This is a genomic window from Sulfitobacter sp. S190, assembly GCF_025141935.1.
Classification (GTDB): domain Bacteria; phylum Pseudomonadota; class Alphaproteobacteria; order Rhodobacterales; family Rhodobacteraceae; genus Sulfitobacter.
In genome coordinates, this window is sequence record NZ_CP081120.1 from 888,192 (window position 1) to 1,003,534 (window position 115,343).

Genomic DNA, 115,343 nt, shown 5'->3' on the forward strand with positions numbered 1-115,343 from the left:
TGTTGCGCCTGCTTGCATCTAGTGGCTACGTTGCAGCCCGTCGGCTAGTGAGCCGCTATAGGGGGGCTTTTGTTGATCCGAGAAGAAGGGTTGATCTAGGGGGAGTACGGAGTACATCTATCTGTTTTCATTTTGAAATATACATTCCCTCACATATAGACAGAACGTAGGCTGGTATCTGTCTTAACCCATATTAATTAACCTTATTATATACTTATATAAATCTTATTAACTATATGTGTAGATACATATATATACATTTAGTATTAATACTTTTAACTTAAGTTATACACCTACAATATATGACCCATATTTAAATTTGTTATGTATCAATATCTTACGCTTGCTCTCCAAGAGATATGAATGCTATCTGGAATTAGCAGCTTACATGCCGATGCTGAATAAACGTGTCTGACTGAACGGCTTGTCAAACACACACATGCTTACGAACTAAAAAAGCTATGTCGGATCAATGCCGCTAGAACTAAACCGTGATCAGTAACTCCGTGTCGGCTGATCTTAATACGGCCTTTGACAAAGCCACACTTTCCGGGCCATACTGTAACACACAGTGAAACAAAAGAGTAACTTTCGCTCTTGTATGTCCAGTTAAGTCAATGACTTAGGAAAATGGTGGAGCCTCCCTTCGTCTCCGCCACCCACCCCATACAATACGCATCTGAGGTAAATCGCCGTTGGGCAGTAGTGACTTGGGCCTCTATTTCTTTGTCCAACCGGTTTTCAATACCTCGCTGCGGTACTCTAGCTGATGGTCGGCTTTCAAGAACTGTTGTGTGAGACGGAGCAGTGCTTTGTTATCTTTGGTCGGGCTGTCCGCAGGCTGCTATATACTGACTTCTTTCGCGATTGGAAGTGCTCTCGCTCCGTTTCACAGGCAGCCTTAATGCAATTGACCATCTTCGCCGAGGTTGCCGGGGCAGGGCGGCTTTATATCCGCGTGCCGAACCCGAGGATGAGTTGACGCAGGCCGATTGCAGCGCCGAGGAGGATGCAGGCCAGTGTTACAGGCGCGCTGTAAGCAAGGACCGAAAAGGCCGATAGTCCTTGGCCAACGCTACATCCGATTGCGATCACCGCGCCGATCCCCATGAGTGCGGCGCCCAGGATCTGTCGGCGCAGTTCTCGCGGATCGTCGCAGGCCTCCCAGCGGAAGTGTCCCTTGATCAGGCTGCCGATGAACGCGCCCAGGACGACGCCAATGACGGACCCTGTGCCAAAGCTGATTGAATTGCCCGATGATGTCATCGCGTAAAGGACGGTTTCGCCGATTGGAGCGGAAAAGGTGTGGGACACCACGTCTGTTGCGTCAAATCCGGTCCGCGCCACCCATTGCGTTCCGGCCCAGCCCGATACAATGGCGATCCCTGCGCAGGCGCCCCAGAATATGTAGCCGGGTGCGCGCCGCAGACTGCTGCTCATCAAGGTGATTGCGAGAATGGCCGCCCCGGTGGCAATGCCGCAGTACTCTACGCTTGCGCCGGTAAGCCGCGATAGCGAGTAGGCGAGATTGGCAACTTCCGTGCTTTGTTCGGGGCTGCCGAAAATCCACAAACGGGTCGTATAAAGCGGCCCACCCAATGTGATGTAGGCAAAGATGCCCATGACGAGGACGATCAACAAGGATCGCAAGTCACCCCCGCCAACACGGGCCAATGCGCCGTAGCCGCAATTGCCGGCAAGCGCCATGCCATAGCCGAAAACGAGGCCGCCAAAGATGCTGGCAAGCGGGTTCCATTGCAAGCTCAGGTAAAGGGTTTGTTGCAGATCGAGAAGCCCGACAAGCGACAGGCCGAACGTGCCCATGACGCAAACACCGATCGCAATGCCCCACATGCGCAGGCGGAGCGGGTTTTCACCGTAGTAGAGATCTTCGATCGCGCCGAGCGTACAGAACCGCCCCATGCGTGCGGCGAGACCCAAGAGGACGCCGCCAAACATGCCAATCAGCGCGACAAGACCGGCATCGGAAATCAGATCAGCCATGACCGGACCCCGCGTTGATGGATCACCAATGCTGCAGCGGGGGCATCACGTTTCCCGGCAGAAAAGATCATAGACAACTTCCATGATCTGCTTGGGGCGATCGTCCGCCAAGCTGTAATAGATCGCTTTGCCTTCGCGGCGAGGCACGACAAGCCCCTCCAACCGGAGGCGTGACAGCTGCTGTGACACTGCGGCCTGACGGGCGGAAAGCAATTCTTCCAGTTCGGTGACCGATTTTTCGCCCGACGCAAGATGGCACAGGATCATGAGCCGACCCTCGTGACTTATGGCCTTGAGGAAATTGGCAGCTTGCATCGCATTCGCCGCCATTTTGTCCATGTCCTCGGCACACATATTGGCGTCAAATACTGGAAGACCCATAGGTAATTCTCCGTGTAGAGCAACAACTTGTGTGCCGGATCGATTTTGAAGGTTCATATACGGGCCTTACCCTGAGACTTCAATGTTGGCTTGAGATAGCATCCGGCCAAGCAATCCCCAGAAAAAATCCTCGCCCGGGTAGCCTTCGATGCGCGACATCTCCTGGCCGTCCACGACAAGCACGAAGGTCGGCGTAAACGTCAGCGCCCGCGCGAATGTTATGTCGTCGGGCCGCGTTGCGTGAATGTCGATGCGTCTGAGCGGCGCCGCAGCACCTTCTTCTGTCTTGGGGTAGATCGTCGATATTTCGTCGTTCCACCGGGCGCACCATACGCAGCCCTTTTCCTCGACCATGACCAGAAGTGTCTCGGCAAGAGACGCGCTGGCCGTAGCAAGCAGCATGCAACACGTAAAAAACAGGCGGCGAAGCGACATGAAAGTTTGACCTTTGACTATCAAATAACTTAATTTGAATATGTGAATTACACAAGAGGGTATCGGGGCGATGATGGATGTGACCTACGTTGGCGCTGCGTTCGCCGGTCTGCTGTCCTTTCTTTCTCCATGCATTTTGCCGATTGTGCCGTTCTACCTCAGCTACCTCGCGGGGATCGGGATGAACCAGATCACTGCTGATGCCCGCATTGACGGGGTTGTGCGCAGGCGCGCCGTGTTGGCCGCGTGTTTCTTTGCTGCAGGTGTGATCACCATATTCATGGGGTTGGGTGCTGCTGCGACGCTTTTTGGTCAGGTCGTGAGGGAGTACTTTGACATCCTCCGGTGGGTCGCGGCCGCGATCATTATCGCCATGGGGCTGCACTTTTTGGGGGTGATCCGGATCGGCGTCCTGTATCGCCAGTTGCGGTCTGATGCAGGCAGCACGGGCAATACCAGCATGCTCGGCGCTTATGTCATCGGCCTTGCCTTTGCCTTCGGGTGGACCCCTTGCGTCGGGCCGGTTCTCGCCGCGATCCTTTTCACCGCCGCAGGATCGGACACCGCCTCACACGGTGCGACGTTGCTGTTTGTTTACGGTATCGGAATGACCGCCCCGTTTGTGCTGGCAGCGCTGTTCATCGGCCCTTTCATGCGCTGGATGCAACGGTTCAGGCGCCATCTGGGGCTGGTGGAAAAGATCATGGGCGGTTTGTTGATCGTGTTCGGTCTGCTGATCGCGACCAACTCAATGAACATTATTGCGCAGTGGATGCTGGAAGTCGGTCCGGACATCGGTGTCTTGCGCTGATCGGGAGGGAAGTAAATGAAACGACTTTTGATAGCATGGCTCTGTTTCGTGATGGCAGCAGCAGGTGCTCTGGCCGCCGAGCTTGGTGACGATGGCCTGCACAAGGCGCCGTGGATGCGCGACACGTTCAAGGACCTGTCCGAGGACCTCGAGGAAGCGACAGCAGAGGGCAAACGCCTTATGGTCATGATCGAACAGCGTGGCTGTATATACTGCAAGAAGATGCACGAGGAGGTGTTTCCGCTTGAGAATATCTCGGATTACATCGACTCCAATTACTTTGTTGTGCAGATCAACATGTTCGGTGATGTCGACGTGACCGACTTCGACGGCACGACGCTGCCTGAAAAGGACATGGTGAAACGATGGGGGGCCTTGTTCACCCCCATGATTCTGTTTCTGCCGGAAAATGTAGCGCCGGACCTGACGGCAGCACAGGCAGCTGTGGCAACAATGCCCGGCGCTTTTGGCCAGTACACGACCTTCAACATGCTGAACTGGGTTGTGGAAAAGGGTTACGACGGAGACGAAAGTTTCCAGCGTTATCACGCCCGTAAGTTCGCCGAGCAGTCGAACTAGTCGGCACGCGAGCGAGGTTCGGATCATCAGATATTGTAATTCAAGTAAGTGAATTTGATGTTGCGTCATCACAATTTTGTGCGCTACGGTATACCGAAGCTAGTGTTTGGGAGGACGCATGAAGAATTCAATTTTTGCCGCTGCTGCCGCGATGATCGCCGCTACGGGCCTGCAGGCTGAAGAAATTCTGCCGACGAATGTGGCGTTCAGCGACGGTGCCGTCACGCAGTCCTTGTCCGGCGCGCCGGGGGATGCGGCCAACGGGCGGATCATCGTCGGTGACAAGGGGCAGGGCAATTGCGTTGCATGCCATCAGGTTTCTGACCTTGCCGATGTGCCGTTCCACGGAGAGATCGGGCCAATGCTCGACGGTGCCGGAGATCGTTGGTCGGAGGCGGAACTGCGCGGGATCGTCGCGAACGCAAAGATGATGTTCGAGGGCAGCATGATGCCGTCTTTTTACAAGACCGAAGGCTTTATCCGTCCGGGCAACGCCTACACCGGTGAGGCGGCCGACGAGACGTTCGGCCCGCTCCTGAGTGCTCAGCAAATCGAGGATGTCGTGGCCTATCTGGTCACGCTCAAAGAAGAATAAGTCCCCCGACCGGGATCGAAAGGAGACACAGTCATGGAACTGACGAGACGTAGTGCAATCATTCTGGGGGCCGGGGCGCTTTTTGTAGCGGGCCTGCCCAAGCAGGGCGCAGCTGCCGCCACGAGCGACGAGCTTATCGCGGCCTTCACGGGTGGCGCAGAGATCGGCAGCGGTGACATCCAGCTGACCGCCCCCGAAATCGCCGAAAACGGGAATACTGTCCCGATCGAGGTCTCTTCGGAGAGCGCGGCGGAAATTCTCATTCTTGCGATGGGCAACCCGACACCGAGCGTGGCGACATTCAAGTTTGGCAAGCTGGCCGCATCGCGCGCCGCGTCTACTCGGATCCGTCTTGCCGGCACGCAGGACGTCGTGGCGATCGCAAAGCTGGACGACGGATCGTTCGTGCAGGCGTCAAGCACGGTCAAAGTCACAATCGGCGGCTGCGGCGGCTAAAGGCATCAAGGAGAAACAATCATGGCATCTGGTGTAAAACCCCGCGTCAAAGTCCCGAAAACGGCTGCGGCCGGCGACACGATCACGATCAAGACGCTGATCAGTCACAAAATGGAATCCGGTCAACGCAAGGACAAGGAAGGCAACGTCATTCCGCGTTCGATCATCAATCGCTTCACCTGCGATTTCAACGGAGAGAACGTCGTCGATGTGACGCTCGAACCCGCCATTTCGACCAACCCGTATTTCGAATTCGAAGCGGTTGTGCCCGAAGCAGGCGAGTTCACGTTCACATGGTACGACGATGATGGCTCGGTCTACGAAACAACCAAAAAAATCGCGATCGGCTAAGCCTAGAAGTCTTGGGAGGGACATCATGAAGAAATTGACGGGCGCCATACTGGCGACATTGCTCACGACGACGGTCGCTTCGGCTGATCCGGTTGATGACAACCTTATCCTGAACGAAGAGACACCGATCGTCACGCGGACGGCTGCGCCCGCGCATTTGTCGGATGCGCTCGACGAGGTCATGTCCGGATGGTTGTTCCGCGGTTCCGAGACACGTGCGATGCAGGCGGATGACTTTGACAATCCCGGCATGATCTTTGTCGAGCAGGCCATGGAGACATGGGATGCCGTCGATGGCTCCGAAGGAAAGTCATGTTCATCGTGCCATGACGGTATCGACAGCATGGCAGGCGTAAAAGCGACCTATCCGAAATGGGACGCCAAGGCCAATACCGTCCAGACGCTGCAGATGCAGATGAATGAATGCCGCACGGAGCGTATGGGCGCGGAGGCCTGGAAATACGACAAGGGCGACGCGATCAATATGGAAGCAGCCCTGTCATCGGTCTCACGCGGGATGCCTGTCAATGTTGCCATCGACGGCCCGGCACAGGCGACGTGGGAGCTTGGCAAAGAGCTCTACTATACCCGCACTGGTCAGCTTGAGCTGTCTTGCGCGAATTGCCACGAAGACAGCTATGGCTCGATGATCCGTGCCGATCACCTGAGTCAGGGCCAAATCAATGGGTTTCCGGTGTACCGTCTGAAAAACACCAAGCTCAACGGCGCACATTCGCGTTTTAAAGGGTGTGTCCGCGACACACGCGCCGAGACCTACTCCCCCGGCAGCCCGGAGTTCATCGCGCTCGAGCTTTATGTCATGTCGCGTGGCAACGGGCTTAGCGTCGAAGGTCCGTCCATCCGTAACTGAACGCAAAGCGGCCCTTTCCTTTGCTGGAGGGGCCGTTTTTTTCGCACTATTAATTCATAAATGCGCATACGTGCGCATGATCCGGAGTTTCACATGATTTCTCGCCGCGATTTTCTGCAAACCAGCATGGCAGCCGCCGCACTCTTGGGATCCTCCGGTGTCGGTAATTGGGCGCGGCTGGCAGCGCAACAGGCGCTGAGCCAAGACCAGCTTCTGGAGTTCGAGACATTCGGGAACGTCTCCTTGATCCACGTCACCGATATCCACGCACAGCTCAAGCCGATCTATTTTCGCGAGCCATCCGTAAACATCGGCGTTGGCAGCAACAAAGGCGCTGTGCCGCATATCACCGGCGCCGATTTTCGCAGGCTCTATGGCATCGAAGATGGCAGCCCGTCAGCATATGCACTGACGCATAATGATTTCAGCGCATTGGCCAAGGGCTACGGCCGCGTTGGCGGGCTCGACCGGGTTGCGACTGTCGTCAAAGCGATCCGTGCCGCACGCCCCGACGCGCTGCTGCTGGACGGGGGCGATACATGGCACGGCAGCTACACCTGCCACAAAACGCAGGGCCAGGACATGGTCAACGTGATGAACGCCCTGAAACCGGACGCGATGACGTTCCACTGGGAATTCACGCTGGGATCGGACCGCGTGACAGAAATTGTCGAGGGGCTTCCCTTTGCGGCACTTGGCCAGAACATCTTTGACGCCGAGTGGGACGAACCGGCAGAGCTTTTCCCTCCCTACAAATTCTTCGAGCGCGGCGGCGTGAAAATCGCCGTCATCGGGCAGGCGTTCCCCTATATGCCGATCGCCAACCCCGGTTGGATGTTCCCCGAATACTCGTTCGGGATCCGCGACCAGCGTATGCAGGAAATGGTCGACGAGGTGCGCGCTCAGGGTGCGGAGCTGGTCGTCTGCCTCAGCCACAACGGCTTTGACGTCGACAAGCAGATGGCAGGCAAGGTCAGCGGAATTGACGTCATCCTGTCGGGCCATACGCATGATGCCTTGCCGGAACCTGTTCTCGTGAACGAGACAATCATCGTCGCGTCGGGGTCAAACGGCAAATTCGTCAGCCGTGTCGATCTGGATGTGCGTGATGGCCGGATGATGGGCTTCCGTCACAAACTGATCCCCATCTTTTCCGATGTCATTACACCGGATGCCGACGTCAGCGCGTTGATTGACGCGCAAAGGGAGCCGTTCATCGACGCCCTTAGGGAAGTGATCGGCCGCACGGGCGACGACCAGACCCTCTACCGGCGGGGCAACTTCAACGGCACATGGGATGACCTGATCTGCGATGCCCTGATTTCCGAGCGCGAGGCAGATATCGCCCTGTCGCCGGGCGTGCGCTGGGGGCCGTCCATCCTGCCCGGTCAGGACATCACCCGCGAGGATATCTGGAACGTCACCTCGATGAGCTATCCAGAAGCCTACCGGACAGAGATGACCGGTGAGTTCCTGCATGTCGTGCTCGAGGATGTGGCCGACAACCTCTTCAACCCCGACCCCTATTATCAGCAGGGCGGCGACATGGTCCGTGTCGGCGGGCTTGGGTACCGGATCGATGTGACCAAGCCGCAGGGCGAACGGATCACCGAGATGACGCTCCTGAAAACGGGCGAGGCCATCGACCCAGCAAAGACCTATCAGGTGGCCGGTTGGGCCTCCGTCAATGAGGGCACCGAGGGGCCGCCGATCTGGGACGTTGTCGAAGCGCATATCGCAAAACAGGGCACGATTTCTCTCGACCCGAACAACAGTGTGAAAGTGGTTGGCGCCTGACGCCACACTTCAAAGGAGGCATTTGCCATGTCAGGACATGAAAAAGAAAATAGCCCCTCCCGCCGCGCGTTTTTGCGTGGAGCGGCGGCTGCCGGGGCCGGGGCGCTTACCGCAACAGGTGCACGGGCGGCCACACCGGACCCGCTGATCACCGAAGTGCAGCCCTGGGCGCAATCCTTTGGCGATGGTGTGGACGAAACCCCCTACGGCCTGCCGATCAGGTTCGAGGACGATGTGGTGCGCCGCAATGTCGAATGGCTGACGGCGGATACGGTCAGTTCGATCAACTTCACGCCGATCCATGCGCTGGACGGTACGATCACGCCGCAGGGCTGTGCTTTTGAGCGGCACCACTCCGGTGCGATCGAGCTGCGCAAGGAAGACTACCGGCTCATGATCAACGGTCTCGTGGATACGCCACTGGTCTTTTCCTACGCCGATCTTGAGCGGTTCCCGCGCGAGAACCACGTCTATTTCTGCGAATGTGCCGCCAACACCGGGATGGAATGGGCGGGCGCACAGCTCAATGGCGCGCAATTCACGCACGGTATGATCCACAACATGGAATACACCGGTGTGCCGCTGCGGACCTTGCTGGAGGAAGCCGGGCTCGGGGCCGCCGCCGATCTGAAAGACAAATGGGTTTTCGTTGAAGGGGCAGATGCATCCTCGAACGGCCGCTCGATCCCGATGGAAAAGGCGCTCGATGACGTTTTGGTGGCATTCAAGGCCAATGGCGAAGCGCTTCGCAAGGAACATGGATACCCTGTGCGGCTCGTCGTGCCTGGGTGGGAAGGCAACATGTGGGTGAAATGGATCCGCCGGATCGAAGTCACCGACGGGCCAGTCGAAAGCCGCGAGGAAACCAGCAAATACACCGATACGCTCGAAGACGGTACGAGCCGCAAGTGGACGTGGGCCATGGACGCGAAATCCGTCGTCACCAGCCCCAGCCCGCAAGCGCCGATTTCCCACGGAAAAGGCCCTCTGGTAATCAGCGGTCTTGCGTGGTCGGGGCGCGGTGCCATCACCCGTGTGGATGTGTCGAAAGACGGTGGCATGTCATGGGAAACAGCACGTCTGGCCAAACCGGGCGAACCGATGGCCCTGACGCGGTTCTATCTCGATACCGACTGGGACGGCTCGGAAATGCTGCTGCAAAGCCGTGCGATGGACGACACCGGTTATGTCCAGCCGACCAAGGCGCAGCTGCGCGAAGTGCGCGGGCTGAACTCGATCTATCACAACAACTGCATCCAGACATGGTTGGTGCGCGCAAACGGCGAGGCGGAAAATGTCGAAGTTTCTTAAATCAACGGCGGTACTTATCCTGGCCAGCCTGAGTGCGGCACCTGCGATGGCCGAGAAGTTCGGGCTCGGGCGCGAAGCGCTACCAGCGGAAATCGCCGCTTGGGATGGCGACATCAGCCCCGACGGAACGGGATTGCCCGTTGGCGCGGGAGACGCGCTTGACGGAGAAGAGATTTTTGCCCAGCAATGCGCGGCCTGCCACGGCGATTTCGCCGAAGGCATCGACAACTGGCCCAAACTGGCGGGCGGTGCGGATACGTTGGACCACGAGGATCCCCTGAAAACCGTGGGGTCGTACTGGCCGCATCTGACGACCGCCTACGACTATATCAAGCGCTCGATGCCATATGGCAACGCCGGTACGTTGTCTGACGATGATGTCTACGCGATCGTGGCCTATATCCTCTATTCCAACGATCTCATCGAGGATGATTTCGTCCTGTCGAACGAGACGTTCTTTGACGTCGAGATGCCGAATGCGAATGGCTTTATCGTCGACGATCGGGCAGAGACGGAATACGCGCAATGGACTGGCGAGCCTTGTATGGAAAACTGCAAGGACGCAGAGGTCAAAGTCACCATGCGTGCCATGGTGCTGGACGTGACGCCCGAGGAAGAGGGGGCCGCCGTGGTCGACGCGCCTGTCGCCGAAGCGGTTTCCACGGAAGCTGTGCAGGAGGAAACCCAGGCTGAGGAAGTGACTGCCGCGGCCTTCGATCCTGAACTGGCGGCGAAAGGCGAAAAGGTTTTCAAAAAATGCCGGTCCTGCCATCAGGTTGGCGAAAACGCGAAAAACCGGTCCGGTCCGGTTCTGAACGGCGTGGTGGATAACGCTGCAGGGGCCGTTGAGGGCTTCAAATACTCCAAGCCGATGAAAGCCGCAGCCGAAGGCGGGCTTGTCTGGAGCGAAGCAGAGCTCGCAGCATTTCTGGCCAATCCCAAGAAGTACATGAAGGGCACCAAAATGTCCTTTGCCGGCCTCAAGAAGGAAGCGGACCAGACAGCGGTGATCGAATATCTCAAGTCGGTTGGAGAGTGAGCCGTGTTCGGCCGCTTGTGCATATCCCTCACCCTCGCGGCTGGTGTCGTCGCGGGGCCGAATTTTGCTCAAGGCGTCGGGGATGCCGACAAGGGGGCGGAAATCTTCAAGAAGTGCTCTGGCTGTCATCAGGTTGGCGTGGGCGCGTCAGACAAGGTCGGGCCGCACCTGAACGGCATCTTCGGCAGCCCCGCCGCCGCGCATGAAGGGTATCGCTATTCGAAATCGATGACGCGGGCGGGCGATGACGGGCTGATCTGGACGGCCGAAACTCTGGATGCCTATCTGGAGAACCCACGCGCGCTCGTGTCGAAAACCCGCATGAGTTTTCGGGGTTTGAAAGACCCCGCCGACCGCGCCGATGTGCTGGCCTATCTGCGCAGATTTTCGGACGATCCGGCCAACATTCCCGAAGCGGAACCAACAGCAATCGGGACGGACCATGATCTCGATCCTGAAATTCTGGCATTGGTGGGGGATGCCGAATACGGCGAATATCTCGCCAGTGAATGTCTGACGTGTCACCGGGCCGACGGTGCCGCCGAAGGCATCCCTTCGATCACACTATGGGAGACTGAGGATTTTGTAATCGCGATGCACGCCTACAAACGCAAGCTCAGGCCGCATCCCGTGATGCAGATGATGGCGGGTCGGCTCAATGACGAAGAGATCGCGGCGCTTGCCGCGTATTTTAAGGACCTCGATTAAGAGGCCACGCTCTGGGAGGAGAAGTCATGAATATCAACAGACGCCTATTTATCGGATCGGGTGCCGCCGCTGCGACGACGCTTGCGGCGCCGACGGTCTTTGCGGACGGTCACGCTAAACCACGTGTCGTGGTCGTGGGCGGCGGGGCAGGTGGTGCCACGGCGGCGCGCTACATCGCCAAAGACAGCAAGGGCGAGATCGACGTCACCCTTATTGAACCCACCCGCATGTACTACACCTGCTTCTTTTCAAACCTTTATCTCGGCGGCGTGAAGGGGATCGACGATCTGGGCCACTCCTATGGCACGCTCGCGGCGAATGGTGTCAACGTCGTGCACGACTGGGCCGTGGGCGTAGACCGCGACGCCAAGACTGTTTCATTGGCAGGCGGAGGCCAGGTGCCATACGACAAGCTGATCCTGTCGCCCGGTATCGATTTTGTCGATGGGGCGGTCGAGGGCTGGGATCTATCGGCGCAAAACGCCATGCCGCACGCCTACAAAGGCGGATCGCAAACCGAACTGCTCAAAGCGCAAATGGCTGCGATGCCGCAAGGTGGCACTTTCGCGATGGTCGCCCCGCCCAATCCCTACCGCTGCCCGCCCGGCCCCTACGAGCGGGTGTCGATGGTGGCGCATTATCTCAAGGCGAACAATCCGACAGCCAAGATCATCGTGGCGGATCCAAAACCGAAATTCTCCAAAATGGCGCTGTTTCAGGAGGGATGGGCAGAGCATTACGAGGGGATGATCGACTGGATCGGCGAAGACTTCGGTGGCGGCGAGGTGTCCGTCGACCCCGCGGCAATGACAGTGACGATCGACGGTGAAGTCACCAACGTCGATGTTTGTAACATCATCCCCGCGATGAAGGCGGGGCGGATCGCGGAAATCGCGGGCGTCACCGATGGCAACTGGGCACCGGTCAACGCCGCAGACATGTCCACAAAGGCCGATGCCGACATCTACGTGTTGGGAGATGCCTCACAGCAGGGCGACATGCCGAAATCGGGATACGCCGCCAACAGCCAGGCCAAGGTCTGCGCGAACGCTGTCCGTGGCGCTCTGACAGGGGCCAAGGTTTTCCCGGCCAAATTCTCGAATACGTGCTGGTCGCTGATTGATGCCAATGACGGGGTCAAAGTCGGCGCGACCTATGAGGCGACGGATGAAAAGATCGCCAAGGTAGACGGGTTCATTTCCGCCACGGGTGAAAGCGCAGAGCTGCGCAAGGCCACCTACGAGGAATCCGAAGGCTGGTACGCGGGCATCACCGCCGACATGTTCGGCTAAGCCGGACCGCGGGGCCTTGCGGTAGATCAAGGCCCCGCAACCCGCTCTGGTTCAAGCTGCCCGACAGGAGGAAAACATCATGTCCAAATCAATCTATCTGGGTGGTTTGCTGTTCGCGGCATTCACCGCAGCCGCATCTGCGCAAAACGCGTCAACCACTTATACCTACGACGGATCTTTCGAAGATGCCGCCTTTAGCGTTGAAAGCGCGATTGTCGGCAAAGGGCTGGTCATCGATTACGTCAGCCACGTCGGCGAGATGCTCAACCGGACGGGTCAGGATGTTGGCAGTGACGTGCAGTTGTTCAACGAGGCCGATATCTTCGTTTTCTGCTCTGCGGTTGTGTCGCGCAAAGTGATGGAGGCGGACCCGATGAACATCGCGCATTGTCCCTACGGCATCTTCGTGGCTGACAAGGACGGCGAGGTCATCGTCGGCTATCGGAATTATCCCGACGGTCCCATGCAGGAAGTGCAGGCGCTCCTCGACAGTATCGTGAGCGAGGCTCTGGGCAACTGATGAACTACGAGGACTATTTCAGGGACGCGCTTGTTGGGTTGCGTGCGCAAGGCAACTACCGCGTCTTTGCCGATCTTGAAAGACATTGCGGTGACTTTCCCCGCGCGACGGCACGCGGTGAGCAGGCAGCGGATGTTACGATCTGGTGCTCGAACGATTATCTGGGGATGGGCCAACATCCAAAGGTGCTCGGGGCCATGCACACCGCACTGGACCGCTGCGGAGCGGGCGCAGGCGGCACGCGGAACATATCCGGCACAACACACGATCACGTGCTGCTCGAAGCAGAGATTGCGGATCTGCACGCGAAAGAGGCCGCCTTGCTTTTCACGTCCGGCTACGTGTCGAACTCTGCGGCATTGGGCACACTGGCGGGGCGCATACCGGAGTGTGTTGTGCTTTCCGATGCGCTCAACCACGCGTCGATGATCGAGGGGATCCGCCATTCAAAGGCGGAGCGCATGATCTGGAAACACAACGATCTCTCTGACCTCGAGGCGAAGCTGGCCAGCCTGCCGCGCGATCGGCCAAATCTGATCGCCTTCGAAAGCGTGTACTCCATGGACGGTGATATCGCACCAATAGCGGAGATTTGCGATCTCGCCGATACATACAACGCGATGACGTATCTGGATGAAGTGCATGCGGTCGGCCTCTACGGTCCGCGTGGCGGGGGCATTGCCGAGCGCGAGGGTCTGATGGACCGCGTGACGGTCATCGAGGGCACGTTGGGCAAGGCGTTCGGCGTGATGGGCGGCTATATCGCAGCATCCGCGGAGCTGTGTGATTTCGTGCGCAGCTTTGCCAGCGGTTTCATCTTTACGACGGCCCTGCCGCCCGCAATCGCGGCAGGTGCGGCAGCGTCGATCAGGCACCTCAAATCAAGCGGGGCAGAGCGGGACGCCCAAAAGCGCGTGGTGGCAAAGGTACGGGCGCAGCTTGACCGTGCCGGTATCCCTCACGTCGCAAACCCGAGCCACATCATCCCCGTCATGGTCGGCGATCCGGTCAAGTGCAAATACATTTCGGACGTTTTGCTCAAAGATCACGGTGTCTATATCCAGCCCATCAACTATCCCACTGTGCCCAAGGGGACCGAAAGATTGCGGATCACGCCGTCGCCGGTCCATTCAGAGGCTGATATCGCGCATCTAATCGCCGCGTTGGGCGATCTTTGGGAACAATGCCAACTGGCGCGGATCCCGATGGCAGCACAGTAGCCAGCCAACGCAAGGCATCGGTTTAAACAGCGTTTGTCACTCCGCTCCTCCAACAGAATGGAGCTTGCTGAAAGGTGGCGAAACAAGGCCCCGTTCCAAAAGGCGCAGCGATACGGCCGATCGCCTAATTGCCAAGCTCTGCACCCTCTCTAAGGTATATTGGCGTCAACTCACCATCTCGCCGACAACGGCCGGCATAGGTGCTGTCGGCTCTTCTACTCGAATTCCATCTGCTCATAGACGCGGCCCGCGTTCTTCGTGGCGAGCTCTTCGAAGGTGTCGAGATGCGCGTAGGGGGATTGGTCGACATAGTAAGCCTGCGCCAAATCACCGCCCTCATCCAGATGGGCCCCTATCTGCTTTCGCAGATAGACCAAATAATCACGCGTATAGCGGCGCACCTGATCCATATTCGTCGGATGGCCGTGACCGGGGATCACGTAGGTCGCGCCCAGTGGTTCGAATGCGGTGTCCCACGTGTCAATCCAGTCCGCCGTCATCGTATCGTCGAATATGGGAAGCAGTCGTTCGTGAAAGGCCATGTCCCCCGAAATCACGAGACTTTGCTGCGGTAACCAGATGACGATGTCTCCGGGACTGTGCGCGGGACCAAGGTACCGTGCCTCTATCCGGGTGCCGCCCAACGACACGGTATATGCGTCATCGAAAACCGTCGTCGGCTGTTCAACGGTTGTCTTTGCCGCCCGTTCCTTCACCCGCTCCTGCGCCGCCTGAAGCGATCTGTCGCCGTATTCTTCGAACGCGCGGGCGGCGTCGCGGTGGGCGACGATCTCGACCCCCAAAGATGCCCAGTATGCGTTACCGAGCATGGCGTGGCCCTGTCCGTTTTCGTTGAAGACCACTTTCACCGGCTGGTCGGTCACGGTTTTGATCTCGGCGTGCAGGGCTTCCGCAAGTTCGTATGACGCACCACTGTTGATGACGGCGACTCCCTCGTCCGTCACGATAAAGCTCAGGTTGTTGTTGTGACCTGCGTTCTCGTAGGTTGGCGGGGCCGTGGCGCCGATTGCCGAAAACACATTGGGTATCACTTCGACCGGTTTGGAATAAAGCACGGAGGCGGGGTATTGGTCGGCGATGTCTTCGCTGGCAAAGCAGGGCAGGCCGATCAGAAAAGGAATGACGGCAAGATATTTCATTGGCCGTCCTCTGCAACAAAGGTATAGCCCGAGGCTGTTTTTTCGACATAGCCGGTGCCATTGCCGGCAAGATGGAAACCGATAATGCGCGTCTTTTCGGTTGCGAGCTGGTCCAACAACTGCACCCGCGTTTGTGCCGCTGCATCCTGATCCTGATCCGATCCGGACGGCCATTCCGGCTTTTCAAAGGCCACGTGATGATTGCCGATGCAATCGCCCAGTATCATGACGGCATCGGTTCCCTGCCGGACCTCGAACGCCATATGGCCCGGTGTGTGGCCAAGGGTGGCACGGGCCGCAACCCCGGGCATGATTTCTTCGCCGTCCTTAAAAAATGAAATGGTGTCCTCAATCATCTTGAGCCGCCTGCGCGCGCCCACCGCAAAGGACGCGCGCGCCTCGCCGATGGTGTCGACCGTGTTCGGATCCATCCAGTAGTCCCACTCGGACTTGCCGATCATGTAGGAAGCATTGGTGAAAAGCGGATCATCGAAATCGTCCAGAAGCCCCCACAAGTGATCGGGGTGCGCATGGGTAAATATGATGTCCGTGACGTCCTCGGGCGCCACTCCAGCTGCATCGAGCGACGCGAGCAGCATACCGGAGTTGGGCGCAAAATCAGGGCCGGACCCCACATCGAACAGCACGACCCGGTCCGCGTGTCGTAACAGCGTCACGTTACACGGCGGTTCAAGCACGTCCGGCGACAGATCGAACTTGGTAAGGATCGGCGCAAGCTCATCCTTGGGCATCGGGTCGAAAATGAAACTGCCCGGCAAGCTCAGTGACCCATCGCTCACCACGTCGAGCCTCATTTCCCCGAGGGTCAGACTGGCGTGTGCGAACTTTGGTCCAAGCCCCATCAACGCCGCAGCGCCACCTCCGGCCAGAAACGTCCTGCGTGACGGTGCCATTCGCTGTCTCCCAATGAATTCTTTTATAGGAATATGACCGAATGAAATGGGTCAGGCAAGCGTTTGCTTCGGCTGCATCGCTATTCGCCTGACGACATAGTGATGGGCCAAACCCGGCATCTGTCTTGTCCCGAGAGGGGCTTAGTTTCATATCTCGACGTATGGAATTTGTGTTCTCATATCTCGCCGGGCTTCTGACGCTGATCAATCCGTGCGTCTTGCCGGTTCTGCCCATTGTGCTTGTGAGTGCCCTCAACGCCAATCGCTACGGCCCGGTTGCACTCGCTGCGGGCATGAGCACGTCATTTGTCATCTTCGGCCTGCTGATCACGGCCTTCGGATCTTCTATCGGTCTAACGCAGGACAGTTTCGCAAAGTTCGGAGCAATCCTGATGGTTGGCTTCGGTATCGTGCTTGTTGTGCCGCGCTTTGCCCGCAGGTTCGAATTGGCGACCGCCGGTTTGGCCGCGCGCGCGGACCGGCAAATGGACGGGATCGAACCCGACGGAGTGCGGGGGCAGTTTCTCGGTGGCCTTTTGCTCGGTGCCGTGTGGTCGCCCTGCATCGGTCCCACACTGGGAGGGGCGATTGCCTTGGCCTCTCAGGGCGAGAACCTGACTTATGCAGGTTTGATCATGGTGTTCTTCGCCTTGGGGGTGTCGACGCTCATCATCGGGCTCGGCCTTGGCGCCCGCGAGGCGATCCGCCGTCGCGCCCAATCCCTGCGCGGCCTTGCCGAGCGGTCCAAACCTATTCTGGGCGTTACGTTTATCGCCGTTGGTTTGATGCTTTATTTTAACCTCAATCACTATATCGAAGCCTGGGCGTTGGACGTGATGCCGATCTGGCTACAGGATCTGTCCGTCGCTCTTTGAAGTCAGGAGACCCACCATGAACCGCCGATTTTTTCTGTCCGGAACCGCCGTAACCCTCTGCGTTCCTGCGGTGCTGCACGCGGAGCAGTTCATCAACTACGCCCCCGGCACCATTGACGCCGCGCTGGCGCAGGGGAAGACGGTGCTTATCGATTATTCCGCCTCTTGGTGTAGCACGTGCAAGCGGCAAGAGCGGGTGATGAACGCGCTGCGCGCAGCGGACCCCGTCTACGACGAAAAGCTGACGTTCATCAAAGTGGACTGGGATACCTACAAGGACCACGAAGTCACCGTCTTCCGCAATATCCCGCGCCGGTCCACGTTGATCCTGTTGCGGGGCGACGCAGAACTTGGCCGCGTCGTCGCGCAGACGTCGGAAAGCCAAATCAAAGCGTTGTTGGACGCGGGGCTTTAGGCCGCGCGCTTTTCGTGATGTCGATATCGGTCGGCATCGCCCGCGCGCGGTCTTAGGGGGTGCGTCAAAGGGCGATGCGGGCGTAAGCGGTCTTAAACAAGCCGAACAAGGCGCGGCTGTCGTGCGTGATCACGCGCGCCTCATCGCTATTTGGTGCGATTTCATCCAGTGCTGCACAGGTCTGTTGCCATTCTGCGGGGGCAGGGGGGATCGAGAAATACTGCTCGGCCTGACGCACTTGCGCATCGGTCGCGGCGATCCATGATTTGCGCAGCATCTGCGTGCCAAGGCGGGATCCGGCAAGGATGTAGTCAACGGCAAGGGGATGGGCCTTTGGGCAAGCCATTTGCTCAAGATCTTGCGCATCGCGCAGCACGGCGAGATCTGCTGACAACGCGTCTATCATCACGGGCAACCGCGGATCGCCTGACGTGGTTGCCATCGCCTTAAAACAGATTAGGTGCAGACGAAAGAACTGGGCCAGCCCGTGTTGCGATTGCAGGTCCCATGCGGAAATCAGTTGGTCAACGGCGTCATGATCCGCTTGGGTGTCACGGCGCAGGGTCCAGCGAAACCCCTCTTTGGCGGCTGTGCTCACTGCAACAGCTTTTCGATGCAACGCGAAAGCGTTCCTTCGTCAACCGGTTTGGTCAGGATCGGCACCTGACGGAGCGTTTCGGGCAATTCGATCGACGATCCGTATCCGGTTACAAAGATGAAAGGCACGCCCGCCTCGATCAAATGCTCCGCAATCGAGAACGATACAACGCCCCGCAAATTCATGTCGAGCACGGCAAAATCAAAGCCGCCCTTCTTTGCCAGCTTCATACCTGCTTCGACGGTGGATGCCGTCTCCACATTGCTCGTGCCGAGGTGGGTCAGCGTTTCAACCATGTCCATGGCCAGCACGACATTGTCCTCGACCAGCAGCGCACTCTTGTCCGACGCGGCCATCTCTATAACCCCCACGCTACCAACCAGCTTGACCTCCGTCTCCGCCTCGAGATCGACAAGGTTTTCACCCGGCAGTTCGAACGAAAACGTCACACCGCCCGGCGCGAATGACAGCACCGCGTGCCCGTCGAATTCATAGGTGATGGCCTTCTCGACGAGCGATCTGCCAAACCCGTGGCGGGTGGGTTCTTCGACAGGAGGGCCGCCAAGCTCTTTCCAGCTGAGTTTCAGCATATCGTCACTGACCGACCATTGCACCCGAACGATGCCGTCGGGCGTGGACAGCGCCCCGTATTTCACAGCGTTCGAAACGATTTCATGCATCACCAGCGCGATGATCGGCGCAACATCTGCCCGCAGACCAATCTTGGGGCCCGTCAGCAAGACCTGCGACGCATCATCCGTCAGGAAAGGCTGCAATTCGGTTTCCAGAACGCTGCGCAGGGATACGCCGTTCATGCTGTTGGACACAGCAAGGTCATGCGCGGCAGCGAGCGCCGAAATCCGCTGCTCGAGCGCGAGCGCGTAGCTTTCGAGCGAGGCAGACGAGCTTTTGGCCTGCCGTGACAGGGACCGGATCAGCGCGAGGATATTTTTGACGCGGTGGTTCAATTCGGCAATCATCAAATCCTGCTGGCGCTGGTGCGTGACAAGGTCCTGATGCCGCATCAGCTGGACCCGTTCGCCCTTGGCAGCGATCTGGGTCAGCAAGATCTGTATTTCCCGCGCTGCGGCAAGTTCCGAGGCGGTCCAAGGGTTGCCGAAACCGCGCTGGCTCTCGACATAGGCATCGAACGATCCGCGTGGGGTGATCCGCGGACCCAGCGGCCCTGCGTCCAATTTCTTTTCCGGCTTTCCGGCCCAGTTGAGGCTTCGGATTTTTTCGTCGCGAAAGAACATCAACTGCATCGGGTAGGCCGCAGTGGCCCTGATAAGAAGTGCGCCCGCGCTGGCGCCAAGCTCCGCCCCGTTTACCAGATCGCTTTGCGTCAGATTTTCGATACCTAGGATCACGTCCTCCTGCGTATCGTCGTAGCGGCTGATCCCTGCAATCGCATCATGGCTTGGCGCGCTGCCATGGATCAGCGTCTTGCCTTCGTAGGTCACGGCCAGACCGTCGCACTCGATGACCTCGGCGAGGATCGGGGCAAGCGACTGGAACGAATGAAGGAAATCGGTGTTCGCATCGGTCTCCGCCAGAATGCGCTCCCGCGCTTCGGCCGCTTTGTGACGGCGTCTCGTCTCCGAGATATCCATCCGTTGCTTGATAAGCAGGGACACCATTTGCCCGAAAAGCTCTACCGCGATGCGGACATCCGACCCGATGACACGCGGGCTCAGATGATGGCAGGCGAACATGCCCCACAAACGCCCGTCAACCACCAGCCCGATCGTCAGCGTCGCCCCCACGCCCATGTTGGAGAGGTATTCAACATGAATTGGCGATATTCCCCGCAGGTGCGCCAACGACATATCCAGCGGCGGCAATTTCTTGTCATATGCCAAAACGGGCACCGGATCCTGCGCCACGTCCGTGAGCATCCGCAGGGGGTTCTTGATCTGCAACGCGCGAGCCTGCTCCGGCACGTCCCACGCGGGATAGCGCAGACCAAGAAAGCTGGTCGCGGCGCCGCTGCGCATTTCTGCCACCACTTCGCCATCGCCATTTTCCGCATAACGGTAGGCAAGTACGCGGTCGTATCCGGTCAACGCACCCAGGCCGACAACGCATGCGTCCAGCATCTTTTCGATGCTGTCGCGTGATCCAGCGGACGCAAGGTACTTGCGCATCTCGTCAATCGGAGCTTTGCGGTGGGAGGGCGTTTCGGTCGGGGCGCGTTCGAATTCGACCACTGATTGGTTCTGCGGATTTACGTGCAGGTAGATTTCGAAATCACCGGCATCCAGCGTGTAGCGACCCAGACGCTCGCGTTGTGTCCGTGCTGTCGAGATGCTCGCAAGGTTGCGCAGATCGTGGGTGATCTGCTCACCGATCGCCTTTGAGAACGCCGAGCCGAGCAAGACCTGCGGTTCGATCCCGAGATATTCGGCAACATTGGCGCTGCAATACTCGATCTTGGACAGATCACTTGGACCCGCAAGCAGCGCGCCGAAGGGCTGGATCCGACCGGGTGTGTGTATGGGTTCCAGATCGCAGGTATCCAATGACAGATCGCCGTGCAGCTGTGTCGCAGTATTGTCCAAGTCTGAAAGTCCCCCTCGACTAGCAGTGCAAATTAGATGCGCCGGTCGGCAGGTCAAGCCGAATAAAACAGGTAGTTTGCGCTATTTTTCCGGCCCTTAAAGAAAAGACAGACTGCGGAGCCATGATCGCCCCCGCAACGGGGCGTTTGAACGTCACAAGTTCCCATTTGACGTTGACAAGTCGATCAAATGGTACGATGTGGAACTATATAGTTCGATACCGTACTAATGGAGTTTGCTATGAACAGACGTGGATTTCTCAAGATGACCGGTGGTGGTGTCATACTCGCCGCAGCGACGGGCGGTGCCTTTGTGACCACCCGCAGACCTGACGCGGCTCTCGCTCCTTGGCAAACTGCGGGCACGTACGTGGACCCGCGCATGAACGCCCTGTCGCACGCCATTCTCGCCCCCAATCCGCACAACCGTCAGCCTTGGATCGTGCGGCTGGATGGCGACGACGGCGCGACGCTGTTTTTCGACACGGAGAAACAGTTGCCGCACACTGACCCCTTTGACCGCCAGCTTACGATCGGACTGGGATGCTTTCTGGAGCTGATGCGCATGGCTGCGGCGGCCGACGGCTATGCCGTGGAAACGAAGCTGTTCCCGCAGGGCGAAGACGCGCAATCTCTCGACAACCGGCCTGTGGCGACGGTCCGTTTCACCAAGTCGTCGGTCGCGCCTGATGCCTTGTTTGACCATGTGATGCAGCGGCGCTCCAACAAGGAACCGTTCGATACCGACCGGACCATCCATGCCGAAACGCTTTCACGCATATTGCAAACACCGACGACCGCACGCGTGGGGGGATCGATTGCACCCGATGATGTGGCGTTCTGGCGGGCGCTGACAACGCAGGCGCTGCATGTCGAAATCGAAACGCCCCGTACCTTCAAGGAAAGCGTGGATCTGTTCCGCATCGGCAAAGCCGAAATCAACGCCAATCCCGACGGTATCGATTTTGGCGGTCCCTTGTTCGAGGCGCTGTCCCATGCGGGCATCATGACCCGCGAAGCATCGCTCGACACAGGGTCGCAGGCCTACATTCAGGGGGTCGCCGCCGTCACGGAAAACACGCAGACCGCGATGGGCCATCTATGGCTTGTCAGTGACACCAACACGCGTGCCGACCAGATCGCGTGCGGGGCCGACTGGCTGCGCATCAATCTTGCCTGCACGCGCGAGGGTCTGGGGTTCCAGCCTCTCAGCCAGCCCCTTCAGGAATATCCAGAGATGAGCGCACATTTCGCGACCACGCACGCACGGCTCGCACCCGGTGGCGGGACGGTTCAAATGCTCGCACGTATCGGCTACGGTCCCGGGGTCGAGGTCAGCCCACGCTGGCCCATCGAGGCCAAGATAGGAACCATGTGACCCAGGACGAAGCCAGAGCGGCCGAAGTATTCGGCTTCTTCAACGAGATCGGGATTATCAACCAGCTGTCGAGTGCGATGTTCGCCAAAAGCCTGCCGGACGGTGTGCACCCGTCGCATTTTTCGATCCTCAATCACCTGTCCCGCCTCGGAGATGGCAAATCTCCGGTGCGGATCGCGGCAGCCATGCAGGTGACGAAAAATACCATGACCCATTCGCTCAGGGTGCTCGCAGATCGCGATTTCATTGTGGTGCGACCCGATCCCGCGGATGGCAGGGCCAAGCTGGTGTTCCTGACCGACGCAGGAAGGGCGTTTCGCGATGATGCAATTGTGCGGGTCTCACAGGAATTCGGCCATGTCATAGGTGCCGATCAACTCGCAATCATGGAACGGGTGCGCGATGATTTGTCGGAATTGCGCAAACATCTCGACAACAATCGCTAGCCGGTTGCGGGCAGGTGGCCTGGATACGTCCGCATCAAGCTCAGGTCTGGTGCGATATGTTCATGCGCCACACAGCGTCCTCAGCCGCTTCCAGCGCACCTTCGATAAAGCCGCCAAATCCGGTGGCGACTTCCGTGCCCGCAAGTACCAATCGGCCGTCCCATAGATCGCGCAATTCCGGCGGCATGCCGTAACTGGGATGGGCCGCAAGGGGGCGGTGGTCCGACGGTGTCGCCGTACAGGGTTCGGTCGCCCAATCCATAATCGTCACGTCCAGCGGTGATAGGGCATCCGGTCCGAAAATCCGGCCCAGCTGCGCTATAACCTGCCGCTGCAACGCGGCTCTATCGCGCCTGTGCTCCGGCGGCACTCCGACAAACCCGAATATTGCGTAAGGCCCGCCATCTGCGGGCGATGCGTCATGCATTTCGACCATCGGCCCATGCCGGCTCATTGCCGTACCCGACAGCCCCGCTTTGCGCCAGAACGGACGCTCGTAAACGGCAACAACCTTGGCCTGTCCCGCCATCCACGTGGGAATGCCCTGCAACGCCTGCACCGCGGCGGCGGGTAAAGCGGGTGTAAAGTGCAGATGCGCGGCGATCCTCGGGGGCAGGCAAAGAACCACCTTCTGTGCCGACAGATTCGTGCCATCGGCGAGTGTCGCGCTGATACCGTTGTCGGTTTGGCACAGGGCCGTGACGCGGGCGTCGATACGGATGGTTTCGGCAGGCAGCCCCTGCGCCAGCGCCTGCGTGAGCGTGGTCAGCCCGCCTTCCATCCGCCAGCTGCCCTGCATCGGGGACATGCCGCTCAGATGTTGCACCTGCCCCGACGCATCCTCGAGAACCGTCAGGCCCGCTGCATGTTGTTGAAACCTGTGTAATCCGAACCGGTTGATCAGCGCCGCGATACGCGGCTGGCCATCCCAGAACCACGCAGGCCCCGTATCAAATGTGGCGCCGTCCACCGAAACCGATGCAATGCGCCCGCCCAAACGCTGACGTGCCTCAACCAGCATGAACGGGCGGCCCGCGCGGTGCAGAGCATCGGCCACAGCCAGTCCACTCAGGCCGCCACCGATGACGAGAACCCCCACCGAAAGCGCCTAGACCGCTGGCGGGCGGGCGTAGGGCAGATGCCCGGTCTTGTACCAGAGCGTCGCCCCCTCCGGGCCGCCGTGCGCGCGCAGGGTCTGACCTTCGGGCAGGCGCAGCCAATCGCCTTTGCCCAGCGTGTCACCCTCCAGATCCAGCATGCCGTCGATGATCAACACCTCGATCCCGCCGGTGTCGTCGATGGCAAAGGGGACCGATGGATCGACACGGCTGAAGCGGACGACTTCACGCGCATCTCGGTGCAATTCGGCCGTCGCCACACCCGCGACCGGCGCGGGCAAGGCATCGTGCATATCCTTGCGGAACTGGACACGGTCTTCGCTGTCGAACTGCCAAAGCTTGACGAAAATGGTGCATCCACCCGCGGCACCGGGCGTGTGCGAAGACGTTGGCGGATTGCGCACATAGGTTCCTGCAGGGTAATCGCCGTGCTCGTCCTGAAAGACCCCGTCGAGCACGATGAACTCCTCGCCTCCGGTGTGCGTGTGGGCCGAAAAAGACGATCCGGGCGCATAGCGAACGATCGACGTCGCCCGCGCCACTTCACCGCCAATCCGGTCGAGCATGCGACGATCGACACCCGGCATTGGCGACGGTGTCCAAGCGATCTGTTCTGAACGGACCAAGGCAGGCTGCGTAAAATCTGCGTTCAATTCCATAGGTGCGCCTCTTGTGCTTGTTTCTTCCTACCTTCGCGCTGGCGGGTCGGAATGACAAGCGGAGCACCGCTGCAGGTCACGGCGATGTGAGACAGGGCGCGACGGGAAATACGGTCTAGTCGTCGAGATAGGCCGCAATTGCGCTTTGCGTGCCTTGATCCCAGACAAGGGTCAACCAGTAGGAAAACCGCTCGGAGAAACGTTTGTTTTGCCCCAGATCGCCGTAGAATTTCTCCTGATCGATCCATGTCTGAGGCGCCGACCGTGCCGCCGCCGCCTGCGTGGTCAAAACATCCCAATGGGGATCGTTTGCCTCGATCATGCTGCCATCTTCGCGGGTCCCTGCGCACATGCGGGCCCAAAGCGCCTCGATCAGGACGAGCCCGTCCAGCGGTGCATCGACGGCAAGCGCGTCGCGGATGATCGGATGCAAGAAACCCGCGTGGCGCGATGAGCCGTCGAACGCGACGCGGCGGGTGGTATCGCGGATTTCGGGGTTGGCAAACCGTTTGCTGATCAGATCGACATAGGCAGAGGGCTGCATGCCGGGCACCGCTTCCACATGCGGCACGATCTCGGTCATTTCGACCTTATGGAACATGTCCCGGATGAGCGGGTTTGCCATTGTCCCGGCGATGGTTTCCACCGACAGCAATTCGCCGGGCGTGGCAATAATCTGGTGGCCTGCATTCAAAAGGCGCAGTTTCATGGCCTCGAAGCTGTGTACGTCATCGGTGAAGGTCACCCCGACGTGGTCCCACGGGGGGCGGCCGGCGCAGAACTTGTCCTCGATGACCCACTGGCGGAAATTCTCGTGGGTCACGGGGGCTGCATCGTCAACGCCAAAGCTGCGCGCCAAGGCCAGCTCGGACGGGCCGGTTGCCGGTACGATGCAATCGACCATCGCGTTGGGGAAGGTGACGTTGCTGTCGATCCAGTCTGCCAACGCGAGATCGCTCAGCCGCGCGAGGCCCAGAATGGTCTGGCGCAGGATATCGCCATTGCCTTGCAGGTTATCGCAGCTTTGGCAGGTGAAAGGCCCGGCGCCGTTTTTCTTGCGATGCTTGAGCGCCGCGATCATCGCCCCAAAAGCGGTCTGCGGCGTGTCGGGGTGGGCGGCATCGTGCGCGATGTCGGGGTGGCCCGCATCGAACGACCCATCGGCGGCGACGTAATACCCGCCCTCCGTTACCGTCAGGGCAACGATGCGAATGGCGGGATCGCTCATCTGTGCAATGAGGGGGCCATTGTCGGTCGCCACGGGAATAAACCCGATCATCGCGCCGGTGACTTCCGCCGATTTTCCCGACGGATCCAGTTCGATCAGCGTGGTGAGACAGTCCTGCGACAGCATGCGGTCACGCTGTGCGGCATCTGCAGGGCGCACACCTGCGCCCAGTATCGCCCAGTCGTGCGCCAGACCGTCGTCCATCAACCGATGCAGATACCACGCCTGATGCGCGCGGTGAAAGTTGCCCAGACCAATGTGCACGATACCCGGCGTAAGATCGGCACGGTCATAGCGCGGTGTGCGCACAGCCTCGGAAAGAAGCGGGAGGTTTGCGATATTCAGCTGCATCAGCTCATCCATTGGCCGCCGTCGACGTTGTACGTCTGCGACACGATATAATCAGAGTCGGAAGAGGCGAGGAAAACGGCCATTCCCGTCAGATCCTCCGGCACGGCGAAACGGCCTGCGGGCACGCCCGCTTCGACCTCCGCTTTCTTCTGGCCGGGGGCCTTGCCTTCGAGTTTTGCAAACATCGCATCCACGTGGACCCAATGCTCCCCATCGACCACACCAGGGGCGATGGCGTTGACGTTGATGTCATGCTTGATCAGGTTCAGACCAGCCGATTGGGTCATCGAAATGACCGCGGCCTTGGTCGAGCAATAAACCAGCACCAGACTTTCGCCGCGCCGTCCGGCTTGCGACGCCATGTTGATAATCTTGCCGCCATGGCCCTGCGCGATCATCTGGCGGGCCGCTGCCTGCATGGTAAAAAGCGTCCCTGCAACATTCACGGCATAAAGCCGCTCAAAGCTTTCGCGGGTGATATCGACCGTTTCGGCGGCATCAAACAGGGCGGCGTTGTTGATCAGGATATCGATCTTGCCCGCCTGTGCGACCACCGTTACGATCGCTGCGTCGATGCTGGCCTGATCGGCCACATCCAGCGCCACGGGGTAGGCGGTGCCGCCGATGTCTTCGGCCGCCGCGCGCGCGGCATCGACGTTGATGTCCCCGATGGCAACGGTCGCACCCTCTGCCGCGAACGCTTTGGCAAAGCCCAGCCCGATGCCACGGGCAGCACCCGTGATCAGGGCCGATTTACCTGCAAGCCGGTTCATTTTTCCAACCGCAGCCCTTGCGCGTCAAAGCGGTGCAGCTGGGCAAGGTCTGGTGTGAGATAGATGTCGTCCCCGTGACGCGCTTCGATGTCGCCGGTGATGCGCACGGTCATCATGTCCATCAAACCTGTCTCGTGGACGTGGATGAACGTATCGGACCCCAAATGCTCGGCAACGCCGACGGTCCCTTTCCACATGCCTTCGGTTTTTGACACATTCAGATGCTCGGGCCGGATACCGATCGTGTCGGCGCCGTGCTTTTGGGCTTCCTGTCCGGTGATCAGGTTCATTTTCGGAGAACCGATAAAGCCCGCGACAAACTTGTTTTTTGGCTTGTGATACAGGTCCAGCGGTGAGCCGACCTGCTCGATGACGCCGGCCTGCAGCACGACGATCTTGTCGGCCATTGTCATCGCTTCGACCTGGTCGTGGGTGACATAGATCATCGTGGTATTAAGCTTTTTGTGAAGCTCCGAGATTTCGAGACGCATGCCGACACGCAGGGCCGCATCAAGGTTCGACAGGGGCTCGTCAAACAGGAATGCCGAAGGTTCGCGCACGATAGCACGGCCGATGGCGACGCGCTGGCGCTGGCCGCCCGACAGCTGGCCCGGACGGCGGTCGAGATAATCCGTCAGGTTCAGCGCCTTGGCTGCGGCTTCGATCTTCTCTTTCTGCGTGGCCTCGTCAATTCCGGCCATGCGCATCGGAAACGCGATGTTCTTGCGCACCGACATATGCGGATAAAGCGCGTAGGACTGGAACACCATCGCCAGCCCGCGCTTGGCAGGGGGCAATTGGGTGGCGTCGTTCCCATCAATGCTGATGTGGCCAGAGGTGGTATCCTCGAGACCGGCAATCAGGCGCAGCAGGGTGGACTTGCCACAGCCCGACGGGCCGACGAATACGACGAACTCGCCTTCGTTGATTTCGAGATCCAGCGGCGGGATGACCTGCGTTTCGCCAAAGCTCTTGGTGACTTGGTTGAGGGTGATCTGTCCCATTATTTGACGGCTCCGAATGTAAGGCCCCGAACGAGCTGTTTTTGTGAAAACCAGCCCATGATGAGAATTGGCGCAATGGCCATCATCGAGGCGGCAGATAGTTTGGCATAGAACAGACCCTCGGGCGCCGAGAAGCTGGCGATGAAGGCGGTAAGCGGTGCGGCATTCACTGTGGTCAGCAAGATGGTCCAGAACGCTTCGTTCCATGCGAGGATAATGTTGAGCAGGATGGTCGACGCAATGCCCGGTACGGCCATCGGTGTCAGCACATAGAGGATTTCGGATCTGAGGTTCGCGCCGTCCATCCGGGACGCCTCGAGGATCTCGCCGGGAATTTCCCTAAAATACGTGTACAGCATCCAGACGATAATCGGCAGGTTGATCAACATCAGCACGACGATCAGCAAAATGCGGCTGTCCATCAGACCGAGCCATTTCGCCAGCAGCACCATCGGATAAAGCACACCGACCGCGGGCAGCATTTTGGTCGACAGCATCCACAACAGCACGTCCTTGGTGCGTTTGCCGGGGACAAAGGCCATCGACCACGCGGCAGGCACGGCCACCAGAATACCCAGCAGCGTCGAGCCGACCGCGATAATGATGGAGTTCATCAGCGCTTTGGGATAGTTCGACCGCTCTTGAACCGCGGTATAGTTTTCCAGCGTCCAGTCAAAGAAGAACCAGACAGGCGGGTCCGCAATCGCGGTCGCTTCGGATTTGAACGATGTCAGAAACGTCCACATGATCGGAAAGAACATCAGCAGACCAAAGCTCCACGCGAGGGCGCTCCAGAGGATCTTGTTCTTGGTTGTGACGGCGCGGGCCATGTTGTGATCCCTCTTATTTATCGAGATTTTTGCCGACGATGCGCATCAGGAAGATGGCAACGATGTTGGCAAGAATGACGGCGATGATGCCACCCGCAGACCCAAGGCCGACGTTCTGGCTTTCGAGGACGCGCTGGTAGACCAGATAGGTCAGCGTGCGGGTGCCGAAGGCGCCATTGGTGGTCACGAAGATTTCGGCGAAGATAGACAGCAGGAAAATCGTCTGGATCAGGATCACGACGGTAATCGCGCGGCTCAGATGCGGCAGGATGATGAAGCGGAAACGCGACAGGGCAGGGGCGCCGTCCATCTCGGCAGCCTCGAGCTGCTCGCTGTCCAGCGATTGCACTGCTGTCAGCAGAATGAGCGTCGCAAAGGGCAACCATTGCCACGCAACGATAATCACGATCGAAAAGATCGGCGCCTGGCTGAGAAAGTCGTAAGGCTGCATGCCTAGAAACTTGTAAAGGTATGAGAACAGGCCGTTATCCACGTTGAAGAACATGTTCTTCCACACCAGCGCCGATACCGTTGGCATCACGAAAAACGGCGCAATGACAAGGATGCGAACGATGCCCTGCCCGAACATTGGCCGATCCAGCAAAAGCGCCATCAGGACGCCCCCGATAATGGTGATGAACAAGATGCCCCCGACCATCCACAAGGTGGTGCTGACCGCCTTGAGGAAAGATCCCGATGACAGGAAGCGTCCGTAATTGTCAAACCCGACCCAGGCTTCGAATATCCCGCGCAGGGGGCGGTAATCCGCGAACGAGAAATACAAGGTCATACACAGCGGGATCAGCATCCACACCAGCAGCAGAAAAACGGCTGGTGCAATCATGAACTGGGCTGCAGAACGGGAATGGGTGGTCGACATGACAAGTCTCCTGTCGGGACGATGGCCGATTTGAACCGATATTTACGAAAGCCCGCGACAGGGCTTGCGAAAAGATCGAGACGAATGGGGGAGAGGTGTGCGGGCGGCGGTCAGGGCCGCCACCCGCGTGATGCTTGCCTCAGGGCTTAGTAGCCTGCAGCTTCCATTGCTTCGGTGGTGATCTCTTGCGCGTTGGCAAGTGCTTCTTCCACTGTCTGCTGGCCCGCATACGCTGCCGAGAACTCCTGGCTCACTTCGGACGCGATACCCGCAAACTCGGGGATGGCTGCGAACTGGATGCCGACGTATGGGCTCGGATCAACGGTGGAGTCCGTTGGATCAGCCGACAGGATCGAGTCGAGCGTCATTTTCGCGAAGGGAACCGACTGGTAGTCGGGGTTTTCGTACAGCGATGTACGCGCACCCGGAGGTACGTTTGCCCAACCTTCGTTTTCGGCAACCAGCTTGATGTACTCCTTGGAAGTGGCCCATTCGATGAACTGCTTGGCTTCTGCCTGCTGCTGGGAGCCCGCAGGAATTGCCAGTGCCCATGCCCACAGCCAGTTGGACCGCTTGCCCAGACCGGTGTCGGGTGCCAGTGCAAAGCCCACGCTGTCGGCAACGGTGGAGTCTGTCGGGTTTGTCACGAAGGACGCAGCAACAGTCGCGTCGATCCACATGCCGCAGCGGCCCTGTTGGAACAGCGACAGGTTTTCGTTGAAGCCGTTGGTCGCGTAACCGGCGGGGCCGGATTCGTCCATCATGTCCTTGAAGAAGTTGACCGTGTTGGACCATGCTTCGCTGTCAAACTGGGCGTTCCAGTCTTCGTCGAACCAGCGTGCGCCGAAGGAGTTGGACATCGCGGTGATGAATGCACCACCTTCGCCCCAACCGGCTTTGCCGCGCAGGCAGATGCCGTTGATTTCGGCGTCGCGGTCGGTCATTGCGGCCGCAGCTTCACGCACGAATTCCCATGTGGGCGCTTCCGGCATTTCCAGACCCGCTTTTTCCATCAGGTCGGTGCGGTACATGATCATGGAGCTTTCGCCGTAGAACGGTGCCGCGTACAGCGTGCCGTCGTGGCTCAGGCCGCCTGCCATTGCGGGCAGGATGTCGTCTACGTCATATTCGGCGGACAGATCGTCCAGTGGCACCAGCCAGCCGTTTGCACCCCAGATGGGTGTTTCGTACATGCCGATTGTCATGATGTCGAACGAACCACCGTTGGTGGTGATGTCCGTGGTGACACGCTGGCGCAGAACGTTTTCTTCCAGTGTGACCCACTCGACCGCGATGCCGGTCTCTTCGGTGAACTGGTCGGTATAACCTTGCATACGCACCATGTCGCCGTTGTTCACGGTGGCCACGGTGATCGTTTTGGAATGACCATCCGCAGCTGCCAGACCGGCCATAAGGCCGAGGCTAACCGCGCTGGTAAGCAGTGTTTTCGTAATAGACATTGGCGTCCTCCCTTTTACGTGCGTTCAAATTTAGACGAGGCTTTGACGCTTCGTCAATGCCGGTCTGCAATTTGCGCATGGCTGACCGTCAATTTTCGCGGGATCTCAGGCGGAATCGCGGATCCGCAAGTCACCATCAAACAGCTTAACAAACTGTTCATCTTGATTTTTTTGCGCATGTATTGATCCGACAAGCCGGGAAACTGCCGCGCGTCCAATTTCGTCGACGTTCTGCGCGACCGTGGTCAGCCTGGGGACGGTAAAGGGGCAAAGCGGGTAATCATCGTGCCCCATGATTCGTAATCCGCCGCTGCGTTTGGCGCCCGGTTCGAGCCCGTGCGAGGCCGCAGAGCGCAGCGCCCCGATTGCCACGCGGTCGTTGGCACACAGCACTGACGCCTCCAGCAATCGCCCCGCAGCGAACTCCCGGTCCAGGACGGCACGTCCGTGCGCCTCGAACGGCAAAACATCGTCCACGGCCTCGGTCCCGATGATCTGTGGCTCAAAGCCCAGCTCTTCCATCTTTGCGACATAGGCGTGTTCGCGTTCCATCGCGTTGAAGTTCACGCGCGGCATGGCCAGAAACACAGGCGGCGCGCCGACGCGGCACAGGTATTCTGTCGCCAGTCCGGTACTTTGCACGTGATTCGAGCCGACAAAATCGACCTCAGGCATGGTGGTCGGGCGCGAATCCACTAGAACGAAGGGCAGGCGGGATCGCAGGCGTTCGTGCACTTTCATGTCGCTGTGATTGCCGAGCGGCGCGACCAGCGCACCATCGACGCTCATGGACATGAATGTCTCCGCGGCCCGCGCCTCGATCAGCGGGTCGGAATGCGAGCATTGGGTGATGACAGTGAAGCCCGCCTCCATCGCGGCGCGTTCGATCGCTTCGAGCAGTTTGGTAAAGAAAAGGTCGTTAAGATACGGAATGATGACCCCGATCATGCCCGTGGATTTCCGGTTCATGCGCGTGGCGAAAAAATTCGGAACATATTCAACGCGTTCCAGCCCCTGTGCGATGCGCGCGCGCGATGTTTTGCTTACGCGTTCGGGGTCCTGAAAATATCGTGATAAGGTAGGCCGCGAGACGCCGATCGCACCGGCGAGCTCTTCCATAGTATCAATGCGCCGTTTCGGCGTTCTGGGCGTAAGCGGTCCCGACATCAAACTCTCCGTGTCACATGTGTTATTAAATGTATCATAATATTTTACACGTGGTAAAAAAAATTCGAGATTGGTGCGAAAATCTGTAAAAAAATGGCTGCCGATCCGCGGCAAAAAGAAAATGGACCGCGCCTGTCGGGCTACGGTCCATTGTTTTGACTGCGCAGAGATGGACGGTCAGAGCGTGACCCATGCCCCGTTGCGCTTTGATGAGCGGACGCAGGCGTCAACAAATTCGACACCCCTTAGACCATCATAGATGTCAGGATACACGACCTCGGGCGCGGCGCTCTTGCCGTCTTGTGCGGCGGTGATGGCCTCCGCGGCTTCGGAATAGATGTTCGCAAACCCCTCCAGATACCCTTCGGGGTGTCCGGGCGGGATCCGGCTCAGACGCGCTGCGGCATCCCCGGCGCCCGCGCCGTTGCGGGTGATCAGGCGTTTGGGTTCGCCGAACGGCGTAAACCACAGGTAGTTCGGATCCTCTTGCGCCCATTCGATCCCGCCCTTGTCGCCGTAGACTCTGATCCGCAGGGCGTTTTCGTTGCCCGGCGCCACTTGGCTACACCACAGCATGCCTTTCGCACCGCCGGTAAACCGCAGCATCACGTGACCGTTGTCATCGACCTGCCGGCCCGGCACAAAGGCATCCAGATCAGCGGCGAGACTTTCGACCTCCAATCCGGTGATGAACCGCGCGAGGTTGTGGGCGTGGGTGCCGATATCGCCGGTCGACCCACCGGCGCCCGAGCGTGCGGGGTCGGTGCGCCATTCGGCCTGTTTGAAATCCTCCTGCCGGGTCAGCCAGTCCTGCGGGTATTCGACCTGAACCACCCGGATTTTTCCGATGTCACCCGCCGCCACCATGGCCTGGGCCTGCCGGACCATCGGATATCCGGTGTAATTGTGCGTCAGGATGAACAGGGCATCAGACGCCTCGACCGCTTTGACAAGCTTTTTGGCGTCCGACAGCGTGGACGTCAGCGACTTGTCGCAGATGACGTGGATGCCGCGTTTGAGGAATTCACGGGCGGCGGCATAGTGGACGTGGTTGGGCGTCACGATCGCCACAGCATCAATGCCGTCCTTGCGCCGCGCTTCGCGGATCGCCATCGTCTTGTAGTCATCGTAGACGCGGGGCAGGCCAAGCGCTTCTCCTGACGCGCGTGACTTTTCCGGCGTGGAGGACAACGCGCCCGCGACAAGCTCGTATCTGTCGTCGATGCGGGATGCGATCCTGTGCACGCCACCGATGAACGCATCGTTGCCGCCGCCTACCATTCCCAGCTTGATCCGTGCCATATCAGTCGATCCCCAGCATCTTGCGGTTTGCCGCGTCATCCGTGCCGCCATCGGCGAAATCGTCAAATGCACGCTCGGTGACACGTATGATGTGATCGGACACGAACTGCGCCCCTTCGCGGGCGCCGTCCTCGGGATGTTTCAAACAGCATTCCCATTCCACAACGGCCCAGCCGTCGAAATCATTTGCCGCCATCTTGGAAAAGATCGCTGCAAAATCGACCTGCCCGTCACCAAGGCTGCGGAACCGCCCCGCGCGATCGACCCACGGCTGATACCCCGAATAGACGCCCTGCCGGCCGGTCGGATTGAATTCCGCATCCTTGACGTGGAACATCTTGATCCGGTCCTTGTAGATATCGATGTTGTCGAGATAATCGAGGCATTGCAGCACATAGTGCGACGGATCATAGAGCATGTTGCACCGCGCGTGACCGTTCAGCCGCTCGAGAAACATCTCGAATGTGACCCCGTCGTGCAGGTCCTCACCGGGGTGGATTTCGTAGCATATGTTGACGTCATTGTCCTCTGCATGATCGAGGATCGGCCGCCAGCGATTTGCGAGCTCGTCAAACGCCGTTTCAATCAAACCGGCCGGGCGTTGCGGCCACGGATAGACGTAGGGCCACGCCAGTGCCCCCGAAAATGTCACGTGGTTCTTGATCCCCATGTTGGCCGAGGCAGAGATCGCTTTCATGACCTGATCAACGGCCCATTCTTGACGCGCCTTGGGGTTGCCATGCACGCTGGGGTCGGCGAACCCGTCAAAGGCACTGTCGTAGGCGGGGTGGACCGCCACAAGCTGACCTTGCAGATGCGTCGAAAGCTCCGTGACCTCGACGCCGTTCTGCGCGGCCTGTCCCTTGAACGTGTCGCAGTAGTCCTTGCTGTCGGCCGCCTTGGCCAGATCGAAAAGGCGCGCGTCCCAGCTGGGCACCTGCACTCCTTTATAGCCGCAATCGGCGGCCCATTTGGTGATGCTGTCCCACGAATTGAACGGCGCTTCGTCACCTGCGAACTGCGCCAGAAACAGCGCCGGTCCCTTGATCGTTTTCATATCGGATCCTCCCAAATCGTTCTGCCGCGTCAGGGCGGCATGTTTTCCTTCAGATAAATATCGATGCGGATACGTTCCTGCGCCAGGTTGATGGGCAGCCGGTCGCTGTTGGCGCGCATGATGCGCACGGCGCTGCGGACTAGATGACCCGCGTCTTGGCTGATGACACAGTCGAATACGCCCTTGGCCAGCGCATCGCGCGACAGTGGGGTCAGCTCATGGGCCACCACCACGGGCCGGTTGGGCATCGGGTGTTGCGCGAAATACCGCAGCAGCCCGTCGTTGCCCGCCGCCGAAGAGTAGATGCCGACAATATCGGGATTGTCCTCGAACGCGCCGGGCAGCAGCCTCTGGATAAGGTCCGGATCATCGCGCCCCTCGAGCGATGCCAGAACCGCAAGATGGGGGAAATCGCGCGCCATCACTTCGTCAAAACCCAACCGGCGTTCCAGATGGTCGCGGGCCAGCATCGAGCCCGTCAGCACCAGCACCTTGCCCGGCGCGCGGCTCAGGAAACGCCCCAGCAACTGGGCGGCCGTCCGACCCGCGGCCACGTTGTCGACGCCCACGTAATTGTCCCGCTCGGAACTGGGGATGTCGGCCACGAGCGATACGACAGACACATCATGCGCCTTCAGATGCGCGATGGCATCGCGGACGGATGGGGTCTCGGGGCCGAACACGGCTACGCCGTCGACCTTTTGGGGATCGATCGCGCCGATGGCCTCGGCCAGCTCTATGGGGTCGAACGCGGCAACGCGCACAAAGGACAATTTCGTGCGTTCGTGGCGCAGGCTTTGCGCCAGCTGGGTGATCTGTGTTTCCAGCAACGAGATGAATTCATTGTCGTTGGAGGGCAGGATGAAGGTGAAATGATACACCCGCCCCCGCGCCAGATTAGCCGCCGCGGAATCGCGTACATACCCCAGCTGGGCAATGGCGCTGTTGACCTTCTTGACGGTCGTTTCGCGCACGCCGGGCCGTGCGTTCAATACCCTGTCCACGGTCGCAAGACTGACCTCAGCGACACGGGCAATGTCGTTGATGGTCGGGTTGGACAGGGGTTCTTGGTCTTGCTTCATTCGGTCCTTCTGACACCAGGTTTATGCTTTAGCCAGCCCTTCGAAAAGGCGCGCCACCGCCTCTGCGCCGGGGTCGTTGTGCCCAATCAGGTTGTCTTCGGGCACGTAGGATGCGCGCCCGGCCTTGGCGGTACCCATCGCCGCCGTGGCATCCGCCCCCGACCGCGCCGCCGCCGCCGCCGCCGCGATGCCGTCGGGCAGGGCGCGCAAGGCAGGCTCGAGCGCGTCGATCATCGTCCGATCTCCAAGCGATGCACCGCCGACCTGACCGATCCTTTCCAGCCCCGCCAACAGGGCCTTGGGGGTCGATTTCCCGTTGGCGCAGGCATCGCCCGTCGCCCCGAAGAAGATGGCGAGGATGACGCCCGATGATCCGCCCATGGTCTGGCTCAACTCTGTGCTGAGGGCGCGAAACAGCTGTGTGTGATCGGCAAGCGGCATGCGGTCGAGCGCCCCCTGAAGGGCGCGCGCGGCGGTGGCAAGCGTGCTGCCGGTGTCGCCGTCGCCTGATTTTGCATCGAGCGCGTTCAGCGCTTCCTGTGCGCCGAGCAGGATCTCGCAGGCCTCCGAGATGACCGCGCGTGTCTTGTCATTGGCCGATGCGATGGGCTGGATGGGGCTGAGCCCATCGGGCAATGGGCGTGTCTGCACAGGCGCCACCGCCGAAAGGCCCGGCCACGCCGATACGCCAACCTGCGCGGCCAGCAACGACAGGTTTGCGCTGTCGACCGGCAGCACCGAGACCGAGAATCCGTGCATGTCCAGCGATGTCATCAAGGGCGCAGGCCCGACGATGTGGCTGATGTTGCGGGCCTTGTCCGACTGCGCCAACTCATGCGCCAGCACCGCCATTTCGAGAGGTGTGGTGCCGCCGAGATTGTTGAGAATGGCAACATGTCCCCCCTCCGATATCCGGTCCGAGAGTTTGTCGAGCACCATGTCCATCGCGTTGCGGGCATCGACAAAATCGACCTGCTGCACACCCGCTTCGCCATGAATGCCAAGACCGAGCTCGGCCTTGCCTGCGGCGATACGGTCCTCCTTGCGCGATCCGGGCACGGTGCAGGTATCCAGCGACATGCCGATAGAGGCCATGCTGGCAATGGTGCGTTCTGCAGCTTGGGTGACGGTGTCCAGATCGGCGCCGTCTTCGGCCAATGCGCCCGCGATCTTGTGCACGAAAAGTGTGCCTGCCACGCCGCGCGGCTGGGGCAGGTGCGGCAGGGCGATGTCATCGTCGACCACCACCATTTCCACGCGCAGCCCGAAGGCCCGCGCGCGTTCGGCGGCCAGCCCGTAGTTCAGCCTGTCACCGGTGTAGTTCTTGACGATCAGCAAACATCCGGCGTCCCCCGTGACGGCAAGGATCCCCGCCAGCACCGCATCCACCGAGGGGGAGGCGAAAACCTCGCCACATACCGCTGCCGTCAGCATGCCCGCGCCCACAAACCCGGCGTGTGCCGGTTCATGGCCCGACCCGCCGCCCGAAATCAGCGCTACGCGGGATTTGTCCCAGTCGGCACGGCATACGACCTTGATATGGGGATAGCCGTCCAGCCGCGTCAGCGCACCGCCGCTGGTTTCGAGAATGCCGTCGATGGCATCGGTCACAAGCGTTTGCGTATCGTTGATGAATTGGCTCATGGCTGTGTCCTTTTCAGAGAATGCGCGCGCCCTGCGCGTCAAAGCAAAGCGGGTTTTTGGGCGAAATCCGAAGCTGCGCGCCGGGTTCGTAGTCGTGATCGGGAATGGCAAGCGTCGTGATCGCGTGCCCGTGCAGGTCAAGGTGAAGCCGTGTCTGGTCGCCCAGCTGTTCGACACGTTTCACGGTGGCTTGCGCGCCTTCGCCCTGCGCGATGTGTTCAGGGCGCATGCCGATCTGGGCGGCGCCGTTCGGGGCGTGACCGAACAGGTCGGCGGGCACAATGTTGATGCGCGGCAGGCCAAGGCGGCTGGCGACGTAGACCGAATTGGGGTTCTCGTAGATTTCACGCGGCGTGCCGTATTGCACCAGTTTGCCGTGATTCAGCACCCCGACATGGGTGGCCATCGTCATCGCTTCGATCTGGTCGTGGGTCACGTAAAGCAGTGTCGCGCCGAGGCTGGCGTGGATACGCTTGAGCTCGACGCGCAAATCGGTGCGCAGCTTGGCATCCAGCGAGCTAAGCGGTTCATCCATTAGATAAATCGCCGGATCCCGCACCAGCGCGCGGCCGATTGAAACGCGCTGCATCTCACCGCCTGAAAGGGCCGTCGCCTTGTTGTCGAGCTTGTGGCTGATCTGCAAGACATCCGCGACCTCGGCGACTTTGCGTTCGATTTCATCGGCAGGTGTCTTCAGGACCGGCGATTTCAACGGGAAGGCCAGGTTTTCGCGCACCGTCAGATGCGGGTAGAGCGAGTATTGCTGGAACACCATCGCCACATCGCGCTGGGCGGGGGTTTCCTGCGCGACGTTGCGCCCGCCGATCCAGACCTCGCCGGCGTCGGCCTTTTCCAGCCCCGAAATCAGCCGCAGCGTTGTCGTCTTGCCCGCGCCGGTGGGACCCAGTAGCACGACAAATGCGCCGTCGGGCACCGTCATGGAGATGTCCGAAATGCCCACGTCAGAACCGTAGGATTTGCTCAGGTTCTTCAGGACGACCTCAGCCATGGGTCAACACCTCGTCGTTGAGTTCGGAGCGCAGGGCGCGACCGGTCTGCCGGTCAAAAAGGGTGATGCGCCGCGGGTCAAACCCGAGGCCCACCCGTTCGCCGACCTTCGCGATCTGGTCGCTGGCGATGCGGGCCTTGAGCTCACCATTCGGGGTATCGAGGGTGATGATCTGGGTCGTGCCAAGGTATTCGGAGGCCAGAACTTCGCCGCGGTAGCCGCCGCTGTCGGACAGGCTGATGTGTTCGGGGCGTACGCCGAACACCAGTTTGCCGCGCGCGCCCTGCATCTGGCGCGGCACGCCGACGGTTTGATCACCCAGCGTGACGGACGTGGCGCCCTCTGCCGCAACCCCTTCGAAATCAAGGAAATTCATCGAAGGAGAGCCGATGAAATCGGCGACGAACATGGTGGCGGGTTTGTCGTAGATCTGTTGCGGCGTGCCGAACTGTTCGACCACCGCGTTGTTCATCACGACGATCTTGTCGCCCATCTGCATCGCTTCGAGCTGGTCGTGGGTGACATAGACGGTGGTGGCGCCCATGCGGTCGTGCAGGGCGCGCAGTTCTTCGGACATGTGCTCGCGGAATTCCGCGTCCAGCGCGCCGAGTGGTTCGTCCATCATGAAGGCTTTGGGATCGCGCACGATGGCGCGGCCCAGAGCCACGCGCTGGCGGTCGCCGCCCGACAGGCCGCCGACGGGGCGGTTGAGGATGTCGGTAATGCCGAGAATGCCCGCGACCTCTTCGACCTTGGTCTTTACGTCGCGCCGGGCCATGCCCTGGCTGATCAGCGGATAGCTGAGGTTCTTGCGCACGTTCATATGCGGATAGAGTGCGAACATCTGGAAAACAAAGGCAATATCGCGCTGGCTGGGGGGCTTCTGGCTGATCTCCTCACCGTCGAGATAGATCTCGCCGGAGGTGGGCAACTCCAGCCCCGCGATCATCCGCAGGGTGGTCGTCTTGCCGCAGCCCGAGGGGCCGAGCAGCATGAAGAATTCGCCGTCCTCGATGGTGAAGCTGGATTCGCGCACGGCGTTGAAATCGCCGAAATCCTTGCGGATGTTCTTGATGATGATCTGGGCCACGTAGCTATTCCCTGAAGTGCGAAACGATGATGAACATGACCGTTCCGACAAGCGTCACGATGAACGAGTAGGTGTAGAGCCACAGCGCGAAAGGCTGCATCAGCATGAAGACGCCAAGGCCGATCAGGATGGTCGCCAGCATTTCCCAGGAGCCGCGTTTGAAGCGGGCCAGACCGGTGAAGAATTTGCTCATGGGGTGGCCTTTCGCAGGGTGTCACACGATGTGCACAGACTGTGCACCGCGCGTGCATACATCGGGGTGGGGGCCGCGCGGATCATTTGCGCACCGCGCCGAAGGTGATCCCGCGCAACAGGTGCTTGCGCAGCAGGATGGTGAAGATCATCACCGGCAGCAAAAAGATCGTGGCGCCGGCCGCGACTGCGGGCCAATCGAGCCCGCCGACGCCGATGATGGTCGGGATGAAGGGGGGCGCCGTCTGTGCCGTGCCAGAGGTCAGCAGCACGGCAAAGGCGTATTCGTTCCACGCGAAAATCAGGCAGAAGATGGCCGTCGATGCGATGCCGGTCGCGGCCTGCGGCAGCACCACCTTGTAGAAGGCCTGAAACCTTGTGTAGCCGTCGATCAGTGCCGCCTCTTCGTACTCGAGGGGGATTTCGTCGATGAAGCCCTTGAGCAGCCAGACCGCGAGGCTGATGTTGACGCCGGTGTAGAGCAGGATCATGCCAAGGTGCGTATCGGACAGACCCAGTTGCCGGTACATCAGGAAGATCGGAATCGCCACCGCGATGGGGGGCATCATGCGCGTGCTGAGAATGAAGAACAGCAGATCGTCGGCGAAGGGGATCTTGAACCGCGAAAAGGCGTAGGCGGCCAGCGTGCCCAGAAAGATCGACAGGAAGGTCGAGCCGAAACCGATGATCACCGAGTTGAGGAACCGTTCGCCGAATTTCGAGGGGCCCGCGATGACCATGTCGTATTCGCGCACGATTTCCTCGTACCAGGTTTGCGGGGGATTGGCGGCGAGGAATTCTTCGGTCTGGCGGGTGCGGGTGGTGAAAAGGTTCACATAGCCTTCGAGTGTCGGCTCGAACACGACCTTGGGCGGGTAGCTGATTGCATCGGCGGGGGATTTGAAGCCGGTCATCATGATCCAGACCAGCGGCACCATGGTGATGAGCGCGTAGAGGATGACCATCGTGCCTGCGAACCATTTGGAGCGCCGCGAGGGTTCGGTGACGGAGAAGCTGCTCATACGTGTGGGTCCGGGTTATGGGGCAGGGGGAGGAGGGGGGCTGTCTGCCCCCCGCGCGTGCGCGCCCCCCCGAGAGTTTCAGTGGCAAGATGAAGGATGGCGTGCGCCATGATCAGCGTTCCTTTACCTTGTTGAGGGCCTTGACGTAGATGCTGGCCAGACCGAAGACCGTCACGAAGAGGATGATCGCGTAGGCGCTGGCGTAGCCGGTGCGCCATTTCTCGAAGGCTTCGCGTTTGAGGTTGATGGAGGTCAGTTCGGTCGTGGAGCCGGGGCCCCCGCCGGTGAGCTGCACCACCAGATCGAACATCTTGAAATTCTCGATGCCGCGAAACAGGATCGCCAGCATCAGGAAGGGCAGCACCATCGGGATGGTGATGGTGAAGAATTGCCGCAGTTTGGAGGCGCGGTCGACCTCGGCGGCCTCGTAGATGTAGTCGGGGATAGAGCGCAGGCCGGCCAGGCAGATCAGCATCACGAAGGGCGTCCACATCCAGGTGTCCACGATCACGATCGACCAGGGCGCCAGTTCCACGCTGCCGAGCATTTCGAAGCTGGAGGGATCGCGCCCGGTGAGGAAGCCCACCACGTAGTTGAACAGCCCGATCTGCGGTTGGTAGAGGAATTTCCAGAAGTTGCCGACCACGGCGGGCGACAGCATCATGGGCAGCACGATGATGGTGGTCCACAGATCGTTGCCCTTGAATTTCTTGTTGATCAGGTAGGCCAGCGTGAAGCCGATCAGCACCTGGAAGAAGATTGTCCAGAACAGGAAGTGCGCCGTGGCCTGCATGTTCAGCCAGATGTCGCTGTCGGTCAGGATGCGTTCGTAATTGCGCAGGCCCACGTTCTTGACCTCGCGGCCGATGCGGTTGGCCTTAAAGTTGGTGAAGCTGAGATTGATCGTCCAGATCAGCGGAAAGATGTTGATGGCCAGCAGCAGGAAGATTGTCGGACCCACGAAGATCCATGCGATGGCGCGGTCGCTGAGGCCCTTGATCTTGCGGGCGACGCGGGGCGGTGTGGCGGCCGCGGCGCGGGTGGCTGGCGTATCTGACATGGGTGTGCTGGTCCGGCGATTGGGTGCAGGGGAGGCCCGCCCCGACGCGATGTCGGGGCGTTGCCGTTGGTATCGGCGCCCGGGGAGGGGCGCCGCGGGAGTATCAGAGTTTGCCTTCGTCCTCGAAGACTTCGGTCCAGTCCTCGACCAGCAGATCGAGGGCTTCCTGTGCGGTGCCCTGATCGGCGACCACGTAGTCATGCAGGCGTTTCTGCATCGCGATCAGCAGTTCGGCATAGGCCGGTTCCTGCCAGAAGTCCTGCACCGAGCCCATGGCTTCGAGGAAGTCACCCGCGAAGGGGGCGCTGTCTTTGAAGCCCGGATCGTTGAGCACCGAGTTGTGCGCGGAGTATCCGCCCAGATCCCACCACTTGGCCTGTACTTCGGGGTCGGCGAACCATTTGATGTATTCCAGCGCCGCATCCTGTTTGTCGGAATAGGCCACCACCGAGATGCCCTGACCACCCAGCGTCGAGCCGGCCTGGTTCTGTGGCGGGTTCACGAAGAAGTCGATTTTCTCCCCGCCGGTGTTGGGATCGGCGTAGAGGCCCGGGAAGAAGGCGAACCAGTTCATCGCCATCGCCACCTGCCCGGATTTGAACGCGTCGAGCGATTCACCCATGTAGCTGTTGGTGTAGCCCGGAGGTGTCGCCGTCTCATAGAATTCCTTGTAGAATTCAAGCGCCTCGACCGCTTCGGGCGAGTTGACCGCGCCGTCCATGTCATATGAGCCGGGGGTGTTTTCGTATTTGAAGCCCCACGGGTAGAGCGCCGAGGTCACGCCCATCGTGATGCCTTCGGAGCCGCGTTCGGTGAAGATGGAGGCGCCGTAGACGGTTTTGCCGTCAATTTCGCGGCCCTGGAAGAATTGCGCGATTTCGAGCAGTTCTTTCTGGCTTGTCGGTTCGGCGAGTTCGCGGCCGGTGGCTTCCTTGAAGGCGGCGCGGATGTCGTCACGCGCGAACCAGTCCTTGCGGTAGAACCAGCCGTTGGCGTCGCCCATCGCGGGCAGGGCGTAGTAGTTCGGCGTTCCCTTGGGCCATGTGGAGTAGGCGTAGACCGTCGCATCGGCGAAGTCGGACATGGAGATGCCTTCGGCGTCGAAGAAGTCATTGAGTTTGACGTAGTGGCCGTTTTCGGCGCCGCCGCCGATCCACTGGCTGTCGCCGATCAACAGGTCACAGAGTTTGCCGCCGGAATTCAGCTCGTTGAGCATGCGGTCGGCGAAGTTGGGCCATGGAATGAACTCGAAGCTCATGGTGTGGCCGGATTGTTCTTCGAATTCCTTGCTCAGCTCCACAAGCGCGTTGGCGGGGTCCCATGCGGCCCAGCACAGTGTCAGGTCTTCGGCCTGCGCGGTGGATGCGAATGAGGCGGCCGCAAGGCCGAGAACGCTGGCGGATGCCAGTTTAATGCTTTTCATCTAAATATTCCTCCCAAGGTGAAACCGGCCCCTCCTTTTGGCGGAGGCGAATCGCCGGTCTGACCTCTTTACGCTATTTGAGGTGCGCACCTCACGTCTACAGTTTTTCTGAGGTGCGCACCTCAAAATGGGCGAATGCTGGGCTAAGGCGCTGAAATTGAATTTGGAAATTTTCGTTTCCGGAGCGCGACTGCCGCGGTTGCTGGCGGTCCGGGTGTGGCGGGCGGACCCGTAGGCGACGGCGGTTCGTATGCGTGGAGAGGAGGGAGATGCGCGGTATTATCCGCGCATCCGGCTGTGTCCAGGGTCGAAAGGAGAGGGGGGGATCACCGTCGCCGCCACGGCCGTGCCGCATAGATCCAGCGTCAGGTCGGTGCCCGGCGCGCTTTGGTCGGGATCGACAAAGGCATAGGCGAGGTTGAGGTCGGTGCGGTGACCCCATGCGCCCGACGTGACGGTGCCGACAACGCGATCCTGCGCCATGAGCGAGCCGCCTGCGTGGGCGGGGGCAGTGGTGCTCGCGATGCGCAGCGATACCAGTTGTCTTGTCGGCCCTGCGGCGGCCAGATCGGCCAGCGCGTCGCGCCCGACGAACGGCCCCTTTTGCAGGGTGACGAAACGGTCGAGACCGGTCTCGTAGGGGGTGAATTCGGTCAGCAGATCGGCTTTCCAGTGCAGGAACCCTTTTTCCATGCGCATGGAGTCGACGGCGCGGGCGCCGAAGAGCCGCAGGTCAAAGGCCGCGCCCGCGTGACGCAGGGCCGTAAAGGCCGCATAGAGCGAGGCGTTGGGCACGTGGATTTCGTAGGCCAGTTCCCCCGAAAAGCTGACGCCCATGACGGTGGCGGGCGCAAAGCCGATGAACGCTTCGCGCACGGACAGCCACGGGAAGGCGTCGGCGGACCAATCGCCGCGTGCACAGGCGGACAGCACGTCGCGCGCCTTGGGGCCTGCCAGCACGAGGATCGTCTGATCGTTGGTGAGGCTGCGCAGGTTGACGTCTTCGCCAGGGTCGAGATGGGCGCGCAGCCAGTCCATGTCGTGGGTTTCGGAGGCGGCCGCCGCGCCGTACCAGACACGGGCCGGGCCGCGGTCGGAGGCGGGGAGGTTGGCAAGTGTCGCTTCGGCCTTGATCCGGCCGTGGTGGTTGAGCAGATAGCCGAGGCCCACGCGATCGTCTTTGCGCGTCACTCTCCCGCAGAGCATCCGGTCAAGGAAGCGGTGCCGATCCGTGCCGGTGATCTCGATGCGATTGAAACCGTTGACTTCGCAAAGGCCGACGGCGCTGTGGACATGGGCCACTTCGGCGGCGACCACGGCATGGGTTTCGTCGAAATCGAAGCCCAGCGTGGGGTGAAAGTCGGCCTGCGGCTTGATGTAGTCGACCCGCTCCCAGCCATTGACCACGGTAAAGGCGGCGCCTTCGGCCTGTAGGATCGGGGTGAGGGGGGTGGTTTTGGCCCCGCGCCCCGCGGGGCGGTGTTCGTGCGGGAAATGAAAGCGGAATTCGTTCTGGTAGTCCTCGATCGCCTTCAGCGCGGTCAGCTCGACGTTGGCGTGGCCGGTGAAGCGGCGCGGATCGATGCACCACGTGTCGTATTGCGCCTCTCCGTGCACGATCTGCTGGGCCAGCAACCAGCCGTGACCGCCGCCTTCGCCGACGCCCGCCCGCAGGCCGATGATGCAATAGGCGTTGCGCTTGCCCGGGATCTGGCCGACCAGCGGCGCGCCGTCGATGGTGTAGGTGATGGGGCCGTTCACGATCCGCTTGATCCCCGTTTCGGCAAGGGCCGGCATGCGGGCAAACGCGCCTTCGAGCACGTCCATCACGCGCTCCAGATCGTCGGGGCACAGATCGTTGGCAAAGCCGGGGCTGATCCCGTCCATGCCCCAGGTGCGGCAGTCCTGTTCGTAAAACCCCACCAGCAGCCCGTTCTTTTCCTGCCGCGCGTAGTAGTCCGAAATCGGGCAGCGCAGCAGCGGCATGCGGTGCCCGGCCTCGACGATGGCGGGGATGTCTTCGGTGAAGAAATACTGGTGCTCCATCGAGGCGACGGGGTGGTGCACGCCCATCATCGCGCCGACTTCGTTCACGCGGTAGCCGCAGGCATTGACCACGATATCGGCGTCGATGCTGCCCTTGTCCGTCTCGACCGTCCAGGTGTCATCGGCGTGCTGTGTCAGGGCGGTGACGTTGGTGTGGCGGTAGACTTCGGCCCCTGCGCGGCGCGCGTGGAACGCCAGCGCCTGACACAGCTGCGCGGGATCGATGTCACCGTCTTCGCCATCCCACAGACCGCCCAGCAGATTGTCGGTGGAGATAAGCGGGTGGCGGCGGGCACATTCGGCGGCGTCGATGACTTCGTAGGTGACCCCCATGCCGCGCGCCATCGAGGCAAAATGCGCGTAGCCCTGCATCTGTTGCGGTGTGTTGGCCAGCCGGATGCCGCCGTCGCCGTGGTGGTAGCCTACCGGATAGTCCGGATCGTCGCGCAGTTTCTTGTAGAGCGCGATGGAGTGGGATTTGAGCCCCACCATCGTCTGGTTCATGCCGAAGTTCGTTACCTGCGCGGCCGAATGCCACGTGGTGCCCGAGGTCAGCTCGTCGCGCTCGATCAGGACGACATCGCTCCAGCCTTCTTCGGTGAGGTGATAAAGCGTGGAGCAGCCCGCAATGCCGCCCCCGATGACGGCCACTTTGGTGCGTGATTTCATGGTATGGCCCTTCGTGCGCTTGCCCTGCCGCAGCTTAGGGCGTGGTGCAACGGGTTTGGCAATGAAAAACCCGGCCACCCGCACAGATGGCGGGGCAGGCGGGTTCATGTAGTGCATTAAGATGCCGCCGTAGAAATTTGGCACAGAACGAAAAAAGCACGGTGTGTGAACACCGTGCAGAGCACTCGTTACGACAAGTGATGACCCTTCAGGGTGTTTCGCCCAGACGGGCGCGGCGGAACCGTTCGCTGTAGTAGTTGATGGCGGTCTGGCCCATTGCGGGATCGCGGAATTCCCACTGGCCGTTTTCGGCGCCTTCGATGATCATCGAGAAAACCGCAAGCTCCATCGCTTCGCGGACGGCGAAGATTTCGGGCTCGTTGCGCGAGAAACCGGATTCGTATTCCAGCAGCTCATCCACGGAGACAAAGCGGAACACGTCGTTCTGGGCCTGTACCGAATAGATCGTCTTGGTCGTCGTGACGGATGTCAGGACACGGCCGGTCGAGACGCTGACCGCGCGCAGGGCCACCGTGACCACATCCTTGCGGTACTGGTGGAAATGCCCGATGCCCAGCAGGCGGAACGCGTTGCCGCCGGTGACCGTGTTGGTGTCGTAGCCGACGATGGAGCCTTCGATCAGCGTGCCCGCAAACCGCAGGGGCGGCAGCGACACGCCACCGGTAAAGGCCGCCTGTGTCTGTTCGATGATGGCGCGTTCGCGCAGCAGGCTTTCGGCGCGCGAGCGTTCGATCACGGTGAACCATTCGCCGTTGCCCGCGGAGGCCAGCACATCCATCAGGATATCGGCCCCGCCCTGCGTCACCGCGCGGGAGAATTCGGCATAGTTTTCATTGGGTTCGTTCTGCCCCGTCAGGTCAGGAAAGGAATAGACCGCCACGTCGAGGGGACGTTTCGGCGGGGGCATGTTTTCGAGTGTCAGACCGGTATCGGTGCGGGTCATTTCCTCGGCCTGGGCGAGGAAAAGTTCATCGCTGATCGGGACGGTGATTTCACAACCGCTGAGCCCGAAGGCCATGGCTGCGCCCGTGAGCGCGCGCAAGAGCTTGTTCATTTTCTGAAATCCTTTGGGGCGAAGGTGGCAGCCAACGTCTGTTAATTTGTCTGCGTTCCACCAATACCCACAACAGGCGTATCCGGGCTGACGTTTCCGATGGGGATAACGATTGTGGGACCACCGATGGTGCCGCCGCCGCCGATGCCGGGCTGTGCGCCGCCACCTTGTGCTGCCTGTTCACTGTCGTTGATGGTCGCACTGCGCTGCGCCTCGGCGATGCCGAAGAGAAACGCACCGTTGTTCGGATTGCCCCCGAAGTTCGGATTGTTAAAGCCGAAGTTGAGGTTTTCGGCCTGCGCCACACTGCCGGAAATGGCTGTGGCAAAAGTAATGTAGAAAACTGCTCTATTTAGGCGCCGCATGATGGCCTCCTGTTTTAATTGGGTTATTGGTTGCAAAAAACGGCGTACCACGCTAGCGGGAATCCGCCGAGCGGGGTCGGTTGCGCGCCAGTGTTGCGTTCACACAACGCTGGCGATGCCGCAGGGCAACATCAGTTTATGACGATTGTACCGTTGGACAGCCGTGTGATCGTGGCGCTTACCGGCGCATCTGCCCGGCCCTGAATGACGCCTACACGAAAGCGGCCGTTGGCCTGTGACTGGGCAGTGGCGGCGTTGGATGTGACCATCCGGTCGTTGATGGTCAGGTCCACTTCGCGGCCCACGCCGAACTGGGAGACGCTGACATCGGTATCATTGCCCGTCAGGCTGACCGAGGAGCGGTTGTAGACGCCGCTTTGCAGCGTGTTGACCGAATTGTTGATGCCGTTGATGCCGACACGGGCCTGATTGTACATGCCCAGTTGCACGGTCGTGGCCGCATTGCGCAGCCCTACGAGGGCGATGGTGGCCACGTTTTGCTGGCCTGCCTGTGCCAGCGTGGCGGCGTTGGACAGCCCCGAGACAAGCTGTACCCCGAGATTGGCATTGCCGGACTGGACAAGCTGCTGCGCGTTGCCTGTACCGGCGGAAAAATTCGCGCCGATGTTGTTGCTGCCGATTTGCGTCAGATACGCCTCTTGCGCGGATCCGATGCTGGCAGTGCAGGACAGGGCAGCGGCAAACAGCCACGCGAGCGGTTGCAGTTTCATCGGTCGGACCTCGCGGTATGCGAAAGCGGGAATGAAGGGAGGGTGTCACACCCGCCGAGCAGAGCGGGTGTGACAGGTATCAACAAAAATCAGTTGATGAAGATGTTCGAGCCGTACGGGAAGTTGACGTTCGCCGCAGGTGTCGGACGTGCTGTCGCGTTTGGCGTCAGCGTCAGGGCAGGTGCGGACAGACCGCCACCGGCCAACGACAGGCCAGCCATTGGGCCGCCATTCGTCTGCTGCCAGTTCACGGCTGTGTTGTTGTTGCCTTCCTGGATGATCTGGGAGCGGAACGCGGCTTTTTCGGCGCCGGGGCCCTGGACCACGAGCTGCACGGCGACGGCCTGGTTATAGCCGTTGGTGTAGCCGTCCGCTTTTTGCCAGATCAGCGATTCAGCAGTTGCACCCGATGCGTTGCCGTCGTTCACGAAGGTGTTCGTGGTGTCCAGCTGGAACGTTGTGGCGCTGTTGCCGGTACCGCGGCTCAGGTTGGCGGCGGCAAAGCCGATACCTTGCTGTGCGATGACCTGCTGTGTGTTTGTACCGCTGTTGCTTGCGATGTTGTATTCGGAATAGTTGACGCCTGTCAGGTTGTTACCCAACTGCGTGACGTAAGCATCCTGTGCGGATGCGGCGCTTGCCGCTACAATGACGGCAGCTGAAATAAGAAATGTCTTCACAATAGTCTCCAACAATAATTTTCGACCTTAGCCAGCCGAAGTAGCGCAACTGCACCCCAGCAGCCGCGACCAAATGTTTACCAAATGATTAAAGTCGCGGCCACAAATTAACCGCATTTCGGCCGATTTGGTGCCATGTTTGCGGGAAAACACGTCATTCGGATGGATTGATGCAAAATCATGAACACACGCAGGGGGTGTTTTTCCCGTATTTGTAGAAATTAAGTAAAATTTAAACCATTGCGGGAATTTGAAGCGACCGACCGATTCGCGGTTTTGGTGTTTTCCTTGCGCCATCAACGATTTCCGCAGCATTGCTCAAGTAGGCGGGCGCGCGCCGCCTGAAACTGCGCTTACGGGTCACTGCCCCACGTATTTGACGCCTTAACGTCCCAGTCACGCCTTAGTTGTATCGCAGGTTCCTCGGGTGGCCCCTTTGCGGGCGCAGTATCACAGGCGGCCTTCAGAATGTCGCCGGACCTATTTGAGGAATGAACAGATGCAGTTGATCAAAGTGCTTGTTTTCGCGACCGCCGTGGCAGTGCCCGGTCATTTGTCCGCCCAAGAGGCCTATTTGCAGCAGATTTCGGCCGGGCCGGTGTCGGTTGCGGTATCCGCACAGCCCAGCGTGGCCCCCGCGGCCCGTATCCTGAGCCGGTTGCGCACCCCGCAGGTGGCCGCGCCGCGCACCGGTATCGATCTGTCGGCCTATCCGGTATCGGCAACGCCGGGCGCCTTTACCACCACAGTGGGCAACAACAACGCCGCGACCATCGTGCAGTCCGGCACACATGCGGGCACGATCACCCAGACCGGCAATGCCAATACCGCGATGATGGTGCAGGCGGGCAGCGGCAACCGCGCCGCGATCTGTCAGGCCAGCACCGGTGCGCGGGCGCAGGTGCTGCAGACCGGTGGCAACAACAGCGCGTTGATCGTGCAACGCTAAGGCTTTGTGATCGGCGGTGAATTGCAAATCACCGCCACATCGCTATCGTGAGGTGGAAGGGCGCTGGCCCTGTGGCAGGAGATTTCCATGCGCGTCCCGTTTCGATTCATGCTTTGCGCCGCACTGGCTGCGGCAACACTTGCTTCACCGCTGAGCGCGGGGGAGGCGTTTTTGCAATACCAGACGCCGCCCGCCGATGTGGATAGGCCCGCGTTCATGCCGCAGGTCACGAAATACCCGAGCTTTCGTCCGGTCCAGCGGACCCCCACCGCGCGTGAGCAGGCCCGCGCCGCACCGCCCCCGCCGACGCGCAGCCCGGAGCCGGATACCATTATCCTGAGTGTCGGTGACCGCGTGCAGGTCGTGCCGCGTGCCCGTATCCTTGGCGATTGAGCCGCGCGGCGACGGTTAGTCCTGTGCCGCGGCGCCGCTGTTTGCGGCATCGCGCAATGCTGTTTCTTCCTGCAGGCGGGTGATCGCATCGGAAAAGCCGTCTGTGGGGAAGGGGATCGTCAGCGTCTGGGCATTGTTTGACACGCTGGTCGTGATCGCGGCGGTACCTGCGGCCTGAAGCTGGTCGACGAGTTCGCGCGGCAGGATCCCTTCGACAAGGCACCCCTCGGCAATGCACCGCGACACCGGCAAGGAGGCCACCACCGCGCCATCGATGCGCAGCTGCGGCGGTGTCGGCAGATCAATGCCCAGCGGCAGTACGATTTCGGCCTGAAGCGTGCCGCCCGTCGCATCCGAAAACGCGGCGGCCATCACCACCACATTGGGCGCGTCGGGCACGGAGGTGCGGTGGTGAAGCTGGCACTGGCGGCCCGCATCCCCCGCATCGAAGCATTCGAACGTCCACGCCCCGAGGTTTTCAACGGCAAGCAGACCCTCCTGCGCGCGCACGGCCGATGGGAGCAGTGCAAGCGCGGTTACGGTGGCCATGACGCATCGAAGTGGACTGATCGGCACGGCGACCCCCTGTGGCAAGCTTTGGAACGGCCCCCACCTGACTGTTTTTCCGCGGGCGTGTCAAACTTTCGGCGGGATCAGGCGCACAGCGCGAGTTTTGCCTCGAAGCTGCGCAGGGTTGCGCGGGCCGCGGGGTAGGGGGCGGGTTGGTCGGAGAAGAGGTCGGGGAAAAGCGTTTCGAGTTCGGCGCGGGGGCCGTCGTCGAGACCGGGCAGGGTCTGCGCGCCGGGCTGGAAGCTCTCGGTCCACGCGCCTTCGGACAGCACGATCTGGTGGTCGTCGAACATGATGTGGAAATAGGTCACATCGGCGTTCCCGGCGATGTCGACGCCGGGCAGATCCAGCATGTGTTTCGCGGCGACGAGCATTTCGCTTTCACCGAAGTTCAGCTGGACCTGCACGTTGTCGACCAGAAAGCGGTGCTGTGGGCTGACGATCAGATCACGGGTGGGGCAGTTGGGGCCGAGCGCGCCCTTGGCCACACGGATCGGGCGCAGGTGCGGATTGGCCCGCAGCGCGTCGGCGGACAGGAGCTTGCGCCCGATCCAGCGGATGGCCTGCAGGCCCCCGTCGCGGGTTTTTACCATGTCACCGACGCGCAGGTCTTCGACGGGCAGCCCACCGCGGGGGGTGGCGATGCGGGTGCCGGTGGTGAAACACGGCACGATGTTTTCGATGTTCGAAAAGGTCAATGTGCCGGTCAGCACGCCGGTGGCGTCGTAGTATTCGACCCGCCCGTCGGTGCCGTTGCCATCGCTGTCGGGGCCGTCTTCGATGAGCAGATAGGTTTCGCCCGGGGCCAGCGTGCCGGTCAGGTCGAGCGTGTCGTTGTCATCGCCGCCGGTGCCGCCATCGATCACGTCCCCCGCAGCGGCGCTGCCATCTGTGAAGGTGAAGGTATCGGCGTCATCGCCGCCCGCCAGCGTATCGGCACCGGCACCGGAGGCGAGCGTGTCGCTGCCCGCGCCGGCATCGACGTTGACGCCGGCGGAGGTTGCGGTGGCATCGACCACGTCATCGCCGCCGCCCAGCGTGAATTGTTCGATTTCGGTAAATGTTGCGCTGTCGCCCGAGGCGGAAATCGTGCCGTTTTCGTCGCCGTCGAAGTCCAACACCGCATCTTGCGTCATGCCGGAGGCGTCCAGCGTGTCACCGGTGGTTTCGCCGGTTTCGCCGCCCGTCAGGCTGTCGTCGCCGAAGGTGTCGCCGAGAGTGAAGGTATCGTCGCCCGCGTCCCCGTCGAGGGTATCTGCGCCGGTGCCGCCCGCAAGCGTGTCGTCGCCGCCGCCCGCGGAGACATCGACCCCTTGCGTGGTCGCAGTGGCGTCGGTGGTGTCATCGCCGCTGCCCAGATCGACCCGTTCGATTTCGGCAAATTCGGCCGTATCGCCGCCGGACGCGAACGTACCGGTTTCATTGCCCGAGAAAAACAGCGCGGCGTCGGCGGTGACACCCATCGCATCGAGAAGATCGCCCGAAAGCTCGCCGTCTTCGCCGCCGGTCAGGCTGTCGGCGCCGTGCCCGTTCGCAAGAACGAAGGCGTCGTCACCGCTGTCACCGGCCAGCGTGTCGTCGCCGCTGCCGCCTTGCAAGCTGTCGTTGCCGCCCCCTGCGAGGACGTTCACGCCTTGCGATGTGACGCTGGCGTCGACTGTGTCGTCGCCGCTGCCCAGCTTGAAGCGTTCGATTTCCGCGAAGGTTGCGGTGCCGCCGGTGCTGGCGAGATTGCCAGCTTCGTTGGCGCTGAAGGTGACGGTGGCGTCGACGGTCATCGCGGTGGCATCGACCACGTCGCCGTCGGTTTCGCCGGTTTCGCCGCCGCGCAGGCTGTCGTTGCCGTGGGTGTCGTTGAGCACGATCGTGTCGTCGCCGCCGTCGCCCAGAACGGTATCGGCGCCGTTGCCCCCGATGAGGGTGTCATTGCCGTCGGCGGGGTTTTCGGCGACGAATGCGTTCCCGGTCAGGGGGGCGTCATAGGGGCCTGCCAGATCGTCGAGCGATGCGCCGTCCGCGCCGGGCAGCCAGTCGGATACCAGATTGGGATTGGCGATCTCGGTGCCCAGCGTGTCGCCCTCGAATGTGGCGATTTCGTCGGGGGTGCGCACATCGTCCCACAGGCGGGCCTCTTCGATCCGGCCCTCGAAAATCTGGTTGGTGTTGAAGCCGCCGCCGACGCTGTCCTGTTCCTGACCAAAGACCAGCGTGCCGCCCTTTTCGAGCGTCTGGCCCGCCGCGACGGTGCCGGTGTCGCGCACGACACCGTCGACGTAGGTGACCAGTGTGCCGGTCGCGCTGTCCCAGGTGACGCCGAAGCTGTGGGAGGTGCCGTCGTATAGATCGCTGGCGGGGATGCCGGTGTCATAGACCGATCCGTTGACAAATACGTCGACGGTCGTGCCTTGCACGATGACCAGAAATTCGTTGTTGCTGCCCGGTGTGGCGTAGGACACGAGCGTGGAGCCGTTTGCGGTATCGGCCTCGGCGCTGAAGCGGATTTCGAAGCTGAGGGCATCGGTAGGAAAGTCGGTAATGGGGCCGGCATTGGCCAGACCGTCGGTGCCGGTGGTGTTGAATTCGACCGACGCAGGCCCGCCGCCGGTCAGCACATCGCTGCCGCCGCCACCCAGCACACGGTCCGCACCGTCGCCGCCGTAAAGCGTGTCGGCCCCGCCGCCGCCCGAGAGCGTGTCGTTGCCGTCGCCGCCCAGCACGGTGTCGTTGTTGCCGCCCGCGTTGACAAAGTCGTCGCCCGCGCCTGCTTCGACGTAATCTTCGCCCGCGCGGGTGATGACACGGTCATTGTCCGCGCCGCTGTCGACCACATCGTCGCCGGTGCCGCCCGATACGCTGTCGGTGCCGGCCCCCGTTTGCGCCACGATCCCATCGCTGGTGACATTTGCGGTGACGGTGTCGTCGCCGGTGCCGGTGACGATCTGTTCGATCTCGCTGAAGGTTGCGGTGTCGCCGTTCGATGTTGCGGTGCCGGTTTCATTGGCGGTGAAGGTGACGACGGCGTCGGCGTTCAGCGCGCCCGCATCGAGGGTGTCGCCGTCGGTTTCGCCGGTTTCGCCGCCCACCAGCGTGTCGTTGCCAAAGCCCGGTGACAGCACCAGCCGGTCGTCGCCGCCCTGACCGTACACCAGATCGTCGCCCGCGCCGCCGTCCAGCACATCGTCGCCGCTGCCGGTGTTTTCGGTGGGGTTGAGCAGGGCGGGGTAGTCTTCGAGGTCGGTTGTGACGCCGCCAGTGTCCGGCCCCGCGATGTTGCTGGACAGGAAATTGCCGCCGTCGTTTTCGTAAAACACGATTTCGACGGTATGCGGTCCGGGGCCCAGATCGATTGATCCGGTTTGTGTGATGACGGCGTGGTGGCCATCGTTGTCGACCACAAGCTGCCCGTCGATGAACAGCTGCGAGCCATCGTCGGAGGCGGTTTCGAAGGTATAGGTGCCGCCCTGATCGATGATCAGCTCGGTGGTGAATTTCAGGGCGTAGTCGTCGCCCGTGTCGTAGTCGGCAGGCAGGATCGTGTCGCTGTTGCCGGTGGTGGTCAGCGTGTTGGTGTTGTCGCGCCCGCCGTTGGCGGTAAAGCCCGCGTCGGCAAGGGTGCGCGGATCGCCTGTGGGGTCGAGATCGTAGTATTCATAGACCCACGGATCGAGGGCCGCGTTGCCGCCCGACCCGTCGGGATTGGCCGCCGCGACGCTGTTGTCGCCATAGACGGTGTCATTGCCCGCCCCCGATGCCACGGTATCGTCGCCGCCGCCCGCCAGCACGATGTCATCATCGGGCGCATCGCCCAGAAAGATCGCATCGCCTGCGTCGATGTCGTCGCCATCCGGATCGCCGGTGTAGCCGGTGTCGATCACATCGTCGCCGCCGGTGCCTTCGACGTATCCGTCGCGCGGATTGACGGTAAGCGTTTCGATGTTGGTGAAGTCCAGCGTGGAGCCATCGTTGAAGGTCACGGTGCCCTGTTCGGTGGGGCCGGTGACCGGATTGCCCGCGCTGTCGGTGTATTGCACCGATGCCACGTCGGCGACGTTGAGCACGTCGATATCGCTGCCGTCGGTGTCTTCGCCGCCATCGACCGTGTCCGAGCCGTTGGCGAATATCGTGTCGTTGCCGGTGCCGCCCGCCAGCACATCGCCCAGCGACGGGTCCGCCGCCCCGGCGGCGCGGCCGGTGATGTCGTCGTTGCCGATGAGCACATCGTTGCCCGCGTCGCCCGACAGGCTGTCGGCGCCATCGCCGCCGCGCAGGGTATCGCCGCCCGCGCCGCCCGAACCGGTGTCATTGCCGGTGCCGCCGTCGATCACGTCATCGCCGTCGTTGCCGAAGATCAGGTCATCGCCCGCGTCGCCCATCAGCGTATCGTCGCCCTGCGCGAACAGGGTGGTGGTGGGGTTGTCGATCACATCGCCGTTGAGCGAAAAGCCCGAGTTCGCGCCGCGGCTGGTGGCGGTGAAGGTGATGCTGCTTTGGTTTTCGAAGATGCCGGTGAACCAGGCGGTTTGGTCCGAGGGGTTGAGGTTCACGCCGCCCGATGCGCCGGTTGCTGTCACGTCGCCGTTGGCGGTGCTGAGGTCGAGCTGGTTCGGTTCGCCGATTTCGTAGCCGACAAAGGTCTCTTCGCTGATGGTGATCGCTTCGGCGCCGCCGACCGCTTCGTCGATGTCGCCCCATGTGGCGCGCCCCGACAGCACCAGCGGCGCGCCGGTGGCCGCGTCGATGAAATCAACCGTGAAGGTCGCGCTTTCGCCTTCCATCGCGGCGTTGTTGGTGCGGTTGGTGATCAGTTCCGCGCCCGCCAGACCGGTCAGATCGACGGCCAGATCGGCGTTGGTGCGGCTAACGAGGGTGACAATGGCGGACACCGGTGTGCCATCGTCGAGAAAGGCGACGTTGTCGTAGATGACGCTTTCGCCTTCGACAGCGGAATCGGGATCGGCCGTTTGCGAGCCCGCCCGCAGGTTCGCGATGTCCAGTTGCAGCGGCGTGACGTTGGCGCCAAGGGGGCCGTCGACGGCGACGTCGCCAAAGATCACATCGTCGCCGTCACCGCCCGACACGCTGTCGTTGTCCATGCCCGCGTTGATGGTGTCGTTTGCCGCACCGGCGGTGATGGTGTCGTCGCCCCCGCGGCCCAGAATGATGTCCTGATCGCCGGTGGTGCCATAGATACCGTCGCCCGCATCGACGCGTTCGCCGTCCGGATCGCCCAGATAGCCGCTGTCGATCGCGTCGGCGCCGGAGGTGCCCGTGACGATGCCGTCCCCGTCCAGACCGGAGCTTGCAAAGGTTTCGGGGCTGTCGAAAAGCGAGACGTAGTCGATGCTGCCGTCGAAGTAGTCCTGCAGATTGTCGGCGGTGTTGTCGCTCGACTGGTTCTGGTTCGCCCCGATGGTGATCGGTTCGTTGAAGCTGCCCTGATCGAAGGTCACGGCGGGATCGACCGCTTGCGTAAAGCTGGTGGCCTGCGTGAGGTTTTCGACGGTGAAGGTGCCGCCCGTGCCGGCGTTCCAGCTGTAGGTGACGCGCAGATCGTCGCCCGCCGCGTAGAACCCCGCGCCGGTGGTCTGGCTGTAGTTCGTGGTGGCCGATTGCGCACGGGTGTCGACAGAGCCGTCGGCACGCACCCGCAGATAGAAATGGCCGCCGTCGTCGTTGTTGAGGCTGTCGCGCGCGAAGATCGTGCCGTTGTGCAGCGTATCGGCGGTGAATTCGGTGATCAGCGTGCCGGTGTCGAGCTGGAACACCGGATCGGCGGCCACCTCGACATAGTCGTTTGCACCATCAAGCTGCAGGCGTCCGCCGCTGGTCGTGGCGCCGTTCTGGAGCGTGCCGTCCTGGGCCCCGTTCGCGGCGGATGTGTCGCGCGCGGTGGTGTCGTCAAAACCCCAATAGGTGATCTGTGCCATCTTCTGCCCCTCGCTCCCGGCGACATTCTGTGGTCGCGCGGGCGATTGTTTCGAGATCAGAAATAGGGGCGAAATGTGGCGCCTTTGGGCGATTCCAGAGGCGCATTAGGGAGAGATTGAGGAAGTTTTGTGGTCTAAGTACCCGTTTTGCGGGATGTTTATGTCGTATTTTTCGCGGATCCGACGGGGCGGGCAGTGGTCATTCGTAGCCTGTCATCTCCAGATAACCGACACCTGTGTGGCTGCCCGAGACGCGGACCGGCCCTTCCCAATAGGGCAGCGACACATCCATCCACGCCGCCGGATTGATCGCCGCGACGGTGATGTCCACGTCCTTTTCGGGCAGGCGGACGGACCATGTGGTGGGAACATCGCGCGGGCCGATGGCGGTGGTTGCCTGCGGCGCGGCGTCGAACGCGCCATCGGGCAGCGGTGTGGTCGTGCCGTCCGGCTCAATCCAGGTGGCGGAGGTGTAGTAGCTGCCGTCGGCCTGACGCAGGCGAAAGCCCATCAGCTTGGTCCGGTCGGAAAAGGAGAGCGAGAACCAGTCCCAGCCGGTCTGGTCCGAGGCGAGCGGCTGGGAGGACCATTCGCGGTCGAGCCACGCGGTGCCTGTGACCTCGACGGGCCCGTCAGGCAATGACAGCGTGCCGGTCAGGTCGAAAAACGGTTGGGAATAGTAGTAGCTGGCCTGTCCCTGTGCGGATTTCACCGAATAGCCGTCCTGCCCGTGAAACACGAGCGGCCCACGGGCGCGCAGATCGACGGTGTAGCTGAAATCGGGGCCGGTGGCGCGCACGGCGAGCTGGTCGAAATCGGGACCCGCCATGCGCCATTCGTCGATCCAGGCCTCGAACGGATCGGCGGTGACGCCGGCCACACCCATACCGCCGCGTCCGAACCTTTCGGCCACGTGATGTGCGTCGGGGGTGGTGACGGCGGCATGGGCGAACCAGACCTGCGGGCTGGACCAGCCGCCGCTGTCGCCCGGGGCCAGCGCCGAGCGGAACAGCGTCCATTGCAGGCCGTAGGGGGTGCCGTCGGGGCCGGTCATGTTGGCGGTCAGATACCACCATTCGATGCGGTAATCCGGGTGGGGCCCGTGATCGGCGGGGAAGTCGAACTGCGGATCGGGGGCGGGCACGGCAAAGCCTTCGGCATCGGTGCCAAGCCCGCCAAAGCCCTGCGCCAGCGCGGTCAGCGGCATCGCCAAGAGCATGAGACAGGCGATCAGGAGAGGTCTAGCGTTCATTGGCAAACACTTTCAAAAGGGCGCTGGGCGGGGTCCGCGACAGCCGCCACGCGGGCAGGGCGGCGGCGATCAGGGCGGCCAGCAGCGCGAAGGCGCCCAACCGCAAATATTGCGCCGGAAAGAGGAACATCGGCAGTTGCCAGCCGAAGGCCTCGACGTTGACGATGGCCAGCAGCACCCACGCCAGCGCCAGCCCCAGCGGCAGCGCCACGAGAGCCGTGAGCACGGCAAGCACCACGGCACGGATCAGTTCGAGCCGCCCCAGTTTGCGCCGCGTCAGTCCGAGCGCCCAGGCCGGGGCGAGTTGCGGCACGCGCATGGCGGCCAGTGTCAGCAGGCTCATGAAGATGGCGAAGCCCGCGACAGCCAGCGTCAGCACGTTCAGCGCCCCGGTCACGGTAAAGGTGCGTTCGAACACCCCCAGCGAGAACGCCTTGATCTGGGCTTGATCGGTGATTTGCCCGTCGTCCAGCCCCACGGTCTCGCGCAGCCCCGCGCGCAGCCTGTCGGGGGTATCGCTGCGCAGCCCGAAGCGCAGGGCGGTCACGTCGGGGTGCAGCGTACGAAAGAGATCCTCGGCGATGATCGCCTGCCCGATGGGGTTGCCGTAGTCGCCGAAGATGCCGCCGATGGGCAGGGCCAGACCGGGCCCGATTTCAATGCTGTCGCCGATCCACAGCCCGGCCCGGCGCGCCAGTTGTTCGTTGATCAGCGCGCCCTCCCCCGATGCCACGCGGTCCCAGACCTGTGGTGCTGCGTCCAGCAGGGCCCAGTTTTCGCGGTAGGTCGGGCCGATCCGTGCGCCGTAGAGTTCGGCAGGCAGCCCCGCCAGTGTCCGCTCCACCTGCAACAGCGGCAGCGTTTCGCGGGCGTTGGTCGCGGCGAAATCCTCCAGCGCGCGGGCCTGTGCGGGGCTGTCGGTGCTGACATAGAGTTCGGAGGCCAGCCGTTGATCGAGAAAGCCCACAAAGGTCAGCCGAAAGCTCGACACCATTGTCGACACGCCGACATTTGCCGCCATCGCCAGCAGCAGCGCCATGAGCGCGAGGCTGAGGCCCGGCAGCTGTTGGCGGGTGTCGGCCCAGAACCATTGCGCGGTGACGCCTGTGGCCCGCGATTGACCCGCCCGCAGCGCGAGGTCGAGCGCAAAGGGAAAGGCCAGCGCCGCGCCGATCAGCAGACACCCCAGCAAGGCAAAGCCCGCGATCAGCCCCTGGCCCCACACCGCCAGCCCCGCCGCCGCCGCCAGCAGTGCGATGGCCACCGTCATCTGCGCCCGCCGCGCCAGCCCGCGCGCCCGCGACCACGCCCGCGGTTGGGCGCTGGCCAGCAGGGGCATGCGCGCGATCCCGATCAGCGCGCCCGTGGCCGCAACGCCCGTGCCCAGCACCGAAATGCCCAGCCCCGACAGGAACCACGCAGGGCGCAGTTGCAGCGTGCCTGCGACATCCGCGCCGTAGAGCCCCTTGAGGGTTGCGGCCACATCGGGCAGCAGCGTCGCGGCCACCAGATAGCCCAGCACCACGCCGCTGCCGCCACCGATCAGCGACAGGGCAAAGAGCTCGGCCCCCATCAGCACAATCAGTCGCCCCAGCGGCATGCCGAGCGCCCGCAGGGTCCGCACCATCGCACGGCGTTGTTCGAAGGCGAGCCCGATGGCCCCGTGCACGATGAAAATACCCACGGCAAAGCTCAGCAGGCCAAAGGCGGTGAGATTGAGATGGAAGCTGTCGGTGAGCCGGCCGACGTCACTGCCGCCCTGCGCGGGCCGCACGGCGAGGCCGGGGGCGACACGGTCCAGCGGCGGGCGGGATGTGGCGTCGGTGCCGGTCACGATAAAGCGGGTCAGCTGGCCTTGTTGGCCCAGCAGCACCTGTGCGGCGGCGATGTCGGTGATGGCGGTGTCGGGGGCGATGTCGGGATCGACGAGAATGCGGTTTTCGACCTTCCCGGCCAGCCGTTCCGCGGTTTGTGCATTGGCAAAGAGCGGCGGGCGTTCGAGAAATCCGGGCAGATCGAAGCCGTCGTTGCCCATTGGACCCACGCCGCCCGGCGCGCTGAGCGGATCGAGCCCGATGAGCCGCACGCCACCGCGATCGGCGGACAGGCGGCCTTCGACCACCGGGGCCACGAGCCATCCGGCGCGTCGCAGTTTTGCGAATGTCGTGTCGGGGATGGTGGAGCCGTCACGCGCGACCAGCTGGTCGTATTGGCCGTCGCCCAGCGTGGCGGCGGCGGCGTCATAGCTGGCGCGGGCTTCGGCATTGATGGCCTGCACGCCCGACCACAGGGCCGTGGCCAGCGCCAGCCCCGCCACCAGCGTAAACAGCTGCACCGGCGCGCGCCGCCAGTGCGACCAGAGCGCCGCGAGTGCCGCGCGCGTCACGCAAGCCGTCCCTGGCTGAGGTGAAGCTGGCGGTTCATGCGCGCGGCCAGCACGGGCGAGTGCGTCACCATCATGAGCGCGGCGCCGGTCTGCGTGACCAGCGCCAGCATCTGGTCCATGACATCCGCGGCGGTTGCCTCGTCAAGATTGCCGGTGGGTTCATCGGCAAGGATGAGCTTGGGCCGCGCGGCAAGCGTGCGGGCAATCGCCACGCGCTGTTGCTGCCCGCCCGAAAGCTGTTCGGGGTATTTGCGCATCTGGGCCGACAGGCCCAACGTGTCGGCGAGCCGTCGGTCATGCGCCGGATCGTGCCGCCCGGCGAGCCGCGCCTGAAACGCGATGTTGGCCGCCACGTCAAGCGACGGGATCAGGTTGAACTGTTGAAAGATGATCCCGACGGTATCGCGCCTGAGCGCTGCGCGGGCGCTGTCGCCCAGACCCGCGAGCGACTGGCCATCGAGCACCACATCACCGCGGTCAATCACGTCGAGCCCGCCCACCAGATGCAGCAGGGTGCTTTTGCCCGACCCGCTTTCGCCGGTGAGGGCCAGTGTGTCACCGGCACCAAGCGACATGTCGATGCCGCGCAGCACGGGCACGTCGCCCTCGGCCCCGGCGAAGGTTTTTTCCAGATTGCGGACGTCGAGAAGCATGGTGGTTTCCTTTGTTACGCGAACCTATTGCATCCGCGCCCAAAGGAAAGCCGGTGCGCAGGGCGGCGCGATATGTCGCGGCTTACTGGTCGCGGCGCGCGGGGCGGCTATGTCCCGTAAGGACCGCGCCACAAGGAGCCTGCGACATGCGAGACATCAAGAAACTTCCCGGAACAGCGGCCCTCGTGCTTGCGATGGGCGGCGGTATGGCGACCGCGCAGGAACGGGTGCAGGAGCTGGTGCCGCAGTGGGAATACGTGGCCGATACCGTGATGGGTGGCGTATCACGCGGGGGCATCGAAGAGACGCGGGTGCAGGGCCGGATGGCCACGCGGCTGACCGGTGATGTGTCGCTGGACAACAACGGCGGCTTTATCCAGATGGCGTTTGATCTGGCGCAGGGCGGTACCTTCGATGCCAGCGACTGGACGGGGATCGAAATTGACCTGACGGGCGAGGGCGATGCCTATGACATCCGCCTGCGCACCGACGAGCTGCGCCGCCCGTGGCATTCCTACCGGGCCGATCTGGAGGTGCCCGGCGAGTGGGCGAGCGTGCGCATTCCGTTCGCGGCGTTCGAGCCGCACAAGACGGATGTGCCGCTCGATACGGCGCGGCTGCGTCGGATCGGGGTGCTGGCCATCGGTGAGGAGATGCGCGCCGATATCGCGGTGTCCGGCATCCGGTTCTACCGCTAGAGCATGACGCAGGCGCCCCGACATCTGGCCGATCACCACATCAGCGACATCGTGCAGATGGCGCTGAGCGATCACGTGAGTTTTGCCGCGATCGAGGCGGAATACGGTCTGCGCGAAAAAGAGGTGAAGGCGTTGATGCGCGCGCAGCTCAAGCCGTCAAGTTACCGGACATGGCGCAAACGCGTGCGCGCCTTTGGCGACCGCCGGGCGCAGTACAAATGAGTGACGCGCGCCGTGCACAGGGCCGTGCCGTGCCCAGTGGTCGCCTGTCGCGTCTGGCGCGGATGGGGTCGATGACGGCGGGTGTTGCGGGCAACATGGCGCTGGGCGGAGTGGCACAGCTGGGGCGGGGGCAACGCCCAAACTGGCGTGATCTGATGCTGACGCCCGGCAATGTGAACCGCGTGGCGCGCCAGTTGTCGCAGATGCGCGGCGCGGCGATGAAGATCGGACAGCTCGTGTCGATGGATACCGGCGACGTGTTGCCGCCGGAGTTGGCGCAGATCATGGCGCGGGTGCGCGAGGATGCGGATTTCATGCCGCCTGCCCAGCTCAAGAAAGTGCTGGCGGCCAATTGGCACGCGGGATGGCTGCGTGACTTTGCGCAGTTCGACGTTCGCCCGATTGCGGCGGCGTCCATCGGGCAGGTGCACCGGGCGCGGCTGAAGGACGGCCGCACGCTGGCCATCAAGGTGCAGTACCCCGGTGTCGCCCGCAGCATCGACAGCGATGTGGCAAATGTGGGGGCGTTGATCCGCATGTCGGGGCTGCTGCCGCAGGGGTTCGCGCTTGATCCCTACCTCGCGGATGCGGCGGCACAGCTGCACGAGGAGACCGATTACCTGCGCGAGGCCGAACAGATGCGCCGCTTTGGCAGTTTGCTTCAGGGCACTGCGGGGTTTGTGGTGCCGCAGGTTCACGATGCGCTGAGCACCGGGCAGATCCTCGCGATGGATTTTATCGACAGCGTGCCGATCGAGGAGGTAGCCCATCTGGATCAGGCCGACCGCGATGACGTGGCGGCGCGGCTCATGCGACTGACCCTGCGCGAGCTGTTCGAGTTCGGCCTGATGCAGACCGATCCGAATTTCGCCAACTACCGCTTCGAGCCGCACAGCAAGGACATCGTGCTTCTGGATTTCGGGGCCACGCGTCCGCTCGATCCGCAGGTCGTGGCGCAGTACGGAGCGTTGATGCGCGCAGGGCTGGCCGATGATGGCCCTGCCATGGAGGCGGCCGCGCGGGCCATCGGGTTCATCACCGCGGACGTGGCACCGCGGCACGTCACGCGGATCATGGCGATGATGCGTCATGTGTTCGAGGCGTTGCGCGTGCCGCTGTTCGACTTTACCGATGAGACGCTGTCGCGCCGCATGCAGGCAGAGGGCGAGGCGCTGGCGCGTGACGGGTTCATCCCGCCAGTGGTGCCCATCGACGTGCTGTTCGCGCAGCGCAAGTTCGGCGGCATGTTCCTGTTGGGGGCGCGGCTGCGGGCGCGGTTGCCGCTGGCGCAGATGTGCGCGGAGGCGATCGGTGGCTGAGGTTTCCCCGGCGCGACGGCTGTTCGATCTGGTGTGGGGCGTGGTGCGCGCGCCCAAGTTCAACGGCCGTTTCGCGCTGGCGCTTGTCTATGGCGTGGCGTGCCATGCGCTGTTCGCGCTGGCGGTGGGGGCGATGATCGTCGCCATGTTCTTCGGAATGAGCGAGAGTTTCGGGCGCGTGCCGCAGCCGTGGGCGTGGGCCGCGAACCTGTTGCTGATCGTGCAGTTCCCGGTGGTACATTCACTGCTGCTGAGCCCCAAGGGACGGTGGGTGCTGGGGCTGCTGGCGCCCGAGCGCCATGCCCGCACGCTTGGCACCACGACATTTGCGTTGGTCGCCTCGGTGCAGTTGCTGGCGCTGTTCACGCTGTGGACGCCGAGCGGCATCGTCTGGTGGCGGGCCGAGGGGGCGGCGTTCTGGGTGGTGACGGCGGCCTATGCGGGGTCATACCTGTTGTTGATGTGGGCCAGTTTCGATGCCGGGGCCGAGGTGCAATCGGGTGCGCTGGGCTGGATGTCGATGGCGCAGGGGCGCAAACCGGAATTTCCCGGGATGCCGACGCGGGGTCTGTTCCGCTATATCCGGCAGCCGATCTATCTGAGTTTTGCGCTGACGCTCTGGACGGTGCCGGTGTGGACGCCGGACCAGTTGATGCTGGCGCTGATCCTGAGCGCCTATTGCGTGATGGCCCCGCACCGCAAGGAGCGCAGGTTTGCCAAGATGTATGGCGCGCAGTTCGAGGCATACCGCGACCGTGTGCCCTATATGGTGCCGCATCGCAGGCCGCGCGGACCGGACGGGCAGACCTGACGCAAGGTCATCCGCACGGTTGCTTTGCGTTTCCGGATTGCGTTGCTACACAAGTTCAGGTTGCGGGTTGACGCATGGGATCGCCCGCAGGTATCTGACTGTTTGACAGATCAATGATCAGTGATGGGTAGCGGTTGATGGACCATAGCGACGACACGGACCGGATCGCCGAGAGGCTGACGTCCTTTGTGACGTTCCGTCTGGCCCGCACGCAGAACAAGCTGAACGCACAGATCACGCATTACCTCAAAACCCACTCCGACATCAGTCTGGTGGATTGGCGGGTGCTGCGGCTGCTCGAGGCGATGGGCGACACGACCATGTCCCAGCTGGCGCGGCTGTTGCAGATGGACAAGGGCCAGTTGAGCCGCAAGATCACCGGTCTGGTGAAGCGGGCGCTGGTCAACAGCCGTACCGACGAGATCGACAGCCGCCAGCAGATCCTGAGCATTGCCGACGAGGGCCGCGCGATCGTCGAGGCGATGCTGCCGCGCGCCCTGGCGCGTCAGGCCATGCTGACCGCAGAAATTTCGCAGGAGGAACTGGCGCAGTTTCTTGACGTGCTGGGCCGGATCGATCGGGCAGCGGAACGGCGCGATCCGCTCGATTAGCGCCGCCGCGCCGCGATCTGGCGCACCACGACCGCGAGCGCCAGCGCCAAGAGCACCACCGCCACGGGCGATTTGAGCAGGAACAGCGGGTCGCCACCGCTGGCAGAGAATGCCTGCCGCGCGGTTTCTTCGAGGCGCGGCCCCAGCAGGAATGCGATGATGAAGGGCAGGGGCGACATGCCGATCCGCCGCATCGCCCAGCCCGCCACACCAAAGCCGATTGCCAGCCCGATGGCCCACATGCGGGGCGTATCGGCATAGACTGCCAGCAGCGTCAGCAGCGTCACCACCGGCAGCAGATACCCGCGCGGCAGCCGCCCCAGGGGCGCCACGCTGCGCATGAAGACACCGCCGATGGTCCAGTTCATGAGATTGGCCAGCATCATCAGGGTGAAGATGCCAAAGACAGTCACCAGTTCGGGGTTGAGGCCGGTGCCAGGCAGCGCAAACACGCCGGGGCCGGGGGTGAAGCTGCCGATGGAATCGGCCGCGAGGATCAGGAACACCGCCGCGGCATTGCCCGGAATGCCCAGCGACAGCACTGGGATGAGGTTGGCCCCTGCGACGGAGGAATTGGCCGCCTCGGTGGCGGCGACCCCTTCGGGTGCGCCGCGGCCAAAGGCGGTGACCGAGAGCGATGTCTGACGCGCGTGCCGTTTGCGCGCCACGTCATAGCCCAGCGTCGCGGCCAGCGTCGATCCGATCCCCGGCAGTGCACCGATGCCCGTGCCGATCAGCGCAGAGCGGGCGATATGCGGCATGATCCGCGCCCTGAGCGCCGCGCCAAGGCGGCCGGATTTGCCCGCGATCCGGCGCGGCGGCGGGTCGGCGGCATGGCTGCGGGCCTGTTCGAGCCCGTGGAACACTTCGCCCAGCACCAGCACGCCCAGCAGCACGGTGGTCAGCGGCAGCCCCTGCGCCAGCACGGAATTGCCCATCGCCAACCGCCCGTCGAGCGCGTCGCCCGTGCCGATGCTGGCGGCCAGCAGGCCAAGCCCGACCGCGATGATCCCCTTGGCCGCCGAGCGCCCGACCACCGCCCCGATAAAGGCCAGCGACAACAGCAACAGTGCCGTCTTTTCCGGCAGGTCCAGCAGCCGTTCCACCGCGAGGGCGAGGAACGGGGCCGTCACGATCAGCACCACATCGGAGAAGGTATCCCCGCAGGCCGAAGAGAAATGCGCCACCCGCAGGGCGGTGCCCGCATCGCCGCGCCGCGCCATGGGATAGCCGTCGCGCGCGGTCAGGTAGGCATCGGGCGTGCCCGGTGTGTTGAACAGGATCGCGGGCACGGCCCCGCCGACGGTGGCCCCCTTCATCACCCCGATCAGAAAGCCCAGCACCGGCAGCAGCGCCGCATCCGTGTAGCCGAACACCGTGATCAGTATGGGCAGCGAAATCGCCATGACCGCGGGGCCGGCCAACCCCGGCACGCTGCCTGCGACGATGCCGATGAGGAACCCCGCAGCAACCATGATCACGCTCGAAGAGATGCCCAAACCGATTGCGGGCATCAGGTCGGGCCCGCCCAGCACGGCGGCGATACCGGCCAGAAGGTGGTCGAGCATTGCCATCTAGAGGTCTCCGGCGGGGGGGAGTTGCAATTGCGCGAACGGCAGGCCGAACAGGGCCGCGAGCGTTGCGGTGCCAAGAACCGCGACCGCCAGCATGCGCCAGCCCGGGCGTTGGCCCGCCAGCAGCGCCAGCGCACAGATCAGGAAGGTGCCGCCCGTGCCGATCCCGATATAGGCCCAGGGCGCATCGAGCCTGCGGGCGCGGAAGCTGCCGGTGCCAGGGCCCAAGAGATCGTAGGCAAGCGGCCCCCCATGGCGCATGAGCAGCATGGCGAGGACAAGCGCGCCCGCCAGCCGCGCCACAAACATGACATTCGCCCGTGTCAGATGCATGGGATCGCGGCGGGCGGTGCCTTCGATGGCCAGCAGCACACCGCCGATGGCAATGAGCAGCGCCGCGACCGTAGGGGCGAGCGCATCCCCGATCGCGCGTTGCCCGCGCACGATATCGACCAGCCCCGTCGCGGTTCCGGCCGGGATCCAAGCCACGGCCATCAGCCCACCGCCGACGATGGCCAGAAGCGCCAGCGCGGCATCGGGCAGCGACAGATGCGCAGCCTTGCGTGGTCTTTTCACTGCGGTATCCCCCCCAGGATTGTGCGGTGCGCGGGCGGCAGTGCCCCCCGCGGTGTCAGGTCAGTTGCGGCTTTGCATCAGCGGTGTGGCCGTGTCGTATCCGTTGCGGATCAGCGCTTCGAGCCGGGCGCCGTCGAGCAGTGCCGCGCCGCCGAAGGTTTTGACGATCAACCCGCCCACCGCCGTTTGCGGATCGCCCACGACGCTGGACACGGCATCGGTCAGCGCGGCACGGGCATCGCGGGACAGACCGGCGGGTGCGATCACCACAAAATAGCCGTCCGCGTTATAGGGCACGCCCAGTTGCGCCAGCGTAGGCGCGTCGGGCGACATGCGCAGCGGTGTCGACAGGCCCGACACCAGATTGACCATATCGCCCGCTTCGACCGCGCGGGTTTGCAGGCCCGCGACCCAGCCCACGTCGATATCACCGGCGTTGAGGGCATTCATCACGCCCTTGCCGCCCTTCATCATCACGGTGTTGAACTGCACCCCGTGGGCCTGCCCCAGCAGATAGGCGAGATCGGCGAGCTTCGGGCTCATCGCGCCAAAGCGGATGGGCTCGCCTGCCTGTGCCGCGGCCACCAGATCGGCAAAGCTGTCGAAGCCGGAGCGGGTGGTGGCGACCACGCCCAGTTGCAGGCCGGCGGTGGTGGTCAGCGGGGTGAAATCATCGGGCGAGAGGTTCGATCCGGGTGCTGCGGCGAGATTATAGCCCAGCGATTCAGTCACCACGAGCGCCAGCGCCGTCCCGTCCGCCGGTTCATCCGCGAGTGCGTTGAGCGCGTTGATCCCGCCCTGACCGGTTATGTTTTCGGGGACCACGGTCCAGCCGCGTGTTTTTTCCAGTTCCTGCGCGATCAGGCGGGCCTGCGTATCGGCCCCACCGCCCGCGCGAAAACCGATCAGCATCTTGATGGGGCCGTCGGGTGACCAGCTGTCGCTGGCGGTGGCCATACCGCCGCAGAGCAGCGCGAGAACCGTGGCAGCCGCCATCATCAGCTTTGTTTTCATCACGCGATCCTTGCCCGGCCAGTCATCTGAGGGAACGGGATCAGCATGACGCAAATGTCGGATGACACAAGGCTTGTGGCGGGGGCGGGGCATCAAAACCGCGCAGGTGCGCACCCCGCGCTTGTGCGCGGGGGCGCGATCACGTCCGGAGCGTGTATGCTTGACCGGTCACCTGCTGCGCGGGGCGGTGTCAGTCCTTTTTGGTGTCGTCGATCACGTTCATGCCAGCGAGGCCCGAATTGCCCAGATCGACGCCCGCGAAGGGGCCGCCGTGGCACATGTGGTTGGGATCGTGGGGGTCCATCGGGGGGCTGTCGGCCAAGACCTGTGCGGCAAATTCTTCGGCGTTGTCGGTGGGCCGGTAACCGAGGAACGCCGCCTTGGCATTGTCGACTGGTGTGCGGTCATTGTTGGACACGCCGTAGATCACCGACCATCCGACCACGGGGGTGTCGATGCTGCGGGTGACGAGCTGGATCAGGTCGTCGTAGCTGAGCCATGAGCCGAGCGCGCGGGCGTTGTTGACCTGTGCGCAGCTGAGGATGCGCAGATGCACGCTTTCGAGGCCGCGTTTTTCCCAGTACATCCGGCCCAGATCTTCGGTAAAGCACTTGGCCAGCCCGTAGAATGTATCGGGGCGGTGGGCCACTTCGGTGTCGATGCGTTGGGTCTTGGGATACATGCCGACCGCGTGGATGGACGAGGCATAGACGATGCGGCGCACGCCGTGGCGGTGGGCCGCTTCCCAGATGTTGTAGGAGCCGACAAAGTTTGGGCCAAGAAGCTGCTCGAACGGGCCTTCGTCGACGAAAGCGCCGAAATGCACCACCATTTCGGCACCGGCAATCACCTCGAACATGGCGTCAAAATCCGCCAGATCGGCCTGCATGTACCGCTCGCCGGGATAGAGCGTGCCGGGCGTTTCCTTGATGTCGGTCGAGACGAGTTCGTCACACATGGCCGCCAGCGGTTCGCGCAGATACGAGCCCAAGCGCCCCGCGGCGCCGGTCAGCACGATTTTTCCGAGTTTCTTCATGATGTTCCCTTTTCGGTAGATAGCGGATGTCAGATCTGGATGTCGTAGGTGACCCATGCGGTTTGTGTGGCCAGTTTGTCATAGGCGCTGCGGGCGCGGTAGTTGTCCTGCGCGGTGATCCAGCGCAGCACGGACCAGCCCTCATCGGCGGCGCGCGTTTTCAGGGCGTCGATCAGGGCCTGTGCCGCGCCGGAGCCGCGGGCCTGCGGGCTGACGAACAGATCGTCGAGAAAGCCGCCCATCGCGGCGGCAAGCGGGCGCTCGAAGGGGCGGAAATGGGCCAGCCCGACCAGCGTGCCGCCCCCGTCCACCGCGACCAGCCCGTTGGTGGTGTGCGCGGGATCGTGCAGCCAAGACCAGACGGTGGCGCGCATCTGCTCGGTCTGTTCGACCTCGTAAAAGGCGGCGTAGGCGCGGTATAGCGTTTCCCATTCTGTGCGGTCGGCGGCGTCAACGGGGCGGACGATGATGGTCATGGGGCGTTCCTTTGTGGGTTTTGCAAGGGGCGACGGGGCGGGTCAGATGACCGCTTTTTCTTCGAACACGCGGCCGGCGGCAGCGCGGTTCACGTCGAAGGCCGATAAATCGAGGCTGCGGTAGCTGCCGTGGGTGATCAGTTCGGCCACGCCGCGCCCCATTGCGGGCGATTGCTGTAGCCCGTGGCCCGAAAAGCCGTTGATGAAAACGAAATTGGGGCAAGACTGTGCTCGGCCCAAAAGCGCGTTCTGGTCGAGTGTGTTGTAGGCGTAATGCCCGACCCATTCGTTGATGACCTTGATCGCCTCGAATTGGGGGATGCGGGTGGCGATGGCGGGCCAGACCTTCGATTCCCACAAGCTGTGGTCAAAGCCGAAGTCGTCGTAGGCCACTGCGGGGTCGTCATCGGGGGGGCACCCTGCGAGGTAGTATTTGCCCTCGCTGCGCATGTGCACGCCGGAGGGATCGATGGTCAGCGGCAGATCGCGGTCCAGCGGCTGTGCGGCGTCGAAGATGAAGGTGTAGCGTTTGCGCGGCTCGACCGGCAGATCAAGGCCCGCCATGCGCGCCGTGGCCGCCGCGCGCGGCCCGGTGGCGTTGACGAGCGTGCCACAGGCGATGGTCTGGCCGCAGGCGAGCGTGACGCTTTGCACGGGCCCGGTGCCGTTTGCGCCGCGGTTGATGCCGGTCACGTCGCCCGCGATGTATTCGACCCCGCCGCGTCGCGCCATCCGTTTGAACCAGTCGAACATGGTGCCCCCGTCGAAGTAGCCTTCGTCGACGCGGTTGTGGTTGGCGGCCACGATATCGTCGAGTTGGTAGAACGGATAATCGGCGGCGATCTCATCGGGGGTCATGTGCCGGGTGGCGGCGCCGAGACCGGCCTGAACCCGTTGCCCTTCCGCCAGCGTGCGGGCGAAGGCGGGTGTGTCGGCCAGATACAGGTAGCCGTAGCTTTGCAGGGTGAGATCTGGGACTTCGGGATCACCGCCCATGTACTCCCGGAAATTGTGGATGAAGCGGGCGCCGAACTGCGACACGGCGATGTTCGACGCGTTGCTGAATTGCTGGCGGATGCAGCTGTTGGTGTGTGAGGTGGAGGCGAAGGAATAGGACGGATCGCGTTCGATCACGAGGATCCTGCCATCGAAGGTCGGCTCGCGGCTGAGCCACCAAGCGACGGACGATCCCATGATGGCGCCACCGATGATGACAACATCGTAAGAGCTGTGGGCGGCGTCTGCCATCTGGTCCCTCCGGTCTGCGGTTGCGCCATGCTTTGCCGCAAATTGCCGTTGGTGCAAGCGCGGATTTGCCGCAGCCGGATGTGTCGGCGCAGTGCCGCGAAGGTCGCGAATGGACGTAGACGTAGCCGCCGGAAACGGGCAGTCTGTGACCCATGGGAAGAGTTGCCGCGCATAAATGCCGTCGCGCCCGTGCGCAGGACTGCGCCGATGCGTGATGATGCCGTGATACCGAGCGTCGCACTGCGGCCGCCCGCGCAGGTCATGCGCCTGTCGCGGATGGGGTCGATGTTTCCCACGCGCCTGTCGTTCCTGCGCAGCCTGATCCGGACGCTGGCGGCGGAACGCGCGGTCGTGACCCGCCATGTCTGGGACATGTGCGAGGACGGGTTTGGCCATGGGGTGTTCTGTGTCGATCTGGGCGGCCATACCTATTCGCTGGTCGCGGTGTCGACCGATCTGCCGCCCGAGATGCGCACGGACCGCGTGATCGCCACCGCGTGGGACAGCGCCTATGTCCTGTTTGACGGGGTGCCGGATGCGGAGGACATCGCGCGGATCGTGGCGCAGGCGCCCAAGCAGGAGGCGGGGCGTTTTTGTGACCGCGATCTGGTGCTGAGCCGCGCCAATAAATCCGTGCGCCTGTTTGCCCATGTGGTGCAATCGCTGCGTGCGGGCCGCCAGCCCGATCCCGAAATGATCCGCGATGTGGGATACCTGATGCGCACCACGGCCGTCTACGGCAACGGCAAATTCGGGATCGCGGACCGCGGCACCTATGACCAGCGGCCGGGACTGCGCGGCCCCTTTGCCGCGGAAATGCTGACGGTGTGGTTGATCCGGCACTTTACCCATGCGCTGGCCGAACACGTGGGTCGCGGCACGCTGGACCGCGCCACGAAGCGGCATCTGGGCATCGGCAATTCCACGGGGTTGGGCATGGCGCCGTTTCTGGTGAACCATCCGGTGCTGTTGAACAACTGGATCAGCGCGCGCGAAACCGCGCTGGCGCGGGTGCGGGCGATTGACCGTCTGGAAGAGGACGAGATCCGGCGCCTGGGCGCGCTGGCCGAACGGGCCGCCCGCCATCTGGCGGAATGGCGGGTGCCCGATGCCGCCCATCAGGCACGGATCGTGGCCTTGCGGGCCGATTGGGAACGCGTAAAGGCGGTATTGGCGGCAGACGCGATGGAGATGCGCCAACCGCTGGACCATGTGATGCGTCAGGTCGATGCCGAAAGCTGTGATGTGCAGGAGCTGATGGCCAGCCTGCTGATCGAGCCGTTCGGCACGCTGGTCGACGGGTTAAGTGAATGTATGGCCGATCCTTTCGGCAATTTCGCGCCTTTACTTGCCGATACGGATGCAGTGGGCGCACAGGCGCGCGCGGCCTTTGGCTGGGCGATCGGCGTGCCCTATGACGCGGCGGCGGAATGCGAACAGTTCTGGTACGTGTCGCAGGCCAAGCAGGAACCGCGGCTGGGCCTGCGCTTTGACGAGCCGGGTGCCGAGTTGGAAAGCCCGCTGGATATTGCGCGGCGGGTCGCCCGGATGGTGCAGGACCTGCCCGAAACGGCGCAATCGGTGTCCACCTTTCTGGAGCGTCATCCCGACCACGCGCTTGCGGTGTCGCGGGTGGCGCTGTCGCAACGCTATCCCTACGGAGAAATCCACGACAACCTGATCAGCGGGCGGTGTCTGCCGATCGACATGCTGCGCTGCAAGCTGTCGTTCTTTGGCGCGTCCAAGTTCGACCCCAAATCGGACCGCTGGACCCGGATCACCCTGTGTCAGGGCGCGCCTTTGGCCGATGAACTGACCCAGCCGGAGGCCGATGACTGGTGGCTGCCGGTGGCGCGGCCATGAGCTATTCCGAAAACGAGGTTGCGACGCTCGCCAGCAAGGCGGCGCGGGGCGTTGGTGCGCCGGTACAGCAGGCCGGGGAATTCGGCCGCGCGGCCGCCGTGCACCTGCAGGCCGACCGCGATGTGCTGGACCTGCGCCGCGCGCTCGTCGCGCTGCCGCTGGGGCCGATCATCGATTTGCCCCGCCGCATACAGGCCATCGCGGAGAATGCACGGGGCGGCCGGGCGGAGGCCTATTTCGAAACCGGGGGCTGGGTGCCGCTGGCGCGCAGCTATGTCGAGTGTCTGCCCTATGAGGCGATGCTGAACCTGCGGATGGAATTGCTGCTGGATCTGACCCTGCCCGTGCCGCGCCGCACGCCCGCGCGCATCGAGTTGAGCGACGAGATCTATGCCGAGTGGACCGAGCAGGCCCAGCGGACGATGGTGCCTGACAGCGAGGCGTCACGGAACGCGGGCGCCGGCGCAGGGTTGACCGACAACGACTAGCTTTGCGGCGCGAACGGCGGATCGGGATAGACCACATCGGCGAGATAGAGCCCGTGGGGCGGGCAGACCGGACCGCAAGCGGCGCGGTCGCGCGCGTCGAGTGCGATTTGCACATCCTGTGGCGTCATCGTCCCGCCGCCGACCCGTTCAAGCGTGCCCACAAAGCTGCGCACCTGATTGTGCAAAAACGAGCGGGCGCGCACATCGAAATGCACTTCGGTCCCATGGGGCGTCTTGACCCGGCTGACCGTCAGGCGGTCGAGCGTTTTGACGGGGCTGTCGGCCTGACAGATGGTCGAGCGGAACGTGGTGAAATCATGTTTGCCGACAAGCCGGTTCGCGGCCTCCTGCATCGCGTCGGTGTCGAGATCGTGTTTGACCTGCCAGACCAGACCGTTGTGGTGCGTGGCGGGTGCCCTGCGGGTCAGGATGCGAAAAAGGTAGCGCCGCTCGCGTGCCGAAAACCGGGCGTGAAAATCATCGCTGACGGCGGCGCACGCCACAATCGCCACCGGGTGCGGTTTGAGGTGGTAGTTAAGTGCCTCCGACAGGCGAAAGGGGGTCCAGTCGCGTGCCATGTCGCAATGCGCCACCTGGCCTGTTGCGTGCACGCCCGCGTCCGTCCGGCCCGCGGCGGCGATGGTGTGGGGGCCGGGTTCGAGCCGGGCCAGCGCTGTTTCGATTACGCCCTGCACCGAAGCATGTTCCTTCTGGCGTTGCCACCCGACAAAAGGGGCGCCGTGGTATTCGACTTTCAGGGCATAACGTGGCATGCGCGGCATGTAGCGTGCCGCACCGGCGCTGGCAATCCCCGTGCCCCGGCCCTATGTTACGGCCAAGTCAAGACAGGGGGCCGGGGTGGTCATTTCGCAAATTGCCGATGGCATCTGGCGCCAGGTCGAAACGGTGCAGGATACCGTATCGGAGACGTTCTTCGAGCCAGTGATCCGGTTGGGTGTCACCGGTCTTGCCCGGTCGGGCAAAACCGTTTTCATCACATCGCTAGTGGCCAATCTGCTGGACCGCGGGCGGATGCCGGGGCTGGTGGCAGCCACCGAGGGCCGCATCGAGGCGGCGTTCCTGCAGCCGCAGCCCGACGATACCGTGCCGCGGTTCGATTTCGAGGGGCATATGGCCGATCTGACGGCCCGAAGCCCGCGCTGGCCCGACAGCACGCGGGCGATTTCGGAGCTGCGGTTGAGCTTGCGGGTGCGCCCCTCGGGCATGCTGGCGGGGCTGAAGGGGCCGCGCACGATCCATCTGGATATTGTCGATTACCCCGGTGAGTGGTTGCTGGATCTGGGGCTTTTGGAACAGAGTTTCGAGGAATGGTCCGCGCAGACGCTCGAGCGGATCAAGGACCGCCCGCAAGCGGCGGACTACAAGGCGATGCTTGGCGATATCGACGGGGCGGCCGCGCTGGAGGAGCCGGTGGCCAAGCGGTTGGCCGAGACCTTTGCCGCCTATCTGCAGCACGCGCGCCGCGACGGGTTCTCTGACTGCACGCCGGGCCGGTTCTTGCTGCCCGGTGATCTGGCCGGATCGCCGGTGCTGACCTTCGCGCCGCTGCCCGAGGGCGATGCGCCGCGCCGGTCGTTGCGCCGCGAGATGGGCCGCCGCTTCGAGGCGTATAAATCGCAGGTCGTAAAGCCGTTTTTCCGGGATCATTTCGCCCGCATCGACCGGCAGGTTGTGTTGGTCGACGCATTGGGTGCGATCCACGCAGGTCCGCAGGCGGTCGAGGATCTGCGGGCGGCGATGCGCGACACGCTTGGTGCGTTCCGGCCCGGGCGCAACAGTTTTCTGGGATCGATCCTTGGCGGCAGGCGGGTCGAGCGCATTCTGTTCGCCGCCACCAAGGCCGATCATCTGCACCACGCCCAGCACCCGCAACTGACCGCGATCATGCAGGCGCTGACTCGTGACGCGCGCGACAAGGCGCGGTTTGCCGGTGCCAAGACGGCGGCCATGTCGATTGCGTCGCTGCGGGCCACCACCGAAGATGTCATGCGCCACGACGGGGTGGATTTACAGGTGGTGCGCGGTGCGCTTCTGGAAACCGGCAAGCAGGCGGCGTTCTATCCGGGCGATTTGCCCGAAGATCCCGCACATCTGCTGACGCCCGCGCGGGCGGGGGCCGAGCGCTGGCTCGAGCAGGATTACCAGATCATGCGGTTTGCCCCCAGCCCGCTGACCCTGCGGCCCGGCGATGGTCCGCCCCATATCCGGCTGGACCGTGCGGCGGAGTTTCTGTTCGGTGACCGGTTGTGAGCGTGATTGCCCTGGCTCCTGCGCGCAGTCTCGATGCGGGCAAATTGGCGCAGATCATGGCGGAGGCGAACGCACGGCATCCGTGGTTGCCGCGGCTGTATTCGGGGGCCGAAGAGATCATGTTTGTCGGCGATATGATCGACGCGGGCTGGGTGCGGGTGGCACAGGGCGACGACGGGTTGCAGGGGTTTCTGGCCCGTTCCGATACCGAAATCCACGCGCTGTACCTGCGGCCCCACCTGCAGGGGCGCGGGATTGCGCGGGCGCTGATGAGCGAAGCGCAGCGCGGCACCCACCGGTTGGGCCTGTGGAGTTATCAGGCCAACGACCGCGCCGCCCGGTTTTACAGAAAAGCCGGATTTCACGAAATACGCCGGACCGACGGGGCAGGTAATGATGCCTTGCTGCCCGACATCCGGTTCGAGTGGCACAGAAAGGACGCGTGATGGCCAAGGGCCCGGTTCTGATTGATCTTGAAGCTGCGCAGGCGCCGCCCCCGTCCGTGGCCGAGGCCCCGATGATCGAGGATCACGGCCCCGTTGTCGCCGAAGGGCAGGCCATGCAGATCGCGGCCAAGATCGCCACGGCACGGCCCTCGCGGCTGATGCGGCTGTTCTGGGCGCTCGCGGGGGCATTGGTGGCCGCGCTGGTTTCGCTGGCGGCGTGGCAGTTCGTGACCGGCCTGATGGCGCAGTATCCGGTGGTGGGGCTGGCGCTGAGCCTGCTGATGGGGGCGTTCGTGCTGGTGCTGGTGCTTGTGGCGCTGCGTGAACTGGCGGCGTTCGGGCGGCTGTCGCGGCTGGACGGGCTGCGCCATGCCGCCGCCGAGGCGTTGGCCAACGATGATCTGGCGGGTGCGCGGGAGGTGACCGACAGGTTGGTCGCGCTGTACAAGGGGCGCGAGGACACGCGCTGGGGCCGCGACCGGCTGGCGGAGCTGCGCGGGGACCAGCTGGATGTGACGGGGCTGATGGGGCTGGCGGAGACGGAGCTTCTGGGCCCGTTGGACAATGCCGCACAGCGCGAGGTCGAGGCCGCAGCGCGGCAGGTCGCGACGGTCACCGCGCTGGTGCCGCTGGCGCTGGCAGATGTGGCCGCCGCATTGACGGCAAACCTGCGGATGATCCGGCGCATCGCCGAGGTTTATGGCGGGCGGTCGGGGTTTTTCGGCAGTTGGCGTCTGGCCCGCGCGGTGCTGTCGCATCTTGTGGCCACGGGCGCGGTTGCGGTGGGCGACGATCTGTTGGAGCCGGTGCTGGGCGGGACCATTCTGGGTAAATTGAGCCGCCGTTTCGGCGAGGGGCTTGTCAACGGTGCATTGACCGCCCGTGTGGGCGTGGCGGCGATGGAAGTGTGCCGGCCGTTGCCCTTTGCGGCGCAGACACGGCCGAAAGTACGATCAATCATCTCGCGCAGTCTGACGGGGCTGTTTGCGGGCAAGAAGGAAGGATAACGATGGAGCGTTTTGCCGAAGAGCTGGCCACGATGGTGCGCACGCCGCTGGAGGACGCGCATGTCGAAGCGATGCGCGCACAGGGCACGGTCAAGACGGTGCCCGCGGGGACGATGCTGCAGGAACCGGGCGTCGTGATGTCGGAGTTCCACTATGTCATCGACGGGGAGGTCGAGGCGGTCGACAGCCGCAGCGGCGAGCGCTACGGCAACGCGACGCTGGGGCCGCGCCAATTCTTCGGCGATCTGCAATTCCTGTCGGGGGGTGTGTCCTTTGCGGGGGCGCGCACCGTGGTCGAGAGCGAGATCCTGTGTGTGCCACGGGCCGACATGCTGCGCCTGATGAGCGATATGCCCGAGATGAGCGATATCCTTGTGGCGGTCTTTGCCGCGCGGCGGCGCAATGCGTTCGAGAAGTCGCACGGCGCGCTGACGCTGCTTGGCACGGAAGTGGACCGTGATATCCGTCATGTGGCAAGCTTTGCCGCGCGCAACCGGTTGCCGTTTGCCGAAGTCGCGCTGGACAGTGACGAGGGGCGGCGGTTCAGCGAGATCTGTGCGCTGGACGGTGAGACGCCTGCGGTCATTCTGGGCCGTAACGAAGTTTTGTCGCCTGCCACACCGCAGACCGTGGCCGCCGCCATCGGGCTGGACATGGCGATCAGCGACGACACGGTGTTCGACGTGATCATCGTGGGCGGTGGCCCCTCCGGCGTGGCGGCGGCGGTCTATGCCGGGGCCGAGGGGCTGAGCGCGCTGGTGGTCGAGGATCTGGCCATCGGCGGGCAGGCGGGCACGTCGAGCCGGATCGAGAATTACATGGGCTTTCCGACCGGTATTTCGGGCAGCGATCTTGTCGGGCGGGGCGAAGTACAGGCGATGAAATTCGGCACCCGTTTCGCCGTGCCGCGCCGCGCAATGAGCCTTGAGCAATGCGAAAAGCGGCTGTTTCATGTCAAGCTGGACAATGATCAGTACGTGTCGGGCCGGTCTTTGGTTGTGGCGACGGGGGTGCAATACCGGCGCATGGGCCTTGAGGGTCTGGAGCGGTTCGAGGGGGCGGGCGTGTATTACGCGGCCACCGAAATGGAGGCCCGCTGGGCGCGGGGCGGTGAGGTGGCAATCATCGGGGGCGGCAATTCCGCCGGGCAGGCGGCGATGTATCTGGCGCGCAGTGCCAAGCACGTGCATGTTCTGGTGCGCGGCCCGTCGCTGGCCAGTTCGATGTCCGACTACTTGCTTAGCCGGTTGGAACGGCACCCCAAGATCACCATCCATCTGAACACCGAAGCGATCGAGCTGCACGGGCAGGATGCGTTGGAAGCGGTTACCCTGTGCAACAAGCAAAAGGACGAGACATGGCGGATCGAGACGTCGGGGTTGTTCGTGATGGCCGGTGCCGCGCCCAATACCGATTGGCTTTCGGGGATGGTGGAGCTGGATGATCGCGGGTTCGTGTGCACTGGTCCGCAGGCCGGCGGGCGCACCACGTTTGAGACATCGAAGCCCGGTGTTTTTGCGGTGGGCGATTTGCGGGCGGGATCGGTCAAACGGGTCGCGTCGGCGGTGGGCGAGGGATCGGTTGTGATTTCGGCGGCATGGGCGCATGTGAACGACGACGAAAGCTAGGGTTTACCTTACCTTGCGCATCGGGGTGCAGGCTCTAGTCTGGGGCGCGCAGGTGTTTGGACGGGGAACCACGCGGTGGGCATAGTTTATTTGGTCGGTTGCGTCCTTCTGGCGATACCGGTGTCGATTGTCATCCTGTTTATCAGGCAGGGAAAATTCCACCAGCGTCTTGAGCAATCCGATAGCATAATCAATGCCTTGCGCGCCGAAGTTGTGGCGTTGCGTGAAGGGTCATTGGGCGCTTCGGAGCGCGATGACATCGCCCCGTCGCAGGAACAAGCCCCCGCCGTCGAGGAGGCGCCCGCGCCAGCACTGCGGGCCGAAGAGGCTGGCGGTTCCGATGCGGTCGCAAGCGGCCCGCCGCCGGTGCCAACCGCCGCGCCCGTCATGAACCCCGCGCCGGAGCCGGTGCGCCCCAGCCCCGTTGCCGATGCGCTGGCCGCCTTTGGCCCGTGGCTGCAGCAGAACTGGTTTTACGCGGTATCGGCCCTGTCACTGGCGCTGGCGGGTATTTTCCTCGTCCAGTACGGCATGGAAAACGGCCTGTTGCCGCCAGCCGCGCGGGTCGCCGCGGCGTTGGCCTTCGGGGCGGCGCTGATCGGGGCGGGCGAATTTATCCGCCGCCGGTTCGGCGATGGAGAGGACATGCGCACGGCCTATCTGCCATCGGTGTTCAGTGGGGCTGGGATCGTGACGCTGTTTGCTGGGGTTCTGTCGGCGCGGATGCTGTATGAGCTGATCGGCCCGAATGCGGCGATGATCGGGATGGTGGCGGTGGCGCTTGTCGCGCTGGTGATGGGATGGTTCCACGGCCCGCTTCTGGTGGCGGTGGGGGTGATCGGCGCGTATGGCGCGCCGATCGTGCTGGAGAGTTCGAATTCCGACGCGAGCCCGTTGCTGATGTATTTCGCAATCATCGCGGCGCTGGGGCTGGGTGTGGACACGGTGCGGCGCTGGGGCTGGATCTCGGCGCTGACGCTGGTGCTGGCTTATATGATGGGCGCGCTGCTGGCGCTGACGTTGCCGCGGGCGAGCCAGTGGACCGGCATCGTGTATTTCGTGGCGCTGGCGGTGATGGCGATCCTGATCCCGGCGCGGGGGCTGCGGCCCGATCATGGCGGACCGGTCGTCAGTGCGGGCCTGATCGCGCGGGTGGCGTTCCCGGCGACCGAGCGGCGCGGGATGTGGCCGCAGTTTCCCACGATCATGGCGTTTATGTCGGTGCTGGCGACCAGCGTGCTGATGTGGATATTCACGCTGCGCGACGCGGGCCAGAGCTGGCTTTTACTGATGGCGATGACGGGCCTGGCGGGGCTGCTGATTGTGTGGTCGCGCCGCGCACCCGCGCTTCAGGATCAGGCGCTTTTGCCGGTGGGGAGCCTTGTGGCGTGCATCGCGATCGAAGGGTTGGAGCGCGGCAGGCTCTTCCGCGATTTTGCGGGCACATACACCGATACCCCCGAGGCGGCGTTTCCCTTTACGGTGACGATCCTTGTGGGCTTTGGCGTGCTGCTGTCGGTGCTGGCCGCGTGGCGGTCACTTGCCGGAGGGGCGCTGGCGGTGTTCTGGGCGGCACTGGCCGCAGTGGCCGCGCCCGCCGTTGCCATCGTGATCGAAATGACATGGGCGCCGGGGCAGGTCATCGGTGTCTACCCCTGGGCGCTGCATGCGGCGGCATTATCGGCGCTGATGGTGGTTTCTGCGGAACGCTTTGCCCGCCGCGACGGTGAGGCCCGGCTGCGGGTCAGCTTTGTGGTGATGTCGGCGCTGTCGTCGATGGCCTTCGCCTTTGTGCTGATCTTTACGAATGTCGCACTGACGGTGGCCTTTGCGGTGACCGTGCTGGCCGCCGCGGCGCTGGACCGCAAGTGGCGGTTGCCGCAGTTGCAGGTGTTCATCGCGGTCGGTGTGGTGGTGCTGGGCTACAGGCTGGTCGTCGATCCGGGTCTTGATTTCGGCCTGACGGGGCCGCTGGCGGGGATGTTGCTGAGCTATGTCGGGACGCTTGCCGCGCTGTCGGGTGCGCTGTGGCTCTTGCGCGGGCTGTCGCGGCCATTGGCGCAGCTGATGCTCGACAGTGCGGCGTGGTCGACCGCCGGTATGACCCTGAGCCTGCTGATCTATCGCTGGATCAGCGCCGTCTATGACGTGGGGCGCACCGATACGCATTGGAGCCTGGGTTTGATGGCGGCGATCTGGTTCGGGCTGGCGCTGGCCCAGGTGCAGCGCACCGGCGGCCGGGTAGAGGGGCTGATGGACAAGATCCGCGCGGGACTGGCGGCGGTGTTCGGGTTCGTGGGCCTCGTGGCGCTGGTGCCGTCGCTGACGCAGCAGAACCCGCTGTTCAGCAGTGCGCCGCTCGACCATGTGCTGGGGCCGGTTCTGCTCAACTCGCTGGCGGCGGCCTATCTGCTGCCCGCGCTGGTGCTGGTGCTGGGGGCGTGGCGTTTGCGGCAGGTCGATCTGCGTCTGCGCAAAGCGCTTGTTGCGGCGGGCGGGGCGCTGGCGTTGTTCTGGCTGGCGATGGTTCTGCGCCATTTCTGGCAGGGCGGGGATGCCATGTCGCTGTCGGAGGGCATCGGCCAGCCGGAGCTCTATACCTATACGCTGGCGTTGCTGCTGGCGGGGGCGGGGCTGTTCTATCAGTCGCTGGCGCGCAGATCGCTGGTGATGCGGCGGGCCGGTCTGGTGGTGATCGGGCTGGCGGTGGCCAAGGTGTTCCTGATCGACATTTCGGGACTTGGCGGTTTGACCCGTGTCTTCAGCTTGCTGGTGTTGGGGCTGTCGCTGGCGGGGCTGGCGTGGCTCAACCGGTGGGCCGCCGAACGCGACGCGCCCGATGCCCCCGCGCCCGACCCGGGGCCGCCCGCGCCGGAGTAGTACCAAGACGCGCTTGCCCCCTTTGGGGCGGCGTCCTATAAGCGGGCCAAGATGACAGTCCGCCTGATCATACAGCGAATTATGTCCCCGGCGCTTGGTTGAACCCAAGCCGCCGGGCAAAGGTGCTTGAGCCCCATCGCACCGACCCCTCCCATAGACATGCGACAGACAAAGGACGCCCCTGATGTGCGCCGAAACACCCGACTATAAATCCACGTTGAACCTGCCCCAGACCGATTTCCCGATGCGCGCGGGCCTGCCCAAGCGCGAGCCCGCGTGGCTGGAGCGGTGGGAACGGATCGGTATCTACGACCGCCTGCGCGAAAAGACGGGGCGCACGCCCTTCACGCTGCACGATGGCCCGCCCTATGCCAACGGGCATCTGCACATCGGTCACGCGCTGAACAAGACGATCAAGGACATGATCGTGCGCAGCCACCAGATGATGGGATACGACGCGCGCTATATCCCCGGCTGGGACTGTCACGGGTTGCCCATCGAATGGAAGATCGAAGAGCAGTACCGCAAAAAGGGCCGCAACAAGGACGACGTGCCGATCAACGAATTTCGCGGGGAATGCCGCCAGTTCGCGGCCGGTTGGGTCGACGTGCAACGCGACGAGTTCAAGCGGCTGGGCATCACGGGCAACTGGGCGAACCCCTATCTGACGATGGATTTCCACGCCGAGCGGGTGATTGCCGAGGAATTCATGAAGTTCCTGATGAACGGCACGCTTTATCAGGGCTCCAAACCGGTGATGTGGTCGCCCATCGAGCAGACAGCACTTGCCGAGGCCGAGGTCGAGTATCACGACAAGGACAGCTTTACCATCTGGGTGAAGTTCGAGGTCTTGGGCGGCGGTGATCTGGAAGGCGCGAAGGTCGTGATCTGGACAACGACGCCCTGGACCATGCCGTCCAACAAGGCGGTCGTTTACGGAGAGGGCATTTCCTATGGTCTGTACGAGATCACGGCCACGCCGGAGGAGTGCTGGGCCTCGGTGGGCGACCGGTATCTGCTGGCCGATAATCTGGCGGCAGATGTCTTTGCCCGCGCCCGTCTGGAGGATGGTCAGTGGACCCGCCTGCGCGATGTGACCAACGACGAGCTGGCGCAGGTGAGCCTGAAACACCCGCTGCACGGCGCCGAGGGCAGCAATGGCGAGTGGGACGACATCCGTGATTTCCGGGCCGCGGAATTCGTGACCGACACCGAAGGCACAGGGTTTGTGCATTGCGCCCCGAGCCACGGGATGGAGGAATACGAGCTTTACCGCGATCTGGGCATGCTCCAGCAGGTCATCACCTACAATGTGACCGATGACGGGGGCTTTCGCGCCGATCTGCCGTTCTTTGGCGGCAAGCATATCCTGAGCCGCAAGGGCAAGGAGGGCGACGCCAACACCGCCGTGATCGACAAGCTGGTCGAGGTGGGCGGTCTGCTGGCGCGTGGCAAGATCAAGCACAGCTATCCGCACAGCTGGCGTTCCAAGGCGCCGGTGATCTATCGCAACACTCCGCAGTGGTTTGCCGCGATCGACAAGCCGGTCGGTGACGGGCAGGACCAGCATGGCACGACCATTCGCGAACGGGCCCTGACCGAGATCGACAACGTCAAGTGGACGCCCAAATCAGGCCGCAACCGCCTGCATTCGATGATGGAAGCGCGCCCCGATTGGGTGCTGTCGCGCCAGCGGGCGTGGGGCGTGCCGCTGACCTGCTTTACCAAGCGCGGGGCGTTGCCGACGGATGAGGATTATCTGCTGCGCCATCCGGAAGTGAATGCCCGCATCACCGAAGCCTTCGAGGCCGAAGGGGCGGACGCGTGGTACGAAGAGGGCGCCAAGGCGCGGTTCCTCGACGGTATCGTGGACCCGGACGCCTATGATCAGGTGATGGATATTCTTGATGTGTGGTTCGATTCAGGATCGACGCACGCGTTTACCCTGCGCGACCGCGAGGACGGGTCCGACGACGGGATTGCGGATGTCTATATGGAAGGCACCGACCAGCACCGCGGGTGGTTCCATTCGTCGCTGCTGCAGTCGTGCGGGACCTACGGGCGTGCGCCCTATCGGCAGGTGGTGACGCATGGGTTCACGCTGGACCAGAAGGGCATGAAGATGTCCAAGTCCATCGGCAATACCATCGTGCCCGAAGAAATCGTCAAGCAGTACGGGGCCGACATCCTGCGCCTGTGGGTGGCGCAGGCGGATTACACCGCCGATCAGCGCATCGGGCCGGAAATCCTCAAGGGTGTGGCCGACAGCTATCGGCGGTTGCGCAACACCATGCGCTATATGCTGGGCGCGCTGGGCGATTTCACCGAAGCCGACCGGGTGGATGCCGCGCAGATGCCCGAGTTGGAGCGTTGGGTGCTGCACCGTCTGGCGGAGCTGGACGGCATTGTGCGCGAGGGCTACGCCCGGTTCGATTTTCAGGGCGTGTTCCAGGCGGTCTTCAATTTCGCCACGCTGGATCTGTCGGCCTTCTATTTCGATATCCGCAAGGACGCGCTTTATTGCGACGGTGACACATTGCGCCGCCGTGCCGCGCGGACGGTCATGGACCTGCTGTTCCACCGGCTGACAACGTGGCTGGCGCCGGTGCTGGTCTTCACGATGGAGGAGGTGTGGCTGGAGCGGTTCGACGGCGATGACGCATCTGTGCACCTGCAGGATATTCCCGCCACGCCGGATGGCTGGCTGGATGCGGAGCTGGCGGAAAAATGGGCGCGCATCCGGGCCGCGCGCCGTGTGGTGACAGCGGCACTCGAGGTGCAGCGTACCGACAAGGTGATCGGCGCGTCGCTCGAGGCGGCACCGATCGTGTATGTCGAGGATGCCGAGCAACGCCGCGCGCTGGAAGACGTCTCCTTTGAGGATGTGAGCATCACCAGCCAGATTTCCGTGACTGGCGATGCCGCCCCCGCCGACGCATTCCGACTGCCCGAAATCGAGGGCGTCGCGGTGATTTTCGAAAAGGCGGACGGGGCCAAGTGCGAACGCTGCTGGAAAGTGCTGCCGGATGTGGGCACGCATGCCAACCCGGGCGTCTGCAGCCGCTGTGACGCGGCGGTCAGCGACGGCTGAGGTGACACAAGGCGGATCGGGCGTGGCACAATGCCCGATCCGCAATGCGCAGGTTTCGGATTGAGCGGGGCCGCGTGCTGCGCCATTCTGTGCGCATGAAACAGCGAAGCGTGCAAACCCGGTTCGGCGATCTGTGTCTTGGGGCACGTGACGGGGCCATTGTGCATCTGGGATGGGGCCGTGCGCCTGCCGAGGATGATGATCCGCTGCTTGACGCGGCTGCCGCGCAGCTGGCGGCTTATGACGCGGGGACGCTTGAGGCGTTTGATCTGCCGCTGCGGGTGGCGGGATCGGATTTCCAGCGGGCGGTGTGTGATGCGATGTGCGCAATTCCTTTCGGGCAGACCTGCACCTACGGAGATATCGCGAAGTCGCTGCGTGTGCCGGCGCAAGCCGTGGGGCAGGCCTGCGGCAGCAATCCGATCCCGATCATCATTCCGTGTCACCGCGTGATGGGGGCCAAGGGGCTGACCGGTTTTTCGGGGCGCGGCGGGGTCGAGACCAAGGTGACGTTGCTGCGCCACGAAGGCGGATTTCTGATCTAGTCCTTGGGGTCGAAGAACGCCTGCTGCACGATGCCTGCGAAGGTCAGGTACAGCGATGTCACGACAAGGCCCCACTGCGCCCAGCTTTCGGGATCAAAGTTCACCCAAGCCGCCCAACCGGCAAAGAAAACCCACGCCAATGCCATCGGCAGGGTCACGTTGCGCCAGCGTTCGGTGCGCACGGGGTGGACGAATTTCACCGGCATGAACATCGTGATCGACAAGAACATCACGAGGGCGAGGCTGACGTACCAGTCGAGGTTCAGAGCAAAGATCACCAGCACCAGCATGTTGAAGCAACCCGGAAAGCCCCAGAAGGAATTGTCTTTTGTTTTCATGCGGGTGTCGCAGAAATACATGGCGGAGGCGAAGGTGACGATGATGATCATCAGCCAGCCTGACCATCCGTCCATCAGGCCCGATTTGAAAAGTGCAAAGGCGGGGATGAAGACGTAAGTGAGATAGTCGATGATCAGATCGAGCAGCACGCCGTCGAATTGCGGGGCGTTGGTTTTCACATCGTATTTGCGGGCGAGCGGGCCGTCGATGCCGTCCACGAAAAAGGCCACGACGAGCCACAAAAACATCATGTCATAGCGCGCATCGACCGCGGCAAGCATCGCCAGCATGGCAAAGACGGCGCCGGTGGCGGTGAAAAGATGAACGGCGAGTGCTTTGTTCTGCAATGTCATGCGCCTGTGTCGCAAATCGACCGCCGGGATGCAAAAGAAAACAGTGCCGCGGCGTGGCGGATCATGCTTTGGGGTGGGCGCGGTTGTATACTTCCATCAGGCGGACGGTATCGACGGCCGTATAGGCCTGAGTGGTGGACAGGGACGCGTGGCCCAGCAGTTCCTGTATCGCGCGCAGATCACCGCCTGCGTCCAGCAGATGTGTGGCAAAGCTGTGCCGCATGGCATGCGGCGTGGCGCTGGCCGGCAGGCCCAACTGCATCCGCGCGTTTGCCATGACCGCCTGTATCGCGCGCGCGGCGAGTGGGCCGCCGCGGATCGCACGGAACAGCGGTTCCTGCGGGTTCAGCGCATGCGGGCAGGCGGACCGGTAGCTTTCGACAGCGGCGCGGGCAGCGGGCAACACCGGCACGAGCCGTTCTTTGCCGCCTTTGCCCAGAATGCGCAGGCTGTCGGGCAGTGGCGCATCGCGGCCCAGCAGGCCAAGTGCTTCGGAAATCCGCAGGCCGCAGCCCCATAAGAGTGTCAGAACGGCCACGTCGCGGGCGCCGATCCACGGCGCCTTGCCCTGGGTGGCGACGCAATCGATCAGCTCGCGGGCGGCATCCACGGCGAGCGGGCGGGGCAGCTTCTGGGTGAATTTCGGCGCGCGCGTCGACAGCACGGCGGTCGGCTCAAACTCCTCACGCTCGGCCAGCCACCGGTAGAACGCCTTTACCGCGGAAAGTTTGCGCGCCAGCGACCGCGATCCGGTGCCACCGCTGCGGCAGTTGGCCATCCACGCGCGCATGTCGCTGACAGTGATCGTGGCCAGCGCGCCCAGACCCTGCTGTCCGCCGTGGTGGACAGCCATGAATGCCAGAAAATCGGTGACGTCGCCCTGATAGGCGGTCAATGTGTTGGCGGCCGCGCCTTTGAGAGCGCGCTGGTGGGCCAGCCAGTTTTGCAGCGCGTCGCGGGCCGCGGCGCTGATCGCGAGCGTATCGGTCTGCCCGCTCAAGACAGCCAGCGGCGCATCGCGCGCTCGAACACACCGGTGAAAAACACAAGCAGGTCGGTGCCCTGTTGGGGGCCGAACATATGCGGATCCTCGGCGCCCAGCACCAGCATCCCCGGCAGGCGGCCCGCGCCGAAGTCGAGCTTGAGGCACGCCTCGGAGCGGATCCATTCGGCATTGGGGCCATAAACCGCGTCAGAGGCATCCTGCACGCTGCGCAGGGTCACTTGGCGCACCGTGCCGCCGCGGCCCTGTGTCAGGTAGCTGTCGATGAACCCCGGTTCGGCCACGTTCAGCACCTCGCCCAGCCGTTGCACGGCCGGATCGCTGTCGTTCTGTACCGATTCGAGCACCAGTTTGACGGCATCGACCCTGAGAATTTCGGCCACGTCGCCGCCCAGATCGCGCAGGAAACTTTCGAATTCGACAGGGTCAAGCATGCGCAGGATTGCGCGGTGTATCTGGTTGGTGCCTGCGAGGTTTTCGTAGGCGGCGGCGATGACACTGCGGTGCGTGTCCTCGAGCCGGTCAAGCCGGGTTTCGAGCCGTTCCATCGCGATCCCGCGCAGATCGACGATGTTGCCGCCCATCGCCTTTTCGTTGGCCGCAATGAGGGCCTGCATCACATCGGTATCGTCGAGGATGACATCTGGTTGCGAAATGATCGCCTCGCGCAGGGCGTCTTCAATCTTCGGGCTGCTGCTCATGCTGCTCTCGGTCATTTTTGTTTTGCGGACCTTAGCAAGGTCGCGATGCGATTGCTGCCATTAATTGAGGGCAGGCGGGATATTTTCAGGGGCGTTGCACAAAGCCCGCGTCACCCCGCCCGCAGGGCTGCTGCCGCTTCGCCGCGTTTGGCCTGAAGAACGCTTGCTGCGAGTTCAAGATTGTCTTTTTCGAGCGGTTTGTTCACGTAGGCGCGCACAACATCGAAGGAGGCGGCGCGGGCCTGATCCTTGGGATTGAGCGAGGTTGTGAGCATGATGACCACCGACGCGCTGAAGCGTTCGCCAAGCCTTTCGCAGGCCGCTTCGAGGAATTCGAAACCGGTCATGCGGGGCATGTTGATGTCGAGCAGGATAAGATCGACGGCGGGGCTGTCGGGATCGAGCAGATATTCGAGCGCCTGTTCGGCGTAGGTGAAGCCGACGATGCTTTCGGTCATGCCGGAGCGTTCGAGGATGCGGCGATACATCATTTGGTCGATGCGTTCATCGTCGACCAGCATCACGTGGCCCAGGGGGGTATCTGTCATTATGCGGCGTTCCTTTCAGATCCTTCGGACGTGTCTTTGAGAATGGGTTGGTTGAGGGTGACGCGCACGGTCGTGCCTGCGCCAAGCCCGGATATGATTTCGATGTCTCCGCCGTGATTGTCGGCGATCCGGCGGCACGTGGTCAGGCCCAGACCGGTACCGGGATAGGTTTCGCGCACGTGCAGCCGCTGGAATAGCCCAAAGACACGGTCATGGTTGGCCGGGTCGATCCCGATGCCGTTGTCGCGCACGGTGATCACGACACCCTGGCGGTCGATGGTCGGGCAGAACCCGACGTGCATATCTGGCGTTGCCCCGTCAGCCTGAAACTTGATCGCGTTGGACAGCAGGTTTTGCAACAAGATCTCGACCTGCCGTTTGTAGCCGAAATAGCTGCAGGTCTGGCCGAGTGTCAGCTGCGCGCCGCTGTCCGAAATGCGGGGGGCCAACGTGTCCTGCACGGCCTCGAACACGGCGCGGGCCTCGAAGGTTTCGGGTTCGGCGCGGTGATCGGTTGCCCATGAATATTCCAGTACGTCCTCGATCAGGTCGCTCATCCGGCTGACCGCGCCGATCGCGTGGGACAGCAGTTCACGGCCATCCGCGTCCAGCGCCTGCGCGTGCGACGTGTCGATTTCATTGAGCAGAAGGTGGATCGTGTTGGCGGGTGATTTCATGTCGTGCGACACCGAATAGGTGAAATCGGCCTGCTCGAAGCGCAGTCTCTCGCTTTCTGTCCACGCCTCGCGCAGGCGGGTCCGTTCGACCGTCAGGTCATGGTTTTTCTGCTCCAGTTCCCTGTTGGCCTGATCGAGCGCGGCGCGTGTATGCTCCAGCGCGGTATTGCGGCTTTCGAGTTGCGAGAACGTCCGGTGCAGCATCCGGTGGCCGGGCCGGAAGACAAAGACGATTTCGATGAGGATGATGCCGATGGCAATGAGAATGGAATAGGTCTCGAACCGCCGCAGCGCATCGAGACGGGCAACCGATGCGCTCTCGAACGCGGTGACGATGGCGTCGAGATCGCGCAGCAACCCGCCTGCTTCGATATCCTTGAGGGTTTGCAGGCTGCTGACGTCGCGGGGCCGCAAGAGGACCCGGCGCGCGTTTTCTATGTATTCCAGCACACGCGCGTTGAGCGAGGGGCCATTGCTGTCGTCGAAATAGAGCGATTTGATGTCCGCCGGCAGGTCGTCCCGGGCGACCAGCTTGCCGTGTGATCCTTCAAACAGGGAAATCGATGCTTCGAAATGGTCAATCGCGCGCAGCAGTTTCGCTTGTGTCTCCGTGGCGCGCTGACCGGTTTGGGTGCTGATTTCCTGCGCCAGATAGATGATCCGCTGGCTCAGCATGCGCTGGCGCCCGCTGACGTTGATGTCCTTGGCATCGGAGGCCAGATGCTGCGCCTCGATCTGGGTGAGGACAAGCGAGGAGGCAACGCTGGTGAACAGCAGCGCGATGGCCAGCAGGTAAAAGCCCATCAGACGGCGGATCACCTGACGGGTCTTGTTTGGCGCGTCCATGGGGGCGGCTATCTGGGGCATTGAGTGGCATCCTGTGAGGATCGTTGCGCCCAGCCTTAACCCCCAAGGATGAATGAATGCCTAAACCCGGCCCAACGAAAAAGACCCGGCGCGATGGCCGGGTCTTTGAGCGTGTTTGCCGCAGGTGGCGCAGTCAGAGGATCTTCTGACCCGTCTTGGCCCAATCGCTCATGAATTGTTCCAGACCCTTGTCCGTCAGCGGGTGGCTGGCCAGTTTCTTGATGACTTCGGGCGGCGCGGTCATGACATCGGCACCGATGCGGGCACATTCCTGCACGTGGTTCACCGAGCGGATCGAGGCGGCGAGGATCTGGGTGTCGAAGCCGTAGTTGTCGTAGACGGTGCGGATGTCCTCGATCAGGTCCATGCCATCGATGTTGATGTCATCCAGACGCCCGATAAACGGCGAGATGAACGTCGCGCCGGCCTTGGCGGCCAGAAGCGCCTGATTGGCCGAGAAGCACAGGGTAACGTTGACCATTTTGCCCTCGCCAGACAGCACTTTGCACGCCTTGAGCCCGTCCCACGTGAGCGGCAGCTTCACGGTGATGTTGTCGGCGATTTCGCCGAGTTTGCGGCCTTCGGCGATCATCGCGTCCGCTTCCATCGCGACCACTTCGGCAGAGACGGGACCGGAGACGATGTCACAGATTTCCTTGGTGACTTCGAGAATATCGCGGCCCGATTTGAGGATCAGCGAGGGGTTCGTGGTCACCCCGTCGACCATGCCCAGATCGTTGAGTTCGGAGATTGCAGGCACATCGGCCGTATCGACGAAAAATTTCATGGTGGTTTCCTTCCGGTGTTGGAATGGGTGCGCTGACCAAATATATCGGCCTTTGCTTTAGCGCATGATCTGCGATGCTTAAAGCCCTCAAACCGCCCATTGGCAGGAAGGCCGCCGTGTCCGAGCCCGAATTCTTTGACCATGGCACGCTGGTTGCCGTGCTGACGATACAACCGTTGGACCGGGCGCTGGATTACAAGGCGCCCGAGGGCGGTGTGCGCCGTGGTGCCTTTGTCGAGGTGCCGCTGGGGCCGCGCAAGGTGTTGGGGGTCGTGTGGGGGCCGGGACAGGGCGATTACGATTATGCCAAGGTCCGCCACGTGATCCGCGTGCTCGACACACCGCCGATGCGCGACGAGATGAAGGAGTTTCTGGAGCGGGCGGCGGCCTATACGCTGACCCCGCTGAGCGCGATGTTGCGTCTGGGCACGCGGGCGCCGGGGTTGGGCGATCCGCCGTCGATGCGCAAGGTCTACCGCCGCGGCGAAGGGCTGCCCGACCGGGTGACCGAGGCGCGTACCCGCGTGCTGGAGACGCTCGAGGAATACGGCACGCTGGCCTTCACGCTGCGGGAATTGGCGGAGATGGCGGGGGTCACCACATCGGTGGTCAAGGGGTTGGTCAAGCAGGGCATCGTGCGCGAGGAAGACAGCCCGCGCGACATGCCGTTCGCACGGTTGAACCCTGCATTGCCGGGAAAGGCGCTGACCGATGACCAGACTGCCGCCTCGGCGTCGCTGGCGCAGGGGGTCCGGTCGGAGCGGTACGGCACCACATTGCTGCGCGGCGTGACAGGATCGGGCAAGACCGAAGTTTACCTCGAAGCGGTGGCGGCGGCGTTGCGAGCGGGGCGGCAGGCGCTGGTGCTGTTGCCCGAAATCGCGCTGACGGCGGAATTCCTGACGCGGGTCGAGGAGCGGTTCGGGGCCAGGCCCGCCGAGTGGCATTCGGGCGCCACCATGACGGAGCGCCGCCGCATCTGGCGCATGGTGGGCGAGGGCAATGCCCAGCTGGTCATCGGCGCGCGATCGGCGTTGTTCCTGCCGTTCCAGAACCTCGGCCTGATCGTTGTCGACGAAGAACACGACACCTCCTACAAGCAGGAGGACGGCGTGCTGTACAATGCCCGCGACATGGCGGTTCTGCGGGCGTCGATCTGCGGGGCGCATGTGGTGCTGGCTTCGGCGACGCCCAGCCTCGAGAGCTGGGCCAACGCGCAGGCGGGCAAATACACCAAGCTGGAGCTTGCCTCGCGCTATGGTCCGGCGGTGATGCCGACCATGGGCACGATCGACATGCGCAACGAGGGGCTGAAGTCGGACCGCTGGGTGTCGCCGAGCCTGAAGGCGCAGGTCGACCGGCGGCTGGAGGCGGGCGAGCAGGCAATGTTGTTCATCAACCGGCGTGGCTATGCCCCGGTGACGCTGTGCCGGGCCTGCGGCAACCAGATCGGATGCGACCACTGTGACGCGCGGATGGTCGAGCACCGGTTCCTCAAGCGCCTGATCTGCCACCAGTGCGGCGAAAGCAAGCCGATGCCGGAAGCCTGCCCGTCCTGCGATGTCGAGGGCAAGCTGGCGGCAGTCGGTCCGGGTGTGGAGCGGTTGGGCGAGGAGGCCGCCGCGCTGTGGCCGGAGGCGCGGGTCGCGACGCTGTCGTCTGACATGTATGGATCGGCGCGCGCGCTCAAGGCCGAAATCGCGGGGATCGCGGAAGGGGCCGCCGACATCATCATCGGCACGCAGTTGGTGGCGAAAGGGCACAACTTTCCCAATCTGACGCTGGTGGGGGTGATCGATGCGGATCTGGGTCTGACGGGATCGGATTTGCGGGCGGCGGAGCGGACGTTCCAGTTGATGCGACAGGTGGCGGGCCGCGCGGGGCGCGCCGACAAGCCGGGCACGGCCCTGTTGCAGACCTACCAACCCGAGCATCCGGTGATCCGCGCCATTCTGGCGGGTCAGGAAGAACAGTTCTGGCAGGCCGAAGCCAAGGAGCGCGGTCAGGCGGGCATGCCGCCCTACGGACGTTTGGCCGGTATCATCCTGAGCGGGCCGGATGTGGCGGCCGTTTTTGATGCGGGCAACCAGCTGGCGCGCAATGACCGTGTGCTGCGCGATGTGGGTGCACAGGTCTTCGGACCCGCGCCCGCCCCGATCGCGCGGGTGCGCGGGCGTCACCGCGTGCGCCTGTTGGTCAAGGCCGATAAGAACGTGGCGCTGCAACCCGCGCTGGCGCGGTGGATCCGGCAGATCAAGCTCAAGGGAGACTTGCGGCTGGCCGTCGATATCGACCCGCAGAGTTTCTACTGACGCCGCGCGCCGCTCATGCGCGCGACGCGCATGTCGCCCCGCCCGCCGTCCCGATCCGCGCGTTCACGCACATGAGAGCTGCGCAGTTTGGTCTCGTCATTTGGGTGGTGCGGGCGTATGCCGGAGCCATGGTAGATTTTTTGCGCCTCGACGAAGCCAGGGACCAGCCGGTGTGGCGGCGGCCCAAGACGTTGCTGTTCGTGATGGCGCTGGCGATGCCGATTGCCTTTTCCACGTGGTACGCCCTGCTGAACAACTTCGTCAAAGAGGTGGCGGATTTCGACGGCGCGGATATCGGGCTTCTGCATACGATCCGCGAAATTCCCGGGTTTCTGAGTTTTCTGGTGATCTTTCTGATCATCGCCGTGCGCGAGCAGGTGCTGGGGCTGGTCTCGCTCATGCTGCTGGGGGCCGCGACGGCGGTCACGGCATGGTTCCCCGAACTGACCGGCATCATGATCCTGACCTTTCTCAGCTCGGTCGGGTTTCACTACTACGAGACGGTGAACCAGTCACTTCAGCTGCAATGGCTGCCCAAGGACCGCGCGCCGCAGATATTGGGCTGGCTGCTGGCGACGGGATCGGCCACGACATTCTGCGTATTCTTCGTGATCATGATCCTGTGGGAACCTTTGGGCCTGACCTATAACGGCGTGTTCATGGCGGGGGGCGGGATCACCATCGCGGTGGCCCTTTTTGCGCTGCTGGCCTTTCCGCAGTACGAAAGCCCGCACCCGCAGATCAAGCGGCTGGTGGTGCGCCGCCGCTACTGGCTGTATTATGCGCTGCAGTTCATGTCGGGCGCGCGCCGGCAGATATTCATGGTTTTCGCGGGCTTCATGATGGTCGAGAAGTTCGGCTTTCAGGTGCACGAGATCGCGGGCCTTTATCTGGTCAACCTGATGCTCAACATGCTGATTGCCCCGGTGCTGGGCAAGGTCGTGGCCCGCTTTGGCGAACGCAATGCGCTGATGTTCGAGTATGTCGGGCTGATCTGCGTTTTTCTGGCCTACGGCGGTGTCTATTTCTTCGACTGGAGTTTTCAGGTGGCGGCGGTGCTGTTCGTGCTGGACCATCTGTTCTTCGGGCTCGCGCTGGCGCTGAAAACCTATTTCCAGAAGATCGGAGCTCCCGGAGACATGGCACCGACCGCTGCAGTCGCCTTTACCATCAACCACATCGCTGCCGTTTTTCTGCCGGTTCTGCTGGGCCTTTTGTGGCTGGTGTCGCCGATGGGGGTGTTTCTGCTGGCGGCCGGTATGGCGGCGGTATCACTGATGCTGGCGACGTTGATCCCGCGGCACCCGGTGCCGGGCGCGGAGACCATATTTGCCGCGCGGGCCCCACAGGCAGCTGAATGAGCGCGCAGGGTCGGTTTCTGACGGGATCGACCATGGGCCATGTGGCGCGCATGACCGCAACGGGCGCGCTGGGCATCACCTTTGTCTTTGTGGTCGATGCGGCGAACCTTTTGTGGGTGTCGCAACTGGGCCAGCCGCAACTAGTGGCCGCGATCGGCTTTGCCTATGCGGTGCAGTTCTTTTCGGTATCGGTGGCGGTGGGATTGATGATCGCGGCCACCGCGGTGGTGTCGCGCAGCATAGGCGAGGGGGACCGCCCCCGCGCGCGCAGACAGTCGGGGGCGGCTGTGCTGATTGCGGCCAGCGCGCTTGCAGTGGTTGCAGCGTTGATCGTGATCCTGCGCCACAAACTGGTGGGCTGGGCGGGCGCCGAGGGGGAAACGGCGCGGTTGGCCGCGCGCTATCTTGCCATCACGGTGCCGTCGCTGGTCCCGATGTCGGCGGCGCTGGTGATGTCGGGGACCTTGCGGGCCGATGGCTACGGGGCAAAGGCGATGTATGTCACGCTCTCGGCGGGGCTGGTGTTGTTGCTGATCGATCCGGTGCTCATCTTCTATCTGGGCTGGGGGCTTGACGGTGCGGCGATCGGGCTGGTGCTGTTCCGGTGCTGCCTGCTGGTGCTGGCGTTCCATTTCGCGGTGACACAGCTGAACCTTGTGGACCGTCCACGCCTGCGCACCCTGCGCAACATCGGGGGCCCGTTTGTGGCCATTGCCGTGCCTGCCGTCGCCACACAGATGAGCACACCGGTCGGAAACTACCTGCTGACCATCGTCATGGCGCCGTTCGGGGATGACGCGGTGGCGGCATGGGCGGTGGTCGGGCGGCTGACGGTGGTTGTGTTCGGAGGCATCTTTGCGCTGTCGGGTGCGATCGGGGGGATATTTGGCCAGAATTTTGGCGCAGGACAGATGGACCGCGTGCGCGACACCTACCGCGATGCGCTGCTGTTCTGTCTGGCCTACACATTGGTGGCGTGGGGGCTTTTTGTGCTGTGCGTCCCCTATATCATCACTGCCTTCGATCTGAGCGGGCAGGGCGCGCAGATATTGCAGGCCTTTGCCACGATCGGGGTGGGTGGCTTTATCTTCTTCGGGGCGCTGTTTGTATCGAATGCGGCATTCAACAATCTGGGGCGTCCGGGGCGGTCGACGCTCGTCAACTGGATCAAGGACGGGGTCTTGAGCTGGCCTGCGGCAGTTTGGCTGTCGGGGATATTCGGCGCGGCCGGCGTGATTTACGGGCAGGCCGCTGCGGGTATTGCCGTGGGCGCGCTGTCGGCGCTCTGGGGATGGGTGTATATCCGGCGTTTGCAACCGGCGGACGCAGTTGCCCTTGACCCCGCGCCGCCGCGCCCCTACCCGAACCCCGACAGACACAGGAGCCGCTGATGCCGACCTTTACCGCCCTCACCACCCTCACGGGCCGCGACGCCGCTTACCGGCTGGGCGACGCGATGGAAACGCTTGATCCCGCACCGACGGGTGTGGGCGTTTTCGAGATGGAGGACGGATCGGGGCTTTGGGAGGTCGGCGGCTATTTCGAGGAGCATCCCGATGACACGGCGTTGACACTGCTGGCCACGGCGGTGGAGGCCAAGCCCTTCGTGATCAGCGAATTGCCCGAAACCGACTGGGTCGCGCATGTGCGCCGTGAACTGGCGCCGGTCGAAGCGGGCCGTTTCTTTGTCTACGGCAGCCATGACGCGGACAAGGTGCCGGGCGACTGCGAGCCGCTGTTGATCGAGGCTGCGATGGCATTCGGGACGGGCCACCACGGCACGACGCTGGGCTGTCTGCGGGCGTTGGACAGATTGGCGGGCGAAGGCTTTGTCGGGCGCCGCGTGGTTGACGTGGGCTGCGGGACGGCCGTGCTCGCCATGGGGGCAGCACGGATCTGGCCCGACACGGTGCTGGCGTCGGACATTGACGAGGTCGCGGTCGAGGTGGCGGCGGCCAATGTGGCGGCCAACGGGCTCGAGGGTCGGGTCGTCTGTGTCGAGGCCGCGGGCTTCGATCATCCGCAACTGGCGCAGGCCGCGCCTTTCGATCTGGTGTTTGCGAACATACTCAAGGGACCGTTGGTGGCACTGGCCCCCGATATGGCAGGCGCGATGCAGGACGAATCATACGCGATCCTGTCGGGGATCCTGAACGAGCAGGCCGACGAAGTGATCGAGGTTTATGCACGGGTCGGCATCAATCTGTATGACAGGCAAAGCATTGGTGACTGGACCACGCTAATCCTCAAAAAGACCGCCGCAGCGTGATTTGATATGACCCTCAAATAACCGCAAATGCGGCAGTTTCGCTGCATTTGCCCCAATTTTGCCACAATTCATTAGTACAAAATTTACTAACAGCGGTGGGGGCCGATTGTTGCAAGAAAGACCACTGCCATGGTTGAAACCAGAGAAAACTTCTCCGCCCGTCTGGATGGCCTCGGAGCCAAGCACAGACAGATGGTATCGCGCGGATATACCACCCGCGTCGACAAAAACGGCATCATCATCGCAAAGCCCAAACGTGCACGACTGCATATTCCCGCACGTGGTGTGATGCTTGCGGTTCTGGGCTTCTTCTTTTTCAAGGCGTTCATGCTGTCGGCTGCAGGGCCGGATGCCTACAATGAACGGCTGTCGTCGCTCGACACTGGCAATCCGGTTGCCGCGGTCGGGCTGGCGGTCATGTCGGTCGATCCGGTCACGCAAATGATTGCGGACAAAATGGGTCCCCTTTTCCGCTAATTTTAGACAAGATTAACGAGTACTGTATCGGTCAGGCCTGTGTACGTGGGCCCGATCGGCCAGAGTTGTTGCCGTGCCCTCGCAACAGGCACGAAAAAGGCCGCACCAATTACGGGTGCGGCCTTTTTGCATTGTCCGGTCGGCACCCTTCGATGGCGGGGGCCGCCGAAAGCTGCGCTTAGCGGATGAAAGTGCTGCGCGCGATTGCGTCGATATCGCCACGCTCCAGACCAATGTCGGAGAGTTCGCGGTCTGTCAGGGACGCGAGAACATCGCGTGTGATGCGGGCTTCGTTCCAGGCGATCAGCGCGGCGGCTTTGTCCGCGACGAAAGCAACAAAGCGGGAGGCGAAAGAAGCAACGCCGTAGGTGGTGCGGGTGGTGTCAAAAGCAGCCATTGTAGCCGTCCTTCTAAAATGCGTTCTGCCGCTCTTTGCGGCCTTGTGCTGCGCAATTAGGCACAATGCGAAGTCCTGACAACACATCAACTTGCATGTGTGGTCTGCGTTTTTTGCATAGCCGGAATGGGCGTATAAGGGTCTGAATTCATGAGATGTTTTCAAACCGTCGGTGGGCGCTCCTGCTCGCGCTCGCGTGAACGGATGACATGGTCTGAAGGGCATGTTGCATCCGCGACATAGGCCGCGTCGCTTTTGGGCATCGGGCGAAAAGGCTTGGGCAATGTTCGTGTTTCGTGCTACTGCGCGTCAAAAGCGAAAAAACGGACAGGTGGGCAATATGATACGGGTAATCGGCATTGATCCGGGGCTGCGCAACATGGGCTGGGGCGTCATCGATGTGGCGGGCAGCAAGTTGAGCCATGTCGCCAACGGCATTTGTCACACGACCACGGGTGTCGATCTGCCCGCGCGGTTGTTGTCGCTGCACGCACAGCTTTCCCGTGTCTTTTCTATTTATCGTCCACAGTCCGCTGCGGTGGAGCACACGTTTGTCAACAAGGACGGGGTGGCGACGCTCAAGCTGGGCCAGGCGCGGGGCATTGCGCTTTTGGTGCCTGCGCAGGCGGGGCTGGAGGTTGGCGAATATGCACCCAACGCCGTCAAGAAGACGGTGGTGGGCGTGGGCCATGCCGACAAAGGCCAGATTGCGCATATGGTGCGGATGCAGTTGCCCGGCGTCGATATCGAAGGCCCCGATGCCGCCGATGCGCTGGCCGTGGCCATCTGTCATGCCCATCACGGTGGTGCGTCGACATTGGCCGCCGCCGTTGCACGGGCCACGGCATGATCGGCAAGCTGACCGGCCGCATCGAGTACCGCAGCACCGATCACGTGCTGATCGACGTGCGAGGCGTCGGCTACCTTGTCTATTGTTCCGAGCGGACCCTTGCGGCGCTGCCCGGTGCGGGCGAGGCGGTTTCGCTCTATACGGACCTTCTGGTGCGCGAGGACCTGATGCAGTTGTTCGGCTTCACCACGCTGGTCGAGAAGGAATGGCACCGGTTGCTGACGTCCGTGCAGGGTGTGGGTGCGAAAGCGTCGCTTGCGATCCTTGGCACGCTGGGGCCGGACGGGGTGGGCCGTGCGATTGCGTTGGGCGACTGGAACGCGGTCAAGGCGGCCAAAGGGGTCGGTCCGAAGATCGCGCAGCGCGTCGTGCTGGACCTCAGGGACAAGGCGCCGGGCGTGATGGCGATGGGCGGCACGGTTGCGCAAGCCACGGGCGACGTGCCGGTCGAGGTGATCGAGACGGGTGTCTCCCCGAAGCCGAATGCGCAGCCTGCGTCCAACGCCAGCGCCCAGTCGGAGGCGCTGTCGGCGCTGTCGAACCTTGGCTATAGCCCGTCAGACGCGGCGGGCGCGGTGGCGCAGGCCGCGGGCGATGATCCGGCGGCCGGGACGACCGGTCTGATCCGTGCGGCGTTGAAACTGCTTGCCCCCAAGGAGTAGGGTGGCGGGGAACGGGCGTCTGGCCCAGCTTGCGAGACATAGATGATTGACAGCGATCCCACTTTGCGGCCCGACCCGCTGCCCGAAGATCACGACCGCGCGCTGCGTCCGCAGATGCTGGACGAATTCGTGGGGCAGGCCGAGGCGCGGGCGAACCTAAAGGTCTTTATCCAGTCTGCGCGCCAGCGCGAAGAGGCGATGGATCACACGCTGTTTCACGGCCCGCCCGGTCTGGGCAAAACCACGCTTGCACAGATCATGGCCCGCGAATTGGGGGTCGGGTTCCGGATGACCTCGGGGCCGGTATTGGCCAAGGCGGGCGATCTGGCCGCGATCCTGACCAACCTCGAGGCCCGCGATGTGCTGTTTATCGACGAGATACACCGGCTCAACCCAGCCGTCGAAGAGGTGTTGTACCCGGCGATGGAGGATTTCGAGCTGGATCTGGTGATCGGCGAGGGTCCGGCAGCGCGCACGGTGCGCATCGAATTGCAGCCCTTCACGCTGGTGGGGGCCACAACGCGTATGGGATTGCTGACCACCCCGCTGCGCGACCGGTTCGGTATTCCGACGCGGTTGCAGTTCTATACCGAAGACGAGCTGTTCATCATTGTGGAGCGCAATGCCCGCAAGTTGGGGGCCCCGGCGGATGAGGGCGGCGCGCGCGAGATTGCCCGCCGTGCGCGTGGCACCCCGCGTATCGCGGGCCGCTTGCTGCGCAGGGTCGTCGATTTTGCCATCGTGGAAGGCGGCGGTCGTGTCACCAAGGCGTTGGCCGATATGGCGCTGACGCGTCTGGGTGTTGACCATCTGGGACTGGACGGTGCCGACCGGCGGTACCTGAGACTGATCGCGGAGCATTACCAGGGCGGCCCAGTGGGCATCGAGACGATGAGTGCTGCCCTATCGGAAAGCCGTGACGCGCTGGAAGAGGTGATCGAGCCGTTCCTGCTCCAGCAGGGGTTGATCCAGCGCACGCCGCGTGGACGGATGCTGGCGCCGCGGGCATGGAGCCATCTGGGCATGGAGCCGCCAAAGGCGCAGGTCGATCTGTTTGGCTAGGCGGGGTGATGAGTTTAGGGGCAAGGCGAAGCAGGGGCGCGCTGCGCACCCGCAGGCCGGAAGGACGACGAGATGGATGCAGGTCAGGTAGAGGCATTGTTTACACGCGCGGACGGGCAGTTTTTGTTCGCCCGCTGGGGCAGGCCGATCGCGCCGGTGGTTTTCGGGGTCGAGGATGCCACGCTGAACGTGGTGAAGGGTGCGCTGGAGGCTGTTGTGGCGCTGGCCGGTCACCAGATGGCGGAGACCGATCCGGAATTGGGATCGAACCTGATGATGTTCTTTTTTACCGATTGGGCGGAGTTGCCGCAGGTCCCCGGGATGGACCGTCTGGTGCCGGATCTCGGGCCGCTTGTCGAGAAGCTGCAATCGGTGGAGGCGAACCAGTACCGGTTTTTCCGCTTTGACGAGGCCGGTGCGATCAAGGCCTGTTTCGTGTTCCTGCGCATGGACCGGCATCTGCTGGATGTGCCTGCCGAGACACTGGCGTTGAGTCAGGTGGTCCAGTCGATGCTGCTGTGGTCGGATGCGGCCTTCAGGGACCAGTCGCCCCTCGCTGTGGCGGGAGAGAGGACGATCCTGCGCCCCGATGTGGCGGGGCTGATCCGTGCCGCCTATGATCCGGTCTTGCCGTCTGCGGCGACGGATGCCAGCCATGCCTTGCGCCTTTTTGCCCGGCTGCAGGCGGGTGGGGATGTGCAATGACCCACACCAAACGAATCCGCGTATACTACGAAGATACCGACATGGCGGGCATCGTGTATTACGCGAATTACTTGCGCTACATCGAGCGGGCGCGCAGCGATTGGGTGCGCGATGTCGGCATTGACCAGCTTGCGATGAAGGAGGCCGGGGTGGTGTTTGCCGTGCGCCGCGTGGAGGTGGACTACATTCTGCCCGCACGGTTCGACGATGTGTTGGAGGTGCGCACGGACCTCGAGAGTCTCGGACCAGCGCGGATGGTCATGGCGCAGCAGGTCTGGCGGGAGACGACACTGTTGCTCGAGGCGAAGGTGACGGTGGTGTGCATCGGGGCAGGTGGCAGACCCACCCGATTGCCAGCGGAACTTTGCCGTTTGCGCGCATAGCTTGGCGGGCTTTCGCAAACCGCTCGCTTTTTGCGTTGCCTTGCGTTAGATTCCCGTCAAAAGGCGCCTGAAACAGGCCCGACCGAGGCAGAGAGTAGAGCACTATTATGCAAGCAGCATTGTCCGCGGCCCTGTTGGGCGGCAATCTTTCCGTTTGGGGCATGTTTGCCCAGGCCACCCTGACGGTGAAACTGGTGATGATCATTCTGGTCATCGCCTCGTTCTGGTGCTGGTCCATCATCGTTCAGCGCATCATCCAGTATCGCGCCGCCCGCCGGGAGGCTGCGGAATTCGATCGCGCCTTCTGGTCGGGAGAGCCGCTTGACGGGTTGTTCGACCAGATCGGACCGGACCCGAGCGGCCCGTCGCAGCGTATTTTTGCCGCCGGCATGATGGAATGGCGCCGCTCGCACCGCGAGGATGGCGGATTGATCCCCGGTGCGACGGCACGGATTGACCGGTCGATGGATGTGGCCATCGCCAAGGAAGCGGAGCGGTTGCAGAAAGGTTTGCCGGTTCTGGCCACCACCGGATCGACGGCACCGTTCATCGGGCTTTTCGGAACGGTCATCGGCATCATGAACAGCTTTGTCGAGATCGCCGCGCAGCAGAACACCAATCTGGCCGTTGTCGCCCCCGGCATTGCCGAGGCGCTTTTGGCCACCGGAATCGGCCTGCTGGCCGCGATCCCTGCGGTGGTTTTCTACAACAAGCTCAACGCCGATAGTGAACGCATTCTGGGGGGCTACGAGGCCTTTGCCGATGAATTCGCGACCATCCTAAGCCGCCAGTTGGACAGCTGACATGGGCGCCGGTGTAATGCAGAAAAAGGGTGGGGGCGGCAGACGGCGCAGGCGTGGCGGTTCGGCCCAGCCGATGTCGGAAATCAACGTGACCCCGTTTGTCGATGTGATGCTGGTGTTGCTTATCATCTTCATGGTTGCGGCACCGCTTTTGACGGTGGGCGTGCCGGTCGAATTGCCCAAGACCGCCGCGCAGGCCCTGCCAAGCGAACAGGAAGAGCCGTTGACCGTCACGATCAGTGCCGATGGCGACGTGCAGATCATGACCTCGCCGACGCCCCGCGAAGAGCTGGTGTCAAAGCTGCGCGCCGTGGCGGCCGAGCGTGAGGGAGACCGGGTTTTCCTGCGCGCTGACGGATCGGTGCCTTACAGCGAGGTGATGCAGATCATGGGCGCGCTCAACGCGGGGGGCTTTACGAATATTGGCCTTGTCACCGACATCGGCGGGCCGACGCTGGATGGCAGCGGGGACTGATCCCATGTCCCGTTTGGTCAAGACAGGCAATATTGTATCCGGGGTGGGCCATGTCGGTGTCATCGGCTGGATCCTGTTTGGCGGATTGCTGAACCCCGAACCCGAGCCGGTCGAGGTGCAGGAGGTCGCGATGATCAGCGGCGCCGAATTTGATGCCCTTGTCGACAGCCAGCAGCAGCCACAGGAACTTGCGCCAGAGCCCGAAGTCGCCGCCCCTGATCCTGTCGAGGATGCGCCGGAGATTGCGGTTGCGCCCGAAGAACCTGTCGCGCCCGAGCCGGTGCCCGAACAGCCCGTGACACCGCCCACGCAGACGCCTGAAACACCCGCCGAGCCGAATGTGTCAGAGGCCGCGCCCGAATTGCCGGAGCCGCCCGCCGAGGTGACGGTTGACGATGCCCCTGTCGATGACACGCCCGTCGAGCGCCCCGCAGACACGGTTGCGCCGGACCCCAGCCCCCAGCCCCAACCCGAAACGCCGCAGGACATCGACACGCAGGAAGCCGTTGTTCCCGATGCGGCCGGCGAGGTCGAGCAGGACAGTCAGGACTCAACCGATACCCCCGAGGCCAGCGACCGCATCATAACCGAGGCCGCGCAGCCACCTGCATCGGCACCGACGACGTCGTTCCGCCCGCCCGCCCGCAGACCCACGCCACCCGCGCCCGCGACAGTTGCCGACGCGCCGCAGCCCGACACGCAGGAGCCGTCAAGCGACCCTGTCGACGATGCTGCCGTTCAGGCCGCGCTGGAGGCGGCGCTGTCCTCGGCGGATGCGGATGTGCCCACCGGGCCGCCGATGTCGTCCGGCGAGAAAGACGCGCTACGTCTTGCCGTGCAGGCGTGTTGGCTGGTTGATCCGGGCGCCAGCTGGGCGAGGACAACGGTGACGGTGGCAATGAGCATGACACAGGACGGCAGGGTGGTCGCCAACAGCATCCGCATGATCGCGAGCGAAGGCGGGGATGCGGCGCTTGCCGAGACAGCTTTCCAGGCCGCACGCCGTGCGATTTTGTTATGCGGCCGCGAAGGCTATCCTCTGCCGCCGGAAAAATATGGCCAGTGGAAAGACATCGAAATGACCTTCAACCCCGAACGGATGCGGATCCGGTGAATGGCGTCGGTGCGCCACGGGATGCGGTCTGGGCGGGCCTTTGCCATGGGAGAGCGGGCACAACTCTCCCCGTTGTGAAACGACACGGGCCGCGAAATAGTGCACAGTATAGCAACCCCGGAAGGATGCAGTGACGATGAAGTTTTTGAGCATGTGTCTGGCGCTGGTCTGCGCCATGGGAATGACGACGCCGTTGCAGGCACAGGATGGTCCTTTGCGGATCACCATCGAGGAAGGCATCATCCAGCCGTTGCCCTTTGCCGTGCCGGATTTTCAGGCCGAGACGGGAGAGGCGGGCCAGTTGTCTGCCGATATCGCCCGCGTTGTGGCCGCCGATCTGACCAATACCGGCGTGTTTCGCGAAATTCCCAGCACAGCGTTCATCTCCACCGTGTCGGACTTCAACGCGCCGATCCAGTATGCCGATTGGAAAGCGATCAACGCGCAGGCGCTTGTAACCGGCGCCGTTGCGGTGACGGGGAACAACGTGAACGTGAAGTTCCGGCTTTACGATGTTGTATCCGGTCAGGCTTTGGGTGAGGGGCTGCAGTTTTCCGGCACGACGGACGGATGGCGCCGCATGGCCCACAAGGTCGCCGACGAGGTTTATTCGCGCATTACCGGCGATGGCGGATATTTCGATACGCGCGTTGTGTACGTGTCCGAGACGGGCCCCAAGGACGACCGCAAGAAACGGCTCGCCATCATGGATTACGATGGTGCCAACGTGCGGTATCTGACGGACAGCTCGACACTTGTTCTGGCGCCGCGGTTCAGCCCCACGGGTGACCGCGTGCTCTATACCAGCTACGAAAGCGGGTTTCCGCGGATCTATGTGCTCGATGTCGGCTCGGTCCAGCGCCGGGTGCTTGAAAGCGCCGAGGGGACCATGAGCTTTGCGCCGCGGTTCGCGCCTTCGGGGCAATCGCTGGTGTTCTCGCTGACACAGGGCGGCAACACCGACATCTACACCATGGACATCGCGTCGGGCCAATCGGTCCGGTTGACCAACACGCCGGCCATTGAAACAGCCCCGAGCTACAGCCCCGACGGCAGTGAAATCGTGTTCGAGAGTGACAGGTCCGGCTCACCGCAGCTTTATATCATGCCATCGACGGGCGGCGAGGCGCGGCGGATTTCTTTCGACGAAAGCGGTGGCCGGTATGGCACGCCGGTCTGGTCGCCGCGCGGTGATTTGATCGCCTTTACCAAGCAAAAGGCGGGTCGCTTCCATATCGGTGTGATGCGCACCGACGGCAGCGAGGAGCGGCTGCTCACCGCGTCGTTCCTTGATGAAGGGCCGACCTGGGCGCCCAATGGCCGCGTCATCATGTTTACCCGCGAAACTCAGGGCGCGACGGGGGCATCGACGCTTTACACTGTCGATATCAACGGCCGTGTGCTGCGCCCGGTGAACACCCCCGAAGGCGGATCCGACCCCAGCTGGTCGCCGTTGCAGCCCTGAACGCGGACACTTTGACAACGCAACGGCGCGTGATAGCCTTGCGCAAACATATAAAACAAACACGACAATCCCAACGAGGTCGAGATCATGAAACGCACCCTTACCATCACTGCACTGGTGGCCGCGCTGGCGCTGAGCGCCTGTACGAACCCGAACCGTTTTGGCAACGATGACGCGCTTGCGGGCAGCGGCAATCCGACAGGGGGGACACCGCTGAACGGTGTGGTGCCGGGCAGTGCCAATGATCCGACATCGACCGCCTATTTCAACCAGACCATCGGCGACCGGGTCCTGTTTGCCGTCGATCAGTCCAACCTGACGCCCGAGGGGCGCAGCACGCTGGACGGTCAGGCGCAGTGGCTGCTCAGCAATGCCGATTACCAGGCGGTGATCGAAGGCCACGCGGACGAGCAGGGCACGCGCGAGTACAACCTTGCGCTTGGGGCGCGCCGCGCCAATGCCGCGCGCGAGTATCTGCTGAGCAAGGGTGTGCCTGCCGATCGCCTGCGGGTGGTCAGCTATGGCAAGGAACGCCCGATCGAGATTTGTTCGAACGAAGCCTGTTACGCCAAGAACCGTCGCGCGGTCACCGTGCTGGCGGGTGGTTTGACCAGCTGATCCAACGCCGGAGCGCGCCCATGCGATTTGCCTTTATCTTTGCCCTCGTCCTGGGGGCGGTCCCACTTGGCGCTGCCGCCCAGGATGCCCAGACGCTTGCCGATATCCGGCAGGAACTGACGGTTCTCAACACCGAGATGCAGAAACTCAAACGCGAGTTGAGCACCACCGGGAAGGCGGGGCAGGACAGCCAGCTTGCCGCGGGATCGGTGCTGGAGCGGGTCAACGCGATGGAGAGCGAGCTGACGCGCGTTACCGCAAAGGCCGAGGAGCTGGAGTTCCGCATCAACCGCATCGTCAATGACGGCACCCGTCGGATTGCCGATCTGGAATTCCGTCTGGTGGAACTGGAAGGCGGCGATATTTCGACGCTGGGCCAGACAAGCACGTTGGGAGGGGATGATCAGGCCACGGCCCCGCCGCCAGCGGTTGCACCCCCACTCGAGACGAACGGAGCCCAACTGGCCGTTGGCGAACAGGACGACTTCAAGCGGGCGCAGGAGGCGCTCGCAGAAAGTGACTTTCGCACCGCCGCAGACCAGTTTGCGACCTTCAATCAGACCTACCCCGGATCGCCGCTGAGCACGCAGGCCGATGTGCGCCGGGGCGATGCGTTGCGCGGTCTGGGTGATGTGCGTGAAGCGGCCCGCGCCTATCTTGCGGCGTTTTCGGGCGCGCCGACCGGGCCGTTTGCCGCCGAAGCCTTGTTCCAGTTGGGCAGCGCGTTGGGCGAGTTGGGCCAGACATCCGAGGCCTGTGTGACGCTGGGCGAAGTCGGCGTGCGGTTCCCCGACAGTGCGTTTGTCAGTCAGGCCGCGGGCCGACAGCAGGCGCTTGGCTGCGTTTGACGCAGTGACCGGTTCGGTACGGGCGACCGTCGCACACGCGCTCGCCCCGTCATTGCCCGGGAGGTTGGGCGTGGCCGTGTCGGGCGGGGGCGATTCAATCGCCCTTTTGACGCTCTTGCATGAAATTGCCACCACGCAGGGGGCCGAAATTGCCGCGGTGACCGTGGATCACCGTCTGCGCGATGGTTCCGCCGACGAAGCGCGCGGTGTCGCCGAGCACTGCGCCCGTCTGGGCGTTGCGCATGACACCGTATGCTGGACCGAGTGGGACGGGCGGGGCAACCTGCAAGACCGCGCACGCGAGGCCCGCGTGGCATTGATTTCGCAGTGGGCGCGGACCCGGGGCATCGCCCATGTCGCACTTGGCCATACGCAGGACGATCAGGCCGAAACGGTTCTGCTGAGGCTTGGCCGCCGTGCGGGGGTTGGAGGGCTGGCCGCAATGCGGCCCCGCAGTCACAGGGACGGGATCACGTGGCTGCGCCCGCTTCTGGGCGTGTCACGGGCGGCGCTCAGAGAGTATCTGCGCGGCAAGGGTGTGTCATGGGTGGAAGACCCCAGTAACGATGACCTGCGCTTTGACCGGATCAGGGTCCGCCATGCCCTGGGGTCACTGGGCGAGATCGGCATCGATGCCGCGGCCCTCGCCGCCGTGGCGGACAATCTGGCCGATGCGGATGCGGCTCTGGCCGATCAGGCCCGCGCGTGTCTGGATGCCTGCGGTGCTGTTCAACTGGGGTCCGTCAGGTTCGATTGGGAGGAATTCCACCGCCACCCCCATGAAATCAGGCGACGCGTTCTTTCGGCGGCGGTGCAATGGCACAGTGGGCGGGCCTATGGCCCCCGCCGTGCCGGCCTGGCGCAGGTGATGGCGGCGGTCGAAGCCAAAAGCGGTGGAACGGTCGACGGGTGCCACATCTTGACGCGGGCAGGCGCAATTTGGGTGCTGCGCGAACATCGGCGCATTGCGGATGCCCATGCGGCGCCCGGATCGGATTGGGACATGCGCTGGCGGTGCGATGTTGCGAACGGCCTTGGCCGGGGTACCAACGCCCGAGTGGCGGTTTTAGGGGGTAAGGGTCTGAAAGTAATGGTTGATTGGCGCGCGTCGGGGTTGCCGTGGGGCGTCGCGCGCAGCTTGCCTGCGCTGTGGCAGGGCGACGAAGTCGTATCGGTGCCCGCGCTTTTGCCGCACAAAGATGTGCAATGGTGCGCGCTGCGCGACGAAAAAGCCCTGCGTGCACTTCTATTATCGCATTGAACTGGCGGCAGGCATCTCTATCTTAAGTGGGACGTCCGGCGACCGGCCGTGACACTGACGCATTTAGGAGAGTTTCCTTGGGCAATTTCCGCAATCTCGTCTTCTGGGCCGTGATGTTGATCCTGTTGTTTTCGCTGTTCAATCTGTTCAGCGGTGGCTCCGGCGGCACGCAGAACCGTGATATCAGCTATTCCGAGTTCGTAGGCGCCGTCGAAAACGGCGAAGTCAGCAATGTGACGCTGGACGGCGAGCAGGTCCGCTTTCGCGGGTCGGATGGCACCGACTACGTCACTATTCTGCCGACAGATGCGGAGATCACCGCACTGTTGATCGAGAACGACATCCCTGTGCGCGCCGAAAGCCAGCAGGAAAGCGGGCTGCAGACGTTCCTTGTCTCGCTGCTGCCGATCCTTCTGCTGATCGGGGTGTGGATTTACTTCATGAACCGCATGCAGGGCGGCGGCAAAGGCGGCGCGATGGGCTTTGGCAAATCCAAAGCCAAGATGCTGACCGAAAAGCACGGGCGCGTGACGTTTGACGACGTGGCTGGCATCGACGAGGCCAAGGAAGAGCTCGAAGAGATTGTCGAATTTCTGCGCAATCCGCAGAAATTCTCGCGGCTCGGCGGCAAGATCCCCAAGGGGGCGCTGCTCGAGGGCCCTCCCGGTACCGGTAAAACGCTGCTGGCGCGTGCCATCGCTGGCGAAGCCGGTGTGCCTTTCTTCACGATTTCGGGTTCTGACTTTGTCGAGATGTTCGTCGGCGTCGGCGCGAGCCGTGTGCGCGACATGTTCGAGCAGGCCAAGAAAAACGCGCCCTGTATCGTGTTTATTGATGAAATCGACGCTGTTGGTCGCCACCGTGGCGCAGGCTATGGCGGCGGCAATGACGAGCGTGAGCAAACGCTCAACCAATTGCTCGTCGAGATGGACGGCTTTGAAGCGAATGAAGGCGTGATCATCATCGCCGCGACCAACCGTAAAGATGTGCTTGATCCGGCGCTGCTGCGTCCGGGCCGGTTCGACCGTCAGGTCACCGTCGGCAATCCGGACATCAAGGGGCGTGAAAAGATCCTTGGTGTGCATGCCCGCAAGACGCCATTGGGTCCGGATGTGGATCTGCGCATCATCGCGCGCGGCACGCCCGGATTTTCGGGTGCCGATCTCGCCAACCTCGTGAACGAAGCGGCGCTGACAGCGGCGCGTGTCGGGCGCCGGTTCGTGGCCATGATGGATTTCGAAACCGCCAAGGACAAGATCATGATGGGCGCGGAGCGCCGGTCGATGGTCTTGACGCAGGATCAGAAGGAAAAGACCGCCTACCACGAAGCGGGCCACGCGATTGTCGGCATCAAGCTGCCCAAGTGCGATCCGGTGTACAAAGCCACGATCATACCGCGTGGCGGGGCCCTGGGCATGGTGATGAGCCTGCCCGAAATGGACAAGCTGCAAATGTTCAAGGACGAAGCCGAGGAGCGTATCGCCATGACAATGGCGGGCAAGGCGGCCGAGATCTGGAAATACGGTGCAGAATCCGTGTCGTCCGGCCCCGTCGGTGACATCATGCAGGCCAGCCAGTTGGCCCGTGCGATGGTCATGCGTTATGGCATGTCGGACAAGGTGGGCAATATCGACTATCAGGAAGCGGCAGCCGGCTATCAGGCCAATGGCGGCGCGGGCGGATTTTCGGTGTCGGCGGCAACCAAGGAACTGATCGAGAGCGAAGTCAAACGCATCATCGATGAGGGTTACCAGCTTGCCTACAAGCTGATCGAGGAAAACGAGGAAGAGTTCGAGCGCCTCGCGCAAGGGCTGCTGGAGTATGAAACGCTGACCGGTGAAGAAATTCGCCGCGTTATGGCGGGCAAGCCTCCGCAAGACCCTGATGAGGACGACAGTGCCGATAGCGGTTCCGCCCCGAGCGTTACCGCGATCCCGAAGGCAAAGGGCAAGAAGTCGCCGCCGTCCGGTGGGATGGAGCCAGAGCCGTCAGTCTGAACCGGTTCTGAATTTTACAAAGGCCCCGCTTTTTGCGGGGCTTTTTTAATGCGGCTTCACAGCGCGTGATACCCGGATCCACAATTCATCATGGGCAATGGTATGCGTGCCGCTTCCCTTTCGGGACCGGATTGGCCAATGTGGCGGCGCAAATGACGGAGACCTTTCATGCCAGCATTGATCCCCACGGAACACACCGCGCGCATCACGTGGATGGGCCTCGTGCCGGACCGTGAAGCGGGGCTGAAAGCGGTGCCGCGCGATGCGCTCGACATCCGGTTCGGCGGCCCTGTGGGCGAAGACCACGGCGGGGTGACACGGCCCTCCTGCAGCCGCGTGCTGTCGCAACACCCGCGCGGGACGCAGATCGCCAATACGCGGCAGCTGTGTGTGATGAGCGCGGAAGAGATCGATGCGATCGCCCGCGCCATGGGGCTGGAGACGCTCGATCCGTCCTATATGGGGGCCACGATCGTCATCGAAGGGATCAGCGATCTCACCCACGTGCCGCCGTCCTCGCGTCTGCAGGGGCCCGATGGCGCAACGCTTGTCGTCGATATGGAGAACCGCCCCTGTCAGTTGCCCGCCCGCGAAATCGAGGCCGACATGCCCGGTGTCGGCAAAGGGTTCAAAGCGGCGGCCAAGGATCGGCGTGGCGTCACGGCATGGGTGGAGCGCGAGGGACGCCTTGCCATAGGCGAAACGCTGCGGCTGCATGTCCCCGCGCAACGGGCGTGGGCGCCCGGTTTTGATCTCTGACAGGGTTTCTGAAAAGAAACGCCACGGCCCCCCAACGCACCCGCGCGCCGCAACACGAGTTGAAAATGTCGGAATTCGGACCTGTTGGTCCGGCATGCCCTTGTATGCATTTCCCAGAATCCGCCACATCGGCAAAAATCGGGGACCATCATGGCTTACAAGACAGACATCGAAATCGCGCGCGAAGCAACCAAACGCCCCATTCAGGAGATTGGCGAAAAGCTGGGCATCGACACCAAAGACCTGCTGCCCTATGGCCACGACAAGGCAAAGGTGTCGCAGGATTTCATCAATTCCGTGCAGGACCGCACCGATGGCAAGCTGATCCTCGTGACCGCGATCAACCCCACGCCCGCCGGTGAGGGCAAGACAACAACGACTGTCGGTCTGGGTGACGGTCTGAACCGCATCGGCAAGAACGCCTGCGTGTGTATTCGCGAAGCCTCGCTTGGCCCCAACTTCGGGATGAAGGGCGGCGCCGCGGGGGGCGGTTACGCACAGGTCGTTCCGATGGAAGAAATGAACCTGCACTTTACGGGCGATTTCCACGCGATCACCTCGGCGCACAACCTGCTGTCCGCGATGATCGACAACCACATCTATTGGGGCAATGAGCTCGAGATCGACATCCGCCGCGTCGTCTGGCGCCGCGTTGTCGATATGAACGACCGTGCCCTGCGCCAGATCACGGCAAGCTTGGGCGGCGTTTCCAACGGCTTCCCGCGCGAGGCCGGTTTTGACATCACCGTGGCCTCCGAAGTCATGGCGATCCTGTGTCTGGCCAAAAACCTCGAAGACCTGCAGGAGCGTCTGGGCAGCATGATCGTGGCCTACCGGCGTGACCGCAGCCCGGTGTACTGCCGCGACATCAAGGCGGACGGCGCAATGACCGTTCTGCTCAAGGACGCGATGCAGCCGAACCTCGTACAGACATTGGAGAACAATCCCGCCTTTGTGCACGGGGGTCCGTTCGCCAATATCGCCCACGGTTGTAACTCGGTCATCGCGACGACGACGGCACTGAAACTCGCTGACTATGTTGTCACCGAAGCCGGGTTCGGTGCGGATCTGGGGGCGGAGAAGTTCCTCAACATCAAGTGTCGCAAAGCCGGGCTTGCGCCGTCGGTTGTCGTGGTGGTTGCAACGGTCCGCGCGATGAAGATGAACGGCGGCGTCGCCAAGGCCGATCTGGGGGCCGAAAACGTTGACGCGGTCCAGAAGGGCTGTGCGAACCTTGGCCGTCACATTGAAAACGTCAAATCCTTTGGCGTGCCGGTCGTGGTGGCCATCAACCATTTCGTCACCGATACCGACGCCGAGGTGCAGGCGGTCAAGGACTATGTTGCCGATCAGGGCGCCGAAGCGATCCTGTCGCGCCATTGGGAACTCGGCTCCGAAGGCTCTGCCGATCTGGCGACGCGTGTGGCCGAAATTGCCGACGCGGATGAAGCGGATTTCGCGCCAATCTATCCTGACGACATGCCGCTGTTCCAGAAAATCGAAGCGGTGGCCAAGCGCATCTACCGGGCCGACGAGGTGCTGGCGGACCAGAAAATCCGCAATCAGCTCAAGGATTGGGAAGCGCAGGGGTACGGCAACCTGCCGGTCTGCATGGCGAAAACGCAATACAGCTTCACCACCGACCCCGATCGCCGCGGGGCCCCGACCGGCTTCTCCGTGCCGGTGCGCGAAGTGCGGTTGAGCGCGGGTGCGGGGTTTGTGGTGGTGATCTGTGGTGAGATCATGACGATGCCCGGCCTGCCGCGCGTGCCGTCCGCCGAAGCGATCAAGCTGAACGCAGACGGTGACGTCGAAGGGTTGTTCTGACCCCGAAACATGACATCCCGCCGCTTTTGATCTAGCGGCGGGACATGTCGATGTTGCGCAAGACCGGTATCGCCGTCACTCTGATCGCAGTTCAAAAAAGGGATTTCATCATGATCAGATTTGCAGTGACGTTCATGGCCTTTCTGGCCGCCACCTGTGCCGCAGCGGAAGATAAATACGTCGGATATTACTATCCTGAAGTGACCAGCGAAGAAGTCTTTGACCGGGTCATCCGGTCCGGCAACGCGGGCAGCAAGGCAGTGCGGGTGGACTTTGTGAACGTCCTGACGTCATCGCAGTTGCAGGCCCCTTCTACCCCGCGCTTCGTTTTCTTTGCCAAGGGAAACAACGCCGAAACACTTGTGCTGACCGCGCTGGATGATGATGTGTTTTCCAGTATTTACAGGGCGCGGGCGGTGATGGCACAGCTGACGGTAAACGTGCGGCAGGGCGGCTTTTTCCAGCAGCAACAACTTCAATATGTCGCCACGTTCTATGATCTGCTGCAGTTGATGCAATTTGACGAGCTGATGATCACGGACGGCGAAACATGGACCCACAGGGTCGACTTTATCAGATAACAGGAATGACCAAATGACTGCAAAACGCATCGACGGCAAGGAATTCGCAGCCCGCGTGCGCGCCAAGGTGGCCGAGCACGTGACCCGGCTGAAGAACGATCATGGCATTACGCCGGGGTTGGCCGTTGTTCTGGTTGGCGAAGATCCGGCAAGCCAGGTTTACGTCCGATCGAAGGGGAAGATGACCGTCGAAGTCGGGATGAAGTCGGTCGAGCACAAGCTTGGCGCAGATACGGCCGAGGCGGATTTGCTCGCCCTGATTGACCAGTTGAACAACGATCCCGAAATCCACGGCATTCTGGTCCAACTGCCCTTGCCCGGACATCTGGACGAGGATCTGGTCATCAATTCGATCTCTCCGGCCAAGGACGTGGACGGGTTTCATATCTCGAACGTCGGGCTTTTGGGGACGGGCCAAAAATCAATGGTTCCGTGCACGCCGCTCGGGTGTCTGATGATGCTGCGCGATCATCACGGGTCGATCTCCGGCATGGATGCCGTCGTGATCGGCCGCTCCAATATCGTGGGCAAACCGATGGCGCAGTTGCTGCTCAACGACAGTGCGACCGTGACGATCGCCCATTCGCGCACCAAGGATCTGGCCGAGGTGGTCCGGCGCGCCGATATCGTTGTCGCGGCGGTGGGCCGTCCCGAAATGGTGCCGGGCGACTGGATCAAACCGGGGGCGACCGTCATCGATGTGGGTATCAACCGTCTCGATGCACCCGAAAAAGGCGAAGGCAAAACCAAACTGGTGGGCGATGTGGATTTCGACAGCTGCGCGGCGGTGGCGGGGGCGATCACGCCCGTGCCGGGCGGCGTCGGGCCGATGACGATCGCCTGCTTGCTGGCCAACACGGTGACGGCGTGCTGCCGTGCGAATGATCTGGCAGAACCCGAGGGTTTGACGGCCTGAACCGGCGCCGGTGCCGCGTCAGAGCGGCACTGGCACCATCGTGCCCTGCGCCACCGCGATGAGGGTACGGCGCGCATCCTCTTCGGCAAAGACTTCGGCGGTGACGACGCACAGACGCTTGCCCGGTTTGATCACGCGGCCTTGGGCGACAAGCCTGTTGCCTTTTGCGGGTGCAATCAGATTGATCTTGATCTCTGCGGTGACAACTTCGCAATCCAGCGGCAAAACGCTCAGCGCGGCGTAACCGGCAGCGCTGTCCGCGATCGAAAAAGTCAGCCCCGCGTGTCCGAACCCCTGCTGCTGCAACGCGGTCTGGAGGATCGGCGCCGTGACATCGACCTGACCGGCCTGTAGCGCCGTGATTTGCGCCCCAAGGCTCGCCATCATCGTCTGGCGCGAAAAACTGTCGTAGATGCGGTCGCGTGCGCTTTGGTCCACAATCAACTCCGGGGCATGGGCAGGGCGATAGGTGTCGGCCCCGTCAGGATGGCCTGCGCGTCGGGCTGCATCAAGTCCGACAGAACGGGGGTGTGGCTGTAAAGCCCGCCTGTATAGGTTCCGTAGGCGGGCATGATGATCCGGTCACCGTCCACCAGAAATGCGGCGCGTGTGATGGTGCGCCCGCGTGCCGGGATACTGGCCTTGGGGTGATAGTGACCCGAAATTTCACCGCGCGCGCCTTTCTGGGCGATGTGGCGAAACACCAGCGGGGCTAGGGGCAATTCGGCCAGATGGGTCCCGCCGAATTCGACCGGACCGGGGTCGTGGTTGCCTTCGATCCAAATCCAGCGCCGGCCGGCCTGCAATCGGGTGATCCAGTCGCGTTCGCTTTGCGGCAGGGCATGGGCGGCGAGCAGATCATCAAAGCTGTCGCCCAGACATACCACCGTGCGCGCGTTCGTCTGCGCGAGATCCGATGCGAGACGGTTCAGGGTATCGCGGGTGTCATAGGGGGGCAGGGTGGCCCCGCCGCGCCGGGCCATCCGTTCGGATTTACCCAGATGCAGGTCACTGACCACCAACAGCCCGTGATCCGGCCACCACAGGGCACCGGTACCAAGGGCGCGCAGACGTGCGCCCGCGAAATTGAAATCATGGCCTTTCATTGCCCCTAGATGGAACAGAATAGGAACGGCTGCAAGGCCTCGGCGACAGGTCAACCCCGAGTTCTGGCGGTGTCAGAAGCCGACGCGCCATTTGGGTTTGTTCGACGGGGGCGGTTTTATCTGTGCCAGACCGGATTGCTCCATCACGCGGGCGGCTTCCTCGGCGAGCAGCCGCTCTTCGGCGTCACCTTTCACGGGCACGCGCCCGGCCTCCAGAAACAGGGGCGCGGAGAGCGGGGTGATGCGGTCCAGAACCAGATGATCGATCCGGCCTTTGGTCCGTTCGAACATCTCTTCGATGCGGCCAAAGTCGACCAGACCGCGCAGCGCTTCCTCGCGCGTTATTTCGAGCATCAGGTGATCAGGATCATAGCGCAAAAGCGTGTCATAAAGAATGTCGGAGCTGAAGGTAGCCTGCCGCCCCGACTTGCGCGCAGAGGGTGTGTTGCGTTCGATCAGCCCCGCGATGTTGGCCGAGGCGCGGAAGGTGCGCTTCATTACGGCATTGCCTGCGAGCCACGTCTCCAGCCCGTCCATCAACGCTGCGGGATCCAGCAGGGCATCGGCGTCGGTGACCTGATCGAGCCCCCAGATCAGGGTGGCGTAATCGGTGGCGACAAACCCCATCGGGCTATGGCCCAGTTCTTCCATCCGTTTGCTGAGCAGCAGACCCAGCGTTTGCTGCCCGTTGCGCCCCGCGAACCCGTAGACGACCGTCTGCTCCCGCCCGTCGTGCGGAAAGCTTTCGATCAACAAGCGGCCCGGTTGGGGCAGCTGGCTGAATGCGCGCTGCATGCCCAGCCATTCGGCGGTATGATCGGGCAGCTCGGGCCAGCTTGGTTGAGTGAACATGCGTTGGACACGCGCCGACAATTGGGTCGATGTCGCGAATTTCGTGCCGCCGAACGTCGCGATCTTCGGCTTCTTGGCGGCATCGCGGCTGACTTCCACGGTCATTTCGCGCAGGCCTTCGTATTTCACGATCTGCCCGCCGATGAGAAAGGTGTCGCCCTTGGTCAATGTCGCGGCAAAGCCCTCTTCGATCTCGCCCAGGGGTTTGCCGCCCCGGTTGCGTTTCATCCGTACCTTGAGCGTATCGGTGTCCTGTATCGTGCCGATATTCATGCGGATACGCTGTGCCGCGCGTGGGTCGCGCAGCTGCCACAGACCGTCGGGGCGTTGGACCAGCCGCTGCCAGCGGTCGTAGGCCTGCAGCGCGTATCCTCCCGTGGCGCAGAAATCCAGACAGGCGT

General features: G+C 62.7%; 108 protein-coding genes (1 of these 108 only partly in view). 55 read left to right on the forward strand and 53 right to left on the reverse strand.

The annotated features are described in order from the left end of the window. Positions 1 to 948: 948 nt before the first annotated feature. The 3 genes from K3756_RS04710 to K3756_RS04720 form a co-directional block, all read right to left on the reverse strand. Entirely contained in the window at positions 949 to 2,004 is a 1,056-nt protein-coding gene (locus K3756_RS04710) for a YeeE/YedE family protein (protein ID WP_259991398.1), read from the reverse strand. Between the two features lie 45 nt (positions 2,005 to 2,049). Then, positions 2,050 to 2,385, reverse strand: a complete 336-nt coding sequence (locus tag K3756_RS04715; RefSeq protein ID WP_259991400.1) for a helix-turn-helix transcriptional regulator — start codon at positions 2,383 to 2,385, stop codon at positions 2,050 to 2,052. A 66-nt stretch (positions 2,386 to 2,451) separates the two neighbouring features. Next, a complete protein-coding gene (locus K3756_RS04720) occupies positions 2,452 to 2,820 on the reverse strand; it encodes a hypothetical protein (protein WP_259991402.1) in 369 nt (122 codons plus the stop codon). A 70-nt stretch (positions 2,821 to 2,890) separates the two neighbouring features. Between K3756_RS04720 and K3756_RS04725 the strand changes: the two genes are divergently transcribed. The 13 genes from K3756_RS04725 to hemA all read left to right on the forward strand — a co-directional run bounded on the left by K3756_RS04725 (position 2,891) and on the right by hemA (position 14,370). Next, a complete protein-coding gene (locus K3756_RS04725) occupies positions 2,891 to 3,631 on the forward strand; it encodes a cytochrome c biogenesis CcdA family protein (RefSeq protein ID WP_259991404.1) in 741 nt (246 codons plus the stop codon). 15 nt (positions 3,632 to 3,646) lie between these two features. Further along, positions 3,647 to 4,210, forward strand: a complete 564-nt coding sequence (locus K3756_RS04730; protein WP_259991406.1) for a thioredoxin family protein — start codon at positions 3,647 to 3,649, stop codon at positions 4,208 to 4,210. A gap of 118 nt (positions 4,211 to 4,328) precedes the next feature. Further along, complete coding sequence (gene soxX / locus K3756_RS04735; protein ID WP_259991408.1) at positions 4,329 to 4,805, forward strand: sulfur oxidation c-type cytochrome SoxX; 477 nt, start codon at positions 4,329 to 4,331, stop codon at positions 4,803 to 4,805. Between the two features lie 33 nt (positions 4,806 to 4,838). Next, positions 4,839 to 5,261 (forward strand): thiosulfate oxidation carrier protein SoxY, encoded by a 423-nt coding sequence (soxY, locus tag K3756_RS04740; protein ID WP_259991410.1) that lies wholly within the window; start codon positions 4,839 to 4,841, stop codon positions 5,259 to 5,261. A 21-nt stretch (positions 5,262 to 5,282) separates the two neighbouring features. Beyond that, complete coding sequence (gene soxZ / locus K3756_RS04745; RefSeq protein WP_259991412.1) at positions 5,283 to 5,612, forward strand: thiosulfate oxidation carrier complex protein SoxZ; 330 nt, start codon at positions 5,283 to 5,285, stop codon at positions 5,610 to 5,612. A 25-nt stretch (positions 5,613 to 5,637) separates the two neighbouring features. Next, on the forward strand, positions 5,638 to 6,483 hold the full coding sequence (gene soxA / locus K3756_RS04750; RefSeq protein ID WP_259991414.1) for a sulfur oxidation c-type cytochrome SoxA: 846 nt from the start codon (positions 5,638 to 5,640) through the stop codon (positions 6,481 to 6,483). Positions 6,484 to 6,576: 93 nt separating this feature from the next. Then, positions 6,577 to 8,280, forward strand: a complete 1,704-nt coding sequence (soxB, locus tag K3756_RS04755; RefSeq protein WP_259991416.1) for a thiosulfohydrolase SoxB — start codon at positions 6,577 to 6,579, stop codon at positions 8,278 to 8,280. 27 nt (positions 8,281 to 8,307) lie between these two features. Next, entirely contained in the window at positions 8,308 to 9,591 is a 1,284-nt protein-coding gene (soxC, locus tag K3756_RS04760; protein WP_259991418.1) for a sulfite dehydrogenase, read from the forward strand. Beyond that, a complete protein-coding gene (locus tag K3756_RS04765; protein WP_259991421.1) occupies positions 9,575 to 10,630 on the forward strand; it encodes a c-type cytochrome in 1,056 nt (351 codons plus the stop codon). Before soxC ends, K3756_RS04765 begins: the two co-directional genes overlap by 17 nt. Positions 10,631 to 10,633: 3 nt before the next feature. Then, positions 10,634 to 11,338, forward strand: coding sequence for a c-type cytochrome (locus K3756_RS04770; protein WP_409202420.1), 705 nt, complete (start codon positions 10,634 to 10,636; stop codon positions 11,336 to 11,338). A 26-nt stretch (positions 11,339 to 11,364) separates the two neighbouring features. Then, positions 11,365 to 12,630, forward strand: coding sequence for an NAD(P)/FAD-dependent oxidoreductase (locus tag K3756_RS04775; protein ID WP_259991422.1), 1,266 nt, complete (start codon positions 11,365 to 11,367; stop codon positions 12,628 to 12,630). A gap of 79 nt (positions 12,631 to 12,709) precedes the next feature. Beyond that, entirely contained in the window at positions 12,710 to 13,150 is a 441-nt protein-coding gene (locus tag K3756_RS04780; RefSeq protein ID WP_259991424.1) for a DUF302 domain-containing protein, read from the forward strand. Further along, complete coding sequence (hemA, locus tag K3756_RS04785; protein WP_259991427.1) at positions 13,150 to 14,370, forward strand: 5-aminolevulinate synthase; 1,221 nt, start codon at positions 13,150 to 13,152, stop codon at positions 14,368 to 14,370. The genes K3756_RS04780 and hemA overlap by 1 nt, the downstream gene beginning before the upstream one ends. Before the next feature lie 215 nt (positions 14,371 to 14,585). Here hemA and K3756_RS04790 read toward each other — a convergent pair whose 3' ends face one another. Both K3756_RS04790 and K3756_RS04795 read right to left on the reverse strand, forming a co-directional pair. Continuing rightward, complete coding sequence (locus K3756_RS04790) at positions 14,586 to 15,530, reverse strand: MBL fold metallo-hydrolase (protein ID WP_259991429.1); 945 nt, start codon at positions 15,528 to 15,530, stop codon at positions 14,586 to 14,588. Continuing rightward, positions 15,527 to 16,444 carry an MBL fold metallo-hydrolase gene (locus K3756_RS04795; RefSeq protein ID WP_259991431.1) on the reverse strand — a complete coding sequence of 306 codons (918 nt, stop codon included), beginning with the start codon at positions 16,442 to 16,444 and terminating at the stop codon, positions 15,527 to 15,529. Before K3756_RS04795 ends, K3756_RS04790 begins: the two co-directional genes overlap by 4 nt. 161 nt (positions 16,445 to 16,605) lie before the next feature. Here K3756_RS04795 and K3756_RS04800 point away from each other — a divergent pair, with 161 nt between their 5' ends. Continuing rightward, the gene (locus tag K3756_RS04800; RefSeq protein WP_259991433.1) at positions 16,606 to 17,319 is read left to right on the forward strand and encodes a cytochrome c biogenesis CcdA family protein; all 714 of its coding nucleotides are present in this window, start codon (positions 16,606 to 16,608) and stop codon (positions 17,317 to 17,319) included. Positions 17,320 to 17,335: 16 nt separating this feature from the next. Continuing rightward, positions 17,336 to 17,734 carry a thioredoxin family protein gene (locus K3756_RS04805; RefSeq protein WP_259991435.1) on the forward strand — a complete coding sequence of 133 codons (399 nt, stop codon included), beginning with the start codon at positions 17,336 to 17,338 and terminating at the stop codon, positions 17,732 to 17,734. Between the two features lie 64 nt (positions 17,735 to 17,798). Here the strand turns inward: K3756_RS04805 and K3756_RS04810 are convergent, their stop codons facing one another. Together K3756_RS04810 and K3756_RS04815 are read right to left on the reverse strand one after the other, a co-directional pair. After that, positions 17,799 to 18,332 (reverse strand): hypothetical protein, encoded by a 534-nt coding sequence (locus tag K3756_RS04810; protein ID WP_259991436.1) that lies wholly within the window; start codon positions 18,330 to 18,332, stop codon positions 17,799 to 17,801. Next, a complete protein-coding gene (locus tag K3756_RS04815; protein ID WP_259991438.1) occupies positions 18,329 to 20,893 on the reverse strand; it encodes an HWE histidine kinase domain-containing protein in 2,565 nt (854 codons plus the stop codon). Before K3756_RS04815 ends, K3756_RS04810 begins: the two co-directional genes overlap by 4 nt. A 240-nt stretch (positions 20,894 to 21,133) precedes the next feature. Between K3756_RS04815 and K3756_RS04820 the strand changes: the two genes are divergently transcribed. Both K3756_RS04820 and K3756_RS04825 read left to right on the forward strand, forming a co-directional pair. Next, positions 21,134 to 22,270, forward strand: coding sequence for an Acg family FMN-binding oxidoreductase (locus tag K3756_RS04820; RefSeq protein ID WP_259991440.1), 1,137 nt, complete (start codon positions 21,134 to 21,136; stop codon positions 22,268 to 22,270). After that, positions 22,267 to 22,716, forward strand: coding sequence for a MarR family winged helix-turn-helix transcriptional regulator (locus tag K3756_RS04825; protein ID WP_259991442.1), 450 nt, complete (start codon positions 22,267 to 22,269; stop codon positions 22,714 to 22,716). The genes K3756_RS04820 and K3756_RS04825 overlap by 4 nt, the downstream gene beginning before the upstream one ends. A gap of 40 nt (positions 22,717 to 22,756) precedes the next feature. Here K3756_RS04825 and K3756_RS04830 read toward each other — a convergent pair whose 3' ends face one another. The 24 genes from K3756_RS04830 to K3756_RS04945 form a co-directional block, all read right to left on the reverse strand. Beyond that, complete coding sequence (locus K3756_RS04830) at positions 22,757 to 23,815, reverse strand: NAD(P)/FAD-dependent oxidoreductase (RefSeq protein WP_259991444.1); 1,059 nt, start codon at positions 23,813 to 23,815, stop codon at positions 22,757 to 22,759. A gap of 9 nt (positions 23,816 to 23,824) precedes the next feature. Beyond that, complete coding sequence (locus K3756_RS04835; RefSeq protein ID WP_259991446.1) at positions 23,825 to 24,493, reverse strand: cupin domain-containing protein; 669 nt, start codon at positions 24,491 to 24,493, stop codon at positions 23,825 to 23,827. 115 nt (positions 24,494 to 24,608) lie between these two features. Further along, complete coding sequence (locus K3756_RS04840) at positions 24,609 to 26,072, reverse strand: mannitol dehydrogenase family protein (RefSeq protein ID WP_259991448.1); 1,464 nt, start codon at positions 26,070 to 26,072, stop codon at positions 24,609 to 24,611. Further along, positions 26,072 to 26,845 carry an L-iditol 2-dehydrogenase gene (locus K3756_RS04845; protein ID WP_259991450.1) on the reverse strand — a complete coding sequence of 258 codons (774 nt, stop codon included), beginning with the start codon at positions 26,843 to 26,845 and terminating at the stop codon, positions 26,072 to 26,074. Before K3756_RS04845 ends, K3756_RS04840 begins: the two co-directional genes overlap by 1 nt. After that, positions 26,842 to 27,849 (reverse strand): ABC transporter ATP-binding protein, encoded by a 1,008-nt coding sequence (locus tag K3756_RS04850; RefSeq protein WP_259991452.1) that lies wholly within the window; start codon positions 27,847 to 27,849, stop codon positions 26,842 to 26,844. The genes K3756_RS04845 and K3756_RS04850 overlap by 4 nt, the downstream gene beginning before the upstream one ends. Continuing rightward, complete coding sequence (locus K3756_RS04855) at positions 27,849 to 28,679, reverse strand: carbohydrate ABC transporter permease (RefSeq protein WP_259991454.1); 831 nt, start codon at positions 28,677 to 28,679, stop codon at positions 27,849 to 27,851. The genes K3756_RS04850 and K3756_RS04855 overlap by 1 nt, the downstream gene beginning before the upstream one ends. A gap of 13 nt (positions 28,680 to 28,692) precedes the next feature. Further along, on the reverse strand, positions 28,693 to 29,559 hold the full coding sequence (locus K3756_RS04860) for a carbohydrate ABC transporter permease (RefSeq protein ID WP_259991456.1): 867 nt from the start codon (positions 29,557 to 29,559) through the stop codon (positions 28,693 to 28,695). Between the two features lie 146 nt (positions 29,560 to 29,705). Next, the gene (locus K3756_RS04865; RefSeq protein ID WP_259991458.1) at positions 29,706 to 31,019 is read right to left on the reverse strand and encodes a sugar ABC transporter substrate-binding protein; all 1,314 of its coding nucleotides are present in this window, start codon (positions 31,017 to 31,019) and stop codon (positions 29,706 to 29,708) included. Between the two features lie 105 nt (positions 31,020 to 31,124). After that, positions 31,125 to 32,300, reverse strand: coding sequence for a LacI family DNA-binding transcriptional regulator (locus K3756_RS04870; protein ID WP_259991460.1), 1,176 nt, complete (start codon positions 32,298 to 32,300; stop codon positions 31,125 to 31,127). A 63-nt stretch (positions 32,301 to 32,363) separates the two neighbouring features. Further along, positions 32,364 to 33,488 (reverse strand): Gfo/Idh/MocA family protein, encoded by a 1,125-nt coding sequence (locus tag K3756_RS04875; RefSeq protein ID WP_259991462.1) that lies wholly within the window; start codon positions 33,486 to 33,488, stop codon positions 32,364 to 32,366. Between the two features lies 1 nt (position 33,489). Beyond that, positions 33,490 to 34,545: a sugar phosphate isomerase/epimerase gene (locus K3756_RS04880; protein WP_259991464.1), complete on the reverse strand. Its 1,056-nt coding sequence runs from the start codon at positions 34,543 to 34,545 to the stop codon at positions 33,490 to 33,492. Between the two features lie 29 nt (positions 34,546 to 34,574). Then, complete coding sequence (locus tag K3756_RS04885) at positions 34,575 to 35,627, reverse strand: LacI family DNA-binding transcriptional regulator (protein WP_259991466.1); 1,053 nt, start codon at positions 35,625 to 35,627, stop codon at positions 34,575 to 34,577. A gap of 21 nt (positions 35,628 to 35,648) precedes the next feature. Then, positions 35,649 to 37,271, reverse strand: coding sequence for a dihydroxyacetone kinase subunit DhaK (locus K3756_RS04890; protein ID WP_259991468.1), 1,623 nt, complete (start codon positions 37,269 to 37,271; stop codon positions 35,649 to 35,651). A gap of 13 nt (positions 37,272 to 37,284) precedes the next feature. Then, entirely contained in the window at positions 37,285 to 38,280 is a 996-nt protein-coding gene (locus K3756_RS04895) for an ABC transporter ATP-binding protein (RefSeq protein ID WP_259991470.1), read from the reverse strand. Further along, positions 38,273 to 39,370 (reverse strand): ABC transporter ATP-binding protein, encoded by a 1,098-nt coding sequence (locus K3756_RS04900; RefSeq protein WP_259991472.1) that lies wholly within the window; start codon positions 39,368 to 39,370, stop codon positions 38,273 to 38,275. The genes K3756_RS04895 and K3756_RS04900 overlap by 8 nt, the downstream gene beginning before the upstream one ends. A gap of 4 nt (positions 39,371 to 39,374) precedes the next feature. Beyond that, positions 39,375 to 39,563: a hypothetical protein gene (locus K3756_RS04905; protein WP_259991474.1), complete on the reverse strand. Its 189-nt coding sequence runs from the start codon at positions 39,561 to 39,563 to the stop codon at positions 39,375 to 39,377. Positions 39,564 to 39,645: 82 nt separating this feature from the next. Next, complete coding sequence (locus K3756_RS04910; RefSeq protein ID WP_259991476.1) at positions 39,646 to 40,584, reverse strand: carbohydrate ABC transporter permease; 939 nt, start codon at positions 40,582 to 40,584, stop codon at positions 39,646 to 39,648. A 112-nt stretch (positions 40,585 to 40,696) separates the two neighbouring features. Further along, the gene (locus tag K3756_RS04915; protein ID WP_259991478.1) at positions 40,697 to 41,644 is read right to left on the reverse strand and encodes a carbohydrate ABC transporter permease; all 948 of its coding nucleotides are present in this window, start codon (positions 41,642 to 41,644) and stop codon (positions 40,697 to 40,699) included. 103 nt (positions 41,645 to 41,747) lie between these two features. Further along, complete coding sequence (locus tag K3756_RS04920; protein WP_259991480.1) at positions 41,748 to 43,067, reverse strand: ABC transporter substrate-binding protein; 1,320 nt, start codon at positions 43,065 to 43,067, stop codon at positions 41,748 to 41,750. Between the two features lie 279 nt (positions 43,068 to 43,346). Next, complete coding sequence (locus K3756_RS04925; protein ID WP_259991482.1) at positions 43,347 to 45,782, reverse strand: FAD-dependent oxidoreductase; 2,436 nt, start codon at positions 45,780 to 45,782, stop codon at positions 43,347 to 43,349. Between the two features lie 208 nt (positions 45,783 to 45,990). Beyond that, positions 45,991 to 46,857, reverse strand: a complete 867-nt coding sequence (locus tag K3756_RS04930; RefSeq protein ID WP_259991484.1) for a CsgG/HfaB family protein — start codon at positions 46,855 to 46,857, stop codon at positions 45,991 to 45,993. Between the two features lie 41 nt (positions 46,858 to 46,898). After that, entirely contained in the window at positions 46,899 to 47,222 is a 324-nt protein-coding gene (locus K3756_RS04935) for a curli assembly protein CsgF (RefSeq protein WP_259991486.1), read from the reverse strand. 131 nt (positions 47,223 to 47,353) lie between these two features. Then, complete coding sequence (locus K3756_RS04940; protein ID WP_259991488.1) at positions 47,354 to 47,953, reverse strand: hypothetical protein; 600 nt, start codon at positions 47,951 to 47,953, stop codon at positions 47,354 to 47,356. A gap of 89 nt (positions 47,954 to 48,042) precedes the next feature. Next, positions 48,043 to 48,633, reverse strand: coding sequence for a hypothetical protein (locus K3756_RS04945; protein WP_259991490.1), 591 nt, complete (start codon positions 48,631 to 48,633; stop codon positions 48,043 to 48,045). Positions 48,634 to 49,132: 499 nt separating this feature from the next. Here K3756_RS04945 and K3756_RS04950 point away from each other — a divergent pair, with 499 nt between their 5' ends. Both K3756_RS04950 and K3756_RS04955 read left to right on the forward strand, forming a co-directional pair. Continuing rightward, positions 49,133 to 49,582, forward strand: coding sequence for a hypothetical protein (locus tag K3756_RS04950; RefSeq protein ID WP_259991492.1), 450 nt, complete (start codon positions 49,133 to 49,135; stop codon positions 49,580 to 49,582). Between the two features lie 87 nt (positions 49,583 to 49,669). Beyond that, positions 49,670 to 49,975, forward strand: a complete 306-nt coding sequence (locus tag K3756_RS04955; RefSeq protein WP_259991495.1) for a hypothetical protein — start codon at positions 49,670 to 49,672, stop codon at positions 49,973 to 49,975. A gap of 15 nt (positions 49,976 to 49,990) precedes the next feature. Here the strand turns inward: K3756_RS04955 and K3756_RS04960 are convergent, their stop codons facing one another. The 5 genes from K3756_RS04960 to K3756_RS04980 form a co-directional block, all read right to left on the reverse strand. Next, on the reverse strand, positions 49,991 to 50,524 hold the full coding sequence (locus K3756_RS04960) for an invasion associated locus B family protein (RefSeq protein WP_259991496.1): 534 nt from the start codon (positions 50,522 to 50,524) through the stop codon (positions 49,991 to 49,993). 104 nt (positions 50,525 to 50,628) lie between these two features. Then, entirely contained in the window at positions 50,629 to 56,472 is a 5,844-nt protein-coding gene (locus K3756_RS04965) for a Hint domain-containing protein (protein WP_259991498.1), read from the reverse strand. A gap of 199 nt (positions 56,473 to 56,671) precedes the next feature. After that, on the reverse strand, positions 56,672 to 57,724 hold the full coding sequence (locus K3756_RS04970; protein WP_259991500.1) for a lipocalin-like domain-containing protein: 1,053 nt from the start codon (positions 57,722 to 57,724) through the stop codon (positions 56,672 to 56,674). Continuing rightward, entirely contained in the window at positions 57,714 to 60,110 is a 2,397-nt protein-coding gene (locus K3756_RS04975; RefSeq protein ID WP_259991503.1) for an ABC transporter permease, read from the reverse strand. The genes K3756_RS04970 and K3756_RS04975 overlap by 11 nt, the downstream gene beginning before the upstream one ends. After that, a complete protein-coding gene (locus tag K3756_RS04980; protein WP_259991505.1) occupies positions 60,107 to 60,763 on the reverse strand; it encodes an ABC transporter ATP-binding protein in 657 nt (218 codons plus the stop codon). Before K3756_RS04980 ends, K3756_RS04975 begins: the two co-directional genes overlap by 4 nt. A gap of 146 nt (positions 60,764 to 60,909) precedes the next feature. Here K3756_RS04980 and K3756_RS04985 point away from each other — a divergent pair, with 146 nt between their 5' ends. From K3756_RS04985 to K3756_RS05005, 5 genes are all read left to right on the forward strand, one after another. After that, a complete protein-coding gene (locus K3756_RS04985) occupies positions 60,910 to 61,461 on the forward strand; it encodes a CIA30 family protein (protein ID WP_259991507.1) in 552 nt (183 codons plus the stop codon). A 3-nt stretch (positions 61,462 to 61,464) separates the two neighbouring features. Then, positions 61,465 to 61,683, forward strand: a complete 219-nt coding sequence (locus tag K3756_RS04990; protein WP_259991510.1) for a TIGR03643 family protein — start codon at positions 61,465 to 61,467, stop codon at positions 61,681 to 61,683. Beyond that, on the forward strand, positions 61,680 to 63,002 hold the full coding sequence (locus K3756_RS04995) for an AarF/ABC1/UbiB kinase family protein (RefSeq protein ID WP_259991511.1): 1,323 nt from the start codon (positions 61,680 to 61,682) through the stop codon (positions 63,000 to 63,002). The genes K3756_RS04990 and K3756_RS04995 overlap by 4 nt, the downstream gene beginning before the upstream one ends. Then, positions 62,995 to 63,813 carry a methyltransferase family protein gene (locus K3756_RS05000; protein ID WP_409202421.1) on the forward strand — a complete coding sequence of 273 codons (819 nt, stop codon included), beginning with the start codon at positions 62,995 to 62,997 and terminating at the stop codon, positions 63,811 to 63,813. Before K3756_RS04995 ends, K3756_RS05000 begins: the two co-directional genes overlap by 8 nt. A 137-nt stretch (positions 63,814 to 63,950) precedes the next feature. Further along, positions 63,951 to 64,424, forward strand: coding sequence for a MarR family winged helix-turn-helix transcriptional regulator (locus K3756_RS05005; protein WP_259991513.1), 474 nt, complete (start codon positions 63,951 to 63,953; stop codon positions 64,422 to 64,424). Here the strand turns inward: K3756_RS05005 and K3756_RS05010 are convergent. The 6 genes from K3756_RS05010 to K3756_RS05035 form a co-directional block, all read right to left on the reverse strand. Further along, positions 64,421 to 65,998 carry a tripartite tricarboxylate transporter permease gene (locus tag K3756_RS05010; RefSeq protein ID WP_259991515.1) on the reverse strand — a complete coding sequence of 526 codons (1,578 nt, stop codon included), beginning with the start codon at positions 65,996 to 65,998 and terminating at the stop codon, positions 64,421 to 64,423. The two genes, K3756_RS05005 and K3756_RS05010, sit on opposite strands and share 4 nt — an antisense overlap. Then, complete coding sequence (locus K3756_RS05015) at positions 65,999 to 66,574, reverse strand: hypothetical protein (protein ID WP_259991517.1); 576 nt, start codon at positions 66,572 to 66,574, stop codon at positions 65,999 to 66,001. Between the two features lie 60 nt (positions 66,575 to 66,634). Next, positions 66,635 to 67,588, reverse strand: coding sequence for a tripartite tricarboxylate transporter substrate binding protein (locus tag K3756_RS05020; protein ID WP_259991519.1), 954 nt, complete (start codon positions 67,586 to 67,588; stop codon positions 66,635 to 66,637). Between the two features lie 190 nt (positions 67,589 to 67,778). Continuing rightward, positions 67,779 to 68,624, reverse strand: a complete 846-nt coding sequence (locus K3756_RS05025; RefSeq protein WP_259991521.1) for an NAD(P)-dependent oxidoreductase — start codon at positions 68,622 to 68,624, stop codon at positions 67,779 to 67,781. A 29-nt stretch (positions 68,625 to 68,653) separates the two neighbouring features. Further along, positions 68,654 to 69,100, reverse strand: coding sequence for a GNAT family N-acetyltransferase (locus tag K3756_RS05030; protein WP_259991524.1), 447 nt, complete (start codon positions 69,098 to 69,100; stop codon positions 68,654 to 68,656). A gap of 42 nt (positions 69,101 to 69,142) precedes the next feature. Beyond that, complete coding sequence (locus K3756_RS05035; protein ID WP_259991526.1) at positions 69,143 to 70,348, reverse strand: FAD-binding oxidoreductase; 1,206 nt, start codon at positions 70,346 to 70,348, stop codon at positions 69,143 to 69,145. A gap of 207 nt (positions 70,349 to 70,555) precedes the next feature. On the opposite strand from K3756_RS05035, the gene K3756_RS05040 reads away from it, so the two are divergent. After that, complete coding sequence (locus K3756_RS05040; RefSeq protein ID WP_259991528.1) at positions 70,556 to 72,211, forward strand: hypothetical protein; 1,656 nt, start codon at positions 70,556 to 70,558, stop codon at positions 72,209 to 72,211. Beyond that, positions 72,208 to 72,699, forward strand: a complete 492-nt coding sequence (locus tag K3756_RS05045; RefSeq protein WP_259991529.1) for a hypothetical protein — start codon at positions 72,208 to 72,210, stop codon at positions 72,697 to 72,699. Before K3756_RS05040 ends, K3756_RS05045 begins: the two co-directional genes overlap by 4 nt. Here K3756_RS05045 and truA read toward each other — a convergent pair. Further along, positions 72,696 to 73,472 (reverse strand): tRNA pseudouridine(38-40) synthase TruA, encoded by a 777-nt coding sequence (gene truA / locus K3756_RS05050; RefSeq protein ID WP_259991532.1) that lies wholly within the window; start codon positions 73,470 to 73,472, stop codon positions 72,696 to 72,698. The genes K3756_RS05045 and truA overlap by 4 nt on opposite strands. An 85-nt stretch (positions 73,473 to 73,557) precedes the next feature. On the opposite strand from truA, the gene K3756_RS05055 reads away from it, so the two are divergent. The 7 genes from K3756_RS05055 (at position 73,558) to K3756_RS05085 (ending at position 84,567) form a co-directional block, all read left to right on the forward strand. After that, entirely contained in the window at positions 73,558 to 74,970 is a 1,413-nt protein-coding gene (locus tag K3756_RS05055) for a YcjX family protein (RefSeq protein WP_259991535.1), read from the forward strand. Further along, entirely contained in the window at positions 74,967 to 75,416 is a 450-nt protein-coding gene (locus K3756_RS05060; protein WP_259991537.1) for a GNAT family N-acetyltransferase, read from the forward strand. Before K3756_RS05055 ends, K3756_RS05060 begins: the two co-directional genes overlap by 4 nt. Continuing rightward, complete coding sequence (locus K3756_RS05065; RefSeq protein ID WP_259991539.1) at positions 75,416 to 76,423, forward strand: YcjF family protein; 1,008 nt, start codon at positions 75,416 to 75,418, stop codon at positions 76,421 to 76,423. Before K3756_RS05060 ends, K3756_RS05065 begins: the two co-directional genes overlap by 1 nt. Positions 76,424 to 76,425: 2 nt before the next feature. Further along, the gene (locus K3756_RS05070) at positions 76,426 to 78,051 is read left to right on the forward strand and encodes an FAD-dependent oxidoreductase (protein WP_259991541.1); all 1,626 of its coding nucleotides are present in this window, start codon (positions 76,426 to 76,428) and stop codon (positions 78,049 to 78,051) included. A gap of 75 nt (positions 78,052 to 78,126) precedes the next feature. Beyond that, the gene (locus K3756_RS05075; protein WP_259991542.1) at positions 78,127 to 80,931 is read left to right on the forward strand and encodes a DUF2339 domain-containing protein; all 2,805 of its coding nucleotides are present in this window, start codon (positions 78,127 to 78,129) and stop codon (positions 80,929 to 80,931) included. A gap of 184 nt (positions 80,932 to 81,115) precedes the next feature. After that, positions 81,116 to 84,022, forward strand: a complete 2,907-nt coding sequence (ileS, locus tag K3756_RS05080; RefSeq protein WP_259991544.1) for an isoleucine--tRNA ligase — start codon at positions 81,116 to 81,118, stop codon at positions 84,020 to 84,022. A 95-nt stretch (positions 84,023 to 84,117) separates the two neighbouring features. Then, entirely contained in the window at positions 84,118 to 84,567 is a 450-nt protein-coding gene (locus K3756_RS05085; RefSeq protein WP_259991546.1) for a methylated-DNA--[protein]-cysteine S-methyltransferase, read from the forward strand. On the opposite strand, the gene K3756_RS05090 is transcribed toward K3756_RS05085, so the two are convergent. From K3756_RS05090 to fsa, 6 genes are all read right to left on the reverse strand, one after another. Next, positions 84,564 to 85,259, reverse strand: a complete 696-nt coding sequence (locus K3756_RS05090) for a phosphatidylcholine/phosphatidylserine synthase (protein WP_259991548.1) — start codon at positions 85,257 to 85,259, stop codon at positions 84,564 to 84,566. The genes K3756_RS05085 and K3756_RS05090 overlap by 4 nt on opposite strands. Positions 85,260 to 85,320: 61 nt before the next feature. Next, positions 85,321 to 86,259, reverse strand: coding sequence for a tyrosine recombinase XerC (locus K3756_RS05095; RefSeq protein ID WP_259991550.1), 939 nt, complete (start codon positions 86,257 to 86,259; stop codon positions 85,321 to 85,323). Further along, positions 86,256 to 86,963, reverse strand: a complete 708-nt coding sequence (locus K3756_RS05100) for a DUF484 family protein (RefSeq protein WP_259991553.1) — start codon at positions 86,961 to 86,963, stop codon at positions 86,256 to 86,258. The genes K3756_RS05095 and K3756_RS05100 overlap by 4 nt, the downstream gene beginning before the upstream one ends. Before the next feature lie 110 nt (positions 86,964 to 87,073). After that, positions 87,074 to 87,511, reverse strand: coding sequence for a response regulator (locus K3756_RS05105; RefSeq protein WP_259991555.1), 438 nt, complete (start codon positions 87,509 to 87,511; stop codon positions 87,074 to 87,076). After that, complete coding sequence (locus K3756_RS05110; RefSeq protein ID WP_259991556.1) at positions 87,511 to 89,055, reverse strand: ATP-binding protein; 1,545 nt, start codon at positions 89,053 to 89,055, stop codon at positions 87,511 to 87,513. The genes K3756_RS05105 and K3756_RS05110 overlap by 1 nt, the downstream gene beginning before the upstream one ends. A gap of 133 nt (positions 89,056 to 89,188) precedes the next feature. Next, on the reverse strand, positions 89,189 to 89,842 hold the full coding sequence (gene fsa / locus K3756_RS05115) for a fructose-6-phosphate aldolase (RefSeq protein ID WP_259991558.1): 654 nt from the start codon (positions 89,840 to 89,842) through the stop codon (positions 89,189 to 89,191). Between the two features lie 74 nt (positions 89,843 to 89,916). Between fsa and K3756_RS05120 the strand changes: the two genes are divergently transcribed. The 5 genes from K3756_RS05120 (at position 89,917) to K3756_RS05140 (ending at position 96,261) form a co-directional block, all read left to right on the forward strand. Beyond that, positions 89,917 to 92,154, forward strand: coding sequence for a primosomal protein N' (locus K3756_RS05120; RefSeq protein ID WP_259991560.1), 2,238 nt, complete (start codon positions 89,917 to 89,919; stop codon positions 92,152 to 92,154). 128 nt (positions 92,155 to 92,282) lie between these two features. Next, positions 92,283 to 93,515 (forward strand): MFS transporter, encoded by a 1,233-nt coding sequence (locus K3756_RS05125; protein ID WP_259991562.1) that lies wholly within the window; start codon positions 92,283 to 92,285, stop codon positions 93,513 to 93,515. Further along, positions 93,512 to 94,906 (forward strand): MATE family efflux transporter, encoded by a 1,395-nt coding sequence (locus K3756_RS05130; RefSeq protein ID WP_259991564.1) that lies wholly within the window; start codon positions 93,512 to 93,514, stop codon positions 94,904 to 94,906. Before K3756_RS05125 ends, K3756_RS05130 begins: the two co-directional genes overlap by 4 nt. Continuing rightward, entirely contained in the window at positions 94,906 to 95,784 is an 879-nt protein-coding gene (locus K3756_RS05135; RefSeq protein ID WP_259991566.1) for a 50S ribosomal protein L11 methyltransferase, read from the forward strand. The genes K3756_RS05130 and K3756_RS05135 overlap by 1 nt, the downstream gene beginning before the upstream one ends. A gap of 129 nt (positions 95,785 to 95,913) precedes the next feature. Then, on the forward strand, positions 95,914 to 96,261 hold the full coding sequence (locus K3756_RS05140) for a hypothetical protein (RefSeq protein WP_259991568.1): 348 nt from the start codon (positions 95,914 to 95,916) through the stop codon (positions 96,259 to 96,261). 178 nt (positions 96,262 to 96,439) lie between these two features. Here the strand turns inward: K3756_RS05140 and K3756_RS05145 are convergent, their stop codons facing one another. Then, positions 96,440 to 96,658, reverse strand: coding sequence for a DUF1127 domain-containing protein (locus K3756_RS05145; protein WP_259991570.1), 219 nt, complete (start codon positions 96,656 to 96,658; stop codon positions 96,440 to 96,442). 343 nt (positions 96,659 to 97,001) lie between these two features. Here K3756_RS05145 and ruvC point away from each other — a divergent pair, with 343 nt between their 5' ends. The 17 genes from ruvC to folD all read left to right on the forward strand — a co-directional run bounded on the left by ruvC (position 97,002) and on the right by folD (position 112,984). Next, entirely contained in the window at positions 97,002 to 97,508 is a 507-nt protein-coding gene (gene ruvC, locus K3756_RS05150; RefSeq protein WP_259993488.1) for a crossover junction endodeoxyribonuclease RuvC, read from the forward strand. Beyond that, positions 97,505 to 98,170 (forward strand): Holliday junction branch migration protein RuvA, encoded by a 666-nt coding sequence (ruvA, locus tag K3756_RS05155; RefSeq protein WP_259991572.1) that lies wholly within the window; start codon positions 97,505 to 97,507, stop codon positions 98,168 to 98,170. The genes ruvC and ruvA overlap by 4 nt, the downstream gene beginning before the upstream one ends. Positions 98,171 to 98,212: 42 nt before the next feature. After that, a complete protein-coding gene (ruvB, locus tag K3756_RS05160) occupies positions 98,213 to 99,232 on the forward strand; it encodes a Holliday junction branch migration DNA helicase RuvB (protein ID WP_259991574.1) in 1,020 nt (339 codons plus the stop codon). A 72-nt stretch (positions 99,233 to 99,304) separates the two neighbouring features. Next, complete coding sequence (locus K3756_RS05165; protein WP_259991576.1) at positions 99,305 to 99,937, forward strand: hypothetical protein; 633 nt, start codon at positions 99,305 to 99,307, stop codon at positions 99,935 to 99,937. Continuing rightward, a complete protein-coding gene (ybgC, locus tag K3756_RS05170; protein ID WP_259991578.1) occupies positions 99,934 to 100,320 on the forward strand; it encodes a tol-pal system-associated acyl-CoA thioesterase in 387 nt (128 codons plus the stop codon). Before K3756_RS05165 ends, ybgC begins: the two co-directional genes overlap by 4 nt. A 107-nt stretch (positions 100,321 to 100,427) precedes the next feature. Then, positions 100,428 to 101,123 carry a protein TolQ gene (gene tolQ, locus K3756_RS05175; protein ID WP_259991580.1) on the forward strand — a complete coding sequence of 232 codons (696 nt, stop codon included), beginning with the start codon at positions 100,428 to 100,430 and terminating at the stop codon, positions 101,121 to 101,123. A gap of 1 nt (position 101,124) precedes the next feature. Beyond that, positions 101,125 to 101,598, forward strand: coding sequence for a protein TolR (gene tolR / locus K3756_RS05180; protein WP_259991582.1), 474 nt, complete (start codon positions 101,125 to 101,127; stop codon positions 101,596 to 101,598). A gap of 4 nt (positions 101,599 to 101,602) precedes the next feature. Then, the gene (locus tag K3756_RS05185) at positions 101,603 to 102,712 is read left to right on the forward strand and encodes an energy transducer TonB (protein WP_259991584.1); all 1,110 of its coding nucleotides are present in this window, start codon (positions 101,603 to 101,605) and stop codon (positions 102,710 to 102,712) included. 136 nt (positions 102,713 to 102,848) lie between these two features. Further along, positions 102,849 to 104,177 (forward strand): Tol-Pal system beta propeller repeat protein TolB, encoded by a 1,329-nt coding sequence (gene tolB / locus K3756_RS05190; RefSeq protein ID WP_259991586.1) that lies wholly within the window; start codon positions 102,849 to 102,851, stop codon positions 104,175 to 104,177. A gap of 87 nt (positions 104,178 to 104,264) precedes the next feature. Beyond that, positions 104,265 to 104,795 (forward strand): peptidoglycan-associated lipoprotein Pal, encoded by a 531-nt coding sequence (gene pal / locus K3756_RS05195; protein WP_259991588.1) that lies wholly within the window; start codon positions 104,265 to 104,267, stop codon positions 104,793 to 104,795. A 20-nt stretch (positions 104,796 to 104,815) separates the two neighbouring features. Then, a complete protein-coding gene (gene ybgF, locus K3756_RS05200) occupies positions 104,816 to 105,643 on the forward strand; it encodes a tol-pal system protein YbgF (RefSeq protein WP_259991589.1) in 828 nt (275 codons plus the stop codon). Beyond that, a complete protein-coding gene (tilS, locus tag K3756_RS05205; RefSeq protein ID WP_259991591.1) occupies positions 105,630 to 106,904 on the forward strand; it encodes a tRNA lysidine(34) synthetase TilS in 1,275 nt (424 codons plus the stop codon). Before ybgF ends, tilS begins: the two co-directional genes overlap by 14 nt. Before the next feature lie 77 nt (positions 106,905 to 106,981). Continuing rightward, on the forward strand, positions 106,982 to 108,901 hold the full coding sequence (ftsH, locus tag K3756_RS05210; RefSeq protein ID WP_259991593.1) for an ATP-dependent zinc metalloprotease FtsH: 1,920 nt from the start codon (positions 106,982 to 106,984) through the stop codon (positions 108,899 to 108,901). A gap of 168 nt (positions 108,902 to 109,069) precedes the next feature. After that, the gene (locus tag K3756_RS05215) at positions 109,070 to 109,660 is read left to right on the forward strand and encodes an MOSC domain-containing protein (RefSeq protein WP_259991595.1); all 591 of its coding nucleotides are present in this window, start codon (positions 109,070 to 109,072) and stop codon (positions 109,658 to 109,660) included. A 150-nt stretch (positions 109,661 to 109,810) separates the two neighbouring features. Continuing rightward, positions 109,811 to 111,487, forward strand: coding sequence for a formate--tetrahydrofolate ligase (locus K3756_RS05220; RefSeq protein WP_259991597.1), 1,677 nt, complete (start codon positions 109,811 to 109,813; stop codon positions 111,485 to 111,487). Between the two features lie 110 nt (positions 111,488 to 111,597). Continuing rightward, the gene (locus tag K3756_RS05225) at positions 111,598 to 112,068 is read left to right on the forward strand and encodes a hypothetical protein (RefSeq protein WP_259991599.1); all 471 of its coding nucleotides are present in this window, start codon (positions 111,598 to 111,600) and stop codon (positions 112,066 to 112,068) included. 13 nt (positions 112,069 to 112,081) lie between these two features. Next, entirely contained in the window at positions 112,082 to 112,984 is a 903-nt protein-coding gene (folD, locus tag K3756_RS05230) for a bifunctional methylenetetrahydrofolate dehydrogenase/methenyltetrahydrofolate cyclohydrolase FolD (RefSeq protein WP_259991601.1), read from the forward strand. 18 nt (positions 112,985 to 113,002) lie between these two features. Here folD and K3756_RS05235 read toward each other — a convergent pair whose 3' ends face one another. From K3756_RS05235 to K3756_RS05245, 3 genes are all read right to left on the reverse strand, one after another. Beyond that, the gene (locus K3756_RS05235; RefSeq protein WP_259993489.1) at positions 113,003 to 113,371 is read right to left on the reverse strand and encodes a PaaI family thioesterase; all 369 of its coding nucleotides are present in this window, start codon (positions 113,369 to 113,371) and stop codon (positions 113,003 to 113,005) included. A 53-nt stretch (positions 113,372 to 113,424) separates the two neighbouring features. After that, positions 113,425 to 114,090 (reverse strand): ligase-associated DNA damage response endonuclease PdeM, encoded by a 666-nt coding sequence (gene pdeM, locus K3756_RS05240; protein WP_259991604.1) that lies wholly within the window; start codon positions 114,088 to 114,090, stop codon positions 113,425 to 113,427. 72 nt (positions 114,091 to 114,162) lie between these two features. Further along, positions 114,163 to 115,343, reverse strand: partial view of a ligase-associated DNA damage response DEXH box helicase gene (locus tag K3756_RS05245; RefSeq protein ID WP_259991606.1) — the final stretch only. Its footprint extends 1,273 nt past the window's final position; the window shows 1,181 of its 2,454 coding nt (coding positions 1,274-2,454); its start codon lies off the right edge, out of view; its stop codon occupies positions 114,163 to 114,165.

Coding starts and splice junctions, on each gene's coding strand:
- K3756_RS05105 (WP_259991555.1), bottom strand. CDS start 87,511: ATGACAGATACCCCCCTGGGCCACGTGATGCTGGTCGACGATGAACGC.
- hemA (WP_259991427.1), top strand. CDS start 13,150: ATGAACTACGAGGACTATTTCAGGGACGCGCTTGTTGGGTTGCGTGCG.
- K3756_RS05090 (WP_259991548.1), bottom strand. CDS start 85,259: ATGACATTGCAGAACAAAGCACTCGCCGTTCATCTTTTCACCGCCACC.
- K3756_RS04805 (WP_259991435.1), top strand. CDS start 17,336: ATGAACCGCCGATTTTTTCTGTCCGGAACCGCCGTAACCCTCTGCGTT.
- ruvA (WP_259991572.1), top strand. CDS start 97,505: ATGATCGGCAAGCTGACCGGCCGCATCGAGTACCGCAGCACCGATCAC.
- soxY (WP_259991410.1), top strand. CDS start 4,839: ATGGAACTGACGAGACGTAGTGCAATCATTCTGGGGGCCGGGGCGCTT.
- tolR (WP_259991582.1), top strand. CDS start 101,125: ATGGGCGCCGGTGTAATGCAGAAAAAGGGTGGGGGCGGCAGACGGCGC.
- K3756_RS05070 (WP_259991541.1), top strand. CDS start 76,426: ATGGAGCGTTTTGCCGAAGAGCTGGCCACGATGGTGCGCACGCCGCTG.
- K3756_RS04800 (WP_259991433.1), top strand. CDS start 16,606: ATGGAATTTGTGTTCTCATATCTCGCCGGGCTTCTGACGCTGATCAAT.
- K3756_RS04860 (WP_259991456.1), bottom strand. CDS start 29,559: ATGTCGACCACCCATTCCCGTTCTGCAGCCCAGTTCATGATTGCACCA.
- K3756_RS05130 (WP_259991564.1), top strand. CDS start 93,512: ATGAGCGCGCAGGGTCGGTTTCTGACGGGATCGACCATGGGCCATGTG.
- K3756_RS04840 (WP_259991448.1), bottom strand. CDS start 26,072: ATGCAGCTGAATATCGCAAACCTCCCGCTTCTTTCCGAGGCTGTGCGC.
- K3756_RS05185 (WP_259991584.1), top strand. CDS start 101,603: ATGTCCCGTTTGGTCAAGACAGGCAATATTGTATCCGGGGTGGGCCAT.
- K3756_RS04985 (WP_259991507.1), top strand. CDS start 60,910: ATGCGAGACATCAAGAAACTTCCCGGAACAGCGGCCCTCGTGCTTGCG.
- K3756_RS04845 (WP_259991450.1), bottom strand. CDS start 26,845: ATGAACCGGCTTGCAGGTAAATCGGCCCTGATCACGGGTGCTGCCCGT.
- K3756_RS04895 (WP_259991470.1), bottom strand. CDS start 38,280: ATGGCTGAGGTCGTCCTGAAGAACCTGAGCAAATCCTACGGTTCTGAC.
- K3756_RS05225 (WP_259991599.1), top strand. CDS start 111,598: ATGATCAGATTTGCAGTGACGTTCATGGCCTTTCTGGCCGCCACCTGT.
- K3756_RS05215 (WP_259991595.1), top strand. CDS start 109,070: ATGCCAGCATTGATCCCCACGGAACACACCGCGCGCATCACGTGGATG.
- K3756_RS04980 (WP_259991505.1), bottom strand. CDS start 60,763: ATGCTTCTCGACGTCCGCAATCTGGAAAAAACCTTCGCCGGGGCCGAG.
- K3756_RS05165 (WP_259991576.1), top strand. CDS start 99,305: ATGGATGCAGGTCAGGTAGAGGCATTGTTTACACGCGCGGACGGGCAG.
- K3756_RS04725 (WP_259991404.1), top strand. CDS start 2,891: ATGATGGATGTGACCTACGTTGGCGCTGCGTTCGCCGGTCTGCTGTCC.
- tolQ (WP_259991580.1), top strand. CDS start 100,428: ATGCAAGCAGCATTGTCCGCGGCCCTGTTGGGCGGCAATCTTTCCGTT.
- K3756_RS05045 (WP_259991529.1), top strand. CDS start 72,208: ATGAGCTATTCCGAAAACGAGGTTGCGACGCTCGCCAGCAAGGCGGCG.
- K3756_RS05020 (WP_259991519.1), bottom strand. CDS start 67,588: ATGAAAACAAAGCTGATGATGGCGGCTGCCACGGTTCTCGCGCTGCTC.
- K3756_RS04835 (WP_259991446.1), bottom strand. CDS start 24,493: ATGGAATTGAACGCAGATTTTACGCAGCCTGCCTTGGTCCGTTCAGAA.
- K3756_RS05035 (WP_259991526.1), bottom strand. CDS start 70,348: ATGGCAGACGCCGCCCACAGCTCTTACGATGTTGTCATCATCGGTGGC.
- K3756_RS04910 (WP_259991476.1), bottom strand. CDS start 40,584: ATGAGCAGCTTCTCCGTCACCGAACCCTCGCGGCGCTCCAAATGGTTC.
- truA (WP_259991532.1), bottom strand. CDS start 73,472: ATGCCACGTTATGCCCTGAAAGTCGAATACCACGGCGCCCCTTTTGTC.
- K3756_RS04715 (WP_259991400.1), bottom strand. CDS start 2,385: ATGGGTCTTCCAGTATTTGACGCCAATATGTGTGCCGAGGACATGGAC.
- K3756_RS05040 (WP_259991528.1), top strand. CDS start 70,556: ATGCGTGATGATGCCGTGATACCGAGCGTCGCACTGCGGCCGCCCGCG.
- ybgF (WP_259991589.1), top strand. CDS start 104,816: ATGCGATTTGCCTTTATCTTTGCCCTCGTCCTGGGGGCGGTCCCACTT.
- K3756_RS04955 (WP_259991495.1), top strand. CDS start 49,670: ATGCGCGTCCCGTTTCGATTCATGCTTTGCGCCGCACTGGCTGCGGCA.
- K3756_RS05135 (WP_259991566.1), top strand. CDS start 94,906: ATGCCGACCTTTACCGCCCTCACCACCCTCACGGGCCGCGACGCCGCT.
- fsa (WP_259991558.1), bottom strand. CDS start 89,842: ATGAAATTTTTCGTCGATACGGCCGATGTGCCTGCAATCTCCGAACTC.
- K3756_RS05120 (WP_259991560.1), top strand. CDS start 89,917: ATGCTTAAAGCCCTCAAACCGCCCATTGGCAGGAAGGCCGCCGTGTCC.
- K3756_RS04875 (WP_259991462.1), bottom strand. CDS start 33,488: ATGGCACGGATCAAGCTGGGAATGGTAGGCGGCGGCAACGATGCGTTC.
- K3756_RS04940 (WP_259991488.1), bottom strand. CDS start 47,953: ATGAAACTGCAACCGCTCGCGTGGCTGTTTGCCGCTGCCCTGTCCTGC.
- K3756_RS04780 (WP_259991424.1), top strand. CDS start 12,710: ATGTCCAAATCAATCTATCTGGGTGGTTTGCTGTTCGCGGCATTCACC.
- K3756_RS04795 (WP_259991431.1), bottom strand. CDS start 16,444: ATGGCACCGTCACGCAGGACGTTTCTGGCCGGAGGTGGCGCTGCGGCG.
- K3756_RS05085 (WP_259991546.1), top strand. CDS start 84,118: ATGAAACAGCGAAGCGTGCAAACCCGGTTCGGCGATCTGTGTCTTGGG.
- K3756_RS04775 (WP_259991422.1), top strand. CDS start 11,365: ATGAATATCAACAGACGCCTATTTATCGGATCGGGTGCCGCCGCTGCG.
- K3756_RS04915 (WP_259991478.1), bottom strand. CDS start 41,644: ATGTCAGATACGCCAGCCACCCGCGCCGCGGCCGCCACACCGCCCCGC.
- K3756_RS05140 (WP_259991568.1), top strand. CDS start 95,914: ATGGTTGAAACCAGAGAAAACTTCTCCGCCCGTCTGGATGGCCTCGGA.
- K3756_RS04930 (WP_259991484.1), bottom strand. CDS start 46,857: ATGAACAAGCTCTTGCGCGCGCTCACGGGCGCAGCCATGGCCTTCGGG.
- K3756_RS04820 (WP_259991440.1), top strand. CDS start 21,134: ATGAACAGACGTGGATTTCTCAAGATGACCGGTGGTGGTGTCATACTC.
- soxX (WP_259991408.1), top strand. CDS start 4,329: ATGAAGAATTCAATTTTTGCCGCTGCTGCCGCGATGATCGCCGCTACG.
- K3756_RS04720 (WP_259991402.1), bottom strand. CDS start 2,820: ATGTCGCTTCGCCGCCTGTTTTTTACGTGTTGCATGCTGCTTGCTACG.
- K3756_RS05065 (WP_259991539.1), top strand. CDS start 75,416: ATGGCCAAGGGCCCGGTTCTGATTGATCTTGAAGCTGCGCAGGCGCCG.
- K3756_RS04730 (WP_259991406.1), top strand. CDS start 3,647: ATGAAACGACTTTTGATAGCATGGCTCTGTTTCGTGATGGCAGCAGCA.
- K3756_RS04790 (WP_259991429.1), bottom strand. CDS start 15,530: ATGAAATATCTTGCCGTCATTCCTTTTCTGATCGGCCTGCCCTGCTTT.
- pal (WP_259991588.1), top strand. CDS start 104,265: ATGAAACGCACCCTTACCATCACTGCACTGGTGGCCGCGCTGGCGCTG.
- soxB (WP_259991416.1), top strand. CDS start 6,577: ATGATTTCTCGCCGCGATTTTCTGCAAACCAGCATGGCAGCCGCCGCA.
- K3756_RS04925 (WP_259991482.1), bottom strand. CDS start 45,782: ATGAAATCACGCACCAAAGTGGCCGTCATCGGGGGCGGCATTGCGGGC.
- K3756_RS05100 (WP_259991553.1), bottom strand. CDS start 86,963: ATGAGCAGCAGCCCGAAGATTGAAGACGCCCTGCGCGAGGCGATCATT.
- K3756_RS04965 (WP_259991498.1), bottom strand. CDS start 56,472: ATGGCACAGATCACCTATTGGGGTTTTGACGACACCACCGCGCGCGAC.
- soxA (WP_259991414.1), top strand. CDS start 5,638: ATGAAGAAATTGACGGGCGCCATACTGGCGACATTGCTCACGACGACG.
- tolB (WP_259991586.1), top strand. CDS start 102,849: ATGAAGTTTTTGAGCATGTGTCTGGCGCTGGTCTGCGCCATGGGAATG.
- soxZ (WP_259991412.1), top strand. CDS start 5,283: ATGGCATCTGGTGTAAAACCCCGCGTCAAAGTCCCGAAAACGGCTGCG.
- ybgC (WP_259991578.1), top strand. CDS start 99,934: ATGACCCACACCAAACGAATCCGCGTATACTACGAAGATACCGACATG.
- K3756_RS05235 (WP_259993489.1), bottom strand. CDS start 113,371: ATGATGGCGAGCCTTGGGGCGCAAATCACGGCGCTACAGGCCGGTCAG.
- K3756_RS05125 (WP_259991562.1), top strand. CDS start 92,283: ATGGTAGATTTTTTGCGCCTCGACGAAGCCAGGGACCAGCCGGTGTGG.
- K3756_RS05220 (WP_259991597.1), top strand. CDS start 109,811: ATGGCTTACAAGACAGACATCGAAATCGCGCGCGAAGCAACCAAACGC.
- K3756_RS05005 (WP_259991513.1), top strand. CDS start 63,951: ATGGACCATAGCGACGACACGGACCGGATCGCCGAGAGGCTGACGTCC.
- folD (WP_259991601.1), top strand. CDS start 112,082: ATGACTGCAAAACGCATCGACGGCAAGGAATTCGCAGCCCGCGTGCGC.
- K3756_RS04960 (WP_259991496.1), bottom strand. CDS start 50,524: ATGGCCACCGTAACCGCGCTTGCACTGCTCCCATCGGCCGTGCGCGCG.
- K3756_RS04880 (WP_259991464.1), bottom strand. CDS start 34,545: ATGAAAACGATCAAGGGACCGGCGCTGTTTCTGGCGCAGTTCGCAGGT.
- K3756_RS04995 (WP_259991511.1), top strand. CDS start 61,680: ATGAGTGACGCGCGCCGTGCACAGGGCCGTGCCGTGCCCAGTGGTCGC.
- K3756_RS04890 (WP_259991468.1), bottom strand. CDS start 37,271: ATGAGCCAATTCATCAACGATACGCAAACGCTTGTGACCGATGCCATC.
- K3756_RS04920 (WP_259991480.1), bottom strand. CDS start 43,067: ATGAAAAGCATTAAACTGGCATCCGCCAGCGTTCTCGGCCTTGCGGCC.
- ruvB (WP_259991574.1), top strand. CDS start 98,213: ATGATTGACAGCGATCCCACTTTGCGGCCCGACCCGCTGCCCGAAGAT.
- K3756_RS05010 (WP_259991515.1), bottom strand. CDS start 65,998: ATGGCAATGCTCGACCACCTTCTGGCCGGTATCGCCGCCGTGCTGGGC.
- pdeM (WP_259991604.1), bottom strand. CDS start 114,090: ATGAAAGGCCATGATTTCAATTTCGCGGGCGCACGTCTGCGCGCCCTT.
- K3756_RS04990 (WP_259991510.1), top strand. CDS start 61,465: ATGACGCAGGCGCCCCGACATCTGGCCGATCACCACATCAGCGACATC.
- ileS (WP_259991544.1), top strand. CDS start 81,116: ATGTGCGCCGAAACACCCGACTATAAATCCACGTTGAACCTGCCCCAG.
- K3756_RS04885 (WP_259991466.1), bottom strand. CDS start 35,627: ATGAAGCAAGACCAAGAACCCCTGTCCAACCCGACCATCAACGACATT.
- K3756_RS04950 (WP_259991492.1), top strand. CDS start 49,133: ATGCAGTTGATCAAAGTGCTTGTTTTCGCGACCGCCGTGGCAGTGCCC.
- K3756_RS04765 (WP_259991421.1), top strand. CDS start 9,575: ATGTCGAAGTTTCTTAAATCAACGGCGGTACTTATCCTGGCCAGCCTG.
- K3756_RS04935 (WP_259991486.1), bottom strand. CDS start 47,222: ATGCGGCGCCTAAATAGAGCAGTTTTCTACATTACTTTTGCCACAGCC.
- K3756_RS05145 (WP_259991570.1), bottom strand. CDS start 96,658: ATGGCTGCTTTTGACACCACCCGCACCACCTACGGCGTTGCTTCTTTC.
- K3756_RS04905 (WP_259991474.1), bottom strand. CDS start 39,563: ATGAGCAAATTCTTCACCGGTCTGGCCCGCTTCAAACGCGGCTCCTGG.
- K3756_RS04855 (WP_259991454.1), bottom strand. CDS start 28,679: ATGGCCCGCGCCGTCACAACCAAGAACAAGATCCTCTGGAGCGCCCTC.
- K3756_RS04970 (WP_259991500.1), bottom strand. CDS start 57,724: ATGAACGCTAGACCTCTCCTGATCGCCTGTCTCATGCTCTTGGCGATG.
- K3756_RS04850 (WP_259991452.1), bottom strand. CDS start 27,849: ATGGGACAGATCACCCTCAACCAAGTCACCAAGAGCTTTGGCGAAACG.
- K3756_RS04865 (WP_259991458.1), bottom strand. CDS start 31,019: ATGTCTATTACGAAAACACTGCTTACCAGCGCGGTTAGCCTCGGCCTT.
- K3756_RS05030 (WP_259991524.1), bottom strand. CDS start 69,100: ATGACCATCATCGTCCGCCCCGTTGACGCCGCCGACCGCACAGAATGG.
- soxC (WP_259991418.1), top strand. CDS start 8,308: ATGTCAGGACATGAAAAAGAAAATAGCCCCTCCCGCCGCGCGTTTTTG.
- K3756_RS05110 (WP_259991556.1), bottom strand. CDS start 89,055: ATGCCCCAGATAGCCGCCCCCATGGACGCGCCAAACAAGACCCGTCAG.
- K3756_RS04710 (WP_259991398.1), bottom strand. CDS start 2,004: ATGGCTGATCTGATTTCCGATGCCGGTCTTGTCGCGCTGATTGGCATG.
- K3756_RS05025 (WP_259991521.1), bottom strand. CDS start 68,624: ATGAAGAAACTCGGAAAAATCGTGCTGACCGGCGCCGCGGGGCGCTTG.